We start from the raw sequence: 115,343 nt of genomic DNA on the forward strand, positions 1-115,343 counted from the left end.
CGGCGCTGCTCGGCGTCGCCGCCTCGCTCGGCCACAGAATAGCAATCGCCGAGGCCAATGCCGCCGGCGGCATCAACGGCCGCAAGATCAAATATGTGCTTGAAGATGACGGCTATGTCACCGCGCGCACCATCCAGGGCGTCAAGAAGGTGATCGACGTTGACAAGGTTTTTGCCATGCTCGGCATGTCAGGCTCGGGCCAGTCGATCGCTGTGATGCCGGTGCTGGAGAAAGCGGGAATTCCCACCGTGATCGACGTCGCACCGGTCAAGTTCCTCTGGGAGCCACCGCGCAACAACGTGTTCGTGATCGGGCAATCCTACGAGGAAGGCATCATCCATCTCGTCAACTATCTCGCGGACAGGAATCCCGGCAAGACATGGGGCCTGATCACCCAGGACGATGATTACGGCATCACTGTGCGCGATGGTTTTGACTCCGTGGTCAAGGCGAAGAAGCTGAAGGTCGTCTACAGCGGCAATTACAAGAAAGGCCAGCAGGATTTTTCGTCCGACATGCTGCAGCTCAAGGAATCAGGCGCCGAGGTGTTCCTGGCCGGCGGCATCATCGCCGAGAACATCGCGATGATGAAGGAGCTCGAGAAACTCGGCGTCAAGCCGGTGACCGGCATCTTCTGGCCCGGCCGCATCGAGCCGGTGCTGAAGCTGATGGGCCCAGCCGGCGACGGCATCTACGCGGTGGACTATGTCGAGCCGTTTGCGGGCGCAGCCGGCAAGGCGTTCCTCGAAAAGGCAAAGCCGCTGGTGTCGGAGGCCGAGTTCAAGCGCATCAACCGCTACACCATGAGCGGTTATGCCGCGGCAAAGGTTTTGATCGCGGCGATCGAGCGCTGCGGCAAACAACCGACCTGGGCCTGTACCATCTCCGAGCTGGAGAAGACCCAAAACGTAGAGACCGGCGTGATGGCGCCGATCAGCTTCGGCCCCGGCGTCCGTTTCTCGAACCAGAAGCTGCAGATCATGCAGGCCGATGCGGCCACACTCAGCTTCAAGCCGGTGGAGTGAGGCAGCGATGAAGGTCTTGATTGTCTATGCCCACCAGGAGGCGCAGTCCTTCAACACTGCACTTCTGGCGCGTTCGGTAGCGGAGCTGACCGCGCTAGGGCATACGGTCAGGGTCTCCGATCTCTACGCCATGCGCTTCAACCCGGTGGCGACCGGGGAGGATTTCGGCGAGCGGCGATTTCCCGACCGGCTGCAATACGACCGCGAGCAGAAGCACAACTTCCAGCACCGGTCGCTCAGCGACGACATCACCGCCGAGATCGAGAAGCTGATCTGGTGCGATCTCCTGATCCTGCAGTTTCCGCTGTGGTGGTTTTCGGTTCCCGCCATCATGAAGGGCTGGATCGACCGGGTATTCGTCAACGGCGCGGTCTACGGCGCCGGCCGCCGCTATGACACCGGCGGCCTCACCGGGCGCCGCGCCATGATGGTCACCTCGACCGCCGCATATCCCGGGATGTGCGCAACCGACGGACTGGTCGGGGCGCTCGATGTGATCCTGTGGCCGATCCAGAACGGTACGCTCGCCTATGCTGGCTGCAAGGTGCTGCCGCCCTTCGTGTCCTGGTCGGTGAATTTCGTCGACGAGGCGACGCGGCAAGGCTATCTCGACGATTACGCCGAGCGGCTACGGCGGATCGAGACCGCCAAGCCGCTGTTCTTTCATCCGCTCGAAGATTTTGGTCCGGACTGGCGCCTCAGGCCCGGCGTTGCGGCGCAGGCGGTCGGCCAAGGCCGGCCCGCCGGCTGAGCGCGCGGTCAGATCAAGCCGCGCAGCAAGGCAATCAAGCGGCCGCATTGCTCCTCGGTACCAACAGTAATCCGCAGGAAGTCCTCAATTCGCGGCTTCTTGAAATGCCGCACCAGCACGCCGCTCTCCCGAAGCCGGCCCGCAAGATGCGCGCCACTGTGGCTGCGATGGCGTGTGAAGACAAAATTCGCGGTGGATGGAAGCACCTCGAAGCCCAACTCAGCGAGGTCACGGATGAGCGATTCGCGGGTCGCAATGATGCGTTGGCGCGCTGCCGTAAACCATTCATCGTCCTTGATGGCGGCGACCGCACCGGCGATGGCAAGGCAACCAAGCGGATAGGAGTTGAAGCTGTCCTTCACCCGCTCCAGTGCCTCGATCAGGGGTCGTTGGCCGATCGCAAAGCCAACTCTTAAGCCGGCCAGGGCTCGCGACTTCGACAGCGTCTGGATGACCAGCAGATTGTCGTGGCGGGCAACCAGCGATACGGCGCTCTCGGCACCGAAATCGACATAGGCCTCGTCAATCACCACCAACTGGTCCGGATGTTCGGTCAGCAGCGTTTCGATCGCGTCGCGCGAAAGCGCGATCCCGGTCGGGGCATTCGGATTGGGCAGAATGATGGCACCGCATGGCCGCCGGTAGTCGGCGATCTGCACCCTCATCCCAGCGTCGAGGGGTACCTCCTCGTAGTTGACGCCATACAGGCCGCTATAGACCGGGTAGAAGCTGTAGGTGATGTCGGGGAACAGCAGCGGCGCATCATGCTTCAGGAGGGCCTGGAAGGTATGGGCCAGAACCTCATCCGAACCATTGCCGACGAACACCTCGTCGGGCGTGATATCGTAGCGGGCAGCAATCGCCTCGCGCAGAACGGTCGCATGCGGATCGGGATAGAGCCGCAGACGGTCTGTCGCGGCGGCGATCGCCGCCAGCACGCGCGGCGACGGGTCGTACGGATTCTCGTTGGTATTGAGCTTGACGATGCCATCCTGCTTCGGCTGCTCGCCGGGCACGTAGGGCGACAGATTGTGGACGACTGAACTCCAGAAGCGACTCATGATCCCCGATCCAACTGCTGATCTCGTCACAGTAGGATATGGCGGGCCTTGACGATAGTCCGCTTTCGGCCCGGTACATCACCCTTCACATCCGCTTCGCGACTTCCTCCAGCATCACCTCAGTGGCGCCGCCGCCGATGGTGAGCACGCGGGCGTCGCGCACCATGCGCTCGATCGGCGTGCCGCGCATGAAGCCGGAGCCGCCATGCAGCTGCAGGCAGCCATGCACGACCTCGTGCAGCACCTCCGGCGACAGCGCCTTCACCATCGACACTTCGCGCAGGCACTCCTGCCCGGCCTCGGCGAGCTCAGCGGCATGATAGGCGAGCTGCCGCGCCGCCGCCGCCTTCGCGGCGAGCTGGGCGAGCTTCAGCCGCACCGCCTGCTGGTTCCAGAGCGGACCGCCAAAAGCCTGCCGCGTCTTCACATAATTCGTGGTCAGCTCGATCGCCTTGGCGGACTCGCCGGCGCAGATTCCGCCAATGACGATGCGCTCGTTCTGGAAGGTCTCCATGATGCCATAGAAACCCTTGTTCTCCTCGCCGAGCAGGTTCTCGGCCGGCACGCGCACATCCTGGAAGGCGATCTCCGCAGTATCCGAACAGAGCCAGCCATGCTTGTCGAGCTTCGTCACCGAAATACCCGGCGTGTGGCGCTCGACGATGAACAGCGAGAGACCACGGCTGCCCTTGGCGTGCGGATCGGTGCGCGCGGCGACGATCAGGATGTCGCCATAGACGGCATTAGTGATGAACATCTTCGAGCCGTTGATCACCCAACTGTCGCCGTCACGCGTCGCGCGTGTCCTCAAGCCAGCAACATCCGAGCCCGCGTCCGGCTCAGTCACCGCGATCGAGCAGACGGTCTCGCCGCGAATGATCGCCGGCAAATATTTCTGCTTCTGCTCCGGCGTGCCGCGCAGCGTGATGTGCACAGCCGACATGTCGGTGTGCACAAGTATCGACGAGGTGAAGCCGCCGAAGCTCGAGCGCCCCAGCTCCTCGGCAAACACTATCGAAGCCAGCGGCCCCATGTCGGTGCCGCCATACTCGGCCGCGTGGCGCATACCGAGGAGGCCCAGCGCGCCCATGCGGCGAAAGATCTCGCGCGGGATCTTGCCGTCACGCTCCCACGCCTCGGCGTGCGGCACAACTTCCTTCTCGACGAAACGACGCACCTGCTCGCGCAGCATGCGCAGCTCCTCCGGGAGGTTGGGCTGCTCCGAGAAGTGGAAATCGGCCTCAGCAAGCTGGCGCGGATCCGGGGTCATGACGTTCATTGTGGCGCCTTCTCACGGCCGATGTGAAGATGGTTGCGCAGGAAATTCGCGAGGCCCGCGACGGCTTCTTGCGCCTGCGGAATCTCCGGAAACATCTGGAAGACGTGGATCATGCCGTCCCAGACCTGCAATTCGACGTCGGCGCCCGCGGCCTTCGCCCTCGCGGCCAACCCGGTGGCATCGTCGCGCACGGTTTCGCGGTCGCCCACTTGCACCAGCAGCGGCGGCAGGCCGGTGAGATCGGCGTAGAGCGGCGACGCCAGCGGATTACAGGGGTTGCCATCCTTGCCGAGATAATTCCTGGCGAGCGCCAGGATCATTGCGCGCTGGTGGATCGGATCGGCCTTGGCCCGGCTCTCGTAGCTCGCACCGGCAGCAGTGAGATCGGTCCAGGGCGACATCAGCGCGCCCGCCGCAGGCAACGGCTCCCCGCGGTCGCGCGCGGCCAACATCGCGCCGAGTACGAGATTACCGCCGGCGGAATCGCCCGCGAAGGCGATGCCGGAAGGCCGCAGACCCTGATCGCCCAGATAGCGATATGCGTTCAGCGCGTCATCCAGTGCTGCCGGGAAACGATGCTCCGGCGCCAGGCGGTAATTGATCGCCAGTACACGGCAACCGCTGGCTTCGGCAATCCGCGCGATCAGGTCGCGATGCGAGGCTACCGAGCCGATGCGAAAGCCGCCGCCGTGGAAATAGAGGATTGCCTTGTCGTGCGGCGCGTCTGCCGGCACGATCCATTCACCGTCGACGCCGCCGGCGGAAACATGCCGGCCCGACACCGGCACCGAACAGCCGGCAAAGGCCGCGTCCCAGTCGCTGCGCATCTGCGCGACTGACGTATCGCGGGTCCAGTTGCGATAGATCGCACGCAACCGCTCGATCGCACGATCGACCTCGCTATCGTTGGCCGCACCGTTCATCTCAGCCGCCGATCCCCATGCCGCCGGAGACGCCGAGCGTCTCGCCGGTGATGTAGGCGGCCTGGTCCGACGCCAGGAAGCGCGCCGCGGCTGCCACCTCCTCGGGCTCGCCGAGGCGGCCGAGCAACGTCGCATCCGTCATCGCCCGCAGGATCTTGTCGCCGCCTTTGGCCATCGCCTGCTCCAGCATCGGTGTCCGGATCGGCCCCGGCGCGATCGCGTTTGCGGTGATGCCGAAGCGCGCGTTCTCGCGCGCGATGCTCTTGGTGAAGGCAATCACGCCGCCCTTGGCCGCGGAATAGACCGAGCCGCCCTTGGAGCCGAGCCGTGCGGCCTCCGAGGTGATGTTGATGATGCGGCCGAAGCGCGCCGCCTGCATCGCCGGCAGCACGGCCTGGGTGCATGCGAGCACCGAGGTGAGATTGACCGCGAACAATCTGGCCCAGTCCTCCGCCGTGGTCTCGGTGAAGAAGGCGTGCTGGTCGATTCCAGCATTGTTGACGAGGATGTCGAACGGACCATCCTGCGCAATGACCGCCTGTACCGCTTTGACGTCGCTGACATCAAGTCCTGCGATGCCGGCGTTGATCTCCTGTGCGAGGTCCGAGGCTGCCGCAACGTCGAGATCGGCGATCACGACCTTGGCGCCCGCGCCAGCGAAACTTCGCGCGATCGCCGCGCCAATGCCCCGCGCACCGCCGGAGACGAAGGCACGGCGGCCATCGAGACGCCCGAATGGCAAGGCGCCGGCCATGCCTCAACGCCCCGTGAAGATCGGTTTGCGCCGCTCGATCACGGCGGCAAGGCCCTCGCGCGCGTCGGCCATGCCTGACAGTTCGGCCACCGTGCGCGCCTCCTCCGACAGGCATTGCTCGATGCTAGTGCCGGTGCCGGCCCAGACCAACCGCTTGGTCGCCGCCAGCGCCTTCGGCGCGCCGGCCGCGAGTTCACGCGCCAGCGCCAGCGAGGCGTCGGCAAGTTCGTGGTCGGGCACGACCTTGGTCACGATGCCCATCTGCAGCGCCTCGGCGGCGGGGATCACGGGATTGGTCAGCAGGATCGACATCGCGCGCCGCAGGCCGACTAGCCGTGACAGCGTAACGGAGACGCCGGCATCCGGTGCCATCGCGACCCGCGTCGCGCCGGCCAGAAACTTGGCCGACTCCGCCGCGATCACGATGTCGGAGGCGCAAACGAGACCGAAGCCACCACCGCCTGCAGCAAAGCCCTGCACTGAGGTAATCACGGGCGCTTCGAGCCGCAGCAGGCCAGTTACCGCGTTTTGCAAGTAAGCCGTCGCCTGGCGGATGTAATCCGGCAGCTTCTCGCCCTTGGACAGGAAGGCGCGCACATCGCCGCCGGCGCAGAAATTCGCACCCTCACCGCTCAGCAGCACTACGCGGAGGCCCGGATGGCCGTGGCAGACCATGATTGCGTCGCATAGCGCCCGGAGCAACTCGGCGCTCATGCCGTTGGCTGCATCGGGGCGGTTGAGCCGCAGTCGCGCGATGCCGTCGTCGATGTCGAGCAGAACGGGTCCCTTGTCGATCATAGCCGAGACCTTTCCTAAACCAGGAATGAGAGCGTGTAGATCGCCTTGTCGTTGTTGACGAGGACGACCTTCTTGGCAGCCATCCGCAATTCGCCGTCGACATGGCGCAGCCGGTATTCATTGCGCGCGGCCCACAGCGTGTCGTCGCGCAGGCTCGATTCGAAGATCAGGCTGTTGCTGGCGACCGCGATGTCGCCGTCATCAGGCTGCTGGTCCATCAATTCGATGTTGGAGATGAGCCGGCGCAAGTTGGACTGCGGCGTCTGGGTGAAATGCTTGCCGGTCATCAGCTGCCGGACCCGCAGCGTGATCCGCGAGCGGTTGTCGTAGATGATCGACATCTGCCGCTCCGGGTCGATGTCCGCGCCATTGGCCGGCACCCAGTAGACGCCGTCATCGGTCCAGAGCTTTTCCCAGGCTTCGTATTGATGCTCGTCCTGCAGCCGCGCCTCGCGATAGAGGAAGGCGGTCACGGCGCTCATCAGCGTGGCGCTGCTCTCGCGCGACAACATCAAGCCGGCTCCATCAGCTTGCGGTAATGGCTCCAGATGCCGCGCGACGGCACCTCATCGGTGACGTGGCCGACCGTGAAGCCGAGTTCGTCGCGGCGCTCGCGCTTCTCGCCGCGCCCGAGGAATATCCATTCGGGATTGCGCGCCAGAACGCCGCGGTGGCAGCGCTCGTACATTTCGGAATCATCCGCGAGCAGGAAGCCGGCCGGGCCGACCGAGCCCATGGTCTGCTGGCGCAGCCGCCGGTTCAGGTCCGGCGCGCCCTTGAACTGCAGCGCCGTGACATGCTGCACGCTGTCGTCGACGCCGAGCGGCTGGATCACGAACATCTGGATTTCGGCGATGAACAGGTTCGGGAAGATCATCACATGCGGCGTGCCGTCGATCATGATCTCGCGCGCCGCGGTGTCGCCATAAGCTGCTTTCATCCGCGCCGTATAATCCGGCAGCCGCTCCTCGCTGGTGCCGAACCAGCTCATCGGTGCGCCGCGCTTGCGGAACTCGGGGCGCAGGTCGATCTCGGTATGGCCATTGCCATAGTCGCGCGTCAGCGCGGTCGAGGCGCCGCCATAGAGCTTGCCGATCATGCTGTCGGCGACGCCGAAGATCGAGGTGTGCACGAAGGCCGGATGATAGCCGTCGCACTCGTTCTCCAGAATGAACTTCCAGTTGGCCTTGACGCGATGCTTGAGGAAGCCTGCGGTGACCTCGACCTCGCCTTCCGGCGAACTACGCACCAGACGGTCGATGGTCTCAGCGGCGCCGCCGAGATGCTGCTTCAGCGTCGGCCCGTCGGCGGCGAACGAGCCGAACACGAAGCCACGATAGGATTCGACGCGCGTCACCCGCCCGAGCGCGAGCTGGGATTTGTCCTGCCCCTCATAACCGTCAGGGAAGGCGTAGCCGACCAGGCGGCCGTCATTGGCAAAGGTCCAGGAGTGAAACGGACAGGTGAAGGAACGTGCATTGCCGCGCTCATAGGAGCAAACTTGGTTGCCGCGGTGCGAGCAGCGGTTAAGCAGCAGGTTCACCTTGCCCTGCTCATCGCGCGTCATGATGATGGATTGCGGGCCGATCGACTTGATGACGTAGTCGTTGACGTTAGGCACCTCGCTCTCGTGCCCGACATAGACCCAGGTCCGGTACCAGATGTTCTTGAGTTCCGCCTCGAAGATCGCGGAATCGGTGTAGAGCGAGCCGTGCACCCGGTCGGGTCGGATCAGGCGCTCCCACGGCGAGACGCCGGTCATCACGTTCATCGTTCCGTCTCCCTCGCTGGCCGCGTCCGTCGGCTTTCTTCGTGCTCTCTATAATAATCCGAACGACCGTTTAGTAAATAGCATGACCGAGCCGAATCGGCAAGCTTCTTTGCGGGCAAGCGCGCTTCAACCTCGCGCGGCGTCGCCGTCGCCGCCTGCGATCTGTTGCAGCATCGATTTCGGCGTTGTCGCGAGTTCGATCTTGAGCTGATCGCAGATCGCGCGCCGCAGCAAGCGCTCGATCTCGTTCGCCGCATCCGGATCGGCCGTACGCGCGCCCTCACCGCTCGCCCAGAGCAGAAGCTGTCCGAGCAGCCTGTCGCCGTCGTCGCGCAATGCCTCGATCTGCGCGGCCTCGGCGTTTTCGCGTGCGATGCGGGGCGTTGCGGGAATTGGCGGATGATCCATCCCGTTCGCCTGCTGCCTGACCGCAGCAAATGCGTCGTCCTGCAAGCGGACCTGATCCAGCAGTGGCCCCGGCTTCCAGTCCGCAGCGAGCTTCAGCCCGTTCAGCGCATAGATCGCGGAGAACACCTGACCGCGGACGAAATCGTCGCCGTTGTTCGGCACAATATGGGTCTGCAAGGCGTCGATGATGCCCTCGATCAACCGCTCGAAAGACGCGCTCATGCCGCAGCCTCCAGCGCCCGTTCGAAGGCCCTCACGATCGAAGGCATCTGGCTCGCCATCACGGCCATCCGCATGTCGTTGAAGCGATCGACCTCGAAGGCGCGCACGGCGCACATCTGGATCGCCGCGGCCTGATACAGCGCGTATGCTTCGTAGAATGCGAGGCTTTTGGCCGAGACCGGAATTCCAGAGGCGCGCTGATAGAGCTCGATCACCTCGGCGCGCTCGACCACGCCGTAGAGCTTTTTGCTCCTGGCGTTGAAGGTCGGCATCAGTGCCCAGGCCAGATCTTCATGGGGATCGCCAAGATGGGTCAGCTCCCAATCGAGGATGGCGACGATATTCTTGTCGTGCTCGATGAAGTTACCGATCCTGTAGTCGCCATGCACGATGGTCCGGCGCGGCGGCTGCGGGCAGTTCTCCTGCAACCATCGTCCGCCCCAGTCGAGTAGCGGATAGTAGCGCGCCGTCGGACGCGCCAGCGACGCACGCCAGGCTGCGATGGCGCTGACCTCGGCGCGCTCGCCTCCGCCCTGCAACGACGCCAGCGGCGTCGTGCGTGCGTCGATCCGGTGCAATTCACCCAGGATGTTCAGGAACTGCAGGGCGATGACGCGCCTATGGTCCTCGCCGAGTTGGCTCGCGGCCCAGGGCGCGGGAACGTCGCCCTCGACATGGACGCAGATGAAGAAGGGAAAGCCGATCTCGGCTCCGTCCTGCTCGAACGACACCAGTGCCGGAACCGGAACATTGCTGCCGGCCAGCGACTGCAACGCATGGACCTGGGGCAGCACCGAATAGGGCGCGAACAATCCGTTGGGCGGACCGACGCGCAGGATCAACTTGCGATCGGATCTATCCGCCGAGCGAGCGATGAAGCCATACGTGATCCAGGAGAAGCCGGATGACTTGCGGGAGAAGCTGATGATCTCGACCCCGCCTCCAGATGTCCGGGCGAGATAACGCGCGAGTGCGCCCCGCACCGCGTCATCATTGACGACGTCCGGGCGGCGAACAGGCGCCGGCACGGGACGCGGCAAACCGTCGGATCGTATGGCGGTGTCCTGCATCAGTTGACCGACCTCGTATAGCCACGCCATTTTTCATCGCGCAGCGCCGACTTCATGATCTTGCCGGACCCCGTCAGCGGCAGTGGCTCGCGACGGATATCCACGGAACGCGGGCACTTGTAGCCGGCGATCAGGCTGCGGCAATGTGCGATCACAAGTTCCGCATCGAGCGTGGCGCCATCCTTCGGCACGACGATCGCATGCACCGCCTCACCCCATTGCGGATCGGGGACCGCGATGACGGCGCATTCCCTGACATGCTCGTGCTGGAAGATAGCGTTCTCGACTTCGCCGGAATAGACATTCTCGCCGCCGGACACGATCATGTCCTTCAGGCGGTCGACGATGTAGACGAAGCCGTCCTCGTCCATCCAGGCGCCGTCCCCGGTATGAAGCCATCCGTTGCGCAGTACGCGCGCGGTCTCTTCGGGCTTGCGCCAATATCCCAGCATGACGCCGGCGCCGCGGATCGCGATCTCGCCGACCGATCCGCGCGGCACTTCCAAGCCGGCCGCGTCGACGATACGGATCTCGACGCCCGGCGCCGCGCGTCCCGCGGATTTCCGCTTTGCCGCCAGCGGCCCCTCCAGCGCGTGGTACTCCCAGGGCAGGATCGTTGCCAGCGCTGCGCTCTCGGTCATGCCGTAGCCCTGGTGAAAGCGCCAGCTCGGCAGCACGCGCATCAGCTTGACCAGCAGCGCGTCGGGCATCGGAGATGCGCCATATTCGCAATTCTTGACGCTGCTAAGATCATAAGTCCCGAACGACGGATGATTGAGCAGCATGTTGAGCATGGTCGGCACAAACAGGCAGTAATCCACTCTGTGCTCGGCGATCGCCTTCATCGCCAGCTCAGGATCGAATTTTGGAATCGTGATATGCGTGCCGCCGACCAGCGTCAGCGCAATCATCGGCGAGGTCCCGGCCAGATGGAACAACCCGGCCGAGTGCAGGTATCTTGTGTCCTCGCGGAACCGGAGCGCGTAGATCCAGACCAGCGATTCATAGATGATGTTGGCGTGTGACAGCATCACGCCCTTGGGAAAGCCCGTGGTCCCGCCGGTGTAGAAGATGCCGGCGAGATCGTTGTAGGCGCCTGAGGCATCCTCGATCGGCGCATGCGCCATGAGCTCATCATAGCGCTGCATGCCGTCAGGGACTTGCCCATCGTCCAGATAGACTATCGCGGTAAGGGATTTTGCGCTTCGGAGCGCGGTTGCGGCCTCGGCGAAGGTCTTGTCGACCAGCAGCAGCTTCGGCGTGGAGTCGTCGATCGCATAGGCGTTCTCCGCCACGGCCCAGCGGGTGTTGAGGGGCACGGCGACTGCGCCGGCCCAAGCGATGGCATAGAGCGCCTCGATATAGAGATCGCTGTTGTGCGCGAGAATGGCGACGCGATCGCCGGCCTCGATGCCGAGCCTGCGCAATCCCCCGGCCGCACAGGCAACGCGCCGGCCGATCTCCTTCCAGCTCCGCGACCTCCCCGCATGGATCGTGCCGGGCGCATCCTTGCGCAATTGCACCGCTGAAGTGAGAGCCTGCGTCAGCTTCATGTTTCCTCCTCAACCACATGCGGCAGCACACGCTTTGCGGATATTTCCGTCATGCCGTGGCCTCGCAGTCCTGTTTCGGAGAAATCAGTTGATAATCCGAACGGACGGTCTATTATTACACACCCGTCGTGAGGGGTAAAGCCTTTGAAGGCCCGCCGCCGGATCAACGAGCCTCGTAAAGAGGGCGCCATTTGGAGGGGACGATGCGAAAGCCAGTTTTCACGCTTGCGGTCTCGGCGCTCATGCTCGCCGGCGTCTTGGGAACGGCGAACGCCGAGAAGGCCTACGGTCCCGGCGTCAGCGACACCGAGATCACGCTCGGTGCCAATGCGCCCTACAGCGGCCCGGCGTCGATCTATGCGAGCTTCCCGAAGACCATGCTCGCCTATTTCGCGATGCTGAACGAGAAAGGCGGCATCAATGGCCGCCATATCAATTTGCTGACCCGCGATGACGCCTATAGCCCGCCCAAGACCGTCGAGGTGACACGGGCGTTGGTCGAGAACGACAAGGTGCTCGCGATCATGGCGCCGTTCGGCACGCCGACCAACGCCGCGATTCAGAAATATCTCAACAGCCAAGGCGTCCCGCAGCTTTTGGTGCAAAGCGGCGGCACGCGCTGGAACGATCCGAAGCAGTTCCCCTGGACGACGCCCTACTCGCCGACCTACGTCAACGAATCCAGGATCATCGCGCGCTACATCCTCAAGGAGAAGGCGGATGCCAAGATCGGCGTCCTGATGCAGGCTGACGACATCGGCAAGGATTTCTTGCTCGGCCTCAAGGAAGGGCTCGGCGCGAAAGCCGACATAATGATCGTCAAGGAGGCGATGTACCAGTCGACCGAGCCCACCATCGATTCGCAGATCGTGAATCTCAAGGCGTCCGGTGCCGATACCATCCTGATCGCCGCACAGAACAAGTTCGCGTCGATGGCGATCCGCAAGATCCATGAGCTCGGATGGCAGCCGCTGATCTTCCTCGGCTCGACCGCGAATTCGATCGGCGGCGTGCTGGTGCCGGCCGGGCTCGAGGCGTCTACCGGCATTCTGACCACCACATCCTACAAGACGCCCAACGACCCGACCTGGGCGAACGACAAGGGCATGACCGACTATCTCGCCTTTGCCGCGAAATATCTGCCAGGCATGGACCCCAACGACGTGATCGCGGTCACCGGCTACACCACCGCGCAGCTCGGCGCGATTATTCTTGAGCGTTGCCACGACAATCTCACGCGCGAGAACGTGCTGAAGCAGGCCACCAATTTGAGCGGCATCGCGCTGCCGATGCTGCTTCCGGGAATCACGATCCAGACCACGCCGCAGGACTATGCGGCGATCACCGAGCGCCGCTTCGCCCGCTTCGACGGCAAGACCTGGGTGCTGTTCGGCGACATCGTCGGTGCGGGGCCGGCAAAGGACTGACCGGCGCGACGCATCTGATGACCGGGACGGCTTGAACAAGGAACAAGAACAATGCTGACAGCCCAGGATGATCTGATCGGCCACCAGACGCCGGAAACCTTTGCCAAGGCAGGCGGCGGCGATATCAGGTTCACGGAGCGCTATTGGTACACCGCGCATCCGATCGACGGCACCGAACTTCTGATCGATATCGGGCTCGGCTATTACCCGAACCGCAATGTGATGGATGGATTTGCCGGCATCACCGTCGGCCGCCGCCAGCACAATTTCCGTGCCTCGCGGCGGCTCGGGACGAACCCGCTGGAGACATCGGTCGGCGGCCTCAGAATCGAGATCGTCGAGGGCATGAGCCTGCACCGGCTGTCACTCGCCGAAAACCCGTCAGGAATAAGCTTCTCGCTCGAATTCAAGGCGAGCTTTCCTGCGGCGCAGGAGAAGCAGAATTTTCGCGAGCGCAACGGCGTCGTCGAGGAGGATCTCGCCCGCGTCTCTCAGTTCGGCCGCTGGCGCGGATGGATTGTGGTCGACGGCCGACGCTATGATATCGAGCCCGAGCTGTGGTGGGGCCAACGCGACCGCTCCTGGGGGCTGCGCTCCGAGATGCGCACCGACGAAGCAAGGCCTCCGGTTGCGACCCACCGGAACTTCTTCTGGACCTGGTCGATGTTCCAGTTCGAACAATCCGCGCTGTCGGTCTTCATCAAGGAGCGGACGCCCGGCAAGCCGCACTATCTCTCTGGAACCGAATTTCGCCGCGAGGCCGACGGATCAGTGTCACATCGCGAGGTCACCTCGGTCGAGCACAGGATTGAATGGGCCGACGATCCGCTCGGCCAGACCATCGCGGCCGCCGATTTCACCTTCACCTTTGATCGCGGCGCTCCCCGCCACGTAAAGATGCAGGGATTGCCGATCCGGTTCTACCTCAAGGCGGGCATGTATGGCGGGCTGCAGGGCTGGACCCACGGCGACGACCGTGGCGAAAGCGATGCCGCGCACGACATCTGGAATCTCGACGATGCCGCAACGCGCGCCATCGCACGCACGCTGTCCGACCATGTCGTCCGGCTCGAAAGCGGCAACGAGACAGGCATTGGAATCAGCGAGTACGGCGTGGCGGCCGGCTATCCGCGGTATCCGGGCCCACAGAAATTCCCGGCAATGTGATCGGGATGGACGGGCAAGACCCTGGCAGCGCGGAGAGCGGCGGAACGGCGTGCGATCCGTGGGACGATGAGGATATCGCAGCGCTGGTCTCGCTCGAGCCGATCGCGCCGCTGCGCTATCGCAGCCGCTTCGGCGACGCCAATCTCAACGGGCGCTCCTATGGCGGCCAGATCCTCGGACAGGCGATGATGGCGGCGACGCTAAGCGCACCTGACGATCGCCCGGCCGCGATGCTGCAGCTCACGTTCCTGCGCGGCGCCGATCCCGACCGGCGCATCGCGTTCGACGCTAAAGTTCTTCAGGATGGCAAGCGGTTCTCCTCCCGCCAAGTCGTCGGCGCCCAGGATGGGCGCGCAGTTGTGAGCGCGCAGGCCACATTCTGCGCGCCGCAACCCGGTCCGCGTCACGCAGTGCGGTTCGCGCGGCTGGAGGAGCCCGAGAGCCTGCCCGAACTGAGCACGATACCGGATGCGCTGATGGCCCAATTGCGGCCGCTCGGTCCCTACTCCCGGCACATCAAACCATGCATGGATTTTCGTATCCCCGAGATCGAGCTCCAGCTTTCCGCCAAAACGGCGCAGCCGCGTCTGCGATTTTGGCTGCGAAGCAGGCAGAGGCTTGCCCCCGGCTCCCGCGCCCAGGCCGCGATGTTCGCCTATCTCTCGGATTGGTGGCTCAACTTCTCGAGCGTCGGCGGCCATCTGCGCGAATTGCAGTCGCGCGAACCGCTCTATCTGTCGAGCCTCAATCATTGCATCTGGTTTCACCGCGCATTTTCGCCTGACACCTGGATGCACATCGAAGCCGAAAGCCCCTGCGCCGACGGCGGCCGCGGCCTGTCGATCGCCCGCGTCCATGACCGTGACGGATCGATGCTTGCGACCTCGATCCAGGAAACCCTGATGGTTCATCCCGACGGCGATGCATAGAAAGCGCCGCGGCGTGACGCGTTGAGATTGAGACCACGCCCTGACCATTACCGGATTCCGGCTCGCGAACCGCCAGAAAGTTCCATCGTGTGTTGAATCCCGGCAACACCGTCCGACAAAATGCACGATCATGCCGATTGCGTCGTTTGGAATCACGACTGCGCCGCATCACGGTTCAACTCTGCGTGCGGGTGGTCGCAAACACAAGTATTGGGGAAAGTCTTCATGCAGCAGGAACCGTTGGGCGCGCGGAGCGCGGAGCCGTCTGGATTTATTTTCCATTTCCAGTTTGCCAGCAATGGCACGCGGCGCGCGTGCAGTCTGACCATCCAGGCGGACAGCGCCAATGAGGCGGCGACGATTTTTCGCGACAATTGGATGACGATCGAATCGATGGCCCGCGACGGCGTGAGCACGGGAACGATCAACTCGGCGACTGTCGTCCTGGCAGCCAATTGACGCCCACACCGATCGGTCGGACCGGCTCACACTGATCCGCGCGCAATCTGCGACCGTTTGACGCGCCGATGCAAGCGGCGCGCCGGTCGGGCGCTCTCCAGGCATGCAGCGTGCAGATGAACGCTCGCCAAGCAGCGCATGGCGCGCCACTGATTAGAAGGATTCAAATCGATCACTGCTTAGAGAGATTCAATTCCATTGCGGTTCTTTTCGTCACGCGCGGCTGCTAGAGGCGCGGTCGGAAATGAAATTCACTGACTGGAATTGAAAAGTGATTGTTGACGCTGATGGCCGGCTTGTCGGAGACCATCGAACGCCTACCGACATGGGTCGCACCCATCTGCTGATCGGCGCGGCCTTCCTGCTCACCGATCTCTCCTGTGCAGTGGTGCCCGCGAGCGCGCAATCGAGCGTCGCGCTGCCGCCCGTCACGGTGGAATCGCCGACGGAAAAGCGCCAGCCCGCGAATGCTGAGGCAAGACCGGCGCAACGGACACAGGCAGCCGCCGCTGCCCGCCAGCGCAACCGGAATGCCCAGCCGGCGCAACCGACACCATCGGAGCGCGCCGCCGCCGCTGCCGCGGTGCTGAACGAAGCCAAGCTGCATTATCGCGCGATGCCGAGTTCCACGACGCTGCGCAGCGGCGCCTCGCCGCTCGATACCGTGCAATCCGTCGCCGTCGTGCCCGAGCAGGTGCTGAAGGACCAGCTGCCGCGCAACCTCGACGACGCGCTGGCGAATGTCAGTGGCATCACCCAGGCCAACACGCTGGCCGGCACCCAGGACGCCGTCATGCGCCGCGGCTTCGGCGACAATCGCGACGGCTCGATCATGCGCAACGGCATGCCGCTGGTGCAGGGCCGCAGCCTCAATGCCGCGGTCGAGAGCGTCGAGGTTTTGAAAGGCCCGGCCTCGCTGCTTTACGGCATCATGGATCCCGGCGGCATCGTCAACACCATCAGCAAGCGCCCCGATCTCTATCAGCACGGCTCGGTCACCCTGCTCGGCTCGAGCTACGCCGGCCCCAAAAGCGGCGCCGACGGAACGATCGATATCACCGGCCCGATCGGCAAGGACGGCCTCGCCTATCGCTTCATCGGCTACGGCGTGAGCGAGGATTATTGGCGCAACTTCGGCCGGCACCGCGAGATGCTGGTCGCGCCGTCACTGGCCTGGTATGGCGAGAACACTACGATTCAGCTCAATTACGAGCATCGCGAGTTCATCACTCCGTTCGACCGCGGCACCGCGTTCGACCCTGTCACCAAGGCGCCGCTGGCGATCCCGGCGACGCGCCGGCTCGACGAGCCCTTCAACAACATGTGGGGCACCTCCGACCTGATGCAGGCCTCGGTCGAGCATCGCCTCAACGAGAGCTGGAAGCTGTTCGCCGCCTACAGCTACAACACCGAGACGTTCAGCGCCAACCAGCTCCGCATCACCGGCATCAACACCAAGACCGGCGTCGAGACACGTAGCGACGACGGCACGCAAGGCTCGCTGAGCAATTCGAGCTACGGCACGTCGTATGTGCAAGGCAATTTCTGGCTCGGCAACATGCGCAACGAGGTGCTGTTCGGCGGCGACGGCCAGTACCGCACGATCTACCGCGACAACCTGATCCGGCAGACGACCCCGAGCTTCAACTTCTACAATCCAGTCTACGGGCTGATCGGGCCCGGCACGACGGTATCAGCCGTCGACAGCGCCCAGACCGACAAACTCGGCCAGTGGTCGCTGTTCTTCCAGGACACGCTGCATCTCACCGAGCGCTTCGCGCTGGTCGGCGGCGTGCGCTACGCGGATTACGACCAGATCGCGGGTAAGGGGCGGCCGTTTATCACCAACACCAATCTGAGCGGTGACAAGGCCCTGCCGCTCGGCGGCGCCATTCTCAAGCTCAACGAGCAGGTGTCGCTGTATGCGAGCTTCACCCAATCGCTGAAGCCAACCTCGACCATCGCACCGCTCACCGGCGGCGTCGTGATCGGGTCCAACATCGCACCCGAAGAGGGCGTCCAGTGGGAGACCGGCGTCAAGTTCGACGTCAACAAGCGCCTGTCAGGTACGCTCGCTCTCTATGATATCGACAAGACAAACGTGCTGGTCTCGCAGCTCAACGCCGCGACGGGCATTGTCGAGTATCGCACGGCCGGCAAGGTCCGCTCGCGCGGCGTCGAGTTCGACGTCACCGGCAGGCTGACCGACAATTGGAGCATGATCGGCAGCTACGGCTACACCGATGCGCGCGTGACCGATGATCCGACGCTCGGCGGCAAGCAATTGCAGAATGTCGCCCTCAACACCGCCTCGCTCTATCTGGTCTACGATTTCGGCACCACCCTGCCCGGCCAGCTCCGCCTCGGCGGCGGCGCACGCTATGTCGGCGACCGGCCGGGCGACGCGAACAATACGTTCGTGCTGCCGTCCTATACGGTGGCGGACATCTTCGCGACCTACGAGACCAAGGTCGAGACGTTCCCGGTCATCTACCAGTTCAACGTCAAGAACCTGTTCGATAATGTCTATTATCCTTCAGCGGTCAGCAATCTGGCTGTTGCGATCGGCGACGCGCGGCGCTTCTCGCTGTCGGCGACGGTGAAATTCTAGCGATGCGCGCGCCGCGGACAGCGATTGCCCTGCTGGTCGCGTTGGCGTCCACCATCGTCGGCTGCACGGCGGTCCGTGCCGACGAGATCACCCTTTACGCGACCCGTGAAGCCAGCCTGCTCGAGCCGGTCATCGTGGCCTTCACGGAGACCAGCGGCATCAAGGTCAGGACCGTTTTCGTCGAGGACAGCCTGGTCAAGCGGCTGACCTCGGAAGGCGACGCGTCGCCCGCCGATGTCCTGCTGACCATCGGCCTCGACAAGACCACCCAGCTTTCGACACGCGGGCTGACGCAGGCGCTTGCATCGCCGCAACTCGATCAGGCGGTGCCTGCGAATTTGCGTGACGACGGTGCGCAATGGATCGCGCTTACCCTTCGTCCGCGCGTCGTGATGGCGCGCAAGGACAATCCGCTCGCCGCAATCGACTATGAGGATCTCGCGGATCCCAAATGGCGCGGCAGACTGTGCATGCGCCCGGCCCTGCACCAGAACAATGTCGCGCTGGTCGCTGCCTACCTCGTGCATCACGGCGCCGAGGCGACCGAGGCCTGGCTCAACGGCCTGAAGGCCAATCTCGCGCACAAACCCGATGGCAAGGACAATGACGTGATCCGCGAGATCGCGGCAGGCGCCTGCGAGATCGGTATCGGCAATACGGTCGCGCTGGCGCAGCTCCGTGACGGGCGCGAAGGCGGCGACTGGCGCAGTTGGGCGCAGACCGTGAAGGCGGTACCGACTGTGTTCAAGGGCGGCGGCAGTCACGTCAACCTGACCGGCGCGGCGATCGCAAGGCGTGCACCCCACCCGGCGGCCGCGCGAAAGTTCATCGAATTCCTCCTCACGCCGGCGGCGCAGACGATCTTTGCCGGTGCCGAGCTGGAATATCCGGTGCGCGCGGCGGCGGAGCGCCACCCGATCCTTGACGAGATCGGATCGTTCCCGCCCGACGCGCTGCCGATCGACGAGATCGCGATGAATCATAAGGCCGCGATCGCGCTGATCAAGAAGGTCGGCGTCGATGAGTGAAGCCTGGCGCGCAACCAAGGCCGTGCTGTTGCAGGTCCATTCCGTCGTCGGCCTCGCCCTGGCGCTGCTGTGGGCCGTGGTCGGGATCACCGGCGCGACGATGGCATTCGAGGACGAGATCGGAGCGAGCCTGAATGCCGGCATCATGCATGTCGACGCCAGCGCGACGCGGCGGCTGACGCCGGATGAACTGGTCGCGCGGGTGCAGGCAGCCGGCGACTTCGGCAAGGCGTCGGCCGTGACCATGGCAAGCGATCCATCGGCCGCAGTGCATATCCGGTTTGCCCGCACCGAAGGTGGCGCGCGACCGTCCTCGGTCTATGCCGACCCCTATAGTGCGCATGTGCTCGGCTCACCGCGCGGCGAGGACTTCTTCGCCACCGTCCGCAAGCTGCATCGCTGGCTGCTGCTGCCCGGCGACGGCAATGGCTACGGCCGCAAGATCACCGGCACCGCCGCGATCTGCCTGATCGTGATGCTGATCACGGGCCTCGTGCTGCGCTGGCCGCACCGGGCGCGCAGCGTGAAGATGTGGCTGAAGCCAAATCTGGGACTCCGCGGCCGCGGCCTGCACCGCTCGCTGCACGCCATCATCGGCACCTGGGTGCTGCCGATCTATCTGGTGATGACGCTCACCGGCCTGACCTATTCGTTCGAGTGGTACAAGGACGGCGCCAAATGGCTGCTCGCGCGCTCTGCGGCCACGGCCGCAGCGATGCAGCCGAAGCCGCCGCGCAGCGCGGCTGACGCCAAGACGGATGCGAAGGGCGACGTCAAGCCGCTCACCTTCGATCGCGTCTGGACTACGTTCCTGCAACAAGAGGGCAGCCGTTACAGAAGGGCCCTGCTGACGCTGCCGGCCGGCGCCGGCACCGCCGTGCGCGTCAGGTCGTGGGCACAAGATTCGTCACTGGACACCGTACGCGACGAGTTCCGCATCGATGCCGTCACCGGGCGGGTGATCTCCGCGGATCTCTACGCGGACAAGACCCTTGGCGAGCGCGTCCTCGCCAGCGTGCTCGACATTCACCGCGGCGCCATCCTCGGATGGCCGGGCAAGCTCGCCTTCATGCTGGCCGCGGCGCTGATGCCACTGTTCACGGTGACCGGCCTGCTGCTCTATTTGTCGCGCCGCCGGCACCGCCGTCTCGCGCATCCGCCCGTCGGGCGTCTGGTCCCGGGCGAGTGAGAAGGACGAGCGGGGCGTTTCGCGTTCCGCTCGCGGCGGCTGCGAAGAAACTCAGGGGCGCTGCGTGACAACACCGGTCGCGGTGGCAAAACCCTGCAGGGTTCTGATTCGCTTTTCGAGCCACCAGCCAAACTCGGGTGACCAGTCTTCGAAACGCTGGTTGACGCCGAGGTCGTGGGCCCAGTGCAGAGCGATGTTGGGATTGAACTGTGACTGGCGGCCGACCGCGATAAGATCGGCCTGCCCTTTCTGCAGGATGGCTTCGGCCTGCTCTGCCTCGAGAATGATGCCGACGGCCATGGTGGTGATATCAGCTTCCTTGCGAACCCGCTCCGCGAACGGGACCTGAAATCCAAGGCTGCGCGTCACCTGGGCTGCGGTCGCTGCACCCGCGATACCGCCCGATGAGCAGTCGATGACGTCGACGCCGCGCGCCTTCAGTTCGTGCGCAAAGGCGACCGTGTCGTCCATATTCCAGCCCTCCACGGTCCCGTCGACGGACGAGACGCGCACGAACAGCGGCATCGATGCGGGCATCTCGCGGCGCACCGCCTCGACAATCTCCAGCGGCAGGCACATGCGCCCGGCCCGGTCACCGCCGTACTCGTCATTGCGCGTGTTGGAAACCGGCGACAGAAACGACGCCAGCAGATAGCCATGCGCGGTGTGGATTTCGATGGTGTCGAACCCGGCATCAACGGCGTGTCTCGCGGCGGCCGCCCAGGTGCCGACCATCGCCTTGCATTCGGCCGTGGTCAGCTGCCGCGGCGTCAGCCAGCCGTCGGCGACCGGTTCGGCCGTCGGTCCGACCGGCTGCCAGATCTTCGCGCCGGCTTTCAGATTCTCCTCGGTCAGCGGCCCCATGCCCTGCATGGCAGTTTGCGACGAAGACTTGCGCCCGCCATGGGCAAGCTGAATGCCTATTGCGGTGCCCTGGCGCTTCATGAAGGCAATCAGCGGCTTGAAGCTTTCGGCTTGTGCATCGTTCCAGATGCCGAGGTCATTTTCGTTGATCAGCCCGATTTCCTCGACCGCCGTCGCCTCGACAAAGACCAGCCCGAAGCCGCCCAACGCGTAGCGGCCGAGATGAACGACGTGAAACGTGCCGCAGGTGTGTCCGGGGTCGCAGCGATAATGCACCATCGGCGGCACAACGAGGCGGTTCTTCAGCGAGAGCCCGCGAAGCGTGAGCGGCTGGAACAGCATCGGCCGCTCCATCGTCTCGCCCTTGGTGATTCCGTCGGTCATTCCAGCTTCTCCTTGCGTGCTACCCAGGCGCGATCGAGATTTGCGCCGCCAGCCGTCGATCACACCACCCACTCGGCCTTGATCGGAGCGCGACCGACGCGGCCGTTCGGGTCGGGCGTCTTCCAGGAGGACAATTCAACGAGACCAATCGGCGCCACGCGGTCGAGTTCAGCCCCCTCCACATCGCGCGCGATGATGACAAGGCCGGACGGCGCCCCATCGGTCTGAAGCGGACGCGGCGGCGAGAACGTCGTGCCGACGCACTCGATCAGCAGCGGCTGTCGGCTTTCCACCACCCGCACCAGTCCCTTGATCCGCAACAGGCGCTCGCCGAGCGCGCCGGCCAGATTGTCGAGCCAGGCCGCGAGATCGGGATAGGCGACCTCGCCGAGGGGCCTCGCAACACAGAGCGCAATACGCGGATGCACGTTTCCGGGAGCGCCGGCGATGTCGAAGCGCGGCGGCGCGGTCAACGGAGCAAATGCTGCTAGCACCGTGCTGGCGCGATCCGCTGAGGCAACGACCTCGGCGAGCGGATTGATGTCAGCGATAACAGATGGCGCGCCGGCCAGCGCCGCGGATGTAACAAGGTCGGCCTTGGTCGCGACAATGCGATGCGCGGCGGTCCATTGCGCCACCGCCTCCTCATAGGCCGCGACCTCGCCGCCGTGCTGGAGATCGAATGTGCCGATCACGGCCACCCGCATCCGGTGCTCGGCCAATGTCGCGAGCGTCCGCAGCACCGGCCCGGGCATCGAAAGTCCGCTGGTCTCCAGAATGATCCGGCGCAACGGGCCGGCCCCGGGCGGCCGCGGCGTCATGATCAGCCGGTCGATGGTGAAGGCGAGATCGCTGCCGATCTGGCAGCAGACGCAGCCATTTGACAGCATCGCGATCGGCAGATCGCTGCCGCTCTCGCGCAACACGACGCCGTCAAGCCCGATCTCTCCGACCTCGTTGACGATGACAGCCGTGTCAGTCGCCTCGGGACGCTGGAGGAAATCACGCAGCAGCGTGGTCTTTCCCGAGCCCAAAAATCCCGTCAGCACGAAGAAATCGAGCGGCTCGCTGTTCATTCGGCCGCAGCCCGCGCGGCGAACTTTTCCGGAACGTCGCTCTCCCAGCTTGCCTTCACGAGCTCCCGGACATCGGCGAGCAATTCCTCGGTATCGTAGATGATGCCGTCCTTGATGGTGTATTTCAGGGCGCGGTGCCATTCGACCGCGTTAGTCGCATCGTTGAACCGCATCGCGCCGGTGCCATAGAGCAGTTTGAAATCGGCGAGCGGATTGTAATCGTGCACCAGAAGGTCAGCGCGCATCCCCACATCGATGGTCCCGACCTCGTCCTGGATTCCACACAGCGCGGCACCTTGCGAGGTCGCGGCGCGGATCACCTCCAGCGGATGGAAGCCGGCCTCCTGCAACAGTTCGAGCTCGCGGACATAGCCGAAGCCGAAAATCTGGTAGATGAATCCGGAGTCGCTGCCGGTGCAAACGCGCCCTCCCCGGTTCTTGTATTCGTTGATGAACGCCATCCACAGCCGGTAGTTTTCCTTCCACTCGACCTCGTTCTGGGTTGACCAGCGATACCAATAGGAGCCGTGACCGCCGCGCTGCGGCGTGAAATAATCCCACATCGACTTCCAGGTGTAGTCCTTGTGCCAATAGGCCTGGCGCGCGCGCATCAGGTCGCGATTGGCGTCGTAGATCGTGAAGGTCGGAACAAAGGTGAAGCCGATCTCAAGGAATTTCTCCAGCGTCTCCTCCCATTTGCGCGAGCCGGGCTTGGCGGCCTGCCCGAACATTTGGCCCGAGACCGAGAAGCGGAAATATTCGTCGGTGTAGTTGTAATCGAGCGGGAAATTCTGGACGATCCGATCCTCGTACAGCGCTTCGGGCAGGCCGTAATAGTGCTCGGCGCTGGTCAGGCCCCAGCGCGCGGTGGTCAGTGCATTCATCCGCGTCACCGCCATCTGCGCGTGGTGGCAGCCGGAGCGCAGGCCGAGTTTCGCGCACTCGTCGAGTGCCGCTTCCATGATCGCAGGTGGCGCGCCGAAGAATTTGATGCCGTCGGCGCCGCGATCCCTAACCTTGCGCAGCCATTCCCGGCCCTGCTCCGGCGTGTAGATGGTCTTGATCATGTCGTTGACCGCCGGAAAATAGGCATAGGCGAGCAGCCGGGGTGCCGCGATGGTGTTGTCCGCCGATCGCTGTCGCTGGTCGATGACCCAGCCGAGGCCGTTCATCGAGCCCATTTCGCGCACGGTGGTGACGCCGTGGGCGAGCCAGAGCTTGTAGACGTAGTCGACCGGCGGCACCCAGCCATTCGCGGAATGATAGGCGACGCCGGCATGGGCGTGGCAATCGACGAAGCCCGGCGTCACCCATTTGCCGCGGCAGTCGATCTCGTGATCGGCGGGCTCGCCCGGACCGGCGCCATAGCCTGCGACCTTCTTCAGGCTGACGATGCGGCCATTCTCCACGATGATATCGACCGGGCCGAGCGGCGGCGCGCCCGTGCCGTCGATCACCGTGGCGCTGCGCAGCGCGAGCCGCTTGAACGGACCGATGCCGCGATCGCGCGACGTCGCCTTGGCGACGATCGGGACCTCGCCCTTGTTGCGGATGCGCGCGAGCTCATCGCCCGGCAGAACGTCGGTTTTCGCCTGGTCAGACATCGAGCGTTTCCTTCCCATACAGCGGGCCGCTTGAGCGTTCCGCGGTTATCTCACGCGATAGCGCCGCGCAAAGGCGATGCTGCCGACAATCGTAAAGCTCATGGTCAGCGCGAGCAGCATGAAGGCCAGCGCGGCGCCCATCGGCCAGTTGTTGCCCCGCACAAACTGGTCGAAGATCGCCGGCGCCATCATCTTGAAACGCGGCCCGCCGAGAAGCACCGCAGTTGCATAGGTGTTCATGCACAAAACGAAGACCAGGATCGACCCGGCCGCGACGCCGGGTGCCGACAGCGGCAGGATCACGCGCCAGAATGTCTGCAGGGCGGAGGCGCCGAGATTGGCGGCGGCATCTTCCAGGTCGCGGGGAATGCTCTCAATCACCGAGGCAATGGTCAGGATCATGTAGGGCAGCACCACCGCGATGATGCCGAACACCACCGCCTTCGGCGTATACATCAGTGTCAGCGGCTCGCTGATCACATGCACCTTGAGGAGAACAGCGTTGATCAGGCCGTCGCGCGTGAAGAGGGCCATCCAGCCGGCGGAGCGGACGACATTGCCGACCACGAGCGGAAACAGCGTCGCGATCACGACCAGGCTTTTCCAGCTGCTTTGGAGCCGCCCGACCCAGTAGGCCGCCGGAAAGGCAATGATGAGGGTCAACGCAGTGCAGAGCAGCGCCATGCCCAGCGTCGTCAGGATGACCTCCTGATAATAAGGATCCGCCGCTGCGCGTGCGTAATTCTCGAACGAGAACGCCTCGATCATCAACTGCGTCGGACTGAACCGATTGAGCGAGATCCGGAACATCAGGAGCATCGGCCCGATCAGGAGCCCAAGCACGAGCAGGCAGGCCGGCAGCACCAGCAACGCCATGCCCGATGGAGCCGATTTGACGTTTGCCCCCTTCGTGTCGCGATGCGTATCAGCGAACGTCAAATCCGAAGCTCCACAATCAGCCCTTGAACTGCTTGTTCCAGAAATCGAGCGTGCGCTGCGAGCGCTCGGATTGATATTTGTAATCGGGTTTCAGGAGCCTGGCGCGGTCGGCTTCGCTCAGGCTGACCTGCTTCGCAAGATCTTCCGGCAGCACGGCGTCCGACACCGTCGGCACATATCCCATCTTGTCGGCAAAGGCGATTTGAGCCTTGGCATCGAGCATCGCGTCGAGATAGGCGAAGCCGCCGTCCTTGTTGCGCGCATTGCGCGGCACGCTGGCTTCGAACACGATCGATGCCGCGCCCTCCTTCGGCACGACATGGGAGAGCGGAATGCCCGCCTTCTTCCACATGAAGCCGCGGGCAAGCCACATGGCCGTGAGCCAGACTTCCTCGGATTTCAGCCCGGCCGCGAGCGCCTCGTTGGACGGATAGATCTTTGCATCCAGCGAGCGCAGCTCCATCAGCTTTTGCTCCGCCGGGTCGAGATTGCTGACGCCACCGCCGTTCGCCAACGCCGCCGCGAGCGTGTTCCATGAATAAAGAATATCGGCAAGACCGACGCGGCCGCGCCATTTGGGATCCCAAAGGTCGGCCCAGGAGGTCGGTGGCGTCTTGACCTGGTTTTCGTTGTAGAGGATCACCAGCGCCGAGTAGATGTGCGGAATCGCAGTGTCGGTGCGAAGCTCGGGAAACACCTTGTCGAGCCGCGGGATTTTCGCAGCATCAACCGCCTCAAAGACATTGGTGGTCGCGACGACATAGTGGTCAGTGTCCGAGAGACAGGCCACGTCCATCGAGCCACGCCGGCTTTGCCGCTCCGCCAGCAGCTTGGTCTTGCGGGGATCGGCGTTGGCGACATCCTGCAGCACCTCGACACCCTTCGGTGCCAGCAGCGGCTTGTCGATGAGATCGCTGAGCAGTTGCCCGTAATCGCCGCCCCAGGTGCCGACCACGACCTGGCTCGATTCCGCGCGCGCGATCGGCACGCCCGGGACCAGCATGGTGGCAGCCCCGGCACCGGCGGACAACAAATGACGTCGCGATATCATGACCATCTCCCTCAAGATGTTTGCGGCACCAGCCGCGGAGCCTTGCGGTCCCACCGCAGCGAAACCTGATCTTGCGGCCTGACCGAAGCCAGCGGCTCGTCCGCGCCCGGGGTTTGCTGCACCACCACGAACACCTCGTCGCCGACACGCACATGGTATTCAGTCTGCGGCCCAAGATAGGTCACGGCCTGCAGCGGCCCGTGGAGATCGCCCTCGGCACCCGGGCGAATCGAAATCCGTTCCGGCCGCAACGCAAAGGCGTTCGCATTCTTGCTCTCGTTCGGCGCGATGTCGACGGTTAAAACGAGCCCGCCCGCAGTGCGAAATTGGATCTCATTCTCGCGCCGGCCCAGCAGGATGTTGCAGCGGCCGACGAAGTCAGCCACGAACGCATCCTGCGGCTCATCATAGAGCTCGCGTGGCGAGCCGACCTGCCGCACCCGGCCGCCCTCCATCACGACCAGACGATCGGCCATGGTCAGCGCCTCCTCGCGGTCATGCGTGACCAAGAGCGTGGTCAGGCCGAGCCGCTGCTGCAGCGCCCGGATCTCGATCCGGACCTCGGCGCGCAGCTTGGCGTCGAGGTTGGACAAGGGTTCATCGAGCAGAAAGAGCTTTGGATTGATCACCAGCGCACGGGCCAGCGCGACGCGCTGCTGCTGTCCGCCCGACAATTCGCGCGGCAGCCGACCTGCCAGATGCGACAGCCGCACCAGTTTCAGCGCCTCCTCGACCTTGGCCTGACGCTCGGCGCCACCAACACCGCGCATCTCCAGCCCGAAGCCGACATTCTGCGCTGCGGTCATGTGCGGAAACAGCGCATAGGACTGAAACACCATTCCCGTCGCGCGCTTGTGCGCGGGCAGATTGGTGACATCCTCGCTGTCGAACAGCACCCGCCCGCTGGTCGGGGGCAAAAATCCTGCGACCATACGCAGGGTCGTGGTCTTGCCACAGCCGGAGGGACCGAGCAGCGCGACCAGCTCGCCTTCCTGCACCGCGAGATTGAGGCCGTCGACGGCGAGAGACGCGCCGAAACGCTTGGTGAGATTGTCGATCGACAGGCTTGCCATCAGACGACCCGTGACAATTTGACGAAGCGATCGGTCACCACCATCAACACCCCGACGATCACGATCTGCACCGTTGCAACCGCGGCCAGCGTCGGATCGATCCGGAATTCAAGATAGTTGAGCATCGCGACCGGCAACGTGATCCGGCCGGGACCGACCAGCAGCAGCGACAGGTCGAGATTTTCAAAACTCTGGATGAAGGAGAACATCGCCGCCGCCACGATGCCGGGCCGCATCATCGGAAGCGTGATGCGACGAAACACCGTGAGGGGACCGGCGCCGAGATTGGCCGCCGCCTCCTCCGCCGCGCGGTCGAGGCCCTGCAGGCTCGCAACCACCAGCCGCACGGTCCAGGGAATCGTGAGCATCACATGGGCCGCGACCAGCCCTTCGGTCGTCGCCTTGATGTCGCGATCGAGGGCGTTTTCAGCGAGCACATAGAACATATAGAGCCCGGAGCCGGCGACGACCCCGGGCACGGCTAGCGGCGCCAGCAACAGCGCGCTGATCACCTGCTTGCCGGGAAACTCGCCGCGCACAATGGCGAGCGCGGCTGCGGTGCCGATCGGCACGCCGACGGCGGCCGCAAGCAGGGCGACCTGCAAGCTTGTGATCAGGCCGCGCAAAAATTCCGGCTTGTCCCAGGCATTGGCGTACCAGTGCCAGGTCAGCGCCGGCGGCGGAAAGCTGACGATCTCCTGGGAGAAGAAGCTGGTTGCGACGATCATCGAGACCGGCGCGAAGATGATGAGATAGGCGATCAGGACCAGAATCCGCATCAGGATGCGGCCGGACGACGGCCGCTCCATCCAATTGGCAAGCAGTGACGCCGGCATCCTTCGCGGGCTCATTCCTGGAGCGACAGATCTGGCGCCATCGTAGTCCGACAGCGCTCCGGTCGCCAAGCCCGCATTATGGACGAGACCTGCTTAGGATGCAGCCGCAGGCCTGGAGACGATCTTCCGTCTTCTGAACAGCACAAAGGCAATACCCAACAGCAGAACGACAGCCGCTGCAGCGATGCCCCCACGCGCCAGCATGAGCAACGGGGACGATGGCCCGCCGCTGCGCACTTCGGCGACTTGCTGCTCGGTGATGGCCGTGCCGCCGGCGCCATAATGCGTGAGGACGTAGTTGCCCAACGCCATGATCTCGCGGTCGTTGAGTGGATTGGCATCGGTCGGTTGACCACCGAAGCCAGGCATGAAGGCCTGTTTGCCCATGGTCACGCGATTGACGCCGTACAGGATGGCGGCAATCAGGTTGGTCGCGTTCTTTGCGCCGGTGGCCGAGTTGTGGAACAGGCTCGGATAATAGCCGTCCTTGCTGCCTTGCCCTTCGGCCGAATGGCAGGACACGCAATTGCCCGCAAATAGCAGGGCACCCGCGGGATCGGCGCCGTTGTCGGACTTGACGCCGTCGCGTCCGCGCAACGTGGCCAGTTCGGAGGACTGTCTTCCGGCCGTGAAGCGGGACGCTTCGTCACTAGGGTCGTGGATCGCCGGAACGCTCTTGATGTAAACCGCTGTTGCCTCGAGGTCGGACGCGGTGAGATGCTGGAAGCTGTGTTCGACGGCTTCGCCCATGCTTCCGGCAGCCTGCGCCATGCCGGACAGATGGCCGGTCCGCAGATAGGCGACGAGATCGTCCTTGGTCCAGCTGCCGATGCCGCTGGTCGGATCGGACGTGATGTTGGGTGCGTACCAGGGCCCGACCGAGGCGCCCGACAGCGCGCGGCTGGTCTGCTCCTGCATCAGAAAACCGCGCGGCGTGTGGCAGGTGCTGCAATGCGCCGCGCCCTGGACCAGATAAGCGCCCCTGTTCCATTCCGCCGATTGGTTAGGATCCGGCACGAAGGCCGCGCTGTTCAGGAACAGCAGGTTCCAGCCGATCATCGACAGCCGGATGTTCATCGGAAACGGCAGCTCGGTCTTCGGCGCGGAATGATCGACCGCCTTGACCGCCTGCGTGAAGTACACAAAGAGCGCATGCACGTCGTCTTCGGTGAATTTCGCATAGGACGTGTAGGGCATCGCGGGATAGAGGTTGGCCCCGTCCCGCCTGACGCCGCGGCGAAGCGCCCGCGAGAACTGTTCCTCCGTATAGCGTCCGACCCCGAACTCACCCGACGCCGTGATATTGGTCGAATAGATCGTGCCGAGCGGCGTGCTGATCGGCAACCCGCCGGCAAAGGGCTCGCGGCCCGGCGCGGTGTGGCAGGCCCCGCAGTCCGCGGCCGTGGCCAAATACGCGCCGCGGTCGATCACGGCCGCGGTGTCGGCCGCATGCGAGGTGTCGGCCGCCAGAAATCCGGCGAAGCCGATCAGCAGCGCACCAAGTCGATGACCAGAGCTACCCATGATCAGCCATGCTTGAGTTGAGCTGTGATCGCGTCGGCTGCCTTCAGCGCCAGCGCCGCCATCGTGAGCGTGCTGTTTGACGCGGTACCGCTTGGCATCGCCCCGCCGCCGGGCAGGAACAGATTTTGGTGATCATGCGCACGGCAGTCGGCATCGACCACCGCAGTCGCCGCTTCGCTCCCCATGATGCAGCCGCCCATGATGTGGTCGCTGTTGAGAAACTCGGGAGAGAGCTGGAAACTGGTGGCGCCGAGTTCGGATGCCAGCTGTTGCAGCCGCGGCACGGTGTATTCCTTGGCGCTTCGGCGCACATAGTCGCTGACGTCGTAATAGATATTCGGCTTGTTGATCCCGAGCCAATCCGTCTTGCTCGACAGCGTCAGGCGGTTGATCGGCAAGGGCAGCGGCTCGTGCTCGACGGTCAACCTTGCCGTACAGGCGGATAGCCGTCGAATTTCTGTATCCAGGGCCTTGCCCACCAGCCCCTTTTTCAGCGCAGCGGCGGAGCCGAGCGGGCTGCGGGCGAAGTTCTCCATGCGGAACATGGCTCCGGCGTATCGATTGCGGAATTCACCCTGCGTCGTGTTCAGAATGCTGCTGCTCTGGACCGGCCCGACGCCCGTCCACAGCGGCTCCGCGAGTTCGACTTCCGCAAACAGCTTCGGTTGATCCATCATGTTGCGGCCGACCTGATCGGAGCTGTTCGCGACCCCGTTGGAATTGCGATCGTCCTTGGACAGCAACAGCAGCTTCGGCGTCTCGATGCCATTGCAGGCGATCACGAAGAGTTTTGCCGTGACCCGGTGCGAAACCTTGTTCGGATCGAAATAGTGCACGGCTTCGACCGCATTCTTCTCGCCGGTCTCGACGCGATAGACCACCGCATTGGCGAGGATCTTGCCGCCCTTGGCCTCGATCTTCGGCAGCGCGGTCGCCGCGTCGTATTTGGCGGCGATCGGACAGACCGGAAAGCAATTGTTGTTGCCGCAACACGGCGGCCGCCCATGATAGGATACGCCGCTGTTGCGGGCCTGCGGCGCCGGCAGATTCATCATGCCGATCCTGGCAGCCGCCTCGGTCAGACGCGTTTCACCGGGACCGAACGGTATCGGTCCCATCGGATAGGGTTTTGAGCGCTCGGCATTCGGTGGCCATTGCAATGCAGGGTCGGACGGACCGCACACGCCGATCGCATATTCGGCAGCCGTATAGTACGGCTCGAGAACGTCGTGGCCGAATGGCCAGTCCCGGCCCACGCCATAGAGGCTCTTCAGGCGCATGTCTTCAGGCGTCAGGCGCCAGCAGATTCCGGCCCAGTGCCAGGTCGCGCCTCCGGCATAGCGGACATAGCCCTGCAGATAGGCGCGGGCATTCGGCCCTTCCAGTTGAAGGTACTGCTCGGACTCCTTGGCCACGCGCGTTTCCAGATGTGGTGCCCACGGCTTCGGCGGGTAAGGCGCGTCCCAATGAAACAGCCGCATGCTTGGCGGCAGGTTCCGGTAGTTCTCGACGATCCGCCAACGATCGACGCGCGGGCCGGCTTCGAGCATCAGCACCGACAGACCGGCATCCAGGGCGCGTTCCGCGACCAGGCAGCCGACCACCCCCGTCCCGACGATCACGACATCTGCGCTGGAGTCACTCGCCATCAGGGTCATGTCCTAGTTCTTGTCGCGCGCGGTCCATTCAGAACTCCGGCATGTCGCTCAGTGGCGGAGCATTGGACGACCACCCGTTCGGCCCCGAAATCGCATAGGACGGGATGGTCATGACGTCGCGCGTCGGCTGGTACATCAGCGCATATTCGAAGGCAAACACCTCGGCATCGGGCGCGTCGCTCACCACGCCCAGATACCAGGCAGAAATGATCGCGAGCGCGGTCTGCTTGAGCGGACCATCAGGCACGTCGGGGAAGAAGTCTTCGACGATCTTCGCGTTCTTTTGTTTGGCGATCGCGAGCAGCCCGGCCACATGATCCGACAGCGACGGATTTAGCTGGCTCATCGCACTGCCGATGCGTTTCCCGATCTCCGCGTTCAGGCGGTGGGGAATCAACAATGACGAAATGTCCTGAAATCGGGCTACCGATTCATCGGACCACGAGGCCGTGGCGGCAGCCGCCGGCAGGGTCCCGAAAGCGGCAAGCCCGCCGACGAAGAATGCGCCCGCCAAGACCTCCCGGCGGTCAAGGCTGAATGCGGTGGGACAATCGTCACGAACCTGGTCAGGCATCGTCCCACACCCCGCTGGTAACAGCTTCAGTTGGCGCGCGCTTGACGCCCTTGATCGTGTTCAGCCCGTCTGATCGGGCGAGAAACCACGGTCAAGCCAGCGAAGTGTTGCTCCGGCCGTGCAGGACGTCAAGCACGACGACGCTATTGGCCAAATCTTGGGCGCCAGCCTGTGCAAGCGGCAGCACAGTCATACAACTGACATTTGTATGATTTGTTTATCGGCCGGCCACGGCTGAAGAGAGGCGGCGCGCTAAAGGCTCGCCTGTTGCCTTGCTCCCGCAGGCCTCGTCGCCGCTGCGAGCGGTTGCCGGTCAAGGATGAAGTCGGCGCCCTTCTCCGCAATCATGATCGTCGGCGCGTTGGTATTGCCCGAGACCAATCGCGGCATGATCGACGCATCGATCACCCGCAGTCCCTCGACGCCGCGAACGCGGAGGCGCTCGTCGACGACGGCCAGCGGGTCCGAACCCATCTTGCAGGTGCCGACCGGGTGATAGATGGTTTCACAGGTCTGGCGAACATAGCTGTCAATGTCGGCGTCCGACTTGGCGCGTGAGCCCGGGGCATATTCGTCTCCGCGATAAGGATCAAAACCCTTCTGGGCGATGATCTCGCGGCCAATCCTGATGCCGTCGCGCATGTTGCGGACATCTTCTGGCGCCTCCAGATAGTTCGGGCGGATCGCGGGATGTTGCAGCGGATCGGTCGACTTGATCATGATGCTGCCGCGGCTCTCGGGGCGCGCGATGTTGAAATAGGCCATGAAGCCGTGCTCATTTTCGATCTTGCGGCCGTGATCGCTGTACATCAGCAGAACGAAGAAGAACTGAAGATCTGGCGCAACAAGATCGGGTTGCGATTTGAGGAACGCCATGGCCTCCAGGCCGTGCGACGTCGCAGGTCCCGTCCTGGTCAGCACATACTGGATGAAGGCCTTGGTGGCGCCCAGCGGCTTGGTGTGCTTGAGGAACGAGATCGGCTGGGTGCAGCGCTGCTTGACGCCGCAGGCGAGGTGATCCTGCAAATTCTGCCCGACGCCCTTGAGCTCGTGGGCGACCTTGATGCCGAGCGAACGCAGATGGTCTCCATCGCCGATTCCCGACAATTGCAGCAGTTGCGGCGAGTTGATCGCCCCGCCCGACAGGATCACCTCGCGTTCGGCTCTTACCGTGTGGACTTGACCGTTCTTGATGTACTCCACGCCGACGGCGCGCCCACCTTCCATCAGGATGCGTGAGGCAAGCGCCTTGGTGATCACCTTGAGATTGGGCCGGTTACGGACCGGATGCAGGTAGCAGCGCGCCGCGCTGGCACGCTGGTTGTCTGCGATCGTGCTGTCGACCGGGCCAAAACCTTCCAGCTCGGCGCCGTTGAAATCATCCGTCGCGCGATATCCGGCCTGCTTGCCGGCTTCGAACCAGGCCTTGGTCAACGGATGGGTGATCTCCGGCAGCCGGCTCGTCCGCAGCGGACCGTCGCCACCATGATAGTCGTCGGCCCCCGCCTCGCGCCCTTCCGACCGAATGAAGTATGGCAGGCAGTCGGCATAGGACCAGCCGCGATTGCCGAGCTGCGCCCACAGATCATAATCGGACGCATGGCCGCGGATGTAGACCATTCCGTTGATGGCGCTCGATCCTCCCAGCACCTTGCCGCGCGGCCAGAACAGGACCCGATTGTCCAGATGCGGCTGCGGCTCGGTGTGGTAATGCCAGTCAATACTTCCGGACTTCATCAGCGCGAGATATCCCGCCGGCATGTGGATGAATGGATTGCTGTCCTTGCCGCCGGCCTCAAGCAGAACGACCTCGTTCCCCGGCGACGCTGACAGACGGTTCGCCAACACGCATCCGGCCGAGCCAGCGCCGACAATGACGTAATCCACCATGTTCTCCCTCCGGCTTCTTATGTTTGGCGGCGACGCAGCGCGCGTTCGACGGGACAAAGTCCGACCGCCCGAACTAGGCCCGCAGCAGGGTCCGTGGCCTGGATTCGTCGGGACCGTTGATGACCTTGCCGGTCGCTGGCTCGAACAGCCTGATCTTGTCGAGCGCCGGCACCAGCCTGATCGGGTCGTCCGGCGACAGTTCGAGGCGGTCCTGCGTGATGGAGCAGACCTCCTGCCCACCGATATCGGCATAGATGTGAATCTCGGGACCCGTCGGCTCGACGACGGACACCTTGGCTGGGATACCCTCGCTGCCGGCGCCTGGCCGCAGATGCTCGGGCCGGATGCCATACTTCACGATCTGCCCGGCGGTCACCTTTGCATCCAATGGCAAGGGCAGCGTAACGCCGTTGGCGCGCACCACCGGGCGTCCCGCCTCCGCGCCGACCTCACCGGACAGGAAGTTCATCGAGGGTGACCCGATGAACTCGGCGACGAACAAGTTTGCCGGACGGTCGTAGATTTCGAGCGGCTTGCCGATCTGCTCGATATTGCCGTCGCGCAACACCACGATCGTGTCGGCCATCGTCATGGCTTCGATCTGGTCGTGGGTGACATAGATGATGGTCGTCGACAGCTTGTGATGCAGCTCCTTGATCTCGGTGCGCATCTGCACCCGCAGCTTGGCGTCGAGGTTCGACAATGGCTCGTCGAACAGGAACACGGAGGGATCGCGCACAATGGCGCGCCCCATCGCAACACGCTGGCGCTGGCCGCCCGACAATTGCCTGGGCTGGCGGTCGAGATAGGGCGTGAGGTTGAGGATCGAGGCAGCCCACTCTACCTTGCGCCTGATTTCATCCTTCGGCAGCTTCCTGAGCTGCATCGAGAACGCCATGTTGTCGAACACGCTCAAATGCGCATAGAGCGCGTAGTTCTGGAACACCATCGCGATGTTGCGATCCTTCGGATGCAGATCGTTGACCACGACGTTGCCGATGCTGATCTGGCCCGAGTTGATCGCTTCGAGGCCGGCGACCATCCGCAGCAATGTCGACTTGCCGCAGCCGGAGGGCCCCAGCAGCACGACGAACTCGCCGTTGGCGACGGAGAGATCGATGCCGTGCAGCACCTCGAGCCCGCCATAGGACTTGCGGATATTGCTGATGGTGACCGATGCCATGCCTAAAACCTTCCCGCTACGCGCTCGCCCTTGCCGACAATATTCGCTCTGCAATCTCGACGAAGCCCTCGCTGCCGCGCTTGCTGGCAACGAAGGCCGGAGTTGCAGACATCAAACCTTCGAAATCCCGTACGTTCGCGACGCCGCAAGCGTTGGGGAAGAACCCGAACATCGGCGCATCGTTCGGGCTGTCGCCGCAGAACACGATGCGGTCCCTCGCCTCGTCGAGATCGAGGCCCAGCCTCTCGCGCAAGAAAATCCTAGTCATGGCGAGCTTGTCGTAGCGGCCGAACCATCCGTTGACGTGGATGGAAGACACCTTGGCGATGCCGCCCGCGCTTTCAAACAAGCAGACGATCTTGTCGATGGCCGCGCGCGGCAGCGCCGGCACGTCCTCGCAGAAGTCGATCGCAAGGTCGGCCTCGCGGTAGAGCTGATCGGCCGAGATCGCAGCGCCCGGCACCTCGGACAAAATGCGCTCGCTGAGCGCCGTCAATCTGCTGCGGTTGACAGCGCGCTCGGCGTCCGTCGCAATGAACTTGCGGATCATCTTCCGGGCCACCGGGTCGTGCCGGAAATAGAACGCGCCGTTCTCGCCGATCACGCCGTCGACCGGCCAGAACCGCGCAATCATGTCGCACCAGCCCGCCGGCCGGCCGGTGACGGGAACAACCGCGAGACCCGCGCCGCGAAGCTTTTCCAGCGCGGCATAGGAGGCCGCGGGGAGCTGCCCGTCGGTGGTCAGCGTATCATCGATATCGGTCAGGACGCAGACGATGCGCCGCGCGGTCTCCGCGGGAAAACTTGCCATCGGCTTCATGACGGCGCGCCCTCGGCAAACGACGCAAGGCGCGCGTTCCAATCGATCAGCCTGGGCCAGAGGTCGGCGTGGATGGCACGCAGTTCGGCGTAGCGCGCGACGTTCTTGGGCTCGGGCTGAAACTGCTTCGCCGGCGGGTTCGTCATCGCCGCGGTGGCTTCCGCAATCGTGCCGTACCAGCCGACGCCCTTGGCCGCAGCGATTGCGGCGCCGAGCGACGATGCTTCCCGCGCTGTCGAGCGGAAAACCGGACGGCCTGACGTGTCGGCGAAGATCTGCAGCCAGAGGTCGCTGTCCGAACCGCCCCCGATCGCCGAGAACTGCCGGATCGCGGCGCCGGTCGCCGCCTCAATCCTCTCGCTCTGAGCGGCCACCTCCAGCGCTATGCCTTCCAGCAAGGCGCGATAGATCGCGCCGCGCCGGGTCGAGCCAGACAATCCGGCGATGACGCCGCGCGCATAGGGATCCCAGTAAGGTGTCATGCAGCCGAGCCAGTACGGCAGCACCACGACTCCACCCGCCCCGATCGGACAGGTCGCCGCTTCAGCCTCGAGCGCCTTGAACACGCTCCGTTGCGCCGTCGCATCGATCCCGAACATCTCGCGCGCCATCCAGTCGACCAGGAACGTTCCGGTGCGGATGACCTGCTCATAGATGTAGCCGTCGTCGCACACGGCCTTCTCGGTGCGGAAAGCGCGGTCATAGGCATAGTCGCGGCTGTAGCTGCCCGAGACCACCGCCGTTCCGAGATTGATGTAGGCGCTGCCAGGCGAGGTGACGCCGGCGCCGGTGCTGGCGCATTGGCCGTCGCCGCCGCCGGCAACGACCGGCGTCCCGGCCGACAGGCCGGTGAACGCAGCCGCCGCGTGCGTGACTTCACCCATCCGCGCGCCCGGCGGCAGCAGCGTCGGCAATTTTTCGATGGCGATGCCGGCCGCATCGAGGATCTCGGCCGACCAGACGTCGCGCGTCATGTCGAGCAGGCCGGTTGGATCGGCCGAGGCCGTCGACGTCCGCCATCGGCCGGTCAGGCAATGCGTCAGATAGCCGTGGACTTCGGCAAACCGCGCGGTCCGCGCAAAGATCTCCGGCTCCTGCTCCGCCATCCAGATCATGCGGTAGAGGCACGGCAGGACATCGAGCGGCTTGCCGGAAATGGCATGAACACGTTCGGCCCCGAACGACTTGCCGAAGCGCACCATTTGGGGCCGCGCCCGCTCGTCGAGCCAGGTCATGCCGGGCCGGATTGCGATCCCGTCCTCGGTAAATGCACTGAAGGTCTCGCGCTGATTGGAAATCGCGACCGCGGCGATCCGCTCCGAACCGACCTGGTTGGTGATGCCGCGCAGGGCGGCCGCCGTCGAATCCCACCACTCGTCCGGGTTCTGCTCGAAATACCCCGGCTGCGGATTGGCGAGGCCGATCGCCTTGCGTCCTTCGGCCACGGCGCGGCCGCTGCGGTCCCAGGCGATCGCCTTGGTCGCCGAGGTCGAACTGTCGATGCCGATCACCAGGTCTTTGGTCATGCCGTCCCATTTCAAAAGAAGCGAAGGCGACTCGCGCCGCCTTCGCGAACTCTTGCGACGCGAACCTTAAAGCAGGCCAGCGTCCTTCACCTTGGCGTCGATGTCCTTCGCCAGGGCGTCCATGCACTTCTTGGCGTCGCCGTCATAGGCCTGCCCCGTGAGCAGCTTGCCAAGTTCGGTGGGGATCTCGTTGGTCGACAGGCCCGCCCACAACTGCATGTGCGGCTCGGTCGCCATCGCATTGTCGATCGTCCACTTCACGGTTTCGAGATGCCGCGTGGTGCCCGCACCGACCTTGGCCTTGGCCTTGACGCGCGGATCGGCGAACGAGGAGTTGCGCATCGGCGCGAAACCGCCGAGCAGCGTGCAGCGTGTCATGATCTCCTTGCAGCAACCCCACTGCATGAAGATCCACGCGGCCTCCTTGTTCTTGGAGTATTTCGACAGCGAGATGCACGAACCGCCTTGATGGCCGAGATTCGGCTGCTCGTTGAAGCCGGCCTCCGAAGCCGGACGCAGTTTCTTGGCGGTCAGGGGCTTGGCGGGCTCCCACAGGCCCTTGACCTTGGAGTCGTCGGCGTCGAGGCCCGGGAAGAATTCATCCCAGCTCTGCGCCAGCGCGATCTGGCCGGAATGCATCATCTCGAACTGGCCGTCCCAGGTCGATGCCGTCGAATTCGGCGGCGAGACCTTCAACAGCTCCTGGTACCATTTCAGGCCGGCGACGCCTTGCTCATCATTGCCCGAGAATTTCTTGTTCTTGTTGAAGATCGAGCCACCGTGACCCCACACCGCCTGGCTCCAGTCGCATTCCAGCGAATAGTGCCCGGACTTGGCCTGCAGGCCGGTACCGAACACGCCGTTGCCCTTCTCGGCCTCGGTGATCTGCTTGGCTGCGGCGAGGAAGTCTTCGTAGGTGGTCGGCACCGCGATCTTGTGCTTCTCGAGGATGTCCTTGCGGTACATCATCGTGAAGATCGGGATGTCAAACGGAATGCCCATCCACTGTCCCTCGACCTGGGCGACATTCTTGACCAGCGGCTTGGAGAAATCATCCCAATCGAAATCGGGCATCGCCAGTTCCGGCTTGTCCTTGTAGTAGGCCACCGGATCGATGCAATCGGGCTGGAACATCGATATCCAGGATTGATCGAGATAATAGAGGTCGTAGGAGCCGAGCTGGCCCTGCACGTCCTGCGTCGCCTTGGCGAGCACCTGTTCCAGCGGCACGATCTCAACCTCGACCTCGATGCCGGTCGGATCGGTAAACTCCTTCTTGATCTGGTTGAGGATCACCGACGGCGGCGTCGATTCGGTCGAGTAACGGATCTTGGCGCCCTTGAACTTGCTGCCGACGTCCTTCAGCCATTTGGCCTGGTTGTCCGGCAGGCCGTCGGCATAGGCCTCGGTGCCGAGCATGTTGCCAGTGCGCAAGCCCCGCGGATTGCCGAGCATGCCGGCGCCGAAGGCCGAGAAGCCGACGCCCGCCAATCCCATCCGACGCAGGAATTCGCGTTTGGAAATCTGCTTGTTCGTATACGCGTTCGCGCTATCGACGATGAATGTCTGCTGGTCGAATTTCTTGAAGCTCATAGATACTCCTCCCAACGTTTTTGTTGACGTTCTAGTCTCGTTACGTGCGCCTACTCCTTGAGAGATCCGAGGGTTAGGCCACGGACAAGCTGCTTTTGGACGAGCAAGATGAAGATGAAGCTCGGGATCACGGCGGTGGTGCCGAGAGCCGCGATGAAGCCCCATTCCGAGCCCGTCGAGGTGACGAAGGTCGTGATCTTGACCGGCAGAGTTCGGATCGAATTGGTCAGGAACAACGACAGCAGGAATTCGGTCCACGAGAAGATGAAGCAAAGCACCGCCGTGGCCGCGACGCCGCCCTTCACCATCGGCAGCACGACGCGCCGGAAGATCTGCAATCGTGTGGCGCCATCGATCATGGCGGCCTCGTCGACGTCGGCGGGAACGTCATCGTAGAACGATTTCATCAGCAGCACGGCGATCGGCAGGTTGATCAGAGTATCCACGATGACCAGGCCGAGCCTGGTGTCGAGCAGCGACATGTAGTGGAACATGAAGACGACAGGCACGATGATAGCGATCGGCGGCATGAAGCGCTGCGACAGGATCCAGTTCAGATAGGCCTGCCGCCCGAAGAAGCGCATCCGCGACAGCGCGTAGGCCGCCATCACCGCGAGCAGCACCGTCAGCGCGGTCGAGCCCACGGCCACGATCAGCGAATCGATGATGGTCTGTCGGCTGTCATAGGAACTGGCGCCGCCGATCCCGAATGTGTTGCCGGACTCGATCGCAAGCTCCGCCCGCGACTTGCCGAGCATCGTGACGGCATAGTTCACCAGGGTCGGCTTGAAATCGAACCAGACGATGCCGTCCTTGTCGAAGATCGCCGACGTCGGCTTGAACGATGTCAGCGCCCACCAGAACAGCGGGAACATGAACAGGCCGACCACGAGCACGGCGGCCACATCACGCAATCGCTTCTGCCAAAACGTTTCCTGCATCAGAACCGCACCTTGAACAGCTTGATGAAGATGCTCGAGGTAACGATCACCAGGAGCAGCGTGAACAGCGAAATCGTCGAGGCATAAGGGAAGTCGGCATTCTTGAAATAGATGGTGCCGGCATAGGAGGTCAGCGTCTCGGTCGCGGTACCCGGCCCGCTGTCCGTCATCACCTTGACGTAGTCGTAGATCCGGAACAGGTCGACGCCGCGGATCAGAACGGCGAGCGCAATGATCTTGGAGAGCATCGGTAATGTCAGGCGGAAGAAAGCCTGGCTCGCCGTCGCACCGTCGATCGCGGCAGCTTCGAACGGCTCCTTCGGCAACGCGCGCAGGCCAGCGAGCATGATCAGCACCATGAATGGCGTCCACTGCCAGATATCGGCGAGCAAGACGCCGGCCAGCGCGGTGCTCCCGGAGGCGAGAATCGGATGTTGCGCCGGCCACAGCCCGAGCGACACCAGGCCGGTGCTCAACACGCCGAACGATCCGTCCAGCATCAAGAGGAACATCATGCCGGTGACGGCGGGCGGCACCACCAGCGGCAGCGTCATCAGCGCACGCAGCAGTCCGTAGCCCTTGCGATCGCTGTCGAGCAGCAGCGCGATCGCAAGCCCGAGGCAGAGTTCGATCGCGAGGGCAGAGATCGTGTACAGATAGGTGTGGCCGATCGCACCCCACACGCGCTCATCGGCAAATAGCTTCCCCCAATTCCAGGTCGGGTTGAAGACGTTCAGGCGGGTGATCGGGTTGCGCTTGAAGAACGAGAGCCACAACGCATACAGCAGCGGATAGACGCCGAACGCCAGGATCAGCGCGGTAATCGGCGCCAGCCACGGGAACGGGTGTTCCGAGGTCAGAAATCGCGGCCAGACGCGGCGGCGCGGCGTGCCTGATACCGGCACGTCGACAACCAGACTTTGCCCAGCCACACTTTGCGCACCCAAACCTGGCGCATGGTGCGAAACCATTGACGTTTCCTCGCGCATTCGCTTTTTCTCGGCGCCGGACTCTTTGGCCCGGTTCGCAGTGTTGTTTCAGGGCCGGCGTGATACTCCGGTTTGGGCAGACCGGGCCGCACGCGGCACCAGCGCCTTCGCCGTCGCCACGTCCGTCACCAGTATCGTTGCGTAGCTGTTGTTGAGCGCGGCATAGATCGCGTCGATCTTGTCGCTGCCGCCGCCAATACAAATGCGTTCCGGCACCTTGGCGATCTCGTCGAGCGTCAGCCCGATCATCTGGTTGTCGAGCGCGCCCAGGATCGGCTTGCCGTCGCGGTCGATGAAACGTCCGCTCACCACGCCGACCGCGCCGCGCGCGAGATATGGCCCGATGTTCTCGGCCGACATGTAGCCGCTGCGCATCGCGGTGCCGGCGTCGTCAACGCTGCCGACGCCGAACAGCACCTTGTTGCTCCTGTGGATGATCTTGAAGGTCTCGACCAGCGCCGGCTCCTGCATGAACAGGCGCTTGATCTGGGCGGTCGAGACGATGCCGGGGGCGTGCAAATTGACGCAGCGCGCGCCAAGCCGGTTGGCGATATTCGAGGTGCACAGTTCCGGCGAGAATTCCGTCGTTCCGATCGAACAGCCGGTAATCTGCGCAACCGTCACGCCCGGCAGCTTCATCTCGGGCAACGCCGCCGACAGCGCCTGCACCGTGCGGCCCCAGGACACCCCGAGCACATCGTCGGGCTGCAGCCGCTCGATCAACAGCCGCGCGCTGGCCCGGCCGATCCGTTCGTGGACCGGCAGCCGGCCACCATCGTCGGGCACGACGAGACAATTGGTGAGCCCGTAAGCGTCGGCCACTTCGCGCGCAAGACCGATGGTCTGCAGGTGCCGTGAGGAGACCGCGATGGTGACGATGTTGCGGTCGCGGGCCTCCTGCAGGAAGTTCACCACCGAGGCGCGCGAGACGCCGAGCTGATCGGCGACCTCCTCCTGCGTCATGCCTTCTTCGTAATAGAGCCACGCCGCCCATACGACAGGATCACTGTCGAACTCTGCCGGAATCGACAGCGCGCGGCGCTTGATCCGCGGCGGTGTCACGTTGCGTTGCAGCGTCTTGGTCATCGGCAATCCGGCCTAGCGTCAGCGTTCACAAAATGCACACTGAGTTGACAATTGTCAATTGGCTCGCTTAATTGCCACTCCGATTTGTCAAATGTCACGACCAGGGCCGCGCCGACGCAAACGCGGCGCGGGATTTTGCAGATGTCGAAGCAGAACTGGACCGCGCTGATCGACGATATGGTGGCTGGTCGCTGGACCAACCCCCTGACCGGCGCCCAGGTCAAGGTGCCCTACGATTCCATCGTGATCGAGGACAGCCTCGAGGGACGCGAGGCCGCGCTGGTTGCGTCCTTGAAACTCGGGCATCGCCTTGCACTCGTCGCCGACCAGGCGACCTATGAAGCGATGGGTGCGCGCGTCGCGAAAGCGCTACGCGAACTCGGCTCTGTCGAAACCATCGTGCTCGATCGTCCTCATGCCGATATGGCCGAAGTTCGCAGCCTGACCGAGCGGCTGCGCGGATTCGATTCCGTCGTCGCCGTCGGCTCCGGCACCGTCAACGACCTCTGCAAATACGTCACCGGTCTCGACGGCCGGCGCTACTGCGTCTTCGCAACCGCGGCCTCGATGAACGGATACACGTCTTCAACCGCCTCGCTCACGCTCGACAGCGGGCTGAAGGTCTCGCTGCCCTCGCACACGCCGGCCGGCTTCTTTGTCGACCTCAAAGTGTCCGCCGCCGCGCCGCCCTATCTCGCCGCCTCCGGCTACGCCGACTGCCTCGCCCGCTCGGTCGCGCAGACCGACTGGTGGATGTCGCACCGGCTGTTGGGGACGGCCTATTTCCAGGAACCCTACACGATCCAGGCTGCCGACGAGATCGAGCTCAACAAGCGGGCCGGCAATCTGCCCAAGGGCGACATCGAGGCGATGGGGTATCTCTATCGCGTACTGACATTGTGCGGGCTCGGCATTTCCTTCACCGGAATCTCGCACCATGGCTCGATGGGCGAGCACCAGATCTCCCATTACATCGATTGCTTTGCGGGAGCGCGGCATCCGGGCAGCCTGCACGGCCAGCAGGTCGGCATCGCCTCGCTGAGCATGGCGCGGCTGCAGCAGCGCATGCTCGCTAGCGACCGGCCGCTGTCCGTTCACGCCACACCCATCGACGCGGCCAGCATGAAGCGCCGCTTCGGCGAAGAGGTCGCATTGCAGTGTCTGGCCGAGCTGAAACAGAAGGCTTTCGACGACGATGGCGCCATCGCGTTCAACCGCAAGCTCGCGGACACCTGGCCGGAGCTTCGGCGTGAGCTGGCGGCTTTCACGATTCCGGTCGATGAGATGAAGCGGCTACTGTCGGCTGCGGGCGGCGCGACGACGGCCGCCGAACTCGGCGTACCTGTCGATCTTTATCGCGAGGCGATCATTCATTGCCGCGAAATGCGCAACCGCTTTTCATTCCTCGACATTGCCGCAGATGCCGGAACGCTGGAGGCGTTTGCACAAAACGAACTTTGAAGGCGAACTCTGATGGGAGGGCTGTGACATGACCGCAAAGCCGCTTGTCGCCGTGACGGGTGCGAGTTCCGGCATCGGAGAGGCGACAGCGCGCGCCTTTTCCGCGGCAGGCCATCCCGTGCTGCTGATGGCCCGCCGGATTGATCGGCTCGAGGCGATGCGGCTGCCCAATTCGATCTGCCGCCAGGTCGACGTGCGCGATCGCGCCGTGCTGACCGCGGCGGTGCGGGAGGCCGAATCAAAATTCGGCCCGGTCGACATGATGTTCGCCAATGCCGGCGTCGCCAGGCTCGGCGACATTGGCAAGCAGGACCCGGCCGACTGGGACGAGATGATCGCCATCAACGTCAATGGCGTCATGAACAGCGTCCACGCCGTGATGTCCGGCATGATGGCGCGTCGCCACGGCACGCTGGTCATGATGAGCTCGATCGCGGGGCGCAAGGTCTATCCCGATCACACCGTCTATTGCGGCACCAAATACTTTGTCCACGGCGTCTCCGACAGCCTCCGCGAATATCTGTCCGAATACGACGTCCGCGTCATCGTCATTTCGCCAGGGATCATCGAGACCGAGGTGCTCGATGGCGTGAAGGATCCGGTGACGCTCGCCAATTACAAGGCGAACAAGGCGGTGATCGGCGGCGGCATCGGCGCCGATCACGTCGCCGACCTGATCCTCGACGCCTACAACCTTCCGCAAAACGCGCTGGTGCAGGAAATCTGCATCACGCCCACCCGACAGAAATATTGAGCGCCGTCCGCGCCGATCTCAAGGAGCCGATCATGACCGATACCGAACTTCAGCTGCGCGAGGCGATCATCGCGAAGTGCCGCTGGATGAACGCCACAGGGCTGAACCAGGGCACGTCCGGAAACATCTCGGCGCGTCATGGCAACACCATGCTGATTTCGCCGTCGGCGACGCCCTACGACGCGCTCACGCCCGAGATGATCGCCGCAATGCCGATCGAGGGCGGAGACTACGGATCATGGAAGGGCCCGCTCAAGCCCTCCACCGAGTGGCGCTTTCATCTCGACATCATGAAGGCGCGCCCCGATGTCGGCGGCATCGTCCATACCCACTCGACCTATTCCACCGTGCTGGCGATCGCGCGCAAGGAAATTCCGGCGTGCCATTACATGATGGCGGCCTTCGGCGGCATGAGCGTCCGTGTCGCCGGCTATGCCAGGTTCGGCACCAAAGAGCTGTCCGAGCATGCGCTTCAAGCACTCGAGGGCCGGACCGCCTGCCTGCTTGCCAATCACGGAATGATCGCCACCGGGGCATCGCTCGACAAGGCGATGTGGCTCGCAGTCGAACTCGAGACGATTGCCCGGCAGTACTATCTCTCGCTCGCGATCGGTGGACCGGTGCTGCTGAACGAGGCCGAGATCAGCGAGACCGCCGCCGCGTTCGGCAGCTACGGCGTGCAGGATCCGCCGGTCAGGGAAACAGCAACGACATAGCACTCAAGAGGAAACGATGACGCCATGAAACGCATCGCCGGATTGCGCGAGATCGCCGATCAGTTTGATCTCTTCCTGATTGATCAATACGGCGTGCTGCATGATGGCATCACGCCCTGTCCGGGCACGATCGACGGATTGGCCAGGATTGCGGCATGCGGGCGAAAGATCATCGTCCTGACGAATTCCGGAAAGGACGCCGCGGCAAACCTGGCTCGGCTGCGCAAGCTCGGCTTTGCCACCTCGCATCTGGATGCCGTCGTCAGTTCCGGCGATGTGGCCTTGCAATGCGTCAAGAACGGCATATTGGGGCCGCCGTTCACGACAGGCGCGAGAGCCTGCGTGATCGGCCGCCGCGACGATAGCTACGCCTTCTCGTCGGATGATTTCGAACTGGTCGACCGGCCGCAGGACGCCGACTTCCTGGTGTTTGCCGGATCGGATGCGCCCCGGACATCGCTGCAAGCCTACCACCGCGACCTCGCAAGCTCGGCGAAAGCAGGTGTTCCCGCAATCTGCATCAACCCTGACATCACGATGATCCGCGACGGCGAGCTTGTGCCGGCGCCCGGTGCCATCGCACGGCTTTACGAGGATCTCGGCGGCGCGGTGGAATATGTCGGCAAACCTCGCCTGCTGATCTTCGCGCAAGCGGTCACGACCGCTGCGTTGGGGCCTGACGCGCGCGCCCTCATGATCGGTGACAGCCCGGAGCATGATGTTGCCGGCGCCAGGCCGATAGGCTCAACGCTTCTGGTGCGAACCGGTATTCATCGTCACCTGCCCGAGCCGCAATTGCTGCAATTGTGCGAGAGCTACGGCGGCGTCCCGGATTTCCTGACGCCGGCCTTTGGATGGTGAGATCGGCTGGCGGCGTTCGGCCTTACAGGCTGCGGCGGATTTCGCGCACGCCGCGGCCGAGCTTCCGGCGCAGCAGCACCCGCAGCGTCACACCTTCGGCATAGCCGACTTCGGCGGCGATCTGGTCGACGCTGGCCTGGCTGGTCTCGAGCAGGTGCACGGCGCGCTCGATCCGCAGATCCTGGAAGTAGTCGAGCGGCGATTTACCGAGCACGCTCTGCATCCGCCGCGCCAGCGTGCGCTTGCTGGTGGCGAGCTCCGCTGCAGCCTGATCGAGCGAGAAGCCCTCTGCCAGGCGTTGCCGCGCCCAGCGCTCGAACTTGTGCACCAGCGGATCGGTGTGGACCAACTGGCCTGGGATCGTATACGCCGCCTGCGAGCTGCGCACGTCGGCCACCAGATACTTTGCCGTGACGCTCGCCAGTTCGGGGCTGGCGCGTCGGATCAAGGTCAGGGCGAGGTCGAGATGGCCGAGCGCGGCGCCGGCGGTGACCATCGCGTTGGATTGCACGATCAGCCGCGTCTCGAGCAGCCGCACCCGTGGATAGCGCTGCCGGAACAGCGGCGCCAGCCACCAGGTCGTGGTGGCCTCTTCGCCGTCGAGCAGGGCCGCGTCCGCCAGCACGAAAGTGCCAACGCAGGCGGCCGCGGTCAGCGCGCCGCGCCCCGACCATTTGCGCAGCACCGCGCCGGCTTCGCGCACTTCGCCGCTGGCCAATGCCTGCAACAGCGGCTCCGGCATGATCTTGTTGATGGCAGGCATCACCACCGCATCCGGCGTCTGCGCGCGCACGGCGGATGTCACCGGCACGCTCAGGCCCTGCGCGGTTGTGACGGTATCGCGCAGACCCACCACCTTGGTCTTGAACCGCAGCGAGGACACGCCGGTCATGTCCGCCAGCGCGTTGGCGAAGGCAAAGGCGTCGAGCACCGCGGCCAGGCCGGTGTCGAGAACGCCGTTGAGGGCTAGGACATGGATCCGCATGGCAACGACGATATCAAAGTCGACAATTTTGCCAAGGCGGCAATCACCGCTTCGGCGCCCCTTCGCGCATCCCGATTGCCAGGCTCGAGACCGGCCGCGCGCAAGTGGTCGCATGGCCGGATCGGTATCAAAGTTGGCAATCCCGCCACTACGTCAGGAACGACTCCGCTCGTAAGGTCCCGCCCGCTTTGGAGCACTTAGCAACGATCGGAGTGGAGACAAAATGACGATCAAGTGTGGATTGTTCGTCCGGCTGGAAGCCAAGCCGGGCAAGGAGCAGGCGGTGGCGGACTTCCTTGCCGCCGGTCTTGACCTGACAAACCGCGAGGCGGGCACGCCGATCTGGTTTGCCCTGAAGCTCTCGCCGACGACGTTCGGCGTGTTCGACGCCTTTGCCAGCGAAGAGGATCGCCAGGCGCATCTCGCCGGCAACATGGCCAAGGCGCTGATGTCGCGGGTCGACGAAATGCTGGCAAAGCCGCCGTCAGTCGAGCCTGTCGACATCCTGGCCATGAAGAACCAGCCGGCTTGACGTCTTCGCGCCCGGCAAGCCGAGCGCGAACTCCATCTGCATCAACCCATCACCGGTCATCGCCCAGCGCCGGGATGGTCACGCCAAACGACGGGCAATCGAAAGACCCTGGAGATTCACATGTCCATACTGCGAACGACGTCCGCGATTGCCGTCATGATAGCCATGATTGGCACGGCGGCCCACGCCCAGACCAAGCCGGCGGCGAAAGACGTTGTCATCGTCCATGGCGCACTGGCGGATGGCTCAGGCTGGCGCGCCGTCTACGACATCCTGACCAAGGACGGCTTCCATGTGACGATCGTGCAGGAGCCACTCACCGGCCTCGCCGAAGACGTCGATGCCACCAAGCGCGTCATCGATCAGCAGACCGGACCCGTCGTGCTGGTCGGTCACAGCTATGGCGGCTCGGTGATCACGGAAGCCGGTGCCGACCCCAAGGTCAGCGCCCTCGTCTATGTGGCCGCCCTGCAGCCCGACAAGGGAGAGGCCAGCGGCCAGCTGATGTCGAAGTTCGCCGCGCCGAACGATGCCATGCGGGTATCCGTCAACAAGGCCACGCCGGACAACAAATATTTCTTCATTCCGGCGGCGAAGTTTCGGGAGACCTATGCCCAGGACGTCCCGGCGGAGCAAGCTCAGTTCATGGCCGACTCGGAGCAGCAGCTTGCCCAGAAGGCCATGGGCGCACCCCTCTCGGTGGCGGCCTGGCACGACAAGCCCAGCTACGCCATCCTGACCACCGAGGATCACGTGATCAGCCCTGAGCTTCAGCGCTGGATGTACAAGCGTTCGGGCGCCAAGATCACCGAAGTGCCTGCAAGCCACGCTGTTTTCGTTTCGCAGCCGGCCGCGATCGCCCGCGTGATCGAGGATGCCGCAAAGTAGATGGTGAACCGGCGATCACGCCGCTGATCGTCTCATTCCGCTCCGGGCGCACATGCTTTGCTGAACACGCAATGTGTGTGCCTGGCGGGCGGTGCGCCTCAGCCCCCGGAGCATGGTATGGCCGTCGCTTCCATCCCCGATTCGCCTGTCGCCGAGCGCTGGTACCGCCGCCATGCCGCGCTGGTGCGCGTCACGCACTGGATCAATGCCGTCTGCTTCACCCTCCTCCTGATGAGCGGACTGCAGATCTTCGACGCTCATCCGGCGCTCTATGTCGGCGAGCGTTCCGATTTCGACCATCCAGCCATGTCGATCCGGGCGCACCTGTCGGAGAACGGCCTCGTTGGAGAAACAATGATCGCCGGCCATTCCGTCGACACGACGGGCGTGCTCGGCGTCTCGAACGAGGATGGGCAGATCGCGCAGCGCGCCTTCCCGAGCTGGATCACGATCCCGAGCAACCAGGATCTCGCGACCGGGCGGCGCTGGCATTTCTTTTTCGCCTGGTTGTTGGTGCTGAATGGCCTCGCCTATCTCGCCTGGGGCTGCGCCAGCCGGCATTTCGGCAGGGACCTTCTCCCGAGCCGCGTGGCGTTCAGCCATCTCGGGCGAGAGGTCCTCGAACATCTACGCCTTCGCTTCCCGCGCGGTGCGGCGGCGAGGCGGTACAATGTGCTGCAGCAGCTCAGCTATCTCCTGGTCGTCTTCGTGCTGTTCCCGCTGATGATCCTCACCGGCCTCACGATGTCGCCCGGTATCGACAGCGCCGTGCCGCAGCTGCTCACGCTGTTCGGCGGGCGCCAGACGGCGCGGCTGCTCCACTTCGTCGCCGCATCGAGCCTCCTGCTCTTCGTCATCGTGCATCTCGTGATGGTGCTGGTCTCGGGTGTCCTGAACAATCTGCGCGCGATGATCACCGGCTGGTACGACCTCGGCAAGCCGAGGACACCCGATGTCACGTGATCATCCGCGCCGTCGCGATTTCTTGCAGGCACTTGCCGCAATCGGCGGCCTCGCGCTATCGGGCTGTGACCGCGTCGCGAGCGCACCGCGCTTCCGTTCGGTCCTCGATGCCGCAAATAGCCTCACCTACAGGATGCAGCGTCTTCTCGTTGGCGCTCATCGGCTCGCGCCGGAATATGGTGAGGCCGATATCTCGCCGGCGTTTCGCCCCAACGGATCAACCGATCCGCAGGACGTGGACTACCTCAAGCTCGTCGGCAATCATTTCGCCGATTGGCACCTGAAGGTTCACGGCCTCGTCGAGCATGAATTGTCGCTGTCGCTCGAGGAGCTGCGCGCCCTGCCCACGCGAACCCAGATTACCCGGCATGATTGCGTCGAGGGCTGGAGCTGCATCGGCAAATGGACCGGCGTGCCGCTCGCGGAGATCCTGTCGCGCGCCGGCGTCCGGCCAGAGGCCCGCTTCGTCGTAGTCCATTGCGCTGACACCCTGGATGATGGCGGGGAGTCCGGCGCTGATCCCGAGAGCATCCGCTATTATGAGAGCATCGACCTGATCGATGCTGCGCATCCGCAGACGATCCTCGCCTATGACATGAACGGCACCCCGCTGACCGTTCGCCACGGCGCACCGCTGCGGCTGCGCGTCGAGCGGCAGCTCGGCTACAAGATGGCGAAATACATCATGCGCATCGAGCTGGTGCAGAGCCTCACCGATCTGCATGGCGGCCGCGGCGGCTATTGGGAAGATCGCGGCTATGAATGGTACGCGGGGATCTGAATCACTCCCTTCAGTCGTGAAACGCGAACAGCTCGATCGGGTCGTTGAAGCCACGCACCGGATGTTCGCCGACGTGCTCGAGCTCGAACTCGCTTTCGACGAGGTCGGCGAACGCGCGCGACAGCAACACCTGCTTCCCCAGCTGCTTGGTGAGAGTCTCCAGGCGCGAAGCCATGTTGACCGCAGGACCGATCACCGTGAAGTCGAGCCTGGAGCGCGAGCCGATATTGCCGTACATGACGTCTCCGACGTGGACGCCGATGCCGTAGTGCAATGGCGCACCTCCGGTCTCGCGATTCTTCTCGTTCAGGGCGGTCATGGCCTGGCGCGCCTCGGTCACGGCATGCAGCAGGTTGGCGCAGGCCGATGGCTGGCTGAGCGGAAAAATCGCGAGCAGGCCGTCGCCCATGAATTTCAGGATCTCGCCGCCATGTCGCACGATCGGCTCCGACATCGCATCGAAATAGTCGTTCAGGATGTCAATGACGTCATCGCGCGGCCAGTTATCGGAGATTTTCGTGAATTCGCGCAGATCGCAGATCATGATGGCAGCGCGCACCGTGGTCCCGCTGCCGCGCCTGGTGGCGCCGGCCAGGATCATTTCGCCGGCATGCGTACCGACGTAGGTTTCGAGCAGCGTTCGCGCCAGCCGATTCTTCATGCGGATTTCACTGACCAGCGCCAGGATTGGCAATAGGTTTGACAGAACAGCGATATGCGCATCTTCGAAACCGCCGGGCCGGTCGGTTGAAAACGCCACGACATGCCGCTTTCCGAGCGTATGGTACATCGGCCATGCCACGTAGTCGGTCAGGCCGTTCGACCGCAACTCGTCAAAGACACCATGCGTGCGCCCCTGCGAAGCATCGCGCTCGAGGTTCTCGCGTATCTCGGCGACGCCGCCCTGGATTTCCTCCACGGGACTGCCGATAAACTCGGGTCGCTCCCTGACATCGTAGTCGACCCGCGTAATCGTGGCCTCCTGCATGCCGTCAACCCACAGCACCCGGGCGCCGAGCCATTGCGGGTGCTGGATCATGAGATGCAGCGACGCCCGCTTGATAGGGATTCCCGCGCGCTGGAGTCGGAGACACAGCTCGGCGAAAATATTGTCGATAAAGCGCTGGTCGCGCGTCTCGTTGGTCAGCCAGTGGATGACGTTGCTGTCCGCGGCGGCGGGATCGATATTTGGCGGCGCGTTCATATCCTGCTCCTGGGCCGTGACCTGGATCGACGGTACCGGATATGTCGTATCTCCGTGCGACGGCGTCAATGGTATCAGCCGCATCAGAATGCTAATGGGCCGATTTCGCACCGGTGCTCCGATTGACCGTGCGCAACGTCAGGGCCAGCGGCACCATCACCACGGCGATCAGGCCCAGCGCAACAAACACGTCGATATAGGCAAGCAGCGTAGCTTGGCTTTGCACCATCTGATTGACGATCGCCATGCTGGTCCCGGATGAGCTGCCGGTGGCCGCGCGCCCATTCAAATATCCCTGGATGCGGCTCAACGTATCATTATAGAACGGATTCCAGGAGCCGATATGTTCGACCAGACGGCTCTGATGAAACTGCTCGCGCCGCGCCAGCACGGTCTGGCTCAGTGCCACGCCCATCGATCCGCCGAAATTTCGCGCAAGATTGATCAGCGCGGAAGCCTGATCGGTTTTGTCTGGCGGAATGCCGTCGTAAGATGCGGTCGTGATCGGAATGAAGATCAGCGGCAAGCCGATTCCGAGATAGATGCGTGACCAGGCGAAGTACCAGTAATCTGCATCAGGGGTGATGCGAAGCAGGTCAACCATCGCGTAACAGGCCATCGCCGCGCCTGCGGCGATCAGATATCGCGGCTGAACGAATCCAAGGCGGCCGACCACCACCATCATCACCATCGTCACCGCGCCGCCCGGCGAGATCGCAAGACCAGCCAGCGTGGCGGTGTAGCCGAATTCCTCCTGCAACAGTTGCGGCAAAATCTGCGTCGTCGCGATCAGGAGCGCGCCGGTCACCAGCATGATGAGAAAGCAGGTGCCGAACTGGCGTCCGGTCAGCATCTTGATGTCGATGAGAGGCTGCGGTCGATTGAGCTCCCACGGGATGAACAGCAGCAGCGCGGTGGCGGATATCGCCGCAAACGCCACGATGAAGCTCGAGTCGAACCAGTCGTCGATCTGGCCGCGGTCAAGAACCACCTCCAGGCCACCGAGGAAAGTTGCGATCAGCAGAAAGCCCACCACGTCAAAGTTGAGGCCCTTGGCCCAGAGCCGCTCCCGCTCCTTTTTCTTCTCCGGCGAACTGGGAATAATCATATAGATCAGCACGAGCGAGATCAGTCCGACCGGCACGTTGATGAGAAAGCACCAGTGCCAGGACAGATTGTCGCTCAACCAGCCGCCGAGGGTCGGCCCGACTGCCGGCGCGACGACGACGGCGATGCCGTAGAGCGCAAACCCCTGGCTGCGCTTCGCGGGTGGGAACGCCGCGGCCAGAATCGATTGCGCCACCGGCGTCATGCCGCCGCCCGCCAACCCCTGGATCAGGCGGAACACCAGCAAGGCCTGCAGATTCCACGCGAAGCCGCACAGCAGAGAGCTCGCCGTGAACAGTGCAATGCAGACCAGGAAGAAGTTCTTGCGGCCGAACATCTCGGCAATCCAGCCGCTGGCGCACAGGACGATGGAGTTGGCCACCAAATAGGTGGTGATGACCCAGGAAGCTTCGTCGCTGCTGACGGCAAGGCCGCCCGATATGTAACGCAGGGCGACGTTGGCGATGGTGGTGTCGAGGACTTCCATGAAGGTTGCGATCGCAACCAGGACGGCAATGATCCAGGGGTTCGCGTTGCCGTATTCGCCCTTGTCTGCTGCGTCAGGCATTTGCCACGATCCGTTCAGGGACGGACGGTGACGGTGGGAACGACCGACATGCCCGGTCCCAATTCGACGTCAGGACGCTGGTTGAAGGTAATCTTCACCGGCACGCGCTGCACGACTTTCACATAGTTGCCCGTGGCGTTTTCGGCCGGCAACAGACTGAACGCGGTTCCGCTGCCCGCTTGAACGCTGTTGACCTGGCCGGGGAAATTGCGGCCACCGAAGGCGTCGATTCTGATATCGACGGGCTGCCCGACGCGCATGTCGGCCAGTTGCGATTCCTTGAAATTGGCCGTCACCCAGATCTCGAGCGGCACCATGATCATGATCGCTTGCCCGGGGGCCGCCAGTGCGCCGACGGCCCCCGTCAGTTTCGTCACGCGACCGTCGACGGTTGCGCGCAGCTCGGTTCGCTGCAGATCGGCGTCAGCGCGATCCTTCTGTGCCCTGGACTGATCGAGTTGCGCCGCTGCGCCGACCTTTTGCGCATTCAGGACATCGATCTGCCTTTCGGCCGACACCTTGGCCGCGGTCGCGGCGTCAAGGGCCGCTTGCTTGCCGTTGAAGTCGGATGAAGCCTGTTGCGCGCGTTGAACCGTCCCGGCGCCCTTCTGCACCAGATCCTGGTAGCGGGTGTTTTCGTCGGTCGCGAATTTGAGCGCCGACGCCGCCTCCGTCACCTGCTGGGTGGCCTGATCGACCTGGGCTTTCTGGCCTGCGATCTGGGCTTCGAAGTTTCTTTCCGTCGCTTCGTTTTGACGGATTTGCGCGTCGGCCTGATCGACCGCGGCTTTATAGTTTCTTGCGTCGATGGTCGCGAGCAGATCGCCTTTTTTCACGACCTGGTTATCGGTGACATCAACGCTGATAATGCTGCCGGTGACTTGCGGACTGACCAGCACCGGCCGGCCATCGATAAAGGCATCGTCCGTACTCTCGTAGTGACGGGCGTGGAGATACCATGCGATGCCTGCAATGACGCCGACGACGATCAATCCAAGGCAGACAACCATCGCGATGGGATGATTTCGGAATGCGCCCTTGATGCCCTTCGGGGCCTGTTCCTGGCTTTGGTCGGTCGCTGGCGGCTCGCGGTCGGCTTTTCGACTTTCAGGCTTTGCCTCTGGATTTGCTTGAGGCTTCTCGGACGTGACGCCATGGTCATCTGCCGAGACAGGATCGGACGTACTTGTAGGCCTTTTCTCGAATGAGCGGTCCCTGCGCAAGGCATCCTCTGACGCCGGGGTGGGCGAACCTACATCTGTCGAATCAACAGAACTCATGCCGCCTCGCCCTATTCCTGTGATTGCGATTGCCGGCTTTTGTGCATTGCCGAAGCGGGAAAAACAGACCAGCGCACAACTTGTTCCCGCCGGGTGTCGTTGTTTTTCGGAAAGGATGTTTGCCCCATGGCACTTGGCCGACCGATTTGGCTTCAGGCGGAAAGTCTCGAACCTGCCCCGTCCGCTGCAACTCCTAAGCGCCAAATTTGAAACACACCTGTTCATGCGCCGTTGGCAGATGCGCGTCTGGACAAAATTGCTCACTCTTCGAGACCACCGCGATCAGGTCGTTCGCAACAAAACTGACTGACCCTGGAGGCTTCACTCTCGGTTGGAGTTTGCGGTGACGAGGGAAAACACCTGATCGACCTGCTGTCGGAAGACCGCAGCGAAGCCAATAATCGGGGTAAACACCTTGATGCGGGCCACTGGATAGCGTTGGCGCCGCGTTGGCGGGCTTGACTATCTGCTGAAGCGAACCGCCATCGACGGTGAGAACACCGGTCGTCCTCGCGCCTGAAACTGCATCACAAGGTTCATGCATTTTTCCCGGAACGATACCGAGCAACGAGCCTTACCCATTGCCTTACCTATTCAGAGGCGCGAACCATCTTGAGGCAATCCAATGAACACTCTACCCGTCGATCGGGCGCTGCGCATATACGGCACCCTGGCAGACCGTCCCGAGACAAAAGGCGCCCGAGAGCGGCTTTCCAGGCATCTGATGAAAATATACATCGAGGGCGAAAGCGACGAACACCGATTGACGGTGCACGGGCTGTCATACCTTCGCAAGCTCGATCAGGAACTCGACTCCAGGAGCTAGGCGCTTCAACTATCGAAGGGTGTGCGGTACTCAGCCCTTCAGGGCTTCGCGCTGCTTTTGCAAGGAACTCCGTCGCGTTATTCTTGCCTTCGCGGAGCGGATTGCCTCCATCCTGCTCGGCTCCTTTTTCGGTTGCGGCGTCTTCCTTTGCTCTCCGACCGTCGGCATCATGGGCAGTGTCGGCATGATCGAGCCGTTTTCGACGGGTTGCGTCTTCATTGGACCGGTGCCGGCCGTTGGTTTTCTTTTGGGCATCCAAAACACCGAGAGTAGATCGGTCACGATTGTGAAACCAACAACCTGCGAGAAGAGACGTTCCGCTATTAGGCGGCAATGGCTTCACCAGACGTCGAAGGCCACGCAGCCGCGGTCTAGGGGTGAGCAAAATTGCTCACTCCTACGCTACGTTGGGTTTGCAAGCCTGTCTGGAACAATACTTTGAAGGCGCCGTTGAATATTCGGTGCGCGGCAAACAAGCCGATCGCCATCAACGGAGAATTCCGATGGAAATGATCCTGATTATCGTTGTGCTAGTCCTCCTGTTCGGTGGCGGCGGATACTGGGGTCGCAGTCGCGGTCATTGGTGACGAACCGACCGTGTGCCGGCGCGACGACATCAGCAGCAAAGCCGCTGATTTTCTCCGTCGCTTCCCTCGCACGAACGATCGGGATACGTCAGGTGCGACAAAACAACCCGACAGGCAACTCACCTAAAACCTGTCATGCCCTCGCGCGAAAAATATTCTGATTTTCAGAATGTAAACTCAGTGATATAGATATGCCCGTCCCACCCGATTGAGGGGCGAGCGCACGTCACGAACGCGCGGTGGGATGCGGTGGACGCGGATTGCGCAACAGACGAGTGCGCATGAGGCGGACGGCGAAGTCGTGTGGTCCTGACGCTGCAGGCGGAAAGTTTTTGAGAAGCTGACGCTTCCCAGAGACAACGGTGGCAACAAAGCGCTCGCCGGGGAGAGCACGAAGGAAACCGTAAAACCATCGCGCAGGGAAAGCCGGAGTTCCCGGTTACACCTGTGGTCCTACCCAGGTGCTTTTTGTTGCACCGGGCCCATGGGTGCGATCGGCACCCGGCTTTCCCTGCGCCCTCTACCAAGTGAGAGGGCAAACGAAATGCAAAGCTCGGACAAATGATATCGCGGGAATGTGGACTCACGTCCGCTCCGTCATCATGCTCCGCGTATGCGGCACAACGGATTGCTTCGCTTGCGCTCGCAATGACCGCGGAGAGGACCTTGGATACGACCTGGGTCTCACGCGACGAGGAACCCGCGCCGCGATTCCCGCACGACCGCCTCCGTGGAAGCTGGTATGACGATGAAGCGGGCAATGCCGGTTGACTCGGGAACCGGCAACACTCAGAAAACGCCTGAGAAATGAATGGTCGGAGTGGCAGGATTCGAACCTGCGACCCCTGCGTCCCGAACGCAGTGAATATCTTCTAAGTTATTGATTTTTCTTGCCATGGCAGGTGCTTCCGTCACGTTTTGTTCACGGTCGTTTCACCCAATTCGTTGCGATTTCGTTGCGGCGTTCTAAAGAAGAACGGTAGCAGTCGCCCTGGTCCATTGGGTGATGTTCCAACGGACCTCGTATGCATCGCTCGCCCGCTGTGCGCCACAGGCTCAAATCCAGACTCGCAAGCACCGATACCGACATTCACTGATGGTAGCCATTTGAGATAACGGCCGGTTCAATTGATGGAGCCGCGTCTATCTCGACAACGCTCATATACTGCAGCCTCAAAACGCGAGATTGGTAATTTGATCGTTCCTGAGCGAACGAGTATGCCGCGCAGGGTCTATGATGACGTGGCGCGGCGCTGGAGCGACGTGCCCGTCCTGGCTCGTCTACCCTCGCCGTTCCCAGCGACGGCGTCGTCGTTCGAGACGCCGCGGACAATATCATTATCACCCTGTCGGCCAATCCGGCCGCCGAAGATCGCGCTGCCGATTCTACAACGGAAGAGCGCGAAAGCGGCGTTAATGTCTGAGCCTGTCGGACATCGCGGCACGACATTCAAGGACGTTCAGATGCGCGATCCGCTGACGCCATCGCGTTGCGCCAGCCCCCGGGTTACCTCGCGAAGCGCATTGACAAATCGCTCGTGCAGTCGCGTCGGCTTCCAATTGCGCCGGGTTATCAGCCATATCGGGTGCCCGGCGTTCGGCACGGGCTTGTTCAGAATGGCGAGGCCATGCAGCAGGTGATCGTCGTCGAAATCGCTGCGCACGACAAGTGCCAAGAACTCGCCGCTCAGCACCAGGCTATGCGTGAGCTCGAACAATTCGCTTTCTGCCGTCTCCACCGGCGGTGCGACCCCCTCCTGTTCGAACATGGCGCGGAGACGGATGGCGATGCCAGTGCGCGGCGGACTGCCGATCCAGCGGTAACCGGCGAGGTCGCGCGCGCTGATCTCGCGACGTCCGGCCAAGGGATGGTCTTGGCGGCAGATGATCCGCACCTCGCTTTGGCAGAGCTCCTCGGTGACGAAGTCGGCGGGCACGTTCGGTCGGGCGGTGCTGACCATGCAGTCGAGCCGCCCGGAGCGCAGCTCCAGCAGCATTTGCTCGTATTGGTCATGCGTGATGATGAAACGCGCCGCTGGAAGCTGGGTGGACAGGCGTCGGATCGCTGCCGGCAAAACGCCCGCGGCGGCGGCGCGCACGGTGCCTACTGTAACATTACCTTCCAAAAGGCCGTCGGATTCCTTGATCTCGGCGGCGGCCGAGCGCAGCTCTTCGAGCCCGAGATTGAACAGCAGGGCGATCTCGTGGCCGAGCTTGTTCAGCCGCGCGGCGCGCTTCTCACGATATACCAGATCCACACCCAACGCGCCCTCGAGCTCGCCGATCGCGCGGTGTAGCGATGGAACACGCACCCCGAGGCTCTCCGCCGCGCCGCCGAACCCCTCGTACTCACCCATCGCGACGAGGGCGCGCAACTGGCTGATGGTGAGCGTGCGCAGCAGCTTCTCGATCCGGAGTGAGCTCGCATCGGCTTCGCCCGGTACCTTGCGGACTGCGCCAGCGAGGAACGTGAGGCAGCGCGCGACGCGTTCGCTGAGCACCGTGCCGTATTTCGTGGCGACGAGGCCGGTCCGCCGGCGCTCGAACAGCGCGACGTTGTAGAACTGTTCGAGCGCGGCTAGGCCAAGTGTCACGGCAGGCTGCGTCAGGCCTGCGCGATGCGCGGTCGCATGCACGCTCGTGCCCTCCGCGACCATGAGGAATAAACGTGCATGCCAGAGGTTCGGGAAGCCTGCCATCCGTGCAATCGTTCCGTCATCGTTAGCTAAATCTTATCATAAGCATACATGCGAGTGTTCGAGCACCAGCTGCGCGAGAACACAATTTTATACTGTTGCGTTCATTTGTATGCAATATTACCGACGTCGCCTGCAAAAAACGAACTTTCGGTCAACCAGGCTCCGGGCCAAGGAAAGAGGAAGTGAACGATGCTGAGAACCGCGCTTCTGATAGTATCGATCGCAGCCGCGGCGATCAGCGGCAACGCCGCCGCTCAGCAGGATGGCATTAAACGCACGCCTCTACAGAAGATCGAATTTCCAGACGGCTACAGCACCGTCATGGGCATTGTGGAGGTTCAACCTGGCGGCTCATCAGGACGGCACACGCATCCCGGCATCGAGACCGGTTACATTCTTGAGGGTGAGCTCGACCTGATAATTGAAGGCATGCCAGACCAGCACTTGAAACCCGGCGATTCCTACTCGATCCGGGCCGGCCTAGTCCACGACGCCAGGGTCCGCGGTGATAAACCGCTCAAGGCAATAGGCGTCTATGTCGTCGATAAGGCCAAACCATTGGCGTCGCCGGCCCCTTGAGCATAAGATTTCCGGCGGCCGGCTAGATCGACTGCACTCGGCGATTTTTTCGCCACGAATCTGTTATTTTATGTCCTCAAGCTGGACCACGGGATCAAAGATTGGAAGCATATGTCCACTATCGAGCGCGCTACGGTGGCAAGGTTCGATATAAAAGCGATCGCCGACGCCTTTCCGGAAACAGCCTCAACGTTACTCGTCGACGAGTACCTGACCAATCGGGAGCAGGCCAGCGCGAGGGTGTTTCGGGTGTATCGACCGACGCCACCACATTATCACGCGACCTGCGACGAGTTCCTCTATGTCTTTTCCGGCAGAGGTACGTTCTGGGCAAAAGATGCCTCTACCGAAGCTGAGTTCAAACCCGGTCAGCTCCTGTTCTTCGAACGCGGTACCGTCCACGCTATACCGGAACTCTTCGAGCATCCGGTCGTATTCCTATCCGTGGACACACCGAGGCGCGAACCGACCGACATCATCTTCGTTGATCCCAGCGACGGTACGCCAGCAACGTTCATGGCCCGCAACGCGGCAGACTCAAAGGAGTAGGCTACCAAGGCCCTGTTCGAATAACCCTGTCCGGTCCCGTTCAGGCGCTCGCGTCAATGAACTGGACTCAGTCTGGGTCTCGGTCGGATGCGTCTCACTTCTTTGCGGAATCCTCCGGTAAGCTATGCAGTTCGACTCGTCTGACTTCATCGGCGATCCGGCTCTGATTCAACCGCTTCTCGGTTTTGCGCTTCACCTTTGCTTGCGCGGCCGCGTCGTTATCCGTATCGGGGAAGAAAAAAGCTCCGCCGACGTCCGCGAAAATTCCGAAGGTATTCTTCTTCATCCTATTAACGATGCCCCAGTGGCAGATCGGATAGTCTCGACGATCCAGTAGCTCCTCGGGACGCTAATTCATCATTTCCGTTATCTTCTCGATGACGGCGCCGTATTGGCGGACGATTTCGGCGTGACCAGGATTCCAGGGCTTCACGTCGGACAATTTTGGATTTCCTGGTGCGGGAGCAACATCGTCCCTCACCGAATATGCACCTCTAACGCGGACGAGATTGCTTTGTCCTTGTTTCGACAGGTACCAGTTGGCCATCAGTTCGCCCGCATTCGGATGGGGACCATCTTTCAGGAGCAGCATAGGATAGTTCGCTAATGGAGTACCTTCCTCGGCATACACCGCATTGATTGGTGCGTGTTGGGCCGTACGAAGAGGATATTCATTCAGCGCCGATGTCACCCCCACGAAGGTCTCACCGCGCGCCACGCTTAGCGCGACGGTGTTGTACGAGGTGAAGAGACGCGGCTGCTGTTCGGCAAACTTACGGATGAAATCATCGCCGAACTTGTCGATCAAGAACGCGAATTGCATCCAGGCGGTCCCGCCGATTGAAATCGGCGATGCGGACAGTTTACCCTTGAATTCGGGTCGAAGCAGGTCTTTCCAGCTCTTCGGAGCCCCGTCCGGCTTTACGAAGTCGGTGTTGTAGACGGGCAGGATCAAAGAACCGGATGCCGCGTACCATTCACCCTCGACTTTGGCGTTTGCGGGATACAAAGAGGCCGATGGTGGCGTCCAAGTCCGGACATGGCCCGCCTCGACCAGTTTCTGAGCCAATGCCTCGTCCGTCCCCAGCATGACGTCGGCCTGCGGGTGGCCGGATTCGGTTTCCGTTTTGATCCTCTCAAACAAACGCCCCGTGACGGCGCTTATGACCGAGACATGGACGCATGGAAACTGCTTTTCGAATGCTTTGAGTATTTCCCGCTCATCTGTATCCGCTTGAGCGGTGTAGTAGACGACTTCACCCTCCGCGCACGCGGCCTTCACGAGCGGCGGCGATGCTATCGCTTCTCCCTCGACGATGCCCGAGGGATCCTCCGCAAAGGCGGACGCCTGAAGCAACAGGAACAGGCCAAACGCGAAAATCAAAGGCGAGCGCAACAACTTTTTCATAAGCACCCAAACCCCATCCACCGACGTGTCACATATCGGAGTTCCCTTCCGCGGGCGGACACCACAGATTCGCTGTCGGCCCCCCGTCTTTTGCGGCGTCCGTCCTCCCATAGTATGGATATATATACGTTTGTCGACCTTTGTATGCATTCTGCGGCGATTTACCCGAATTTATCGATTATCCTCTATCAAAGCGCCAAGCAGCGGATTTCGACCGCAGCGGATGGTAAGCAACGTGGGATAGTCACTATGGGCTGGATCAATGCGGGCGATCGGACCGATTCCAGGGCGATCGGCATCCTTTCGAACCTGGGATTTCGTGCCAAAATCATGCTGGGATTTTTGGCCGTGCTCGGGATAACCGCGCTCAGCATGTCCGTCGCCTACCTTGGATTCGAACGTGTTTCCGACGAAATGCGGTCATATCGCGATATCGTTTCCGAAACCGACGTCGCGCGAGATATCGACCGTGAGTTGACCGCCTACCAGGCACGCGTACGCAACTTCGCGCTGAGCGGGCTGACCGCCGACGAAACTGCGGCCAAGGCCGCCGAGATCGACCTGGGAAATGCGATCCGGCGCGGGGTTGGCCTTTCCGTCGACGAAGACCGACTGCGTATCTCACCCCTCTCTGGGAAGTTTGAGGCATTCGCCGCTCAGTTCGCGGAAATGAGGACTTTGAAGAGCGAGAATGCAATTATCGCATCGGATAAATTGCTGCGTCTTGGGAAGCTTTTGGGCTACCGGCTCGACGACCTTGCGGACACGGCCGGTGCCGACTCCCGTGCGAAGGCGAAAGAGATGGCCATGCAGGCGTCGGCGATCACCGCCAACGTCAGCAATTTCATCGTGCGTCCCGACCAAGGCGTCGCCAAGAGCTCGAGCGCGCGCATTCAGTTGCTGAGAAACACCTTGAATGCGCTGTCGCCGAGCGACGACAGGGTCGACGCGAAGATCAAGGAAGTCGGCGATCAATTGGCAAAATATCAGGCAGCTTTCCTGGAGTTCGTCGAAAATTCGGGCAAGATTGATGCGCTTGGCTCCAGAATGGCCGAGGCTGCCGCGGCGATCACGGATGATGCTAAGACACTGAAGCAGGAGCTGCAGGATCGCCAAAAAGAAAGCGCAGAGCGGTCGAACACCGTCGTTCGCGAGACTCAAAAATACATGACCGCGCTCGGCTTCGGCGGCATCCTCCTCGGAGCGCTCCTTGCGTGGGTCATGGGGAGCGGCATATCCCGACCGATGGTCCGAATGTGCGTCGCCATGCACGAACTCGCCGCCGGTAATTTCGAAGTAGTGCTTCCCGGGCTTGGCCGCAAAGACGAACTCGGTCAGATGAGCGAAGCGGTGGAGAAATTTAAGTTAGCTGCGGCGGCGCAGGCCCGGCTCGAAGCCGGAGAACGGGAGGCACAAAGCCGGGAAGCCAGCGAAACCAGGCGTGCCGAACTATACCGCTTCGCGGACGATTTCGAAAAGACCGTAGGCGGTATCGTCTCGCACGTTTCCTCGGCAGCAGGCCAGCTCGAAAGCGCTGCCGGCGTCCTCACGCGGACGGCGGCCGAGACCCAGGGTCTCTCCGGCCGGGTGGCGGGGGCATCCGAGGAGGCATCGTCGAACGTACAATCGGTAGCATCGGCGACGGAGCAGCTTTCCGCTTCTGTCAACGAGATCCGACTTCACGTCCAGGAATCGAACCGAATGGCGACGGCCGCAGTGTCGCAAGCCGAACTCACGGACGAGCGGATCACGAAGCTTGCTGTTGCTGCTGAACGCATCGGCGATGTAGTCAAGCTGATCAATGCGATCGCAGAGCAAACGAATCTTCTGGCCTTGAACGCGACCATCGAGGCAGCGCGGGCGGGCGAAGCCGGCCGAGGTTTCTCGGTAGTGGCCGCGGAGGTCAAGTCGTTGGCAAACCAAACGGCCAAGGCTACCGGAGAAATATCTTCGTACATAGCCGGCATGCAGTCCGCGACCCAGGAGTCCGTCGCGGCTATCAAGGAGATCGGTCATACGATCGGCCAAATCTCGCAGATTGCCGGAGTCGTCGCCGACGCGGTCGATCAGCAGAGCTCGGCCACCCAGGAAATTGCGTCCAGCGTCCAAAGCGTTACCCGCGGCACTCAGGAGGTGGCCAATAGCATCGTCGAAGTCGATCGCGGAGCCAACCGAACGGGCGTCGCCTCGAGCGAAGTGCTGCATTCCGCCCAGGCGCTCGCGGTCGAAAGCGACCGGCTGCGTGGCGAACTGGACCGTTTCATGGCGACCATCCGTGCCGCCTGAGCAGCGCCCCAATGGGCGGGGTCGACGAAGGGTACCCCGCCAGCCGCTTGGACTGGTCGGCCCGTGACATGGCTCCCAGGACCGGGTACGAATCGCGTCGGTGGTCCGGCTATGGTGTGTCGGCACAGCTGTCACGATCCTTTCCCCCGGGTCTGGACGAGTGCCGGTCGTGACTGCCGCAAAAGATCGATCTGAAGCGGGAAGCGCTTCGACAGACGCTTTACCCGTCCCGCGCCTCCGACCCGCAAAACAGGCAATGAAAATCTGATTTAGGGGCCTTTCGAGACTGAGGGCCTGACACCGGTCTGCCGGCCGGCAAGAGGCAGGGTCAGCTTAGAAACCGGCAATTGGATACCGGCGTGCGTGTATCCATGTTCCGGCCCCGGTTAATGTGATCGTCGATTTCGGCGGCGCAGCCTGCCATGCGCGCGAACAGGAAGAGATGGAAAGCAGCCGCTTCCAGATCTTCGGTCCTGGCCTTTCCGCTTTTCAATGCCGGCCAGAGTAGCTTGAGCAGCCACGCCGCGATCACGCCGTCGACGTTGACGCAGAAAGTCTCCCGAGTAATGCCAGACTCGAAGAGCGTACGGACCAGCACGCAATAGAATTCATGAAAGACGTTTCGGTGCCCCCGCCTTTCGAAGGTCTCCCTCAGGTACACTTCCCTGGGGTCGACGTTGACGGCCGCGCCGCGGAAAACCGGATGATTCACTCCTGGAATGGCGCGCGCGCTGCCGCCGCCTTCGCGACGGTTGATCTTCTCTGCACCGTAAACGGAAGCAAATCGACGGGCCATCGCGACGAGATCGAGTCCGTGCTCCGCCCCCGGATCCTCAAGTGGAACGCCTTCGAACAGTTCGAGCAGGAAACCTATACCTTCGTAACCGTTGCCGCCGTGAGAAAACCCGGTATGCGTGAGGAAACCGGCGAAGGCCTTGTTGATCTGAACCCTCTCGGGGGTTTCGGGGCCATCGGCCGAGACGGCACCCTTCGCGCCCTGTGCTGATATCGTTCCGGGACCGTTGGTCAGCAGCAGACCGAACAGGACGCGGATGACTTCGATATCCTCCTCGTTCGGTCGTCTCCCCAAAAGCGTAAGCGCGGCCAGATCGGTCGCGGACCAGGAGGAGAGCAGCTCCGCATTGGGAATGCCGCAAAAGCTGTCCTTGCCGTGATCAGCCGTATTTGCGGAAGCTCCGATCAACACTCCATAGAGCGCTAGATACCACGGGAAATTCGCGGCGGTAACGCGACTGATCCGCCTTCGGCGCAACGGTCCCCAGATCACCGTGGCGGCGATGGCGGCCATTACCGCGTCCACCGAGACAGGATGTTCGAGGGACTTCAGGTATCGAATGAAAGCCGATTGCGCGCCTCTTGCATCGAGAGCACGCAGAAGTCCTTCGGTTGCCGGCTCGACCGCCGTGTCTCTGAACAACTCGTCCACTCTGACGGAAGTAAAATCGAAATCGGCCTCGGCAGCGTCAAGAATCGTTATGCCGAAAAGGTCGATGAAGTGGTCCACGCCTTTGCGGATGCGGTCGATCCTTCCTCGTCCGAGCAGCAGGGCTGCGGTGGAAAGGACCGTGTTAGGGCTATTACCCGCGCTCCGGGCCGTATCGACCGCGGTCAGGATCGGATCGTGGTGCAGGTTGGCATAATACGCCAGTGCGGTATTCACTAGCTTGCCGGCGTTCGTATCGATCGTCTCCCGCAGCACTGCCAGACAGAGATTCGCCTCGAAAGGCGCTGCGGCGGCATCAAACACCCCTACCCCGTGCAGCCTTCCGGTTTGGGTCCGCGCCTCCAGAAGCGACGCCCCCGAACAATCCTTCATGTTTTGCCTCGCGAACGTCGCTCCGAGTTGTCTTTCGACCTGCGCGATCTGTTGATCGTAGGGGGCGTCCGGACGCACGAGAGGCAGATCGAGCGACGCCGGGAGCGGCAGCCCCCTCGAGTTTCCGAACCAAGGCTTTAGCGAAAGGTTCCCTCGCGGGGAAAAATCAGGTCGGATGCCTTGCAACGACATCACGCTTGACAGCGCGGCCGGCAGGTCCGCGATATCGACCACGATCGCGCCGCGTTCGGAAAAACAAGGATCATGCGGCGTGAACAGACGCTCCACGCCGAGCATCATCTTGAACCACTCCTCCTTGGATTCCGCGCCGTCGCCGAGGCCGGCGATCGCTCCTGCATGGCCCACGGCGCGCGTAATCTTGCTCTTCCATCGGCCTCCGATGCAGACTACCAACGGCTTCCCGAATCCCAGATCTTGCTCGTAGTAGCCGCCCGGCTCGATGTACATGACGGCGGCTTTGGTCCGATCGTCTCTGTCGGCCGCATAGACGAACTCCGCAGCCGCGAAATGGATGTAGACGTCCTTTCCGCTTGAGATCAGCGTAGTCGTTCCCCAGCCTGCGGTGGCCAGATAGTTCGCGATCGTGGACGTGAAGCTGCCCGAATTCGAATAGATCGCGATCGATCCCTTCAGCAGGGTATCGTCGGGGCTATCGCCGCCCAACGCGCCGCCAATTCGAACCCTATTCCAGGAATCGGCAATGCCCAGGCAGTTGGCGCCGAAGACGTCGATTCCGTTCGCCTGCGCGATAGCCCTTATCTCCCTTGCATCATGCAACGAAACCTTCTCGGTGATGATGACGACCTTCCGCAGTTGCGGGTTCACCCTGACGAGTTCGGCGACGCCGTCCCGTACGCCCGCCGGGGGCAGATAGACGACTCCAGTATTGAAGGCGTAGCCTGCGTCCAGTCCTTCCCTGACGTTGTTGAAGACCGGTATGGGGCCGGCGCTCGTCTCCAGCGTCTGACCGCCTCGGCCAAGCGAGGTCCCGAACATCACGTTGCCGCCCGAAAACGAGTGGCTTAGAGGCGTCACTCCACGGGACTCGGCGCCGAGAATATTCAGGACGCATATAGTGTCATTGCGAGTCGCTACTCTGCCGAGATCATCGATCCCCACGAAGTACTTGAAGGCTGCGAGCCCTTTGGCGATCATGCATCTATCCCTACTGGTTCTACACCCAAGCTCCGTGCGACCAATTCACGTCCGCCATTCTTCATCCATTGATCGGCTTCTCTCGCATAGTTGACTACCTCGCCGATCGCGGAATCTGGACCGAAGAAACGGTAGGGAAGCCTCAATTCATCGACGGTGTCACGAAGTGCCGCCATTCCCTGAACCAAATTGGGGCCTCCCCGTCCGACCACGACATACAGCGGCGTCGGGCCACATTCACCGAAATGCGCGCGGAGTGCGTCTGCCATCGCCTTGAACGTCGTGAAAATGTCGGTATTGTTCGATTTTCCTCCGATGATCAGAAGCACGTTCGCTCCCATCAACCAATGTGAAAAACAGCTCCGCGCCACATCGCGCATCTTCGTGTAGGGCGGATTCCCACCGAAGTCAGACGATATGATCGCATCGTCTCCCAATATTTCGGACACCAGCGAATTCGCTCCTCCGCCGAAAGTCGGCGCCAACACGGTACCCCCGGGATTAACAACGTACACGTCGCTTTGCCCCTGGTGGGTCCGAAGCTTGTTGATCTCGGCTTCGAATTCGGAGAGATCGTATGAGAGAAGGTCGGCAGGCAGGTCGAGGCGCCCCGTTCGTGTGTCGTCGCGATCGAACGCGCATTTGAAGTCGCAAGCCATTGGCAGCAGCCGGCCCGCCGATTCCTCTCCCAGACGGATGGGATTGATCTCTAACGAGGAGATTCCGAAGCCATGCACCAGGTCCCATAGCCTCGGCAGATACTGCGCGAGCGGGGAAACGATCTGCCTGGGTGCCTTGAGATCCGATAAGGCGTTCGAGATGACGAATGCCTTCAATCCGGTCAGCGGATCGAAAGGAACTTGAGCGACTCGATCCGCGTCAACGTCCTCGACATCGACACCGCCGTGATGGGTGATGGTCAGCGTCGGCGCACGAAAGCGGGTCGAATCCGAAATCGACACGTAAACTTCATGTTCCGAGGGGACGAAAGCCTCGTAGGTCACGCCGCTCGCCTTGACCTTGCGTTCGTCCGACCCATGTTCGGCGAAAAACAATCGCTCCTTCTCGCGCAACGCCTGCGCGAGATGATCCGCGCTGGCGACGAGACCCGCCTTCCCCTTCTTTCCGAGCGCTCCGTAGAAGACCGGCTTGATGACGATCTTCCGGTGCCGGTCGATGAGATCCTTGATCTCGGCGTTCGTCGCCTCCGGACCCAAGACCTCAGGATGCGGGAAATCGATCATCTTCAGAAGCTTCGAGCCGTAAAGCATCCCTCCGAGCTGCATATCGTCCTACCGTCTTAGTCGAGAAGGGGTCCAGTATATCAATGAATACATTTGCATACAATACTTATCGCTGATGAGAAATATGGAGCGAGCGATCCGCGGCGCCGCGCGCAAATCACCAGACCGGAATCCGGCAGATCGCTTGTGCTGAGGGTTAAAGGAAGACTATCCCGGCGGAAGCGCAGAAGCGCCTCGATCACGACGCAAGCGCTGGCCGATCACGACGATCGCCAGAAGTACGATTGTCTGGACGATCGCCATCACGGCAACCGTGCTGGTGGAACTGCGTTGCCAGAAATCGAACATGGTGAGCGAAAAGACTTGGGTTCCGGATGTGTAGAGGAACAGCGCCGTCGCCAACTCTCTAAAGGAAAGAACGAGCAGCAACGTCATAGACGCGAGAATGCCCGGCCACGCCAGCGGGGCGACCACGCGACGAAGCGTATAGACGAACCCAGCGCCGCACATGCGGGAACTCTCTTCGAGTTCCGGATGTATCTGCATCAAAGAGCTGGCGATGGCCCGCACACCTTGGGGCGCGAATTGCGAAACGTAAGCGAATATGATTATCCAAAGGGTGCCGTAGAGGCCTATCGGGAGGCTGATCCATGACCAAAGATAGCCGAGACCGATGATGATTCCCGGTATCGCGATTGGTAGGACCGTGATCACGTCCAGAATCTTTCTGCCGGGGATTCGGGTTCGGTGCACAGTGTAGGCGATGGCGAAATAGAGTACGCTTCCGATGACGACGGTCGCTCCGGATACGAGCAGTGAATTGACGAAGGATGCCTTGATTACGGAGTTTTCGGAAGCAGCGACGAACTGTTCGACCGAGAATTGCCGGGGATCGAACATCGCGGAGACGGTGGAATAGAAGAGACTTTTACGCAGTGCGATGAAGAGCAGAGCGGCGTAAGGAAGAACGACTGCCGCAAACAGATACGAGAAGCCGACCACGGCGAGTGGCCATCGGGCGCCGCCCAGCCCGACGGGCTTCGGTCTGAGCCCTTTTCCGGCCACGGTCACGAAACTTCGTTGGGCGAGGACGCGGCTCTGGATCAAGACCAGCGTGACGGTTACCACGAGAAGAAGAGCTCCCAATGCCGAAGCCTGATTGACCCTTGGAGGAGCGAAGCCGATGAGCTCCCAGATCTTCACGGCGACGAAATGGACGCCTCCAGGCTCTCCGAGAACGGCCGGGATCGAGAACAGCTCGATGAGCAGCACGAACACAAGGAGCCCGGACGAAAGCAGAGCGGGCAAAATCAGCGGAATCGTGACGCCGAATATGGTGCGCAGCCTGCCGGCACCACTCATCGCCGATGCCTCCTCGAGCGAGGCGTCCATGTTGCGCAGCGCCGATGCCACGAACAGGAAAACGTATGGCGCGTAGTAAATCGAGAAGACAAAGGCTACGCCTGTGAACGAGTAGATATTGACGACCCCTGGTAACCCCGCTGAACGGAGAAGGATGTTAAAGATGCCGCTTTGCGGGGAGCCGAGTATGTCCCAAGCGAACGCTCCTACGAGGGGGGGCACGAACATCGGCATCACAGCGACAGCCTCGATCATGCGCCGTCCGGGCACGTCCGTGCGGACAGCGAGCCATGCCAGACCTATTCCGATGATCATCGCTCCGCCGGTGCCGCTAAATGCCGCGCCGACGGTCGTAGCCAGGAGCGAGGAAAAGCCCGGCTCCATGAGGACGTTCGTATAGTTCCGCAGCGTCAAACCGGACCAGTCGAAGTGAAGCGCTCTGGGGGGTTCGGAGAGGAAAGAACCTATCAGCAGCACGCCGACCGGAAGCACGATCAGAACGATCAGAAGAACTGACAGCAAGGCGACGAAGAGCGGGCCGCCGAACCGTCCATAAGAGGCCCCTCTTCCAGCGATGAATGCCGGAATCAAGGCCGTCGGCCTTCTTGTGGAATCACGCGAGCGCTGCCTGGACGAACCCGCAGGCGCTTTTCAGCACCTTCCGTCAGCTCTGACGTAGTTCCCTGCACGATGACGTCGAACGGCGCATTACCCCACCGTACGGTGTAGCGCGTCGAGGTTCCTTGGTAACGAGTTTGCAGTAGCTCGACATGAAGCCAATCGCGGGAGCCGTCCGATTCATCGAGTATACAATCCTCGGGATGGATCATGACCTCGACCCTGTCCCCTTCGTGCAGGATTTCGTCCGAGTGTGCGGAGAAGGCTCGGCCACCCTCGGTCTTAAGTTCGGTGTCTCCTTGAGGCATCTGCTGGGAAACTACGATTGCTTCGAAAATATTCGCCGACGATATGAATTCGGCCACAAACTTGGCATTGGGCCGCGCATACAGTTCGGCCGGCCTGCCGACCTGCACGACGCGTCCCGCATCCATGACCACGATCCGGTCGGCGAGCTCGACGGCCTCGGCTTGATCGTGGGTGACGTAGATGCTGGTCAATCCCGTGCGTCGCTGAAGTTCCTTGAGTTCAATCCTGAGGTGCTCGCGCAGCTTTAGATCGAGATTCGATAGAGGCTCGTCGAACAACAGAAGCGTGGGGTTCGCCACCAACGCCCTGGCCAGCGCCACTCGTTGCATCTGACCTCCCGAAAGGGCGGTTGCGGATCTCTTCAGCTCCTTCTCGAGGCCCACGACCTCCAGCGCCTGCTGCACCCGCCGCGACAGGTCAGCCCCACGCACGCGTCGAACGCGCAAGGGATACGCAACATTCTCAAAGACAGTCATATGCGGCCAGATCGCATATGACTGAAAGACCATCCCAATGTCGCGGCGCTCGGGGCGTACGAATACGCCTCTGCCGGGATCCGAAACGATGCGATTGTCGATTGCGATGGAGCCGTCGGTCGGATTTTCGAGACCGGCGATCAAACGCATCGTGGTCGTCTTGCCGCAACCGCTCGGTCCCAAGATGACGACGAATTCACCGTCCTCTATTCGGAGCGAAACGTCGTCGACGGCAACGAACGCGCCGAAAGCCTTGCGAACGGATTTAAGCTCGCACTTTAAGGACATCGGCGGAACTCCGGATCGATGCTGCCCGACCCGCAGGCGATATCGGAATCCGCCCGAGGGCCGTTTGTCTCAAGGATTGAGTGTGACAAGTCGCTCCTCGGTCAGCTCCCGTATTGCGTAGCGCGGGCCTTCATGACCGAAACCGCTGTCCTTTACTCCGCCGAACGGCATCGCGTCGGCACGCGCGCTCGACGTTTCGTTAATGTGCACAGAACCGAACCGCAGCTTCTTCGCCGCTGACACAGCTCTGGAGACGTCGCCAGCGAAGATGCCCGCCGACAGGCCATACGGCGTGGAGTTGGCCTCGGATACCGCTTTGCCGAGATCGGTAAACGGCAGAATCGAGACGACGGGAGCGAATATCTCCTGATCGAGGATCTTCATGCCCGGAAGCGCGCCGGTTATGACCGTCGGCTTCATCACCGCATACGATCGCGTGCCGCCGGCGACGATGCGCGCCTGGGCGAGCCGAGCCTCGTTGACCCAACTCTCTGCCCTCTCGGCCGAAGATTCGGAGATCATGGGGCCGACCACGGTCGTAGGATCTTGTGGGTTGCCCGCCTTCATGGCGTTCGCTGCGGAGCCAAGGCGCTCTGTGACCTCGTCCAGAACCGTCGATTCCACGTAAAGCCGCTGGATCGACGTGCAGACTTGGCCGGCCTTGCGGAATGCCGCATTGGCAATCTTAGGAAGCGCCCTGTCGAGGTCGGCATCCGCGCACACAATCGTGCTGGCTATGGAGCCGAGTTCCAGTTGGGTGCGACGCAGTCCGGCTGCGGCCTGGATCGCGCGACCAACGCGGGTGCTTCCGGTGAAAGTGTAGAAGCCGATGGCCTGCTCCTCGAGTAACCACGCCCCTGGCCCGTTTCCCTCTCCTTGAATCAGAGAAAGGAAACTCGGAGGCATCCCGGCTTCAAGGAGGATTTCGCAAAGAAGCGCCGCCGTCAGGGGTGTAAGAGCCGAGGGCTTGAGGATCACCGCGTTGCCCGCGGCGAAGGCAGGTCCGAGCTTGTGCAGCACTGTGTTGAGCGGAGAATTAAACGGAGTGATCGCGCAGACAACGCCGATAGGGACGCGGACCGTAAAACCCAGACGCTCATGCTGACCGGGAGACGAGGCGAAGGAAACCGCCTCACCGACGATGCGAGTGGCCTCCTCCGCACAGAGGTTGAGGGTCACCTGGGCACGATCGACCTCCCCGCGGGCATCGACGGTCGTAAAACCGGCCTCCCTGATCATGAGCTCTACAAAGCGCTCCTTCGCAAGGCGCACCTGTTCGGCAGCCCGGCGCAACACAACGGCGCGCTCGACGGGCGGCAACGGTCCCTTCTCTGCCGCCTCGGTTGCGACCTCGACGGCTGCGGCAACCTGTTGACGCGAGGCTTGCTGCACCTCGGCGAATGCTTCGCCGGTGTACTTGTCCATTACCGGAAAGACCCGTTCGCCGTCATGCCAACGGCCTCCGATCAGGATTTTCCCGCTCGGCAACTGGCACGCTTGCCCGTCAGTAACCATGATGCACACCCTACGACCGCATAAAGCACATTGTATATCTTAGTATACAATACTATTCAATCGCTGAACGCCACGCTTGCTCGACGACAAATGACGAGATTTTCAGTTGTCCGGGAGCTATGGGTATCGTTCCGATGAACCCATCATTGGCTCGACGAGAATTGGACGCCGGTGCCAGGCGCCGTAGCGGTGGGGGAGCGAGAAGCTGTGCCGGAAGCGGAACGTCTCCGTCCCAGGAGCTTTCTGACCGCCCCTGCGATGCCCTCTCGGAAAACCAGCACGCACACGATGAAGATCACCCCCTGCACCACCCCGACCCAGGCGCCGAATGGCGCAAGATAATATTCCATACTCGTAATCACCGTCGCACCGATTGCCGGGCCAAATATCGTTCCGATGCCGCCGACGAGAGTCATGACCACCACGTCCGCGGAGGTACCCGATGACACGTCGGTGAGAGTCGCCAATTGGACCGCGAGCGCTTTGAGGGAACCGGCGAGCCCGGCGAGGCCGGCGGAGAGAGTGAACACGATTATCTTGTAATGGTCGACGTGATAGCCCAGAGATGTCGCCCGGGCTTCATTGTCGCGTATCGCCTTCAAGACGTGACCGAACGGCGATCGGACCACCCGGCGCACAAACCAGATGCTCGCGACGAAGACGGCGAGCACGAAGAAATAGAGGGTGCGATCGTCGTCGAGGGATAGGAGGCCGAACAACTTGCCCCTTGGAATTCCCTGAAGGCCGTCTTCGCCGCCCAACAATTTCGTCTGGACGCAGAGGAAGAAGACCATTTGAGCCAAGGCGAGCGTTATCATCGCGAAGTAGATTCCCTGCCGACGCGTGGCGAGAGCGCCGAATAGGAAGCCGAGCATAGACGAACACGCCACCCCGAACAGAATGGCGACTTCTGGAGTGACGCCCCAGTATTTGGCAGCGTAGCCGCACATGTAGGCGGCGACACCGAAATAGGCCGCGTGACCAAAGGAGAGGAGCCCTCCGAAGCCGAACAGCAGGTTGAAGGCCGATGCGAAGATGGCGAAACACATGACTTTCATGACGAAAGTCGGATAGATGAAGAATGGCAGAGCGACGGCTGCCGCAACCATGATTGCCGCGATAGCGAGGATCGACGCCGGTGAAAGGAGATCTGTCACCTCGCCGGAGTCCTCGCTATGCAATAGCCCCTGCCCTCTCGACGCTCCGACCCTGCCGAACAGCCCTTCGGGACGCGAAATGAGCACGAGGACCATTACGACGAAGATCACGCTGGTCGACGCGGGCGGATATAAATACTTGGTGAGACCTTCGATGACGCCGAGGGCGAGGCCCGTCACGACGGCGCCTCCGATCGAACCCATCCCGCCGATGACCACCACCGCGAACACTATGTTGATGATGTCCACGCCCATGTTGGGATTGACGGAGAAGATCGGCGCAGCGAGCGTGCCGGCGAGAGCCGCCAATCCTACTCCAGCGCCGTAAGTCAGGGTAATCAGCCTCGGCACGTTGACGCCGAACGCACCGACCAGCACCGGATTTTCCGTCGCGGCCCTCAAATACGATCCGAGTTTAGTCTTCTCGATGATTACCCATGAGAGGAGACACACGACCAAAGACACGCCGATCACCCATGCGCGATAAATCGGCAGATACATAAATCCGAGATTCCACCCACCACGCAGCTCGTCCGGGATGGAATAGGGAAGCCCGGCGCTACCGTATCTAATTCGGAACAGACCTTGGATGATGAGAGCGAGTCCGAAGGTTAGCAGCAGCCCGTAGAGATGATCTATTCGGTAGACTCTGGAGATGAGCGAGCGTTCGAGAATGATACCCACCATCGCGGCGAAGAGCGGAGCGATCAGCAAGGACCACCAGAAGCCTATGCCGAGATAGTTCAGCAACATCCACGACACGAAAGCCCCTAGCATATACTGAGCGCCATGGGCGAAGTTTACGATGTTGAGCATGCCGAAAATGATGGCGAGCCCCATGCTGAGCAGCGCATAGAACGACCCGTTGATCAAACCGACGAGAAGTTGTCCATATAGAGCGTTCATGAATTTCTCTAACCGAATACATAAGCCTTCGTATGTATACGATTGCGTACAATTGGCAACTTAAGGACTGTTTACATTGTCGGCGCGCCTGCTTGAAAACCGGGCAAATATGTTCCATTTTGCTTTGCGGGACGACTCGGCTGCCCGCCGTGCACCGCAAAACGGCGGAAATCCACCCCGAAGGGATATTGCGGACGTGCTCAAATCATCAGCAAAGCGAAATTCAACACGGAAGGTTGCTCCGGAACTGGTGGACGACCAAAACCTTTCGCGGGCCGACTACGTCTACAAGTGGCTTCGACTTTCGATTCGATCCGGAAAATTCAAGTTGGGCGACCGGCTCCGGGAGGTCGATCTCGCCGAACAGCTGAACGTCAGTAGGACCCCCATCCGAGAAGCCATCCGACGTTTGATCTCGGACGGTCTTGTCGAGGGCGCACTTTCGCGGGGCGTCATGCTCATCGAGCTCGACAAGCAGCAGGTCCGGGAAATGTACGCTCTCCGAGCATCGCTCGAGGGGACGGCGGCTCGTCTGGCGGCGCAACATGCCTCTCCTGGGGAAATTGCGGTGATGCGGGAGCTTTTGGATAAGCAGAGTAAGGCCCTGGGCAAGGCTGAGGATCTCTCGCGACTGGACCGACATTTCCACCAAACCATCCATGAGGCTGCTCACAATCGCTATCTTGCCCAGGCCCTCCTCCCGCTAATGGACTCGCTGGCCCTTTTGCCGGGAACTGTGTTTCAATTGTCCGAACGTGGTCCGCTCGCTATCAAAGAACATACGGCCATCGTACGCGCCATCGAGGCCCGCGATGCGGACGCGGCGGAAAAAGCCGGCCGGCGCCATTTCCAGAGCGTTCTGGATATGAGGCTCATGATGATGATGGAAGCCGAAGAGAGGGCCGCGGCCGGTCATCGATAGCTTTCCAGGATCGCGTCGGAGATCTTTTCCGCGGCCATGATTGTCGGGATATTCGTGTTCGCGCACGGCACGACGGGAAAGATGGACGCGTCGACCACCCGAAGGCCTACCACTCCTCTCACCACGCCGCTTGGGTCCGTGACCGCCATCGGATCTTCCGGTGCGCCCATGCGACAAGAACACGAAGCGTGCCAGACCCCCACTGCCGCTTTGCGGATGAAGGCCTCCAAAATTTCATCGTCTGCCATGGCGTCCTCGAACGTGGGACCATCGACGACGAACCTATCGAGTAGATAACGGCGCAAGCGCTCGGGTCCGTCGAGCAACCCGCTCGCCACCGCCGTGACCATCGCGTTCTTCCAGCTCATCTTCGCGATCTGCCTTACTTTTTCCCCGTAACTGGCCGGAAAGGGGTCGCTCGTCGCCGACCTCATCGCGGTGTGGAATTGCAATCGACCCAGACGGCGGAAGCCCCGCATCATTCGATCGAGATCCCGGTAATCCGAAAGGAGATTGAAGTCGACGACCGGCTCGTCGCGGGGATTCTTCGAGGCCAACTTGACGGTGCCCGTTTCCGAGTAGGTCTTGTTCACCCAGAAGTTTGTCGTCGCAATCTGTTTGCCGACCGCGTGCCACGCCGTGCGCGAGACGAAGATCGCCATCATGTCGTTGAAAGGCGCATCCGGCAGACCGGACGAAAACCTGAGTCCGAGAAGTATTTGCCGGCGTGTCCTGTCGTTGATGCGCGCGTGCGGTTTGATGAAGGAGCCGATCGCCATCGACGGGTGGTCCATTAGACGACGCCCCACTCCCGGGACGGCGGCAACGACGTCGATACCCAGTTCCTTCAGATCCCCGCCCGGGCCGATTCCTGCCCGAAGAAGATGTGCGGGGCTATGGATGGCGCCGCAGCTTAGAATCACTTCGTTCGCGGCGAATTCGACGAGACGGCCGGCGGTCCTTGCCTTGATCCCCTTGCACCTTACCCCGTCGAAAATGATCTCTTCGACCGTCGTATCGGTGGATATGACCAGATTTTCACGCAGACGGGTAGCCGGATCGAGGTATCCGACGGCCGTGGAAACCCTCTGCTCGTATGCATTGGAGATGGCTAGCGGAAAGCAGCCCTCCGCGAATTCACCGTTCTGGTCTTCGAGAAATTCGAAGCCGTCGTGTCTGACCGCCTCCAGCGCCGCGCGGGAATAGCCGTTCCAATCGTCGACGGACACCCTTCGGATCGGAATAGGTCCGGTCTTTCCGTGTAGCGGACCCGAAAAGTCCATGTCGCGCTCGAGCTTCCTGAAGTACGGCAGCACCGATTCCCATCGCCAACCTTTGGCGCCGCGTTCTTCCCATTCGTCGTAGTCCGCCGGCGCGCCTCGGTTCGCCAGTTGACCGTTGATCGACGATCCTCCGCCGAGTACTCGCGCCTGTTCATATTTCTTGAGGGGTCCTCGCGCGGTCCCGGGCTCGTTGTGAGGAACGGCGCCCGTCGTTACGCGTAGATCGGACCAAAGGAACCGCGGGTCCAGGTATCCGCGCCCCGTATAGCTGTCGGCGATCGGAGCGGGCACCCCTCCGTGCGGAGTATCCATTCCAGCTTCGCACAACAGAACGCTGTGCCTGCCGTTTGCAGATAACCGATTGGCGAGAACCGCGCCCGCCGATCCACCGCCCACTATTATGAAATCGAATGAAGCCACGATGTCTCCAGCAAACGCCGCTCGGTACCATCTAGGATGCGACGGATCGCCACCCGGTCTGCAATCACGACGATCTCAAAGAACCGCAGAACCGCTGAATCCGCTCGCACGCGCTCCTCAGATCGGAAAGACTCGCAGCGTACGAAATGCGGAAATTCGGGCTGAGCCCGAACGCCGCGCCGTGTACAACCGCGACCCCTTCCGCGTTAAGTAGTTCGGTCACGAAATCCTTGTCCGACTGGATCACGCGCCCGGATGGCGTTCTCGTGCCGATCGCACCCCGGCAGGATGGAAACACGTAGAAAGCGCCCTCCGGTTTGGGACAATTGATGAACTTGGCCTGGTTCAACATGGAGACCACGAGATCCCGCCTTTCTTGGAAGGCGACCCTGCTCCTTTTGATGTAGTCCTGAGGACCGTTCAAGGCTTCGACGGCAGCCCATTGGGCGATCGAACATGGGCCTGAAGTCAACTGACTTTGGACCTTTTCCATCGCCTTTATGAGTTGACTCGGCCCAGCGGCATAACCGATCCGCCAACCGGTCATGGCATACGCCTTCGATACGCCGTTCATCGTCAACGTCCTATCCGCCAGCCGTGGTTCGACCTGGGCTATCGTCTTGAACTTGAAATCGTCGTAGACGAGGTGCTCGTAGATGTCGTCCACGAGTACCCAGACGTGCGGATACCGCAACAGGACAGCGGTCAGGGACTTGAGCTCGTTCTCCGTGTAGGCAACGCCGCTGGGATTCGAGGGCGAGTTGAAGATGAACCACTTGGTCTTCGACGTGATCGCCCTCTCCAGATCTTCCGGCCTGATCTTGAAGTTGGCTTCGAGGCTCGTCGACAGAATGACCGGCGTACCCCCGCATAGGCAAACGAGTTCGGGATAGGAAACCCAGTGCGGCGCCGGGATGATGACCTCGTCGCCCTCGTCTACCGTCGCCAGCATCGCGTTCGAGATAATTTGCTTGCCTCCGCTCGAAACGATCGTGTCGGCGGGATCGTAGCAAAGTCCGTTCTCGCGCTTGAACTTGTCGGCAACGGCGCGCCTCAGCTCGGGTATGCCAGCGACCGGCGTGTATTTCGTCTCGCCCCGCGCTAGGGCGTCCCTAGCTGCATCCTTGATGTTGTCGGGCGTGTCGAAGTCGGGTTGGCCGGAGCCGAGCGAAATCACGTCGCGGCCCTGCGCCGCCAGTTCTCTCGCTCTCTGCGTAACCGCAATCGTCGCGGACGGGTTGATTCGGGTAACAGCGGCGGAAAGGAAGGCCATAATTAGATTTCACCAAGATTGACGTCGTGCGTCGCCTTACTTACACTATTGCATACATTCGTGTACAGAAGCATTTTGACGGACGTAGCGTGCGGTTTACGTTCAGGAAGCCCGAGCTCCGCGCGGTGGAGGGAGATAACCCCGCGCGTCGGAAGTTGCCACTTGTATACCATAGTGGACAATAGTTGATGATAGGAGATGTGATGTCAGAGATCCGAAATGCAATCGATCTGACGCGGCGGAATATCGATACGGAGACAAGGCTGCGCCTGCCGACCCTGAACCCCATCATCGGCGGCAAGGCGGTCGATTGTGCCGAACGCTTCTCCGTCCTTGACAAATACACGCAGAGGACGATCGCTGAAGTCGGCGAGACATCGGAGATGCATGTCGAAGACGCCGTCGCGGCGGCGCTGACGGCCCTCCGCCGCGGCGCGCCACCTCCCTACGACATGGCGCGAATTCTCGAGCGTACGGCAGCGATATTGCTGCGGGAACGGTCGCGGATTATCGACGTGATGATCTCGGAGACGGGCTTCACGGAGGCCGACGCGGAAACCGAGATAGATCGTGCGGCGATCGTCCTTAAGCTTTGTGCAGAAGAGGCTACGAGAATCGTTGGTGATACCGTGTCGTTCGCGGCAACTCCTGGACAGCATCGAAGGCTGGGATTCACGCTTCGGTTTCCCGTCGGCGTCGTTTGCGCGATTACGCCCTTCAATTCGCCCCTGTACACGGTTTCGCACAAGGTGGCGCCGGCTCTTGCGGCGGGCAATCCCGTGATTCTGAAGCCGTCGGAGCTCACCCCGTTGACCGCCGCTTTCCTCTGCGAAGCCCTTCTGGAGGCAGGATTGCCCGATGATTTCATCGCTCTGCTTCAAGGATCCGGCGATCGGGTCGGCCGCTTCCTCGTCGCCAACAATGACATCGCGTTCTATAGCTTCACCGGCAGCACCAGGGTCGGCCGCCTTATCCAGCAAGGCGCGGGACTACGGCGGACCCAGATGGAGCTTGGCAGCATCGCAAGCACTATCGTCTGCGCCGACGCGGACCTTTCTGTTGCGATTCCCAAAATAGCCAGCGCTGGCTTCCGGAAAGCCGGTCAGGTCTGCGTGTCGGTGCAACGGCTATACGTGGAACAGCCGATATTCGACGACTTCATGGATATGTTTACCGAGGCTGCCCTGAAAATGCCCTTGGGCAACCCTCGCCTTCCAGAGACCCGGGTCGGCCCGATGATCACCTTGGCCGCGGCTGAGCGCGCGGCGGAGTGGATCGAGGAGGCGAGGCTTGGACAGGCCTTGATCAAGACCGGGGGAGGCCGGAGCGGCGCAATGTTCGAACCCACGATCGTGACAGGCGTGCGTCCCGGAATGCGGGTCGTCGACAGCGAGATATTCGCTCCGTGCGTGGTTGTCATGCCGTTCACCAGTTTCGACGACATGATTCTGGATGCGAATAACACGCCTTTCGGCCTTTCCGCCGGCATATTTACGAACGACCTGTCCAGGACGTTAGAGGCCGGACAAAAGCTGAGGTTCGGCGCAATCCACGTAAACGAGACGTCGAGCGCGCGCGCCGATGCCATGCCTTTCGGAGGGGTAAAGGACTCCGGTTTCGGCCACGAGGGACCAAAGTACGCCATCAGGGAGCTGACCGAGGAGCGATTGATCACCTTCAACAACTAAGCATGGCCGTTTCGTGGACAAAACCGGCGACGGAGGGTAGACAACCCTATCCGCCGGGTGCCCAGTCATGTCAGCCAAGTCGAAGCCTCAGACGTCCCGGGCCGCTAGAAGGCCCAAATCCGACAACGGCAACCGTTCGCGTGCCGATTTCGTCTATCAGCACCTGCGCGAAAGCGTTAGGTCGGGAAGGTACAGCCCCGGGGACAGACTGCGCGAGGCCGATCTGGCCGAACAGTTGGATGTGAGCCGAACACCGATACGGGAAGCCTTGCGGCGTCTGGTATCGGATGGGCTAGTCGAAGTGGCCTCCTCCCGAGGCGTGATGTTCGTCGAACTTAACAAGCAGCAGGTGCGCGAGCTGTACATCCTGCGCGAGTCCCTGGAGGGAACGGCGGCAGGACTTGCCGCCATGCACGCCTCGGAGGCCGAGATCGAACTGATGCATGAGCTACTGAAGGAATCCGGCGCGATAAAAGGGAATCCGACTAAGATGGCCCAAACAAACCGGAGTTTCCACCGGGCCATACACGATGCCGCTCACAACCGGTACGTTACGCAGGCGATCAACCAGCTCTACGACTCCATGGCCTTGCTGCCGGGCACGACCTTCGAATTTCCTGGACGATCGGTGACAGCGCATAAGGAGCATCTCGCGATACTCAAGGCGATAAAGGCCCGGGATTCCGAGGGCGCAGAGCATCATGCGCGCCTGCACATTCAGGCAGCGGCGCAGATCCGCATGAAGATGATGTTCGCGGTCGACTAGGCGGGTACGAAACCCGCCCGTCTTCGACGACCGGCCGCGATCACTTCCCGTCCGGCGGATTGTCTCCCAGAAGCGCGCGACGGAAGATGAGTTTGCGGTCTACTGCATCCCAGCTCCGAGGATGCCTGCGTGATGGTCCGCCATCGACCTTGACCAGCACGAACACCGGCCCGACACCGCGGAGAGCCCTTGCCGCCTCGCCGAACTGGGACGCATGCCTTATTTCCATCGCGCATTTGATGCCGCTGCCCTCGGCGATCGCGCGCAGGTCCACGCCCATTCCGGTATGCGTCCGCTGATTGCCCGTCTCGCCGTAAAGCTCGTTGTCGACGCATAGGATCGCCAGATTCTTCGGAGCGTGGGCGCCGATCGTCGCGAGCGAACCGAGACTCATCAGCACGTCGCCGTCGCCGGCGGCGACCAGGACCTGACGGTTCGGTTGCGCGAGAGCGAGCCCGAAACCGGTCATCAGGGCGCCGCCCATGGCGCCTCCGAAGATGAAGGAGTTCGCCGATTCCTTGGTCAGGTCCGCGATGTCCTGCGCTGTACCGGCCAGGCCGCATACAATGAGGAAGTCCTTGTGGTCGCCGACTATGTGCGGAATCGCTTCGCGACGATCGAGAACTGCTTCCGGCTTGATTTGCTTGTTCATCTTTCGACTCCGCTCAAAACGCCTTCGCACCGAGCAAGCGCTGCGAAAGCAATAGCGCGATTGCCATGCGCGACTGAAAGGCCATCGTCAGCGCAGCTGACGCGCACGGAACGACGTCGTTGGGTCCGTCGGCTCTCAAACATTTCACGCCCATGGCCTCCAGCGTCGCCGGAGCGCCCTGCCCCATGGGTACCTGCCATGCATTGCCTTCGCCAAACTCGCCACGCATGGTCACGATGGTCAGGAACGGGAATTGCCCGTTGGATATGAGCGAGAGCATGTTCATACAGTTGCCGACTCCGCTGCTCTGCATCAAGAGGACCGATTTTACGCCGCCCAAATGGGCGCCCGCCGCGAGCGCGACGCCTTCCTGTTCCGTTGTCAGAGTGATCGCCTCGACCGCGGGATCGGCCAGCGAGCGATTGATGAGGGTCTTGTGACCTCCGTCGGGCACGTAGCTGAATATCTTTACGTTTGACTTCCGCAGCACTTCGTAAAGGTCGTCCTGCCATGCGGTCTGTACGCTCACCTTCGAACTCCGATTGTTATCGCGCAGAGGGGACGTCGGAGGCGACCTGGATAGGATGGCCTCCGACATGACCCATTACGACAATTGTATACATTTGGATGCAATATTCAAGTATGGTGCTAAAGTTTCCGGATTGCTGTGGCTCAGAACTGCGCAAGATACTGCGCGGGATCGATTTTAGCGCCGATCACGAGCGGCACGTCGTCGGTCGGACTGCGCAGTGCGAGCATCTTTTCGAGTTCCCATTGGGACGAGACGTTCACACCCCGACAACCCATGCTCCCGGCGAGAGACGCGACGTCCGTCGACTCGATCAGTGTACCGAAACTGGGGTATTGCTTTGCCATCTGCTTGAGTTCGATCCGGTTCAGGCTGTTGTCGCAGAATACGATGACGGTAATCCCCAGCTTCAAGGTGGCGGCAAGCCTCAGCTCGCCCTGGACCATCGCCAAGCCGCCGTCGCCCGTGAAGCACACGACTTCGCGATCGCGGTGCACCAGTTTCGCCGTGATCGCGGCCGGCAAGGAGTAACCCATGGAGGAAAGCCCGTTCGTCATCAGCACGCTGCGCGGATGGCGCGCGACCCATCCTTGACCGACCAGTAGCTTGTGCGAACCGACATCGCTGGTCGCTATGGCATTATCGCTGCTCGCAGCCATGACGGACTCGACGACATCCGTGGGATTGAGCTTGCCGGCTACGCGCCCTTCAAGATAGCGGTCGCGAAGATGTTTCCGATGTTCGGATATTTCCGACGTGCGCCATATTGATTCGGATTCGGCGATTTGCTCGACGATAGCTTGAACGGACTGCCGCACCGGGCCGACGATTTCTATCGGAGAGAAGTAGATCTGATCCGTATTCGGCGTGCTATCGATATGTATGACGGGCGCGGGAACGTTCCAGGGCTTTATGAGCTCGACCGGATCGAAACCTATCGAAAGGATAAGGTCCGCCTTCCTTAGGAACTCCCAAACGACTTCGTTGCAGGCCATGTCGAGAACGCCGGCAAAACTCTCTGCCGTTTCCGTGACCACCCCCTTCGCCATGGGAGATACGATGATGGGGCACCGCAGCTTTTCGGAAAGGCTCGCTATCGCCTTGCCCGCATCGGCGCGTTGAGCGGAGATGCCGGTCACGATGACAGGACGCTTCGCGGACGCTATTTTCTTGAATGGGTCCGTTCGCCCGATCTGCGTGATGACGCTGATCGCTGCCGCGTGCTCGTCGAGAGGCGGAATGAGTATTTCCGAGTCCGTCGCTTGGGCCCCCACCACGTCCGCCGGCGTCGAGATATGTACGGGGCCCGGGCGTTCGGATACGGCGATTCGCAACGCTCGCCGCATGATGCCACCGACGGTGTGCGGGGCGATCGACGCCGTCCACTTGGATATCGGGCTGAAGAGGAGATTGTGATCGAGAACTTGGTGGGTGAATAGTTTTTCGCGCTTTGTCTCGATCTGACCGGAGAGCGCTATCATCGGCACGCGGTCAAGAAATGCATTGGCGACAGCGTTGACGAGGTTCGAGGATCCGGGTCCGAGAGTGGAAAGGCACACTCCGGGGCGGCCCGTCAACTGTCCGTATGCCTCGGCCATGAGACCTGCCGTTCCCTCGCGCGTAGCGAGCACGAACTTCATCTGCTCTTTTCGTGCGGCCTCCAGAAACTCGACGCTCGGATCACCCGGATAGCCGAAGATATGGTCTATGCCCGCGCCCTTCAGGTAGGAGACGATGACTTCTGAGCAATTCATACAAGGAAACTCCGGCATCGGCACGATTTCGTCCCACAGGGATTCCGATCTGGTTCCCCCGGGTATCTAGGCGGCAGCGGGCCGCCCATCACTCCACGTAACCCAACTCGCGATCGATCTCGTTTTGAGCCTTCGTTCGCGTCGCGGATGAATTGTAGCCGCCGCCCCCTGGCGTTCTCATCAGGATTCGGTCACCAGTCTTGAGGATGTGCTGGACGCGGTTGTTTACGAGTTTGTCGTTGATCCAGACCTCTCCGAGCCCGCCCGGATTTCCGCCACCTAAGCCGGGTGCGGGGATGCGGGTTCGTTCGGTCATGAAGACGGCCTGAATATCTGTCGCTGACGTGCTTTCGAGCAGAATGTCCTGACCGAGACCTCCACGGAACTCGCCGGCTCCTCCGGAGTTCGCGCGAAGACGCTTGTAGTGGATGAACAATGGATCGTTGTGTTCGGACACCTCTACCGGCGTCGACGAGATGTTGCTCGGCCACGAAAGACAACTCACACCGTCCCCACTCGCACGGCCGCCGGTACCCCCGTTGAAGAAAAGCACGTTCGCGTATGGCTTTCCGTCAGTCCTGACGCCGGAAAGCGTAAGGATCCAAAGCGGAGAACCGGGTGCGGCCATCACTCTGTCCGGGATGATCTGGTGCAGTGCGCCGAATACCAGCACGGGCACGTAGTGTCCGGTGGCAGCCCTCGCTCCCACCGCAACCGGGAAGACCGGGTTCAGGACCGATCCTTCAGGCGCCCTCACCTTGACGGCGCGTAGGATACCTTCATTGTTCGGCAGATTGGGCAGTAGCGAGCATTTCAGCGCATAGATGCTCATGGCGAACGTGTACGCATAGACGCAATTGATCGCCCGCGGCTGTTGCGGCGAAGTCCCTGCATAGTCGAGTTCGAGTTCGCCTCCTTCGATCGTCAGCGCAAGCTTAAAGGAAAGCGGACTCTCGACACCATCCGTCGTGATTTCGTACCGGTAGATCCCGTCGGGAAGTGCTTCGATCGCCTCACGCATCGCCCGCTCGGATCGACTGAACAGTTCGGCGGCCAGGCCCCGCAGGTCCGTTAGATCGTGTTCGCGCATCATGCCGAGGATGCGCTTTTCGATCAGATCGATGGCTCCGACCTGAGCCCAGACGTCGCCGGTTGTCTGATCTGGCGTGCGGACGTTCTCCCGGAGCAGTTCGATCAGAGTGTCGTCTGGTTTTCCCGCGCTGATGAACCGCATGAGAGGGATGTGGAAACCTTCTTCGAACACTTCGCGCGGCTCGATCGATCGAATACGGCCGCCGATGTCGGGAACGTGCGACGTCGTAGCGGCGAACGCAACGAGCACTCCGTTGCGAAAGATCGGCTTCACGAGGGAGATATCGTTGAGGTGGCCCGTTCCCTTCCAGGGATCGTTGGTCACGAAGACATCGCCTGGCTGCATTTTTTCGGCGCCGAACTTGGCGAGAAAGTGCTTCACCGTAGCCGGTAACGTGCCGATGAAAGACGGAATGCTTCCGGTGTTTTGCGCAAGGGAATTGCCACACTCGTCCGTAAGCACGCACGCGAAGTCGTTGGCTTCGTTGGACAGCGTGGAAAACGACGTTCGGACGATGACCTTCGCGGCTTCGTCGACTGCGGAGATGATGCGAGTCCAGAGGACTTCTATGGCGACGGCGTTCAGTTCCTTGGTACCCATGGCGCGCCTCAGAAAATCGTGACTACGATGTTGTTGCTCGGAACGACCTTGAACGAGGCTTCCGGTCCTACCACGAGCGTCGAGCCGTCCTCCTCCACCAACGCCGGTCCGTCGTAGGAGGTCCCCATCTTCAATTCGTCACGCCGGAATACCCTGGCGTCCAGGTACTTTCCGGCGTCGGGAAAAAAGACCGGCCGCGATGCGCCACGATTCTTCGTGGCCTTGCCGCCCGAAACCGGCGTGACCGTGTTTCCGCTCACGGATGCCCGGACGGATACGCGGACGTTGATAAATTCGATGGCTATGTCGGGCGGGGTCCGCGAGAACTTCTCCCTGTACGATTGCTCGAAGGCGCTCTTCAACTCTGCGCGAACGTCGCCGTCGGATTGGTCATACGGACCCGGAGGAAGCGGTACGACGAGATCGAAGCCCTGCCCCACAAATCGACCGTCGGCAAATCGGTGGATAGAGACCTCCGACTTGATCCCTGCGTCGCGAATCATCTGCGTCGCTTTCTCCTGCAGATCCACCAACGCCCGCTCGAGCAGAGCGAGATCGTGGTCGCGGAGCCGGAAACCGATCGTGGCCGCCCTGTCCGCACGGATCGGCGCGATGATAAGCCCCAAGGCGGACGCTACGCCGGCGTCCGGCGGACATATCAAGCGCTTGATACCCAGCTTCCGGGCCACCTGATATCCGTGAACCGGGCCACCTCCACCGGTGCAGAGAAGGGAGTAGCTGGCAGGATCCCTTCCCCTTTCGGCAATATGCACGCGGGCTGCCGCAGCCATGTTTTCGTTGACGATATCGTAGATTCCGCTTGCTGCCTTGGCATCATCTAGACCGAGGCTGTTGCCCAATTCGGCCAAGGCGGCCTTGGCAGCGCCCACATCGATGGGAACGGTACCTCCGGCGAAGGTGGCCGGATTGAGAGCGCCCAGGTCGAAATTGGCATCCGTGACCGTCGGAGCGACGCCGCCGCGGCCGTAGCAGACCGGCCCCGGCTCGGAACCTGCGCTTTCAGGACCAACCTTCAGGAGACCTATCTCGTCTTTTCTCGCGATCGATCCGCCACCCGCGCCGATTTCGATCAATTCGACGGTGGAGATCCGTATCGGAAGCCCACTGCCTTCTATGAAGCGTCGCTGGCGCGCCGCCTCGAACGTGTACGCAATTAATGGCTCTCCGTTCTCGACGACGCTCAGCTTCGCAGTGGTCCCCCCCATGTCGAAGGCGAGAAGCATGTTTTCCCCGTCGGCGAGACCGAAATGCCCCGCGGCGAGCGCGCCCGCTGCAGGCCCCGATTCGAGCATCTGCACTGGGACGCGTTTCGCTTCCTCGGCGTGCGTCAATCCTCCGTTCGAGAGCATGAGCAACAGCGGCGTTGTGATACCGAGATCCACGAGCTTATGTGAAATCTCGTCAATATATTTTCCGGCGAGCGGCTTGACGTATGCGTTTGCTACCGCCGTTGACATCCGGTCGTATTCCCGGATCTCGCAAGCGACCTCGTGGGACCGGGTCACATACATACCGGGTGCCCGTTTGAGAATGACTTCTGCCGCCTGATCCTCATGCCTTGGGTTCGCGTACGAATGCAGGAAGGCTACGGCGACGGACCGCACGTCCGCGCCGGCGAGAAAATCTATCTCGCGTTCGAGAGCCGCGATGTCCAACTGCGTCATTATGCTGCCATCGGACCGGGTCCTCTCCGGCACCTCGCGCCGCAGGTTACGGGGAACGAGCGGCGTCGGATTCATTATGCCGATGTCGTAGAGGTCGTACTTCCTTTCTCGCCCTATCTCGAGCACGTCGCGGAAGCCTTCCGTCGTTATCATTCCTGTAGTCGCGCCCTTCCTCTCGATGAGCGCATTCGTGAAAAGCGTAGTCGCGTGCACTACCCGGCGCACGTCTCGTGCGGAAAGCGAGTTTCTACGGAGGAGGTCACCCGCGCCCTCGATGACCGCCTCGGCCGGATTCTGGTGCGTTGTGAGAATCTTCCGGCTGTATTGGCGTCCACTCTCGTGGTCGAAGATCACGATGTCCGTGAAGGTACCGCCAATATCGATTCCAAGCGAATAATCGGGCATCTAGCAGCTCGCGAATGGCGTTATTGAAGTTGACTGGGCGGACCAGCATATCGAACGTCCGCCATATGTATACAACAGAATACAAACGGACATTCAAGTCCCGAGGACGCGTTTCGTTGCAAGTAATACAGCCCTTTGCCGCAGACCCGTCATGCAGGTAAAAGTGGCTCGGCGTGATGACACGCCGAGCCAAGTGAAGTGGGCCGGGAGAGACCGCCCACGGTGGTCCAGCCATCAGGCCGGAAGGGAGCAGACGTCCGACCAGCGGCCGACTGCTGACTCTAGGTTCTTCATATTCTTCCGCTCACAAGGCGAGCAATCCGCGGATGGAATCCATGTTCTCTAAAAGCCCTTTGTTGTCGACAGATCTCGCGATCTGGCCGTGCTCGACCAAGTAGTGACGATCCGCGATCGAGCGCACGAAATGCAGCCCCTGCTCGACCAGGATGATGGTGAACCCCCGTTCCTTGAGTCGTCTGATCGTCGCACCGATCTGTTGGACGATCACGGGCGCCAATCCTTCGGTCGGCTCGTCGAGCAGGAGCAGCCGCGACCCTGAGCGCAGTATTCTGGCTATGGCGAGCATCTGTTGCTCGCCGCCGGACAGCTTGGTGCCAGGACTAGCAAGACGCTCCTTTAGATTGGGAAACATCTCGAATATCTCGTCGAGATGCACCGCGTGCTTGCCTACTACGGGCGGAAGCATGAGGTTTTCCTTGACGGTGAGGCTGGCGAATATCCCTCTCTCCTCGGGACAGTATCCGACGCCCAAGCGAGCTACAGAGCGCGGAGCCATCTTGATCGTCTCTTGGTCGAAGACAGACACGCTGCCGCTTCGCTTCGGAAGGATGCCCATGATCGCGCGCAACGTCGTGGTCTTGCCGACGCCGTTCCGGCCGAGGATGCTGACGACTTCACCGGCCATCACGTCGAAATCCATTCCCTGCAGAACGTGCGAATCCCCGTACCAGGCGTTGAGACCCCTGACGCTCAGCACAGGCTCCGCGAGCGACGACTTAGCGAGCGCGGCATCAGTCATCCGTGGTTCCGATGTAGGCTTGGATTACGTCGCGGTTCTTGGAGACCGTTCCGTAGTCTCCCTCGGCGATAACCTTGCCACGAGCGAGGACCGTGATTGTGTCCGAGAGGCTGGCGACGACCGAAAGATTGTGCTCGACCATGAGAATAGTCCTATCGACCGAGATCTTCCTGATCAGATCCGCGATCCGGTCGACGTCCTCGTTGGACATCCCTGCCATCGGCTCGTCGAGCAGGAGGAAGCTGGGTTTCAAGGCAAGCGTGGTGGCGAACTCCAGCGCCCTCTTTCGGCCGTAGGAAAGCCTGCTGGCGAGATCGTCTCGGAATTCCATCAATCCGACGGAATCGACCAGTTCGTCCACCTCGTCGTCGAACTGGCAAAGGGTGGCACCCGACCGCCAGAATCCGTAGGAACGGTCGCGCCTCCGCTGGGCGGCGACGCGCACGTTTTCGGCCACGGTCAGCGACGGGAATACGGAAGAGATCTGGAACGAGCGCACCATCCCGAGCCGCGCCACGCTGGCCGGCTTGGCCTTCGTGATATCCACGCCGTCGAAGCGGATCGAACCGGAATCCGGCTGCAGGAACTTGGTCAGAAGATTGAAGCAGGTAGTCTTGCCGGCTCCGTTCGGCCCGATCAAGGCATGTATGGACCCTTTCCGGACGTTCAACGAAACACCATCGACCGCCAAGAATCCGAAGAAACGTTTGGACAGCCCGGTCGCAAGCAGGATGTGATCGCTAGACATCTCTATCTCCCCGGTCGTGCCAAGCGACCTTCCGCAACGGCGCCTAAACCGGCCGGCACGAACGGAACGGACATCCGATTTCCGGTCGCACGGGCGTCCGGAACGAATGGGCGAGCGCTGGCTATCCCTGGCTTTACTACCTGAGCGGACACGGCGTCTCATCTGCGGGCTGGAAGGCCTTGGCGGCCGGGACGCGGGAGAGGATTTTCAGGTAGTCCCACGGGTACTTCGAATCCTGCGGAGCCTTCGCTTGGACGAGAAAGCGGTCGTATGCGGCCCGCCCGTTCGCCTGGACATTGCCGTTCTGCGTGAACGCGTCGTCAGATATCGGCATTTCATGCATCTTCTTCAGCACGGCCGTCGTCTCCGTAGTGCCGGCGGCGGCGACCGCCTTGAGATAGTGAGTTACGGCCGAATAGAGCGCGGCGTGATTGGCGTTCGGCATCTTGTTCATGCGCGCGAAGTACTTCTTGGCCCACGCACGGGTCTTGTCGTCGGCGTCCCAGTACCAGGACTGCATGAACTGGATGTTCTGCATGTTTTTCAACCCGATCGCGTTAACGTCCGACAGATACATGATCGGCGTCGCGAGGCTCTGCTTCGGCGTGATGCCGAATTCCATCGCCTGCTTGGTCGCCGTGATCACGTCTCCGCCCGCGATCGCCAGGACCACGACGTCGGCGCCGGATGATTGCGCGGACAGCAGGTAGGACGACATGTCGGGGCTGTTGAGAGGCACCTTAACGCTCCCGACCACCTTGCCTCCTGCCTTTTCGATCGCCAGACGCGACACATCCTCGAGCTGGGCGCCGAACGTGTAGTCGGCCGTGACGAAAAAGAATGTGGCACCCGATTTCTTGGCCAACTCGGTCATGAGCGGCGATGTGTTCGACCAATTTTCGTCGCCCCATTGCTGGCCGTTGGAAGAGCAGCTCTTGCCAACCAGGTCGTCGGAAGTCGCTGTCGTGTAGATCGCGATCTTGTTGTCCTTCTTTGCGACGTCTTGCACGGCGAGCGCGATGGAGGAGATCGCGAAGTCGACGATGACGTCGACGCCCTTCGACTCGTACCATTCGCGTGCTATTCCCACGCCGATGTCCGTCTTGTTCTGGTGATCCGCGGTGAGCACCTCGATCGGCCGCCCCACGACCTTGCCTCCGAAATCTTCAACCGCCATCTTGGTGGCCGCCACCGATCCCGGCCCGCCGTTGTCCGAGTAAAGGCCGGATTGATCACCGAGAACGCCTATGCGCACCGGCTCCTCAGCCCACGCACATCCGAGCCAACCAAGCGACACGAGTAGAGCTCCCACGCCGCAAACCGATCTAAGAGTTGATCCCATCGTCTATTCTCCCTATGGATAAAGGCCTCTTTGCTGGCGCGCTTGCAACACACGTCTACAACCGAGGATGTACGCGGCGCCTCTTAGCGACGTGCCTACCGCGACGTGGGTGTCCCAGACCTCATTGAACGCCTCGATCAATATCTGCTCGAGACGCGAGGCTACCTCCGGCTCTCGCCAGAAGAGCGAATTGAACCCTTGAACCCATTCGAAATACGAAACTATAACGCCGCCAGCGTTCGCAAGGACATCGGGCACGACCGTGATGCCTCGCTCCGCCAGAACGCGATCCGCTTCCGGCGTCGTCGGCCCGTTCGCTCCTTCCACAACGATGCGCGTGCGAATCCGCGCCGCGACAGAGGCCGTGATCTGGCTCTCGATGGCCGCGGGGATTAGGATATCCGCATCTACATCCCAGAGATCCTTGCGGTCAGCGTCGTCACCCAACCGCGAATCACGGATCCCCCGAGTGACGTCCTTGTGCGCCAATAGTTTCGGAACATCGATCCCAGCGGGATTCACGACACAGCCGTCAACGTCCTGTACGGCGACGATCTTAGCACCTGCCGCTTGAAGAAATTGAGCCGCGATGCCGCCGACATTTCCGAAACCCTGAACGGCGATACGTTTTCCCTCGAGCGAGTCTCCGAGCGCCCTCAATACGGCACATGTCGTTAGGAACACACCTTTTCCGGTCGCCTCGATGCGGCCGATCGAACCACCGAGCGCGATGGGCTTGCCGGTTACCACGCTGTTGACGGTGTGGCCATTTGAGGACGCGTACGTGTCCATCATCCATGCCATCGTCTGCGCGTTCGTGTTGACGTCAGGCGCCGGTATATCCTTGTCCGGCCCGATCATCGAGGATATTTCCGAGGTATATCGTCGGGTCAGACGCTCCAGTTCCTCTTGAGAGAGCAAACGCGGATCGACCCGGACAGCCCCTTTGCCGCCGCCGAACGGGAGATTGACGACGGCGTTCTTGATCGTCATCCAACCCGCGAGCGCCATGACTTCGTTGAGCGTCGAGTCCTGATGGAACCTGACGCCTCCCTTCGCAGGCCCGCGGCTAATGTTGTGATGGACGCGAAATCCCTCGAAGTGAGCGACGCTGCCGTCGTCCAGAATTATCGGCACGTCGACGACGAGCGCCCGCTTCGGGCGCTTCAGCGTTTCCGACCATCGAGACAGCTCGCCGAGATGCGGAATCACGGCATCGATCTGGGCCAGGAAATTTTCCCAAGGAGATCCGGACTCGGTCTCTAAAAACGAAAGCTGCCCCTTTCGGCGGGCGGAGGCGCTGGTACGGTTCATGGAAATTGCCTGCATACCTTTGGATCGGACAACCGTCCGTAGACCATGTAGTTCTCATTGTATATCTTCGTATACATTAAAATGCAACGACGTGGACCATGACGGAATGCCTCGTATTGAGGCTGCGGTTGCATCTTTCGAAGGCGGCTCGCCCTTCGGACCCTTCACTTTCGTCGCAGATCGCGCATTCGCGAATTTCAGGAGCCGAGCGTGGCCGCCGCGCTCGGCGGATCATCTACCGCCGAGAATGCGCCGTTCGCGACGACGATCCGTTCTCGCTCGTAACGAGCAAGAGCGAGGTAGCGGAACAGACCATGTATGAACTTTCCGTACGGCATCGTGATCATGAGGCCGAACACGACGCCGAGATGCAGCGCGAGAAGCGCTCCCATGGCGGCCGTGTCGCGAGCGGCCAATAGAATCATGCCGGTCGCTCCGGTCAGCAACAGCATGACGATAAACGCAACGTCCATTCCATAGGAAGCTTTCGAGACAACAGCAGGATCGCGGAGCCTCTTGGCAACCAAAAGGCCTATCGGACCGACAATCAATCCGATGCCTCCGAGCGTTCCGAGCAACACGGGCAGATCGTCCACCGCGTACGGCGCTTCGCGCCCGAATGCATAGTGGTAAACCGTGGCTACCGCCGTCGCAAGAAAGCACAGGGCGAAGCCGTAGAAAGTCATGTGGTGGAAGACTTTGCGCAAGTTGACGCGGTGGGCACCGTCGTCCGCGCAGCCGCCTCCTCCGCCGTCCAGATATCGTAGTGAGCCAGAAGCGAGTGTTGCGCGAGCGTGCGCGACCGGGTCGGTCATGTCCCGCCTTAGAGCTCCAAAGGAGGCGACAAACCTCTTCGCGCTCAGAGCGCACGCGACAGCGGCATAGAGAAACGCCGCGCAGAAGATGGCGGCCATGGCGTCGTGCGGTAACAGCTCGTAGAACGCACCGGGCCCCGAATGCTTGGCGAACAGTGCATGACGATCGGTCAGGCCCACGAATCCCGCTACGAAGACCGTCACGCTGAGCGCCGCTGCGATCGAGATCGCGAGCCCGTTGCGATGGAACATGCCGGACAATGCGGATGGCCAAGCCGCAGCCGCGTAAGATTCGACTCGTACTGCGGCGAGAGCCGCAGGCACGTTGACGTCGAACTCGTGCGGAGGCGAATATTGACAGTCGTCGTAACAGGCGCCGCAGTTGTGGCACAAGTTGGCCAAGTAGTTCAGGTCGCCATCAGTGAATGACTTGCGCAGCTCCATTGCGGGAAATACCGCGCACACGCCCTCGCAATATCTGCAGGAATTGCAAACCGTCATCAGACGGCCCGCTTCCTCCAAGACCTTAGTTGCATGCATTTTTTGCAGCCTCTCGTCCGGCGATACGTCCAAACACGCTTCCTATCGTCATGCCGATACCTGCCGCATAGCCGCGGCCGAGAACGTTGCCAGCCATGATTTCGCCGGCCGCGAACATGTTCTTCGAAGGTCGACCATCCCGCATGACCATGCGGGCATTCCTGTCGACCTTCGTGCCCAGGTAGGTGAACGTGATGCCCGGCCGCACAGGATACGCGTAGAACGGCGCACGCTCGATTCGCCGGGCCCAATGAGTCTTGGGAGGGTCCAATCCCTCCGTCCGACAGTCATCCAGCTTGGTATGGTCGAAGCTTCCCGGCCTGACGGCGGCGTTGAACTCCGCCAAGGTCTTCGACAGTTGCGTCGGGTCGAGTTCAAGCTTGCCCGCCAATTCCGCGATCGTCTGCGCTTCGATCGCCGGATAGAGCGAAGGCATGAACAGATCGATCGACGATGCGTCGAAGATAATGTAGGCGATCTGATCGGGTTGGCCCGCGACGAGCCTACCCCAAATCGCGTACCGCTTCGGCCAAATGTCTTCCCCTTCGTCGTAGAATCGCCGCGCCTCCTTGTTGACGACGATACCGAACACGACGCAATCGAGTCGCGTGATAATGCCTCCATCGAATTTCGGTGCGCGCGCATCGATAGCGACCGCGTGGCACTGCGTCGGATCTCCGACTTCGGCCACACCGACGTCCAAGAGCATCCGCAAGACCGAACCACGATTATAGGGCGTCCCGCGCACAAGAAACTTCCTGGCTCTTGGCCCCCAATATTCTTCCATCCACTCTAGATTGGCCTCAAACCCGCCGGACGCGGCGACGAGGTTCCGGGCGCCGACGCGCTTTGTCTTTCCGGCGTACAGGATCGTTGCCGATCGAAAACCACCGTCTTCGATATCGAGATCAATCGCTTCCGCGTCGTAGGCGATTGTCACACCTAGACGCTCGGCGGTTCGATAGAGCGAGTTCAGCATCGCACGGCCGCCGCCCAGAAAGAAGGAATTCGTCCGACCTAGGCTGAGCGTACCACCGAGTGAAGGTTGGAACCGGACGCCTTGCTCCGATATCCAGGTCAACATTTTCTTGGATTCGCTGATCATGTATCTCGCAAGCTGCTCGTCAGTTTGGCCGCCGGTCACTTTCAGCAGATCTTCCCAGAATTCTTCCTCGCCATAGGGTCCGGTCAGCGTCTCCGTAGCCGTATCGTGGGCGCAACGCATATTCCTAGTGTGTCGAGTGTTTCCGCCGCGATAGAACTTCGGCGACGCTTCAAGCACTGCGACCGCGGCCCCTTGCCGCGCGGCCGATATGGCTGCACAGAGCGCGGCATTGCCGCCGCCTAAAACAACGACATCAAACTGCTTCGAATCTATCACGTGGCTTCCGGTCGGATTAAAATGAGCTTCGGTTTGAATCGTCTAGCCCATTTGTATTCCTTTGTATACATCTACGTCGGAAGCGAGACGACAGTTGGACAAAGTGCGACCATACGTATCTCCACGAAGTGGATTGCGATACGAGGGTTGAGGCCTACCTTCGATATCTCGCGGACCTGTCCGTTGAGCCCGTTGGCGCGTCGCCGCGCGAGAGCATCGAAGTCACGACCTTCACATTCTTCTGACGGGCTTTCTTTAGGACTTTTCGGTCGATAACAATTGCCGTCAGACGCGCGCCTCTTCAGGCGCGGGGCAGCTCGGTGCCCCTCAAAGCCGCCGAAACGACCGAAACCTGAGTTGCCTTCAAGGTTATTGGCCGTGCCGTTAGGAAGAGCGAAGAGATGGCGCCAACGGCCATGAGTCCTGTCGCGATCATGAAGACCGCCGTAAAGCTTCCCGTCATTTGAAGAGCGAAGCCTGCGATGATTGGCGCAGTAAGCCCGAAGCCGTTGCTGAATGCGAACATGATTCCGATGAGCGTAGCCATCGCCTTGCCGTCCACCAGAAGATCACTGGCGAGAGCCTGATTGTAGGAGCCGGAGACGCCGATACAGATCAGCGTCGCGGTCAGAAGCGTCATCAAGGCAACCTCAGACTGAACGTAAGGCGCGAAAATCATCACGCCACCGAGCAGGAAAAACAAGGTTACGACATATCTTCGCGCACCACTTTTTGCGCGGATCCGGATGAGAAACCAATCCGCAAAGGCGCCGATCGCTATCGCAGCGACGCAGGCGATCGCATAGCAAAGCGCCGTGTACAGGCCGGAATGCAATACGGTTAAGTTGTGTGATTTGTTCAGATAGACCGGAAGCCACGTGAGGAAGAAGAAGTTTGCGAAGTTGTTGCAGATCTGAGTGATGATCAGCCCCCAGGTCGATACCTGCGACAGGAGGGCGATGAGCGTACCCGACGTCGCCTTGGTGTCGCTTTCCATGTTGCGCTGGGACACGATGAAGTCGCGTTCCTCCGGCTGGAGCCATCCTGCCTGCGTGGGATCGCGATAGAACAGCAACCAAACCGCTACCCAGACGAAGCCGGCGGCGCCGAGGATGGCGAATGTTCCACGCCAACCTATTCCTGCGACGAGCAACGAGGTCACCGCGGCGCCCATCGCGATTCCGGCGGATATTCCGCTACAAAAGACTATCGACGCGAAGCCCCTTTCGGGTCCCGGAGCCCATTCTCTAATCGCTCGATTGGCCATTGGAAACGACGGCGCTTCCCCGATGCCCAGCAGCAATCTCATGACAAACAACGAGACGAAGCTCCAGGCTGCACCCGTTAGTACCATCGCGGAAGACCACGTGGCGACAGCGATGGCGGCGACCCGCCGCGTGCCCCACTTGTCGACAAGCATCGCGGTAGGAAGGTTGAGGGGAAAATAGGCCCACATGAACGCCGAGAACAGCCACCCCATCTCCACCGGGGTGAGATGGAATTCGGACATGATGTCCGAGCCGGCGACCGACAGAGCTGCCCGATCACCGTAGTTCACACAGCTCAATGTGAAAAGAAGGCAATATATGAGGTAACGACGCCGCGGAATTCTCGTTCGAACCGAGCTCATCTTGAATTCCTCCGAACGTAAAGACTCCGCCTGGCAGAGAGCTTCGACCGGTACTCGCGGCGTCACCCGTTTGTCATGAACGATTGTTGTCGATGAAGAAATCCCAGTCAATGTTAAAGTATGCAACTGTATGCAATGCTCTGCGAAAAGACTAGGCCACGCCTAACGAACTTCCTTGGGTGTCGGCTTGGCCGCCAAGTTCGTGACAACCGCGCGGCTAGGCGGCCGTGTATCCGCCGTCGACCGGGATCACTGGTCCCGTCACATATTGCGAAAGAGACGATGCGAGAAACAAGACCGCCCCGACAACGTCGTCCGGTTTGCCGGTTCGCTTCAGGAAGTTCCTAGCGTTCGTTCGATCCAGCCGATTTGGGTCCTGCAATATGTCACGCGTCATGTCGGTTTCAGTCAGTCCCGGCGCGCCGCGCTCCCGGCAATCATGGCGGCGATCGAGGTTATGTTCACTATCGATCCCTTGGTGGACTTCATCTGATTGCCAAAGGCGCCGCAGAGATGAAGGGTTCCGCGGAAGTTGACGTCGAAGGCCTTGTCGAATTTCGCGTCGAACTCGGGATCGGAACGCTTTCCGGGACCTGCGATGCCCGCGGCGTTCACCAATATCAACGCATCGTTTCGCAATGCTTCGCGCATCGATGCACCCGCAACGCGCCAGGCCTGCAGCGACCGCGCAACCTATTCCCGCCGCGCCGCCGCTGACTATGGCAACGCGGCCCGTGAGAAATGCTCCAGCAGACCGTTCACGAGTGCCTACGACCTAAGAGGCCTGGCTTTTGTTCATTCTCGGTCGCGGACCTTGCGAGCTCGGCTTCGTGCTTCTCGAACACCTGCCGCTGGGCGTTCTTCGATCGCTCGCCGAACGAGCGCGCGTTTTCGCGCACCCATTCCAGCGATGCCACGCGATTGCGGTTTGTCCCAGAAAAATGCGGCCGCACGAAACGCGCATACAGCTCGTACGATTTCTTCGAGTTTTCCCAGTTCGCCCAGTCATTGGCCGAGATGAGCAGCGCGCCGAATTGACCTTGCTTGCCGTACAGCCCTTCGATCTTGGCGATCGCGTCGTCGGGAGTTCCGATGACCGCCCCTTGATCCTGGATGACGTTATCTATCATCTCGTCGATTGTGCTGCCCTTCCGGAGAGGAACGGTGGGGTTTATGCTGATGCGATAGTCGAGCCATTTCTCGATGCCGTGCATGACGTTTTTGCGCGCCTGATCGCGCGTCTCCGCGATGTGCATCGGGGCGACCAGACGCAGCCCGCCCGGATCCATGGAGTTACCCTGCCCCTCCGCCAAATCGCAGGCGATCTTCCAATTCGTTCCCAGCGCATCGAAACCGTTCGGATTGGTCGCGGCCATACAGATGAGGCCAAGACCATACTTGCCGGCGACGCGGCCGCCGGACGGCGTCACCGCGCTCGCCACGCACACCTCGGGATACGGATAGGTATAGGGCATCAAATGAAGGCGCGCGTTCCACAGATTGTACCAATCGGTTTTTTCCGTAACGGTTTCACCCGCGAACAATCTGAGAATCACGTCCAGACCCTGGACCAGTCGATCTCGAAGGACCTCCGGCGTGAGTCCGATCATCAGAGCGTCCGACGTCAACAGGCCAGGTCCGGCGCCGAAAATCACCCGACCCCGCGTCATGTGGTCGAGCTGAATGATGCGTTGGGCGACCATGAAGGGATTGTGATACGGCAAGGAAACCACACCCGTGCCGAGATAGATCCGCCTGGTGCGCTCGGCGGCAGCGGCGATAAACAGTTCCGGACTGGCAATCATCTCGAAGCCGGCGGAGTGGTGCTCCCCGACCCACGCTTCTTCGTATCCGAGCCTTTCGACCAATTCCACCAATTCGAGATCGCGTTGAAGGCAAGTGCTGGGATCTTCCTCAACGTCATGGAAGGGAGCCAAGAATATGCCGTGACGCAAAGGTATCTTCTTCATGATCGTGCGTGCCTTGATATTCTCGTTGAGATTTGGTTTTGTCGTGGACGCCTCCAAGCGGACATGCGCATCGCGCATCGCGTTGGACGGATCGACCCTAGCCGTTCGTCGGCGTCGCCCTGCACTTTTCTGTCCGCAGCTGTCGAAGACATATCGCGTGTCCGCATCTTGCCCCCCAGACTGGGTTAGGGGCGACGTTTGCTCTCTATATTGTCCACAATTGTATGCAATAAGATGCAATCCGGCAAGAACGATCTGCATTGCCGGGCGCCTGGGCTTTCATAAGCCAAGATCGTCGGTATCGCGCACGACCTCGTCGCCCGGTTCGATGATGCAGATGGGAGACTTCGAATACCGTAAGAGCGACTAGGCAGAAGGTGATTGCCGGACTGAGCGGTACTGACGGGCAGATCCTCGGCAATCGTCGGGAGTACGGCCGCCACCGCGAAGCCGTCCAGCGTCCGCCGCGCGGCCGCCACAAGGCTCGCCGTCATCTTTGGGTTTTTCGATGCGTTTCATCCATCTTTAGACGGCTGACATTGCACAAAAGTTAGCGATCTATCGAATATGCAGTTGTACTCATTTGTATACGACTAGACGCCGGGCGACGACCTGCTATGCTTTCGAGAAGGTTCTGCGCTATCGGGGAAACGAATGACGAAAGGCAACGATTCTCTCGCGAACGGGCGCGAACACGCCGGAGACCAATCGACGCTCGACGACCGCGAGTTCCGTCGCTGTCTGGGGCAGTTTGCTACAGGCGTTACCATAATTACGGCGAGCCACGAAGGTATCGATGTTGGCGTGACGGCGAATTCATTCAGCGCGCTGTCGCTCGAGCCGCCTCTGGTGCTTTGGTCGCTCAAACGGAGTTCGAGGAGCTTCGAAATCTTCCGGAGATCGTCGCATTTTGCGGTCCACGTACTCTCGGTGGACCAGATTGCGCTCTCACAGCGTTTCGCGAGTTCGGAGGCCGACAAGTTCCGCGGCCTGTCGCGCGGCATCGGTGTTAGCGGATCTCCTATAATAAACGGCGTTTCGGCAACCATCGAATGCACCGTCGAATCGAGGGTTGACGGCGGTGACCACGAACTGTTGATCGGTCGCGTCCGCAAATTCTGCCGCTACGAAAGGGAACCCCTCGTTTTCGTCCAAGGCCGATATGCCGTCGCCGCCGATCATCCGATGCTTGGTGAGACTGAACAGTGGGCGGCCAACTCGCCGGACGCATGCCTCGACGAACTCGCGCCGCTGTTCAAGCTGATCTTCCGCAGCCATTATCTTATAGCGAACGGATTCGAGGAGCAACGCCGCGCCGAGGGGCTGAACATCTCCCAGAACTACGTCCTGTTTGGCCTCGCCGACAATCCCCGCATTACTTCCGAGGAACTGACAGCCCGAGTCTTTCTTCCGAGGACGGTGGCCGATGACGCCGTTGCGGATCTCGTAGCGGGCGGAGACGCTCTACGAGACGAGATCGGAAGGCTGGTCTTGACGACAAAAGGCCTGACGCGACGCGAAGTCATCCGCGATCGGTGGAAGGGCTACGAACGCAACTATCTGGCGGAATTTTCACAATCACGAGTCGACGAGGTGCGCCGCTTTCTGGTCGAACTGATCTCACGTTTCGGGAGGCCGAAGCAGCCTTCGTAAATTCGGCTGGCGGACGGGAGAGTGCTCCGTCGGTGTTTCCTTGTTTCATTTGTCCGGCTTACGCTCGATCCGCGCCCTGTTGTCGCCTCTTCGGGGAAATCCGGTGGTTTCGAAGCATACCCGGGCCAGTTCGCGCATCCCCTCCTCGATCTCCGCCTCGGTCGTGAGCGCGAAGCAAAGTCGCAACATGTTGTCCGCCGACCCTGCGGCACAGGCCCATTCGGGACCGGGGTTGAAGGCAATTCCGGACTCCGCTGATGGCGCCGTCAGACTGCTCACTTTGACGCCCTCCGGAAACTTGAGCCAGGCGAAGATACCTCCCTTAGGTACGGTGAGCTCCGCGTCGGTACCGAACTCGCGGTCGACTGCTTTGACAAGCGTTTCCAGCTTCCGCAAGAGACCACTTTTGAGCTTGCGAATGTGCGTGTCGAAGTGTGTCGAGAAGTATTCTGCGGCGACCATCTGGTCGATGGCGCCGGTGCCGCCGTCGGTCTTCAGGGCGATGATTTGGCTCAGCACCTCCCAGCCAGCTACCAGGTAACCGAGTCGGAGGGCGGGAGCGAGCGATTTAGACAACGATCCGATATGTATCACTTGCGTCGGGTCGATGGCATACAACGCCGGCGGCGCATCGTCGGCCCAGACGATATCGGCATAGCACTCATCCTCGAAAATCGGGACTTCGTGCGTCTTCGCCAGTTGGATCAAACTGAGTCGCCGTTCAAGGGGTAGAATGCTGCCCGTCGGGTTCTGGATCGTCGGTATGGTATAGAGGTATTTAGGCTTTACGCCCTTCGCCTTGAGATCGGACAGGATGGCTTCGAGTTGGTCGATGCGCAGACCGTCTCCATCGACCGGAACGGGTACGACGGAGATTCCGCGTTTCTTGGCCCGCGTGAGGACGGACGAATAGGTGAATTCCTCAGCCAGGATTGTGTCGCCGGGTTCGAGCAGGATTTCATTCACGAAATCGATGCCCTGAAGCGATCCGGAGGTGATGAGGATGTCGTCGGCAGTGACGCTCATCCCGCGCGTACCCGTCAACTTCGAAGCGAGGAACTCGCGCAGGCCCAGATAGCCAAGCGGTCCTTGTCCAAGATTGTATATCGCGAGCAAGGAACCGTGCCTCTTGATCACCGACGAGGCGGCCGCGGCCAGCGCGTCGACCGGGATCATGTGCGGGTCGTTGTGGCCGCCGGTGAAATTAAACTTCGGCATTCCTCCGAATCGGGCCGCGCCGGGCGGCAACCCTCCACGGAAGCGGGAAACGTAACGGAACTTCACGGAAGCCATGATCCTACCTCTGTTTTTCGCTCGTCGCTCGTCTCGTCACGCCCTGGTTGGGATCGCGATAAGCGACTGCATCTTGGGGGCGTGGTGGTTCGAAAACAGGTATCACCGCGTTGGCAGCGAATTCTCCCCGGTTTCCATCGGCAGATTCGCATCCGGCGCCCATTCCGTCAGCGACGCATCGTAAAGACTCACGTCCGGATGCCCGAGCATCACAAGAACGAACGCGAGCAGACTTGCTGAGATACCGCTACCGCAATAGGCGATCACGCGGCCATCGAACGCGCCGGTCGTCTCGATCATTTTTCGGAGCTGCTCCGCCGACCGAAGAGTGTTCGTTGCGGAATCGACGAGGCTCGCCGCAGACACGTTCAGGCTTCCCTTGATGTGACCGGGTCGCCCATAAACGAAGCCGGGTGCCCCTTCCTTTCCCGCGTGATGCGGCGGAGCGAGCGCGTTCAGCGTGCAGACTTCCTTATCGCCGATCGCGGCCAGCACATCGTTCTTGTCGACCATCAATGCACGCAAATCGAGCGGCGAGACTGCGCGCGGAGTAACGGATCGCGCGCCGCCTGTTTCGATCGGGTGGTTCTCCGCGCGCCACTTCGACAATCCACCGTCGAGAACCGCCGCGTTGTTGAAGCCGAGCGTCCGAAGTACCCACCAAACGCGTGTGGCCCACCACATCATGCTCGTGCTGTACAGAACGACTTGCGTGGAGTGGTCGATGCCGAGCCGCGCCACAGCCTCAGCGATCCGGTTCGGTTTACCCATCATGAAGGAGATCTTTTGCTCGTTGTCCGAAAGATCCGCTTGCACGTCGACGAATTGAGCGCCCGGGATATGCCCCTTCTCGAAATCTTCGAGTCCGCTGACCTTACGGTACACCGTTATCGGGTCGGCGATGAGATGCGTGGTGCAATCCAGTATGCGCAGGTTCTTGTCATCGAGACGATCGGCGAGCCATTTGGCTTCAATCAGGAATTGCTCCATCATGTCGTCTCCTGTTGGTTCATGTTCGGGGCTGGTTTGGAATTACGTGGGTCGTCGCGACCTTCCACGTCGCGACCGCGCGGGACCCCGGCAGGCCGGAGGCGACGGCTCCTTCGGAGTTCTGCGCGAAGACGATCAGCTTTTGTCCGTCGTCCGTCGCGAGATGATAGTGCGTCTGCACACCGCGATAAATGATCTGCTCTATGACGACCGGAATGGCGTTCGTGTCCGATCCGCCACCCGTCCCGAGAGGCTTCAAGGTGATATTCTCTGGCCGCACCACCACGGTGGTGCTCTGAGCAGTTTCGACCGACGGCGGCAGCATGATCGAGAGACCGGATTCGGTGCGCAGTCGCGCGAGACCGTCTTCGCGATCGACCTCTCCCCTGAAGCAATTCGAAACCCCGACGAAGCCGGCGACGAATTCATTCTCGGGGCGAAGGTAGACATCTTCCGAACGTCCGTATTGCTGAAATTTTCCATCCTTCAGGACAAGCACGCGATCCGACAGGGTCAATGCCTCTTCCTGATCGTGAGTGACGATCACCGTTGTGATCCCGAGACGTCGCTGCAACTGCAACAGCTCAACCTGCATCTCGTCCCGCAGGTTCTTGTCCAACGCTCCCAGCGGCTCATCCAGCAGAAGTAACGAAGGTTCGATGGCGAGGGCGCGGGCCAGCGCGACCCGCTGCTGTTGACCGCCCGATAGCCGGGCCGGAAGGCGGTCGGCGAATTGCGGCAATTGCACGAGTTGGAGGGCGGTCTTGACTCGCTCGCTCACCTCGGCCCGAGAGACTTTTCGCATCTTGAGCCCGAACGCGACGTTCTCAGCCACGGTCAAGTGCGGAAACAAAGCGTAGTTCTGGAACAACATCCCGATATTTCTGCGGTGGACGGAAACGGCGGTGATATCCCGGTTCCCAAGAAGGATCGTTCCGCTAGTCGGAGCGACCAGCCCGGCGATCATCCTGAGGCAGGTCGTCTTTCCGCATCCGCTCGGACCCAGAAACGCGACGATCTCGCCAGCCTTGATCTCGAACGAGAGATCGGAGACAGCGGCGAAGCCATCGTAGATCTTGTTGAGGCGTTCGACCTGTAGGCCGACTGAAGACAATGACATCGGCTACGACTCAACCCTTGAAGACGCCATTCAGCTTTTCGATGATCTCGGCCCGCTTGCCGTTGAGGAAGGTCCAGTCGGGAACGAAGAGGTTCATCGCCTCCATCTTGGTTTCGGGATAGGGTAGCCTTTTCGCGACGCCTTCCGCGAATTCCAGGCCAGATACGGTGGGCCCGCTCCATTCCTTCTCCCCCAAGGTGCGCTGCACATCCCTCTCGAGGGTCCAATCGATAAAGGCCGCCGACAGTTCGGGCTGCGGACCGTTCTTCACCATGATCATGCAATTGACGAGACCGAACGCCCCTTCCTTGGGGTAGCAGAGATCCATCGAAGCTCCTCGCCTCATCAGAGGGTAGACGGTCTTTGAGGTTTCCACTCCCCCGTAGCTGGCCTGCCCCTGCACGACGAGCATTGCCTGGGTCGATTCCGTGAAAACGGTCAGAAGGTTCGGCTTGAGTTCGGCGAGTTTCGGCCAAGCCTTATCCAATTCATATTGGGCAACTGAGAACGGTTTTCCCAGCGCCACGCTGGCCGCCATGATCGACGTGAAGACGCTCATCGTGTTGGCTGGATCGCGCGTGATGATCTGCTTCCGCCAACGCGGAAGCCAGAGCTCCTCGTAACTTTGCAACGGCTCGTTCATTGATGGATTGAAAAACAGACCGCATGCGGAAGCGGCGTAAGCCAAACCATGGGACAAGCGAAATCGGGCGAAGACGTTCTTTGCGTTAGGAATCATCTCGTCGGTCAATTCGACGATCAGGTCTTCGGCTTTGGCGACGGGAACAGCGGAGTCGTCGATGCACATGACGCTGTATTGCGGATTGTCATGCTGGACGCGCATCGTATTGATCTGCGTTAGCGTCAGACCGCTAGTCGTATTCACTTTGCAGCGGTATTTCGCCTCGAAGCCCGGAACGACGTACTTCTTGATGATCTCGCCGGAATTGCCGACATAGACCCCGACGTTGATGCTCTTGCCCTCCGCCCAAGCGTCGCGGCGGAGGACAAACGGGGACGCGAGGGCGAGACCAACTGCGCCGAGCACCTCGCGGCGGCTTACCTCTCCCGTACGGGTTGTTTTTTCTGTCCACATGCATCGCTCCACGAGGTTCAGTGAGCCGCTGTTCGACGAAGGCCGACGCTCCACTCCAGCAAAACGACCGCCAAAGCTCCGATCGCGACCATCACGGACGCTTCGGCCGCCACCGATGGATCGAAGGCCGTCGCAAGATGCTGGAACACCAATATCGGCAGCGGGACCGTACCCGCCCCCGAAAGCCATAGCGACACGACGAAATTGTCGAATGAGGTGATAAAGGCGAAGATCACGCCCGCGAAGATGCCCGGCATGATTTGTGGCAGCGTCACGTGCCGAAATACGCCGAATTGGCTTGCGCCCAGTGTCCTGGCGGCCTCCTCGAGCGAGGTGTCGACGAGTACGAGGCTGGCGGTCACCGTCCGCAGGACGTATGGAAAGGTGACGAGCACGTGTGCCAACAGAAGATTCAAGAAGGCATCGTAGGATCCCGCGAGTGCAAAGAGCTTCAGCAGAGCCAGACCTGTTATGAGGCCAGGGAACACCAATGGAAGCAACAGCACGTTCTGAACGACTCGGCTGCCTGGGAATGGGTATCGGACCAATCCGATCGATGCCGGTATTCCGAGCACCAGCGATGCAGATGTCGCCAGGGCAGCAATGCTGGCGCTCAAACCGAGAGCTTTAATGAAATCCGGTTCGCTGAGGACGGCATCGTACCAGCGGAGGGAGAAGCCGCTCGGCGGAAAAATCGCAAGCTCCGAATCCGAAACAGACATGGCAAGGACGATCACGATTGGAGCAAGCACAAAGACAACCACGCAAGCAGTGAACGCAGTCACGAACCACCCGGTATCGCTCGAAACGGCCTTCATGTGCTCAGCCCGCCTTGTCATGGGGTTTGGCTGTGACGTAGCGCTGACCGATCGAGTTCAGGATCATCACGGTTGAAACCAGTACGACGGCGATGGCCGAAGCGAACGGCCAGTCGTAGGCGGATGAGACCTGCTGTTCTATTAGAGTACCCAGCATCTGTCCGTCCGTGCCTCCGAGAATCCGTGGGCCGACGAAAGAACTGGCGGTGAGCGAGAAAACGAGGCTCAGTCCCGCGGCCAGGCCCGGAAAGCTGAGCGGAAACGTTACACGCCAGAAGACGGCCCAGGCAGACGCTCCGAGGGTTGCGGCTGCTTCCGCGAACGAAGGCGGTATCCGCCCCAGCGAACCAGCCAGAGGCAGAATCATGAGGGGCAGGAACACGTGCACGGAGCCGACCACGACAGCGGTCTCGGTGTACATAATGCGCAAGGGCGAAGAGATGACGCCCGCATGCAGCAGCAGCCAGTTAAGCACGCCGGTCGGCGAGTTAGCGAGTATTATCTGCCACCCGTACGTCCGAACCACCACGCTGACGAGAAGTGGCGCGATTATCGCGATTGTGATCGTGCGTGACGCGATCACGCCGCCGCGCACGACGGCGATCGCGACCGGATAAGCGATGACGGCTGACGCAATCGCCGTCCACGCGCTTACCCGAAGTGTCGTCATGAGCACGCTCGAATAGAGCGGGGTTTCGAAGAATTTGCTGTAGTTCGCCAACGTCGCCGGCAATCCGGCACCGCCGCGACCGTCCTGCGTGGCAAAGCTGTACGCGACTAGCCCGAGAACCGGCAGGAAGAATAGACCGCCGATCAAGATCATCGCCGGCGCCACGAAAACGTAGCCGAGACGTTCGACGGATCGGCGGCTCGAAATTGTTCGACCGACAGCGTTGTCCGCGGTCGTCTCCATCGCGTCGTCCTGGGTTTATCTCATTGTATGCATTGGTATGCTATGGTGCATGATTTTGCATGTCAATCGAGTAACTGGGCAGCGCGAGGCACTGCGGCTTATTTGGGCAGATGGTGATGGCAACGAGGCTCCGCTGTTCGATCTAGACAGGAGAAGTTAGAGACATCTTGATAATGTCAGACGCCTTTTCTCCGATCATGATGGCCGCGGCGTTGGTGTTACCGGACACGATGCTGGGCATGATCGAACAGTCCGCTACCCGCAAGCCCCGAACGCCACGCACCTTCAGCTCTCCGTCCACGACCGAGGCTGGATCGATCCCCATGCGGCAGGTGCCGACTGGGTGGTAGATCGAGGTTCCTGTGGAACGGATGTACTCCAATATCTGCTCATCGGTCTGCAACTCGGCACCAGGTGCCCATTCCGCGGAAATATGGCGGCTTAGTCGAGGTGATTCTGCAATTTGTCGAGCGAGGCGCACCGCATGGACCATAGTCGTCTGGTCAAGCCAAGAAGCGAGATAGTTGCCCTCAATGTCCGGGCGACTTCTAGGATCGGGCGACGTCACGTGGATCCTTCCTCGACTTGAAGGACGCAACTGGCAAACGGAAAGGGTCACGCCGGAAAACGGGTGCAATCCAGAATCGTAGCTGTCGAGGCTGAGCGGCTGAAAATGTATTTGAACATCGGGTGTCGCAAGATCGCGCAGTGTCTTCGCGAACACTCCAGCCGGACTGACGCCGGATGCGAGTACCCCTGTTCGAAACAACGCGAATTCCATCCCTATCCCGAGTTTTCTCAGCGTGCCCCTTGTCCTGTCGTTCAGCGTAATGGGATCTTTCGTCCGGAAGACCAACCTGGCCTGAAAGTGATCCTGAAGATTCTCGCCGACTTCCGGTGAGTGTACGATCGACTTGATGCCCATACCTTCCAGTCGGACTCGATCTCCGACACCGGAACGTTGAAGGATTTCAGGCGAACCAACCACGCCGGCACAGAGAATGATTTCGCGCCGGCACCGAGCCGTCCTAGCGAGCGTTCCGTGAAGATATCGAACCGCCGCGGCCTTACCGTCCACCATGACGACGCGATCGATGAGAGCTTTGGTGCGAACCACGAGATTCTTGCGATGACGCACCGGCCTCAGGAAAGCGGCCGAGGAACTTGCTCGTAATCCGTTGCGTATCGTGGATTGGAAGTATCCCGCCCCCTCCTGGGCTTCGCCGTTGAAATCGTCGTTTTTTGGCAGACCTGCCTCAACCGCGGCAGCGACGAAATCATCGACTATGGGAAGTGAATAGGCCGCCCTCGAAATGCAGAGAGGGCCGCCGCGTCCATGATAGGCATCGTGGTGATCGCGATTGTCTTCACTGCGGCAGAAATACGGAAGGACGTTCTCGTACGACCAACCCGCAAGCCCCTTTTGGCGCCAATCGTCGAAATCCTCCCGCTGTCCCCGAACATATACCATCCCGTTGATGGAGCTCGATCCGCCCAAAGTTTTTCCGCGGGGAAAGCGCAGCCGTCGTCCGTTCAACTGCCCCTCTACTCCGGTCTCGAAATTCCAATTCAGATCGGGGTTGTGCATGACCTTGAAGATGCCACCCGGCATCCCTATCCATGGACTGGAGTCGCCGATCCCTGCCTCAAGGAGAAGAACGCTGATCGAGGGAGAGGCCGAAAGGCGGTTGGCCACCACACATCCGGAGGACCCGGCTCCAATTACCACATAGTCGAACGCCTCCTGGGGCTCTTCCACGATGCGATGTTTATCCATCGACGCTGATCCGGGATCCAAGCTCAGCGAAGGGCTGCGCGGTCACCACTGAAGGCGGCCGACATGATCATCGTCAACGACCGCACGTCGAGCAGGCGCGGGTTGTTGTCAATGAGCCGCGTAAACGTGATCGCCTGTTCGGCGCCCCATTGCAGCTTATCTTCGGGATATCCCATTTCCCTAATCGTCTTAGGAATTCCTATCCGGGCGAAAAGATCCGCGATCTTGGCCGCCACGGCGGGCGACCTATGGGGCGAAGTGGGCAGTCCGAGGATTTCTCCGATCTCGTCGAACTCCTCGACGCAGCGCGGCTGATTGTACTCCATGACGTAGGGCATTACCGCCGCAACGCCCTCTCCGTGTGGCGTATGCGTCAAGTCTCCGATCGGATATTGGAGAGCGTGAGCGGCTGCCGTACCCGCCGAGGCCAGGGCATGTCCGGCGTACAGCGCTCCCAACATCACGTCGGCTCGGGCCTCGGTGTCCGCTCCGTTCTTCACCGCCCTTTCTAGGCCTCCGAGCAGAAGTACTATCGCCGAACGCGCGAAGTGATCGCTGAACATGTTCTTGCCCAAAAACACATGGGTCGCCGACAGGTCTGCCGTAGCAGTCCGCCGCGCAGCAGTGAAGCATTCGATTGCATGCGTCAGAGCATCGGCACCTGCGATGGCCGTGAGGCCAGGCGGGCAGGAATAAGTCAGTTCGGGATCGCATATCGCGGTATGCGGTATCACATGAGGCGTTATGATGCCGGCCTTCGATTTGCGCTTCGTGTCGGTGAGAACGGCCGCGGGGGTGACCTCAGATCCGGTCCCCGCCGTGGTCGGAATAGCCACGACGGGCGCGGTCGGTCCTGGAACGCGAAGTGCTCCGTAGTAGTCGGACAGCGTTCCGCCATGGGCCAGCAGAAGTGCGGTCGCCTTGGTCACGTCGAGGCAACTTCCTCCGCCAATACCGACGAACAGAGACGGTTTGAAGCCGTTAGCCAGCTCGAGACAGGCCTCCACGCAGTCGGTCGGAGCTTCCGGAAGGACGCCATCGTAGACGGCGACATCGCTCCCTTCCTTCTTCATTTCCTTGAGGATTTCGTCGAATTGCGGATCGGAGGCGAATCGTTTGTCCGTACAGACCAGCGCGCGCCCGCCCAACTGTTTGGCGGTCGTGGCCACGAGAAATCTCTGCCCGACTCCGAAGACGACGTTTCGCGGCGAACGGAAAACTCCCAGAGACATCGATCTACTCCGACGGGTCGTGGAGATAAGGGCCGGATCCGACGCCCGCCTCGAATCCGATTTTTATTGTATACCAACGTATTCAGTGGTCGGCAAATCGGAACGAATGGGCCGCAGGGAGCCGGAGGCCGATCGAGCTCCCCGCGGAAGCGTAGACCGCGCCCCCCTCGCACGGCCTACGCTATCACTGTTTGGCCACGTAGTCGCAGCCGCCTTCGGACAGAGGCCGGAAGGCTTTCTCGCCCGGAATCGTCTCGAGGAGCTTGTAGTAGTCCCAAGGCTGCTTGGACTCCTCGGGAGTCTTCACCTGGAAGAGATACATGTCCCTGACGACGCGCCCGTCGGCGCGCACCACTCCGTTTTTGGTCATGAAGTCGCTGACCGGCAACTCGCGCATTTTCGCCGTGAGCTTTTCGGCGCGGTCGGTCTTCGCTGCCTTCACGGACTTCAGATAATGGGCGACCGCGGAGTATACGCCCGCCTGATACATGGACGGCATCGCCTTCCGCTTCTCGAAGAAGCGCTTCGCGAACACCCGCGTCTCGTCGTTCATGTCCCAGTAGAACGCGCTGGTCAGAAGCATTCCTTGAGCCGTCTTCGTGCCCAAAGCGTGGACTTCGTTGATCGCGATCAGCAGCGACATCAGCTTCTGCTTGGACTGACCGACGCCGAACTCGCCCGCCTGCTTTATGGCGTTCGTGGTGTCGTCGCCGGAGGTCGCCAACACGATCACGTCCGCCTTCGAGGATTGGGCCTGCAGGATGAACGAAGCGAAATCGGGATTGTTGAGGGGCGACTTGACGCCGCCGACGACTTTCGCGCCTTTGGCCGTCACGACATTGGTCATATCGCGTTCGAGGGCATGTCCGAAAGCGAAGTCGGACGTGATGAAGAAGAAGCTCTTGGCGCCCGAGCTGACGGCGGCTTCCCCTCCGACGTGGGCGAGCGAATAGGTGTCGTAGGTCCAGTGGAACCCGTTGGGAGAGCAAGCCTTCCCCGTAAGGTCCGATATGGCGGGGCCCGAAAAGATCACGACGCGGTTCTTCTCGCGTGTGATGCCTTGCACCGCAAGAGCGACCGCTGAGTTCGGGACGTCGACGATCAGGTCAACGCCTTCGCTTTCGTACCACTTGCGCGCTATCGCTGCCCCGATATCCGCCTTGTTCTGGTGGTCGGCCGAGATCAGCGTGATCGGGACGCCGTCGATGCTGCCGCCGGCGTCGTCGATCGCCATCTGCGCGGCGGTCACTCCGCCCTGACCGGTATTGTCCGCCAGCGGTCCGGAAAGATCCGAAAGCACCCCTATCTTGATCGCGTTGTCGGAATACTGAGCGGCCGCCGGCGGGATGATCGCCGCCGCCAGAAGCGCTGCCAATAGCAATCTCTTCTTCATCACCTTGCCGGTTCTCCCTAGTTTCGCCGGCGGTCTGTAAAGTCCGTCCGCCGTTCCTGTATGGTGAACAATGCATGCGGTTGTATGCAAGTTCGGGCGCCAGAGTACTTGGCTCGATACGATGAGTACAATTGAAGATTTCGACGCTATTAATTACTTTTGGTAAAGACTGCAGCACCAAAAGCAATTGGACGCGTGAGGTCGTTGGGAGATAAATCGCCGCGCGCAACAGCGGGCATTCCAATGACGTACACGATCGCAGTCACGGCACCGACGCTTTCCGAATCCGGAGTGGCGGTGCTGAAGGGCGCCGGAGCCCGCGTACTCATGATTCCTCCGGGGGGTGCCGCGGCGGACGTGGAACGCCTGCTTTCTTCCGAACCGGTCGACGCGGTGATTTCGCGAACCGTGATGTTGTCGGGAAAGGCCATAGAATCCTGCCCCACACTTAAGGTTATATGCAAGCATGGCGTCGGTACGGACAACATCGACGTCGCGACGGCGACCAGGCGCAACATTCCGGTTCTGATTACAGCGGCGGGAAATTCCCAGGCGGTCGCCGAGCTGGCGATCGGACTTCTTCTCGCGGTGGCCAGGCGTATCCCGCTGCAGGACGGGTCCATCAGATGCAAGGATTGGGACCGGACCAAGAGCGGCCTAGAGCTTTCGGGACGCGTACTGGGGCTTGTCGGCGTCGGAGAGATCGGCCGCCGCGTTGCCGCCGCCGCGCGAGGACTGGGCATGAGGGTGGTCGGCTTTGATACGGCACCAGTCGGCGCGAGCCAGGACGTGGAACGGATGGAAGACCTGAACGACCTGCTGGACGTTGCGAACGTCCTGAGCCTGCATTGCCCGCTGAACGAAGCGACGCGCGGGTTGATTTCGGATCGCGAGCTCGCACGGCTTCCTCAGGACGCCATCGTGATAAACACTGCGCGCGGCGGGATACTCGACGAGGCCGCGCTCGCCCGGGCTATCGCATCCGGCAACGTCTTCGGAGCCGGCATCGACTGTTTTCAAAGAGAACCTATTCCGGCCGATTCGCCGCTGTTGTCACTGAGCGAGGTGGTCATGACGGCGCACATGGGTGGATCCACCAAGGAGGCGCTCGCTCACGTCGCGAGGACGGCGGCGCAACAGGTGATCGATGCCCTGAATGCCCGGCCGATCGATCCTGCAATCTGCGTAAATCCGCAAACACTCGCCAATCGAACAGCATAGGAGTTCTTCATGATGTCGGCGGCGGACAAGCCTGCGTTCCCTCCGGGATTTTCGATCCAGCCTAGAATCGATGCCATACCGCAGTCGACGGTGGATTCATTCAGATCGGTTCCAACAGCCCATGCGAGCGATTGCATGGGACGATCCCTCGGAGCACGGGGGCTTAGGGCTTATCACGGCGACGCAGCCATGTGCGGCCGCGCCATCACCGTCCGCACGCGGCCTGGCGACAACCTCATGATCCACAAGGCGATGGAAATCGCCGAAGAGGGCGATATCATCGTCGTCGACGGGGCGGGCGATCTTTCCCAGGCCCTGGTGGGAGGCCTGATGCGCACGACCGCAATTAAGCGCAAACTAGGAGGGTTCGTCATCGACGGCGCCGTTCGCGACATTGCCGAATTTGCCGAGGGAGGCTTTGCCTGCTTCGCTCTCGGGCACGTGCATCGCGGACCAAGCAAGGAAGGCCCTGGCGAAATCAACGTGCCCATCGCTTGCGCCGGCTTGGAGGTCGCACCGGGCGACCTGGTGCTGGGCGATCTCGACGGCGTGATCGCGATCAAGCCTTCCGATCTGCCAGGGCTTTTGGACCGTGTACGTGCACATGCGGCAAGGGAAGATAAGCAGAGAGCGGCCATTCTTGCCGGCACCACGGATCCCGACCGATTCGACGCCATTCTCCGTCAGAAAGGCGTGACCGCGGGCCATCGACCTAAGCCATGATCCGAAAGAGGGACTCTTTCGCGGCCAGAAGGGAGCTTCCGGGTCATCGATCGACCTGGTTCATGAGCCTGCCGGCCGCGGAGGCAAACGGAGCGGGGGCGCTTTCGCGGCTCCCCTACTCGCTCCGAGTCCTTGCGGAAAACCTTCTGCGTGGGGAGGATGGAATATCCGTCGATGCTGCCCAAATAGCGTCGCTCGGCTCGTGGCCGGAACGGGGTCGTTCCGAGGCCATCGTTTCCTTCCTGCCTGGCCGGATCCTGATGCAGGACTCGGCCGGCCTTCCGGTCCTCGCCGATCTCGCCGCCCTTTCCGAGGCGGCCGCTGAGTTGAACGCTAATGCGGACAGCGTCGCTCCGAGACTGCCAATCGACCTGATCGTCGATCATGCCGTCGAAGCCGACGTATGGGGGCATCCGGACGCCGACCTTTCCAATCGAAGGATCGAGATCGAAAGGCATGCAGCGCGCTTTCGCTTCATAAAGTGGTCCCAGCAAAGGTTTCCCCAAATGCGCGTCGCTCCGCCGGGAGCCGGGATCTGCCATCAATTGAACCTTGAAGTGATCGCCGACCTCGTGCGCTGCGCCGATCTCGACGAAGGACGGATGGCTGGCTTCGACACGGTCATCGGAACCGACAGTCACACCACCATGATCAACGCACTCGGTGTGCTCGGATGGGGGGTCGGAGGGATCGAAGCTACTGCCGCTCTGCTGGGCGAGCCTATGTCGATGAAAATACCCGAGGTCTACGGCGTGAGGTTGTCGGGCCGAATACAGGACGGCGTCCTTGCGACGGACGTCGCGCTGTCCCTGACGGCCATGCTGCGGAAGCACGATCTTGTGCAGCGTTTCGTCGAATTCTACGGCCCCGGCACCGCGTCGTTGAAGGTGCCAGATCGGGCAACGATTGCCAACATGGCTCCCGAATACGGCGCGACGATGGGATATTTCGCTCCGGATGCGCTCACTCTCGATTACCTCGCGCGAACGGGCAGGCCCGAGGACGAACGGAGAAGGACTGAGGCATTCCTTCGTGCCCAGAACATGCTCCGCGGCGACTCCGACCCCGAACCTGTCTACACCAAGGTCATCGATTTCGATCTTTCGACCGTAGAGAGGACGGTAGCCGGTCCGAGCCTCCCTTCTTCGAAACTCGGCCTCGCCGACGTGAGCCGCACCCTGCCTCCGACGAACGGATCGTCGGCGCTCGACCACGGGGCCGTGGTCATCGCCTCGATCACGTCGTGCACCAACACGTCCAATCCCAGGGCACTGGTGGCCGCAGGGCTGCTTGCGAAGAAAGCTTGTGAGAAAGGCCTCGCGACGGCCTCATGGACGAAAACGACGTTCTCTCCAGGTTCGAGAGTCGCCTCCGAAATGCTCGTCGACCTGGGCCTCCAGATCTACCTCGACAAACTCGGCTTCAACGTTGTCGGGCACGGCTGCATGACATGCATGGGAAATTCCGGACCTCTCGATGAAGCGGTCGAGCGCGAGATTCGCGACAAGGACGTTGCCGCAGCTGCAGTGCTATCGGGAAACCGAAATTTCGAAGGGCGTATCCATCCGCTCTGTCGTCTCGCCTACCTGGCGTCGCCTCCTCTGGTGGTCGCCTACGCGCTCGCAGGCACGACGAGGATCGAGCTCGACTCGGAACCGATCGGACAAGATCCTGAAGGATCGCCGGTATTCGTCGCGGACTTGCTGCCGCCGGACGACGAAATAGATTCGACCCTCGCTGCATTCGACATCCGCCACGCGAGCGGAGTCAATCGATCGGGATGGCTCAAGGGAGATTCGGCCTGGGAAGCATTGGCGGCGCCCGAGCAGGATAAATTTCCCTGGGAGGGCTCGTCAGGAATGATCCGCCGACCTCCCTTCCTCTCGGTTGAAGCTACTCGCCCGCTGTTCGAAGCCGATCTCGCGGGCATCCGCGCACTCGCCGTTCTGGGTGACAACGTAACGACGGACCACATCTCTCCCGTATCGAGAATTCTGCCGGAAAGCGAAGCCGGCATGTGGTTGAAGGCTCAGGACGTCCGGGACGAAGATCTGGGCAGCTTCAGTTCGCGCAGATTGAACCACGACGTCATGATCCGGGGCGGTTTCGCAAACCCCAAGATCAGGAACAGGATCGTCGTCGGGACGGAAGGCGGCTTGACAAAGGTATGGCCCGAGGGACGCACGCTCCCGATTCACGAAGCGGCTCGCATCTACCGGGAGCGGGACGTTCCGTTGATCGTCGTCGCGGGCAGGAATTATGGTGCCGGCTCCGCGCGTGACTGGGCGGCCAAGGTGACCCGGTTGCTCGGCGTTCGGGCCATCGTGGCAAGAAGCTTCGAACGCATACACAGAACCAATCTAGTCGCATTCGGCATATTGCCTCTCGAACTACCGGCGGAATTCGATTGCGATATCGACGGATCGGAGACCTTTGCGCTGACAGATATCGCTCAGGGTATCCGGCCCGACGGATGGATGCAGCTCGTCGTCACGAAGAGCGACGGTACGGTGACAAGGGCGACCGTTCGCGCACGCATTGACACGTCAAGCGAAGCTAGTTGGATCGCTTGCGGCGGTCTGTTTTCGAAGGTCCTTTCCGAGATCTCGTCTTGACCGCAGAAGCGCCCGCTCCGACCATCTCCTTCAAAGTCTTCATGATTTCGAGCACTTGATGGGTGGCAGGCGAAAGATAGCGCCCTTTCTGATGAACAACGCCTATCCTACGCCTCATCTTCAACTCGTCGACCTTCAGATCCCTGAGAAACTCGGCGTTCGTGCCCTCCTCGAGATTTCTGCTGGAAATGAAGCTGAGGAAGTTCGTGGTCGCGATCAGGCGAGGCATCAGCGAAATGTTGTTGGTCTCGATCTGCACCTGCGGCGGATGCAGGCCCGCCGCCGCGAAACGCTGATCGAGCCACTGCCTCGTGGCGACGGAGGGCGCCGGCAGGACCCATCCAAATCCCACCATGTCCACGACCTTCGGTCGCGTCCTCCTGACCACAAGAGGATGCTCCCTGCTTGCTGCGACCACCACTTCGTCTCTGCCAAGGTCGTGGCAGGTGAACTCCAGTTCGTCGACCTCGGTTATTGGGCCGACGACCAGGTCTATGCGGTTGGCGCGGAGTGCGGTCCTGAGCACGTCGTTCATGCCTATCGAAAGCTCAACTTTCACCCCGGGCGACTTCGACAATAGGGTCCTACATACCTCGGGCAGGAAGTATTCGGCTGTCGTTGCGCCGGTGCCGATCCGCACGTGCCCGGCCAACCCCCTCGATACGTCGTGAATTTCGCGCAGCGTGTCGGCG

General features: G+C 61.5%; 96 protein-coding genes and 1 pseudogene (2 of these 97 cut by a window edge). 28 read left to right on the forward strand and 69 right to left on the reverse strand.

The window, feature by feature from the left end; genetic code table 11:
- Together UP09_RS05035 and UP09_RS05040 are read left to right on the forward strand one after the other, a co-directional pair.
- Positions 1-1,025, forward strand: the 3' portion of a protein-coding gene (locus UP09_RS05035) for an ABC transporter substrate-binding protein (protein WP_044536958.1). It extends 136 nt beyond the left edge of the window; 1,025 of the gene's 1,161 nt are visible here — the last part of the coding sequence; its start codon lies off the left edge, out of view; it ends in the stop codon at positions 1,023-1,025.
- Between the two features lie 7 nt (positions 1,026-1,032).
- Entirely contained in the window at positions 1,033-1,776 is a 744-nt protein-coding gene (locus UP09_RS05040; RefSeq protein ID WP_044536959.1) for an NAD(P)H-dependent oxidoreductase, read from the forward strand.
- Positions 1,777-1,784: 8 nt separating this feature from the next.
- Here UP09_RS05040 and hisC read toward each other — a convergent pair whose 3' ends face one another.
- The 10 genes from hisC to UP09_RS05090 form a co-directional block, all read right to left on the reverse strand.
- A complete protein-coding gene (hisC, locus tag UP09_RS05045; protein ID WP_044536960.1) occupies positions 1,785-2,837 on the reverse strand; it encodes a histidinol-phosphate transaminase in 1,053 nt (350 codons plus the stop codon).
- Between the two features lie 85 nt (positions 2,838-2,922).
- Complete coding sequence (locus UP09_RS05050; RefSeq protein ID WP_082069973.1) at positions 2,923-4,116, reverse strand: acyl-CoA dehydrogenase family protein; 1,194 nt, start codon at positions 4,114-4,116, stop codon at positions 2,923-2,925.
- Positions 4,113-5,039: an alpha/beta hydrolase gene (locus UP09_RS05055; RefSeq protein ID WP_044536961.1), complete on the reverse strand. Its 927-nt coding sequence runs from the start codon at positions 5,037-5,039 to the stop codon at positions 4,113-4,115. Before UP09_RS05055 ends, UP09_RS05050 begins: the two co-directional genes overlap by 4 nt.
- 1 nt (position 5,040) lies before the next feature.
- Positions 5,041-5,793: an SDR family NAD(P)-dependent oxidoreductase gene (locus UP09_RS05060; RefSeq protein ID WP_044536962.1), complete on the reverse strand. Its 753-nt coding sequence runs from the start codon at positions 5,791-5,793 to the stop codon at positions 5,041-5,043.
- 3 nt (positions 5,794-5,796) lie between these two features.
- Entirely contained in the window at positions 5,797-6,591 is a 795-nt protein-coding gene (locus tag UP09_RS05065) for an enoyl-CoA hydratase/isomerase family protein (RefSeq protein WP_044536963.1), read from the reverse strand.
- Between the two features lie 14 nt (positions 6,592-6,605).
- The gene (locus UP09_RS05070) at positions 6,606-7,103 is read right to left on the reverse strand and encodes an aromatic-ring-hydroxylating dioxygenase subunit beta (RefSeq protein ID WP_044536964.1); all 498 of its coding nucleotides are present in this window, start codon (positions 7,101-7,103) and stop codon (positions 6,606-6,608) included.
- Positions 7,103-8,362 (reverse strand): aromatic ring-hydroxylating oxygenase subunit alpha, encoded by a 1,260-nt coding sequence (locus UP09_RS05075; RefSeq protein ID WP_044536965.1) that lies wholly within the window; start codon positions 8,360-8,362, stop codon positions 7,103-7,105. Before UP09_RS05075 ends, UP09_RS05070 begins: the two co-directional genes overlap by 1 nt.
- Positions 8,363-8,488: 126 nt before the next feature.
- Entirely contained in the window at positions 8,489-8,992 is a 504-nt protein-coding gene (locus UP09_RS05080) for a hypothetical protein (protein WP_044536966.1), read from the reverse strand.
- The gene (locus UP09_RS05085; RefSeq protein WP_082069974.1) at positions 8,989-10,092 is read right to left on the reverse strand and encodes a phosphotransferase family protein; all 1,104 of its coding nucleotides are present in this window, start codon (positions 10,090-10,092) and stop codon (positions 8,989-8,991) included. The genes UP09_RS05080 and UP09_RS05085 overlap by 4 nt, the downstream gene beginning before the upstream one ends.
- Positions 10,062-11,615: an acyl-CoA synthetase gene (locus tag UP09_RS05090; protein WP_044536968.1), complete on the reverse strand. Its 1,554-nt coding sequence runs from the start codon at positions 11,613-11,615 to the stop codon at positions 10,062-10,064. The genes UP09_RS05085 and UP09_RS05090 overlap by 31 nt, the downstream gene beginning before the upstream one ends.
- A gap of 203 nt (positions 11,616-11,818) precedes the next feature.
- Here UP09_RS05090 and UP09_RS05095 point away from each other — a divergent pair, with 203 nt between their 5' ends.
- The 7 genes from UP09_RS05095 (at position 11,819) to UP09_RS05125 (ending at position 20,425) form a co-directional block, all read left to right on the forward strand.
- Positions 11,819-13,042 (forward strand): ABC transporter substrate-binding protein, encoded by a 1,224-nt coding sequence (locus tag UP09_RS05095; RefSeq protein WP_044536969.1) that lies wholly within the window; start codon positions 11,819-11,821, stop codon positions 13,040-13,042.
- Positions 13,043-13,093: 51 nt separating this feature from the next.
- Positions 13,094-14,209, forward strand: a complete 1,116-nt coding sequence (locus tag UP09_RS36240; protein ID WP_052832961.1) for an Rv3169 family protein — start codon at positions 13,094-13,096, stop codon at positions 14,207-14,209.
- Positions 14,210-14,214: 5 nt separating this feature from the next.
- Positions 14,215-15,138, forward strand: coding sequence for an acyl-CoA thioesterase (locus UP09_RS05105; protein ID WP_052832962.1), 924 nt, complete (start codon positions 14,215-14,217; stop codon positions 15,136-15,138).
- A 225-nt stretch (positions 15,139-15,363) separates the two neighbouring features.
- Positions 15,364-15,597: a hypothetical protein gene (locus UP09_RS37425; RefSeq protein ID WP_044536970.1), complete on the forward strand. Its 234-nt coding sequence runs from the start codon at positions 15,364-15,366 to the stop codon at positions 15,595-15,597.
- A gap of 325 nt (positions 15,598-15,922) precedes the next feature.
- On the forward strand, positions 15,923-18,208 hold the full coding sequence (locus tag UP09_RS05115; RefSeq protein WP_044536971.1) for a TonB-dependent siderophore receptor: 2,286 nt from the start codon (positions 15,923-15,925) through the stop codon (positions 18,206-18,208).
- A 2-nt stretch (positions 18,209-18,210) separates the two neighbouring features.
- Positions 18,211-19,236: an extracellular solute-binding protein gene (locus UP09_RS05120; RefSeq protein WP_044536972.1), complete on the forward strand. Its 1,026-nt coding sequence runs from the start codon at positions 18,211-18,213 to the stop codon at positions 19,234-19,236.
- On the forward strand, positions 19,229-20,425 hold the full coding sequence (locus UP09_RS05125) for a PepSY-associated TM helix domain-containing protein (protein ID WP_044536973.1): 1,197 nt from the start codon (positions 19,229-19,231) through the stop codon (positions 20,423-20,425). Before UP09_RS05120 ends, UP09_RS05125 begins: the two co-directional genes overlap by 8 nt.
- A 51-nt stretch (positions 20,426-20,476) precedes the next feature.
- On the opposite strand, the gene UP09_RS05130 is transcribed toward UP09_RS05125, so the two are convergent.
- From UP09_RS05130 to UP09_RS05215, 18 genes are all read right to left on the reverse strand, one after another.
- Positions 20,477-21,673 (reverse strand): NADH:flavin oxidoreductase/NADH oxidase, encoded by a 1,197-nt coding sequence (locus tag UP09_RS05130; protein WP_245301754.1) that lies wholly within the window; start codon positions 21,671-21,673, stop codon positions 20,477-20,479.
- A gap of 59 nt (positions 21,674-21,732) precedes the next feature.
- Complete coding sequence (locus UP09_RS05135; RefSeq protein ID WP_044536974.1) at positions 21,733-22,749, reverse strand: CobW family GTP-binding protein; 1,017 nt, start codon at positions 22,747-22,749, stop codon at positions 21,733-21,735.
- On the reverse strand, positions 22,746-24,353 hold the full coding sequence (locus UP09_RS05140) for an amidohydrolase family protein (RefSeq protein ID WP_044536975.1): 1,608 nt from the start codon (positions 24,351-24,353) through the stop codon (positions 22,746-22,748). The genes UP09_RS05135 and UP09_RS05140 overlap by 4 nt, the downstream gene beginning before the upstream one ends.
- A gap of 45 nt (positions 24,354-24,398) precedes the next feature.
- Positions 24,399-25,229 (reverse strand): ABC transporter permease, encoded by an 831-nt coding sequence (locus UP09_RS05145; RefSeq protein ID WP_044536976.1) that lies wholly within the window; start codon positions 25,227-25,229, stop codon positions 24,399-24,401.
- A gap of 79 nt (positions 25,230-25,308) precedes the next feature.
- Positions 25,309-26,343: an extracellular solute-binding protein gene (locus UP09_RS05150; RefSeq protein ID WP_044537103.1), complete on the reverse strand. Its 1,035-nt coding sequence runs from the start codon at positions 26,341-26,343 to the stop codon at positions 25,309-25,311.
- 11 nt (positions 26,344-26,354) lie between these two features.
- Complete coding sequence (locus UP09_RS05155; RefSeq protein ID WP_044536977.1) at positions 26,355-27,416, reverse strand: ABC transporter ATP-binding protein; 1,062 nt, start codon at positions 27,414-27,416, stop codon at positions 26,355-26,357.
- Positions 27,416-28,225: an ABC transporter permease subunit gene (locus UP09_RS05160; RefSeq protein WP_044537104.1), complete on the reverse strand. Its 810-nt coding sequence runs from the start codon at positions 28,223-28,225 to the stop codon at positions 27,416-27,418. Before UP09_RS05160 ends, UP09_RS05155 begins: the two co-directional genes overlap by 1 nt.
- Positions 28,226-28,345: 120 nt before the next feature.
- Complete coding sequence (locus tag UP09_RS05165) at positions 28,346-29,776, reverse strand: c-type cytochrome (protein ID WP_044536978.1); 1,431 nt, start codon at positions 29,774-29,776, stop codon at positions 28,346-28,348.
- A 2-nt stretch (positions 29,777-29,778) separates the two neighbouring features.
- Positions 29,779-31,434, reverse strand: coding sequence for a GMC family oxidoreductase (locus UP09_RS05170; protein WP_245301755.1), 1,656 nt, complete (start codon positions 31,432-31,434; stop codon positions 29,779-29,781).
- Between the two features lie 28 nt (positions 31,435-31,462).
- Positions 31,463-32,008 (reverse strand): sorbitol dehydrogenase family protein, encoded by a 546-nt coding sequence (locus UP09_RS05175; protein ID WP_044536979.1) that lies wholly within the window; start codon positions 32,006-32,008, stop codon positions 31,463-31,465.
- A gap of 252 nt (positions 32,009-32,260) precedes the next feature.
- Entirely contained in the window at positions 32,261-33,898 is a 1,638-nt protein-coding gene (locus UP09_RS05180; RefSeq protein ID WP_044536980.1) for a choline dehydrogenase, read from the reverse strand.
- 73 nt (positions 33,899-33,971) lie between these two features.
- Positions 33,972-35,081, reverse strand: a complete 1,110-nt coding sequence (locus tag UP09_RS05185) for an ABC transporter ATP-binding protein (protein ID WP_044536981.1) — start codon at positions 35,079-35,081, stop codon at positions 33,972-33,974.
- A gap of 16 nt (positions 35,082-35,097) precedes the next feature.
- Positions 35,098-35,901 carry an HAD-IIB family hydrolase gene (locus tag UP09_RS05190; protein WP_044536982.1) on the reverse strand — a complete coding sequence of 268 codons (804 nt, stop codon included), beginning with the start codon at positions 35,899-35,901 and terminating at the stop codon, positions 35,098-35,100.
- Positions 35,898-37,427, reverse strand: coding sequence for an FGGY-family carbohydrate kinase (locus UP09_RS05195; protein ID WP_044536983.1), 1,530 nt, complete (start codon positions 37,425-37,427; stop codon positions 35,898-35,900). Before UP09_RS05195 ends, UP09_RS05190 begins: the two co-directional genes overlap by 4 nt.
- Positions 37,428-37,493: 66 nt before the next feature.
- Complete coding sequence (locus tag UP09_RS05200; RefSeq protein WP_044536984.1) at positions 37,494-39,020, reverse strand: ABC transporter substrate-binding protein; 1,527 nt, start codon at positions 39,018-39,020, stop codon at positions 37,494-37,496.
- A 50-nt stretch (positions 39,021-39,070) separates the two neighbouring features.
- The gene (locus UP09_RS05205; protein WP_044536985.1) at positions 39,071-39,961 is read right to left on the reverse strand and encodes a carbohydrate ABC transporter permease; all 891 of its coding nucleotides are present in this window, start codon (positions 39,959-39,961) and stop codon (positions 39,071-39,073) included.
- Positions 39,961-40,893, reverse strand: a complete 933-nt coding sequence (locus tag UP09_RS05210) for a carbohydrate ABC transporter permease (protein ID WP_245301756.1) — start codon at positions 40,891-40,893, stop codon at positions 39,961-39,963. Before UP09_RS05210 ends, UP09_RS05205 begins: the two co-directional genes overlap by 1 nt.
- Before the next feature lie 105 nt (positions 40,894-40,998).
- Complete coding sequence (locus UP09_RS05215; protein ID WP_052832963.1) at positions 40,999-42,036, reverse strand: sugar-binding transcriptional regulator; 1,038 nt, start codon at positions 42,034-42,036, stop codon at positions 40,999-41,001.
- A 141-nt stretch (positions 42,037-42,177) separates the two neighbouring features.
- On the opposite strand from UP09_RS05215, the gene UP09_RS05220 reads away from it, so the two are divergent.
- From UP09_RS05220 to UP09_RS05235, 4 genes are read left to right on the forward strand one after another with little or no spacing between them, the layout of a single operon-like run.
- On the forward strand, positions 42,178-43,497 hold the full coding sequence (locus UP09_RS05220) for an iron-containing alcohol dehydrogenase (protein ID WP_044536987.1): 1,320 nt from the start codon (positions 42,178-42,180) through the stop codon (positions 43,495-43,497).
- Between the two features lie 28 nt (positions 43,498-43,525).
- Positions 43,526-44,251, forward strand: a complete 726-nt coding sequence (locus tag UP09_RS05225; protein ID WP_044536988.1) for an SDR family oxidoreductase — start codon at positions 43,526-43,528, stop codon at positions 44,249-44,251.
- Positions 44,252-44,283: 32 nt separating this feature from the next.
- Positions 44,284-44,967 carry a class II aldolase/adducin family protein gene (locus UP09_RS05230; protein WP_044537107.1) on the forward strand — a complete coding sequence of 228 codons (684 nt, stop codon included), beginning with the start codon at positions 44,284-44,286 and terminating at the stop codon, positions 44,965-44,967.
- 24 nt (positions 44,968-44,991) lie between these two features.
- On the forward strand, positions 44,992-45,828 hold the full coding sequence (locus UP09_RS05235; RefSeq protein ID WP_044536989.1) for a TIGR01459 family HAD-type hydrolase: 837 nt from the start codon (positions 44,992-44,994) through the stop codon (positions 45,826-45,828).
- Positions 45,829-45,850: 22 nt separating this feature from the next.
- On the opposite strand, the gene UP09_RS05240 is transcribed toward UP09_RS05235, so the two are convergent.
- On the reverse strand, positions 45,851-46,813 hold the full coding sequence (locus UP09_RS05240) for a GlxA family transcriptional regulator (protein WP_044536990.1): 963 nt from the start codon (positions 46,811-46,813) through the stop codon (positions 45,851-45,853).
- Positions 46,814-47,036: 223 nt separating this feature from the next.
- Here UP09_RS05240 and UP09_RS05245 point away from each other — a divergent pair, with 223 nt between their 5' ends.
- The 4 genes from UP09_RS05245 to UP09_RS05260 all read left to right on the forward strand — a co-directional run bounded on the left by UP09_RS05245 (position 47,037) and on the right by UP09_RS05260 (position 49,977).
- The gene (locus tag UP09_RS05245; RefSeq protein ID WP_044536991.1) at positions 47,037-47,345 is read left to right on the forward strand and encodes a putative quinol monooxygenase; all 309 of its coding nucleotides are present in this window, start codon (positions 47,037-47,039) and stop codon (positions 47,343-47,345) included.
- A 120-nt stretch (positions 47,346-47,465) separates the two neighbouring features.
- Positions 47,466-48,233, forward strand: coding sequence for an alpha/beta fold hydrolase (locus tag UP09_RS05250; protein ID WP_044536992.1), 768 nt, complete (start codon positions 47,466-47,468; stop codon positions 48,231-48,233).
- 117 nt (positions 48,234-48,350) lie between these two features.
- Positions 48,351-49,196, forward strand: coding sequence for a cytochrome b/b6 domain-containing protein (locus UP09_RS05255; protein WP_044536993.1), 846 nt, complete (start codon positions 48,351-48,353; stop codon positions 49,194-49,196).
- Complete coding sequence (locus UP09_RS05260) at positions 49,186-49,977, forward strand: molybdopterin-binding protein (RefSeq protein WP_044536994.1); 792 nt, start codon at positions 49,186-49,188, stop codon at positions 49,975-49,977. Before UP09_RS05255 ends, UP09_RS05260 begins: the two co-directional genes overlap by 11 nt.
- 10 nt (positions 49,978-49,987) lie before the next feature.
- Here the strand turns inward: UP09_RS05260 and UP09_RS05265 are convergent, their stop codons facing one another.
- The 3 genes from UP09_RS05265 to UP09_RS05275 all read right to left on the reverse strand — a co-directional run bounded on the left by UP09_RS05265 (position 49,988) and on the right by UP09_RS05275 (position 54,136).
- A complete protein-coding gene (locus UP09_RS05265) occupies positions 49,988-51,181 on the reverse strand; it encodes an adenylate/guanylate cyclase domain-containing protein (protein ID WP_044537108.1) in 1,194 nt (397 codons plus the stop codon).
- Positions 51,182-51,272: 91 nt separating this feature from the next.
- Entirely contained in the window at positions 51,273-52,856 is a 1,584-nt protein-coding gene (locus UP09_RS05270) for a DHA2 family efflux MFS transporter permease subunit (RefSeq protein ID WP_044536995.1), read from the reverse strand.
- A gap of 14 nt (positions 52,857-52,870) precedes the next feature.
- A complete protein-coding gene (locus tag UP09_RS05275) occupies positions 52,871-54,136 on the reverse strand; it encodes an HlyD family secretion protein (RefSeq protein WP_082069977.1) in 1,266 nt (421 codons plus the stop codon).
- A 1,335-nt stretch (positions 54,137-55,471) separates the two neighbouring features.
- Here UP09_RS05275 and UP09_RS38935 point away from each other — a divergent pair.
- Entirely contained in the window at positions 55,472-55,549 is a 78-nt protein-coding gene (locus UP09_RS38935) for a DUF3309 family protein (RefSeq protein WP_502689031.1), read from the forward strand.
- A 1,460-nt stretch (positions 55,550-57,009) separates the two neighbouring features.
- Here UP09_RS38935 and UP09_RS05290 read toward each other — a convergent pair.
- Positions 57,010-58,248, reverse strand: coding sequence for a LysR substrate-binding domain-containing protein (locus UP09_RS05290; RefSeq protein ID WP_044536999.1), 1,239 nt, complete (start codon positions 58,246-58,248; stop codon positions 57,010-57,012).
- A 189-nt stretch (positions 58,249-58,437) separates the two neighbouring features.
- Between UP09_RS05290 and UP09_RS05295 the strand changes: the two genes are divergently transcribed.
- On the forward strand, positions 58,438-58,827 hold the full coding sequence (locus tag UP09_RS05295) for a cupin domain-containing protein (RefSeq protein ID WP_044537000.1): 390 nt from the start codon (positions 58,438-58,440) through the stop codon (positions 58,825-58,827).
- Positions 58,828-58,938: 111 nt separating this feature from the next.
- Positions 58,939-59,376: a cupin domain-containing protein gene (locus tag UP09_RS05300; RefSeq protein WP_044537001.1), complete on the forward strand. Its 438-nt coding sequence runs from the start codon at positions 58,939-58,941 to the stop codon at positions 59,374-59,376.
- Positions 59,377-59,470: 94 nt separating this feature from the next.
- Here UP09_RS05300 and UP09_RS05305 read toward each other — a convergent pair whose 3' ends face one another.
- Both UP09_RS05305 and UP09_RS05310 read right to left on the reverse strand, forming a co-directional pair.
- A complete protein-coding gene (locus UP09_RS05305) occupies positions 59,471-59,662 on the reverse strand; it encodes a hypothetical protein (protein WP_044537002.1) in 192 nt (63 codons plus the stop codon).
- Positions 59,663-59,725: 63 nt separating this feature from the next.
- Positions 59,726-60,784: an ABC transporter substrate-binding protein gene (locus tag UP09_RS05310; RefSeq protein ID WP_197082607.1), complete on the reverse strand. Its 1,059-nt coding sequence runs from the start codon at positions 60,782-60,784 to the stop codon at positions 59,726-59,728.
- 249 nt (positions 60,785-61,033) lie between these two features.
- Here UP09_RS05310 and UP09_RS05315 point away from each other — a divergent pair, with 249 nt between their 5' ends.
- Positions 61,034-63,070: a methyl-accepting chemotaxis protein gene (locus UP09_RS05315; protein ID WP_044537109.1), complete on the forward strand. Its 2,037-nt coding sequence runs from the start codon at positions 61,034-61,036 to the stop codon at positions 63,068-63,070.
- A gap of 328 nt (positions 63,071-63,398) precedes the next feature.
- Here the strand turns inward: UP09_RS05315 and UP09_RS05320 are convergent, their stop codons facing one another.
- The 7 genes and pseudogenes from UP09_RS05320 to UP09_RS38815 form a co-directional block, all read right to left on the reverse strand.
- Complete coding sequence (locus UP09_RS05320) at positions 63,399-66,083, reverse strand: CoA-binding protein (protein ID WP_044537004.1); 2,685 nt, start codon at positions 66,081-66,083, stop codon at positions 63,399-63,401.
- Positions 66,080-67,354, reverse strand: a complete 1,275-nt coding sequence (locus tag UP09_RS05325; protein ID WP_245301757.1) for an ATP citrate lyase citrate-binding domain-containing protein — start codon at positions 67,352-67,354, stop codon at positions 66,080-66,082. The genes UP09_RS05320 and UP09_RS05325 overlap by 4 nt, the downstream gene beginning before the upstream one ends.
- A 180-nt stretch (positions 67,355-67,534) precedes the next feature.
- Positions 67,535-69,280 carry an ABC transporter permease gene (locus tag UP09_RS05330; protein ID WP_052832964.1) on the reverse strand — a complete coding sequence of 582 codons (1,746 nt, stop codon included), beginning with the start codon at positions 69,278-69,280 and terminating at the stop codon, positions 67,535-67,537.
- Positions 69,277-70,380, reverse strand: coding sequence for an ABC transporter ATP-binding protein (locus tag UP09_RS05335; RefSeq protein ID WP_044537006.1), 1,104 nt, complete (start codon positions 70,378-70,380; stop codon positions 69,277-69,279). The genes UP09_RS05330 and UP09_RS05335 overlap by 4 nt, the downstream gene beginning before the upstream one ends.
- 69 nt (positions 70,381-70,449) lie before the next feature.
- Positions 70,450-71,895: an aldehyde dehydrogenase family protein gene (locus tag UP09_RS05340; RefSeq protein WP_044537007.1), complete on the reverse strand. Its 1,446-nt coding sequence runs from the start codon at positions 71,893-71,895 to the stop codon at positions 70,450-70,452.
- A gap of 143 nt (positions 71,896-72,038) precedes the next feature.
- Positions 72,039-73,004 (reverse strand): branched-chain amino acid ABC transporter permease, encoded by a 966-nt coding sequence (locus tag UP09_RS38810; RefSeq protein ID WP_197082617.1) that lies wholly within the window; start codon positions 73,002-73,004, stop codon positions 72,039-72,041.
- Positions 73,005-73,103: 99 nt separating this feature from the next.
- Positions 73,104-73,958: pseudogene (locus tag UP09_RS38815) on the reverse strand (branched-chain amino acid ABC transporter permease); the annotation flags it as partial.
- 76 nt (positions 73,959-74,034) lie between these two features.
- Between UP09_RS38815 and UP09_RS05350 the strand changes: the two are divergent.
- Positions 74,035-74,880, forward strand: a complete 846-nt coding sequence (locus tag UP09_RS05350; RefSeq protein ID WP_156164463.1) for a GntR family transcriptional regulator — start codon at positions 74,035-74,037, stop codon at positions 74,878-74,880.
- Here UP09_RS05350 and UP09_RS05355 read toward each other — a convergent pair.
- Both UP09_RS05355 and UP09_RS05360 read right to left on the reverse strand, forming a co-directional pair.
- On the reverse strand, positions 74,871-76,583 hold the full coding sequence (locus UP09_RS05355; protein WP_044537009.1) for a GMC family oxidoreductase: 1,713 nt from the start codon (positions 76,581-76,583) through the stop codon (positions 74,871-74,873). The genes UP09_RS05350 and UP09_RS05355 overlap by 10 nt on opposite strands.
- Positions 76,584-76,647: 64 nt before the next feature.
- Complete coding sequence (locus tag UP09_RS05360) at positions 76,648-77,856, reverse strand: pyridoxal phosphate-dependent aminotransferase (RefSeq protein ID WP_044537010.1); 1,209 nt, start codon at positions 77,854-77,856, stop codon at positions 76,648-76,650.
- 203 nt (positions 77,857-78,059) lie between these two features.
- On the opposite strand from UP09_RS05360, the gene UP09_RS05365 reads away from it, so the two are divergent.
- A complete protein-coding gene (locus UP09_RS05365; RefSeq protein ID WP_082069999.1) occupies positions 78,060-79,544 on the forward strand; it encodes an aldehyde dehydrogenase family protein in 1,485 nt (494 codons plus the stop codon).
- Between the two features lie 67 nt (positions 79,545-79,611).
- Positions 79,612-80,310: a GntR family transcriptional regulator gene (locus UP09_RS05370; protein WP_044537011.1), complete on the forward strand. Its 699-nt coding sequence runs from the start codon at positions 79,612-79,614 to the stop codon at positions 80,308-80,310.
- 40 nt (positions 80,311-80,350) lie between these two features.
- Here the strand turns inward: UP09_RS05370 and UP09_RS05375 are convergent, their stop codons facing one another.
- From UP09_RS05375 to UP09_RS05440, 15 genes are all read right to left on the reverse strand, one after another.
- On the reverse strand, positions 80,351-80,962 hold the full coding sequence (locus tag UP09_RS05375; protein WP_044537012.1) for a thiamine pyrophosphate-dependent enzyme: 612 nt from the start codon (positions 80,960-80,962) through the stop codon (positions 80,351-80,353).
- A 13-nt stretch (positions 80,963-80,975) separates the two neighbouring features.
- Entirely contained in the window at positions 80,976-81,491 is a 516-nt protein-coding gene (locus UP09_RS05380) for a phosphonopyruvate decarboxylase (protein ID WP_044537113.1), read from the reverse strand.
- Positions 81,492-81,634: 143 nt separating this feature from the next.
- Positions 81,635-83,263: a thiamine pyrophosphate-binding protein gene (locus tag UP09_RS05385; protein ID WP_082069980.1), complete on the reverse strand. Its 1,629-nt coding sequence runs from the start codon at positions 83,261-83,263 to the stop codon at positions 81,635-81,637.
- Between the two features lie 70 nt (positions 83,264-83,333).
- A complete protein-coding gene (locus tag UP09_RS05390; RefSeq protein ID WP_044537014.1) occupies positions 83,334-84,938 on the reverse strand; it encodes a hydantoinase B/oxoprolinase family protein in 1,605 nt (534 codons plus the stop codon).
- Positions 84,939-84,946: 8 nt separating this feature from the next.
- The gene (locus UP09_RS05395; RefSeq protein WP_044537015.1) at positions 84,947-87,028 is read right to left on the reverse strand and encodes a hydantoinase/oxoprolinase family protein; all 2,082 of its coding nucleotides are present in this window, start codon (positions 87,026-87,028) and stop codon (positions 84,947-84,949) included.
- Between the two features lie 304 nt (positions 87,029-87,332).
- The gene (locus UP09_RS05400) at positions 87,333-88,067 is read right to left on the reverse strand and encodes an ABC transporter ATP-binding protein (protein ID WP_044537016.1); all 735 of its coding nucleotides are present in this window, start codon (positions 88,065-88,067) and stop codon (positions 87,333-87,335) included.
- Positions 88,060-88,815 carry an ABC transporter ATP-binding protein gene (locus UP09_RS05405; protein ID WP_044537017.1) on the reverse strand — a complete coding sequence of 252 codons (756 nt, stop codon included), beginning with the start codon at positions 88,813-88,815 and terminating at the stop codon, positions 88,060-88,062. Before UP09_RS05405 ends, UP09_RS05400 begins: the two co-directional genes overlap by 8 nt.
- A 136-nt stretch (positions 88,816-88,951) precedes the next feature.
- Positions 88,952-90,070, reverse strand: a complete 1,119-nt coding sequence (locus tag UP09_RS05410; RefSeq protein ID WP_197082608.1) for an ABC transporter substrate-binding protein — start codon at positions 90,068-90,070, stop codon at positions 88,952-88,954.
- A 99-nt stretch (positions 90,071-90,169) separates the two neighbouring features.
- Entirely contained in the window at positions 90,170-91,471 is a 1,302-nt protein-coding gene (locus tag UP09_RS05415) for a Glu/Leu/Phe/Val family dehydrogenase (RefSeq protein WP_044537019.1), read from the reverse strand.
- 197 nt (positions 91,472-91,668) lie between these two features.
- Positions 91,669-92,826 (reverse strand): tricarballylate utilization 4Fe-4S protein TcuB, encoded by a 1,158-nt coding sequence (gene tcuB, locus UP09_RS05420; protein ID WP_044537020.1) that lies wholly within the window; start codon positions 92,824-92,826, stop codon positions 91,669-91,671.
- On the reverse strand, positions 92,813-94,207 hold the full coding sequence (tcuA, locus tag UP09_RS05425; RefSeq protein ID WP_044537021.1) for an FAD-dependent tricarballylate dehydrogenase TcuA: 1,395 nt from the start codon (positions 94,205-94,207) through the stop codon (positions 92,813-92,815). Before tcuA ends, tcuB begins: the two co-directional genes overlap by 14 nt.
- Positions 94,208-94,508: 301 nt before the next feature.
- Positions 94,509-95,837 (reverse strand): MFS transporter, encoded by a 1,329-nt coding sequence (locus UP09_RS05430; protein ID WP_082069981.1) that lies wholly within the window; start codon positions 95,835-95,837, stop codon positions 94,509-94,511.
- A gap of 217 nt (positions 95,838-96,054) precedes the next feature.
- Positions 96,055-96,234 carry an SDR family oxidoreductase gene (locus UP09_RS38940; protein WP_082069982.1) on the reverse strand — a complete coding sequence of 60 codons (180 nt, stop codon included), beginning with the start codon at positions 96,232-96,234 and terminating at the stop codon, positions 96,055-96,057.
- A gap of 11 nt (positions 96,235-96,245) precedes the next feature.
- Positions 96,246-96,488 carry an SDR family oxidoreductase gene (locus UP09_RS05435; RefSeq protein WP_044537022.1) on the reverse strand — a complete coding sequence of 81 codons (243 nt, stop codon included), beginning with the start codon at positions 96,486-96,488 and terminating at the stop codon, positions 96,246-96,248.
- 107 nt (positions 96,489-96,595) lie between these two features.
- Positions 96,596-98,068 (reverse strand): LLM class flavin-dependent oxidoreductase, encoded by a 1,473-nt coding sequence (locus UP09_RS05440; protein WP_197082609.1) that lies wholly within the window; start codon positions 98,066-98,068, stop codon positions 96,596-96,598.
- Positions 98,069-98,461: 393 nt separating this feature from the next.
- Between UP09_RS05440 and UP09_RS05445 the strand changes: the two genes are divergently transcribed.
- Entirely contained in the window at positions 98,462-99,460 is a 999-nt protein-coding gene (locus tag UP09_RS05445) for a flavin reductase (protein ID WP_052832968.1), read from the forward strand.
- A 45-nt stretch (positions 99,461-99,505) separates the two neighbouring features.
- Here the strand turns inward: UP09_RS05445 and UP09_RS05450 are convergent, their stop codons facing one another.
- The 9 genes from UP09_RS05450 to UP09_RS05490 all read right to left on the reverse strand — a co-directional run bounded on the left by UP09_RS05450 (position 99,506) and on the right by UP09_RS05490 (position 110,092).
- Positions 99,506-100,753 (reverse strand): aminotransferase-like domain-containing protein, encoded by a 1,248-nt coding sequence (locus UP09_RS05450; protein ID WP_044537023.1) that lies wholly within the window; start codon positions 100,751-100,753, stop codon positions 99,506-99,508.
- A gap of 102 nt (positions 100,754-100,855) precedes the next feature.
- Complete coding sequence (locus UP09_RS05455) at positions 100,856-101,746, reverse strand: sulfurtransferase (protein WP_044537024.1); 891 nt, start codon at positions 101,744-101,746, stop codon at positions 100,856-100,858.
- Between the two features lie 16 nt (positions 101,747-101,762).
- Positions 101,763-102,863: an ABC transporter ATP-binding protein gene (locus UP09_RS05460; RefSeq protein ID WP_052832970.1), complete on the reverse strand. Its 1,101-nt coding sequence runs from the start codon at positions 102,861-102,863 to the stop codon at positions 101,763-101,765.
- A gap of 10 nt (positions 102,864-102,873) precedes the next feature.
- Complete coding sequence (locus tag UP09_RS05465; protein WP_082069983.1) at positions 102,874-103,959, reverse strand: ABC transporter substrate-binding protein; 1,086 nt, start codon at positions 103,957-103,959, stop codon at positions 102,874-102,876.
- A 17-nt stretch (positions 103,960-103,976) separates the two neighbouring features.
- Entirely contained in the window at positions 103,977-104,777 is an 801-nt protein-coding gene (locus tag UP09_RS05470; protein ID WP_044537118.1) for an ABC transporter permease, read from the reverse strand.
- A gap of 4 nt (positions 104,778-104,781) precedes the next feature.
- A complete protein-coding gene (locus tag UP09_RS05475; RefSeq protein WP_044537026.1) occupies positions 104,782-105,690 on the reverse strand; it encodes an ABC transporter permease in 909 nt (302 codons plus the stop codon).
- 142 nt (positions 105,691-105,832) lie between these two features.
- Positions 105,833-107,467 carry a GMC family oxidoreductase gene (locus tag UP09_RS05480; RefSeq protein ID WP_044537027.1) on the reverse strand — a complete coding sequence of 545 codons (1,635 nt, stop codon included), beginning with the start codon at positions 107,465-107,467 and terminating at the stop codon, positions 105,833-105,835.
- Between the two features lie 23 nt (positions 107,468-107,490).
- The gene (locus tag UP09_RS05485; protein ID WP_044537028.1) at positions 107,491-108,699 is read right to left on the reverse strand and encodes an iron-containing alcohol dehydrogenase; all 1,209 of its coding nucleotides are present in this window, start codon (positions 108,697-108,699) and stop codon (positions 107,491-107,493) included.
- A 184-nt stretch (positions 108,700-108,883) separates the two neighbouring features.
- The gene (locus UP09_RS05490) at positions 108,884-110,092 is read right to left on the reverse strand and encodes an ABC transporter substrate-binding protein (RefSeq protein ID WP_044537029.1); all 1,209 of its coding nucleotides are present in this window, start codon (positions 110,090-110,092) and stop codon (positions 108,884-108,886) included.
- Between the two features lie 243 nt (positions 110,093-110,335).
- Here UP09_RS05490 and UP09_RS05495 point away from each other — a divergent pair, with 243 nt between their 5' ends.
- The 3 genes from UP09_RS05495 (at position 110,336) to acnA (ending at position 114,651) form a co-directional block, all read left to right on the forward strand.
- Complete coding sequence (locus UP09_RS05495; protein WP_044537030.1) at positions 110,336-111,313, forward strand: hydroxyacid dehydrogenase; 978 nt, start codon at positions 110,336-110,338, stop codon at positions 111,311-111,313.
- Positions 111,314-111,322: 9 nt separating this feature from the next.
- Positions 111,323-112,036: an RraA family protein gene (locus UP09_RS05500; RefSeq protein ID WP_245301758.1), complete on the forward strand. Its 714-nt coding sequence runs from the start codon at positions 111,323-111,325 to the stop codon at positions 112,034-112,036.
- 62 nt (positions 112,037-112,098) lie between these two features.
- The gene (gene acnA / locus UP09_RS05505) at positions 112,099-114,651 is read left to right on the forward strand and encodes an aconitate hydratase AcnA (RefSeq protein ID WP_245301759.1); all 2,553 of its coding nucleotides are present in this window, start codon (positions 112,099-112,101) and stop codon (positions 114,649-114,651) included.
- Here the strand turns inward: acnA and UP09_RS05510 are convergent.
- Positions 114,593-115,343, reverse strand: the 3' portion of a protein-coding gene (locus UP09_RS05510) for a LysR family transcriptional regulator (RefSeq protein ID WP_063840129.1). It continues 224 nt past the right edge of the window; 751 of the gene's 975 nt are visible here — the last part of the coding sequence; its start codon lies off the right edge, out of view — the gene reads right to left on this strand; its stop codon occupies positions 114,593-114,595. The genes acnA and UP09_RS05510 overlap by 59 nt on opposite strands.

The organism is Bradyrhizobium sp. LTSP885, from assembly GCF_000938305.1.
Lineage (GTDB): Bacteria > Pseudomonadota > Alphaproteobacteria > Rhizobiales > Xanthobacteraceae > Bradyrhizobium.

Bases quoted from the DNA above. Each gene is read 5' to 3' on its own strand.
- UP09_RS05300 (WP_044537001.1), top strand. From the start codon at position 58,939: ATGTCCACTATCGAGCGCGCTACGGTGGCAAGGTTCGATATAAAAGCG.
- UP09_RS38810 (WP_197082617.1), bottom strand. From the start codon at position 73,004: ATGGTTGCGGCAGCCGTCGCTCTGCCATTCTTCATCTATCCGACTTTC.
- UP09_RS05090 (WP_044536968.1), bottom strand. From the start codon at position 11,615: ATGAAGCTGACGCAGGCTCTCACTTCAGCGGTGCAATTGCGCAAGGAT.
- UP09_RS05395 (WP_044537015.1), bottom strand. From the start codon at position 87,028: ATGCCCGATTATTCGCTTGGAATCGATATTGGCGGTACCTTCACGGAC.
- UP09_RS05065 (WP_044536963.1), bottom strand. From the start codon at position 6,591: ATGATCGACAAGGGACCCGTTCTGCTCGACATCGACGACGGCATCGCG.
- UP09_RS05290 (WP_044536999.1), bottom strand. From the start codon at position 58,248: ATGGCAGGCTTCCCGAACCTCTGGCATGCACGTTTATTCCTCATGGTC.
- UP09_RS05205 (WP_044536985.1), bottom strand. From the start codon at position 39,961: ATGCAGGAAACGTTTTGGCAGAAGCGATTGCGTGATGTGGCCGCCGTG.
- UP09_RS05185 (WP_044536981.1), bottom strand. From the start codon at position 35,081: ATGGCATCGGTCACCATCAGCAATATCCGCAAGTCCTATGGCGGGCTC.
- UP09_RS05080 (WP_044536966.1), bottom strand. From the start codon at position 8,992: ATGAGCGCGTCTTTCGAGCGGTTGATCGAGGGCATCATCGACGCCTTG.
- UP09_RS05310 (WP_197082607.1), bottom strand. From the start codon at position 60,784: ATGAAAAAGTTGTTGCGCTCGCCTTTGATTTTCGCGTTTGGCCTGTTC.
- UP09_RS05430 (WP_082069981.1), bottom strand. From the start codon at position 95,837: ATGAGCTCGGTTCGAACGAGAATTCCGCGGCGTCGTTACCTCATATAT.
- tcuB (WP_044537020.1), bottom strand. From the start codon at position 92,826: ATGCATGCAACTAAGGTCTTGGAGGAAGCGGGCCGTCTGATGACGGTT.
- UP09_RS05255 (WP_044536993.1), top strand. From the start codon at position 48,351: ATGGCCGTCGCTTCCATCCCCGATTCGCCTGTCGCCGAGCGCTGGTAC.
- UP09_RS05055 (WP_044536961.1), bottom strand. From the start codon at position 5,039: ATGAACGGTGCGGCCAACGATAGCGAGGTCGATCGTGCGATCGAGCGG.
- UP09_RS05455 (WP_044537024.1), bottom strand. From the start codon at position 101,746: ATGATGGAGCAATTCCTGATTGAAGCCAAATGGCTCGCCGATCGTCTC.
- UP09_RS05475 (WP_044537026.1), bottom strand. From the start codon at position 105,690: ATGGAGACGACCGCGGACAACGCTGTCGGTCGAACAATTTCGAGCCGC.
- UP09_RS05400 (WP_044537016.1), bottom strand. From the start codon at position 88,067: ATGACTGATGCCGCGCTCGCTAAGTCGTCGCTCGCGGAGCCTGTGCTG.
- UP09_RS05305 (WP_044537002.1), bottom strand. From the start codon at position 59,662: ATGAAGAAGAATACCTTCGGAATTTTCGCGGACGTCGGCGGAGCTTTT.
- UP09_RS05165 (WP_044536978.1), bottom strand. From the start codon at position 29,776: ATGGGTAGCTCTGGTCATCGACTTGGTGCGCTGCTGATCGGCTTCGCC.
- UP09_RS05265 (WP_044537108.1), bottom strand. From the start codon at position 51,181: ATGAACGCGCCGCCAAATATCGATCCCGCCGCCGCGGACAGCAACGTC.
- UP09_RS38935 (WP_502689031.1), top strand. From the start codon at position 55,472: ATGATCCTGATTATCGTTGTGCTAGTCCTCCTGTTCGGTGGCGGCGGA.
- UP09_RS05215 (WP_052832963.1), bottom strand. From the start codon at position 42,036: ATGACCAAGACGCTGCAACGCAACGTGACACCGCCGCGGATCAAGCGC.
- UP09_RS05130 (WP_245301754.1), bottom strand. From the start codon at position 21,673: ATGACCGACGGAATCACCAAGGGCGAGACGATGGAGCGGCCGATGCTG.
- UP09_RS38940 (WP_082069982.1), bottom strand. From the start codon at position 96,234: ATGACGCGTGACATATTGCAGGACCCAAATCGGCTGGATCGAACGAAC.
- UP09_RS05075 (WP_044536965.1), bottom strand. From the start codon at position 8,362: ATGAACGTGATGACCGGCGTCTCGCCGTGGGAGCGCCTGATCCGACCC.
- UP09_RS36240 (WP_052832961.1), top strand. From the start codon at position 13,094: ATGCTGACAGCCCAGGATGATCTGATCGGCCACCAGACGCCGGAAACC.
- UP09_RS05180 (WP_044536980.1), bottom strand. From the start codon at position 33,898: ATGGTGGATTACGTCATTGTCGGCGCTGGCTCGGCCGGATGCGTGTTG.
- UP09_RS05490 (WP_044537029.1), bottom strand. From the start codon at position 110,092: ATGAAGAAGAGATTGCTATTGGCAGCGCTTCTGGCGGCGGCGATCATC.
- UP09_RS05235 (WP_044536989.1), top strand. From the start codon at position 44,992: ATGAAACGCATCGCCGGATTGCGCGAGATCGCCGATCAGTTTGATCTC.
- UP09_RS05470 (WP_044537118.1), bottom strand. From the start codon at position 104,777: ATGAAGGCCGTTTCGAGCGATACCGGGTGGTTCGTGACTGCGTTCACT.
- UP09_RS05220 (WP_044536987.1), top strand. From the start codon at position 42,178: ATGTCGAAGCAGAACTGGACCGCGCTGATCGACGATATGGTGGCTGGT.
- UP09_RS05200 (WP_044536984.1), bottom strand. From the start codon at position 39,020: ATGAGCTTCAAGAAATTCGACCAGCAGACATTCATCGTCGATAGCGCG.
- UP09_RS05435 (WP_044537022.1), bottom strand. From the start codon at position 96,488: ATGCGCGAAGCATTGCGAAACGATGCGTTGATATTGGTGAACGCCGCG.
- UP09_RS05340 (WP_044537007.1), bottom strand. From the start codon at position 71,895: ATGGTTACTGACGGGCAAGCGTGCCAGTTGCCGAGCGGGAAAATCCTG.
- UP09_RS05485 (WP_044537028.1), bottom strand. From the start codon at position 108,699: ATGTCTCTGGGAGTTTTCCGTTCGCCGCGAAACGTCGTCTTCGGAGTC.
- acnA (WP_245301759.1), top strand. From the start codon at position 112,099: ATGAGCCTGCCGGCCGCGGAGGCAAACGGAGCGGGGGCGCTTTCGCGG.
- UP09_RS05190 (WP_044536982.1), bottom strand. From the start codon at position 35,901: ATGAAGCCGATGGCAAGTTTTCCCGCGGAGACCGCGCGGCGCATCGTC.
- UP09_RS05500 (WP_245301758.1), top strand. From the start codon at position 111,323: ATGATGTCGGCGGCGGACAAGCCTGCGTTCCCTCCGGGATTTTCGATC.
- UP09_RS05070 (WP_044536964.1), bottom strand. From the start codon at position 7,103: ATGTTGTCGCGCGAGAGCAGCGCCACGCTGATGAGCGCCGTGACCGCC.
- UP09_RS05440 (WP_197082609.1), bottom strand. From the start codon at position 98,068: ATGCAGATCGTTCTTGCCGGATTGCATCTTATTGCATACAATTGTGGA.
- UP09_RS05325 (WP_245301757.1), bottom strand. From the start codon at position 67,354: ATGCTTTACGGCTCGAAGCTTCTGAAGATGATCGATTTCCCGCATCCT.
- UP09_RS05085 (WP_082069974.1), bottom strand. From the start codon at position 10,092: ATGGCGTGGCTATACGAGGTCGGTCAACTGATGCAGGACACCGCCATA.
- UP09_RS05120 (WP_044536972.1), top strand. From the start codon at position 18,211: ATGCGCGCGCCGCGGACAGCGATTGCCCTGCTGGTCGCGTTGGCGTCC.
- UP09_RS05125 (WP_044536973.1), top strand. From the start codon at position 19,229: ATGAGTGAAGCCTGGCGCGCAACCAAGGCCGTGCTGTTGCAGGTCCAT.
- UP09_RS05105 (WP_052832962.1), top strand. From the start codon at position 14,215: ATGGACGGGCAAGACCCTGGCAGCGCGGAGAGCGGCGGAACGGCGTGC.
- UP09_RS05315 (WP_044537109.1), top strand. From the start codon at position 61,034: ATGGGCTGGATCAATGCGGGCGATCGGACCGATTCCAGGGCGATCGGC.
- UP09_RS05445 (WP_052832968.1), top strand. From the start codon at position 98,462: ATGACGAAAGGCAACGATTCTCTCGCGAACGGGCGCGAACACGCCGGA.
- UP09_RS05225 (WP_044536988.1), top strand. From the start codon at position 43,526: ATGACCGCAAAGCCGCTTGTCGCCGTGACGGGTGCGAGTTCCGGCATC.
- UP09_RS05480 (WP_044537027.1), bottom strand. From the start codon at position 107,467: ATGGATAAACATCGCATCGTGGAAGAGCCCCAGGAGGCGTTCGACTAT.
- UP09_RS05320 (WP_044537004.1), bottom strand. From the start codon at position 66,083: ATGATCGCCAAAGGGCTCGCAGCCTTCAAGTACTTCGTGGGGATCGAT.
- UP09_RS05160 (WP_044537104.1), bottom strand. From the start codon at position 28,225: ATGGAGCGGCCGTCGTCCGGCCGCATCCTGATGCGGATTCTGGTCCTG.
- UP09_RS05140 (WP_044536975.1), bottom strand. From the start codon at position 24,353: ATGTCTGACCAGGCGAAAACCGACGTTCTGCCGGGCGATGAGCTCGCG.
- UP09_RS05240 (WP_044536990.1), bottom strand. From the start codon at position 46,813: ATGCGGATCCATGTCCTAGCCCTCAACGGCGTTCTCGACACCGGCCTG.
- UP09_RS05175 (WP_044536979.1), bottom strand. From the start codon at position 32,008: ATGCCTGACCAGGTTCGTGACGATTGTCCCACCGCATTCAGCCTTGAC.
- UP09_RS05150 (WP_044537103.1), bottom strand. From the start codon at position 26,343: ATGATATCGCGACGTCATTTGTTGTCCGCCGGTGCCGGGGCTGCCACC.
- UP09_RS05155 (WP_044536977.1), bottom strand. From the start codon at position 27,416: ATGGCAAGCCTGTCGATCGACAATCTCACCAAGCGTTTCGGCGCGTCT.
- UP09_RS05360 (WP_044537010.1), bottom strand. From the start codon at position 77,856: ATGGCCTTCCTTTCCGCCGCTGTTACCCGAATCAACCCGTCCGCGACG.
- UP09_RS05275 (WP_082069977.1), bottom strand. From the start codon at position 54,136: ATGAGTTCTGTTGATTCGACAGATGTAGGTTCGCCCACCCCGGCGTCA.
- UP09_RS05390 (WP_044537014.1), bottom strand. From the start codon at position 84,938: ATGGGTACCAAGGAACTGAACGCCGTCGCCATAGAAGTCCTCTGGACT.
- UP09_RS05115 (WP_044536971.1), top strand. From the start codon at position 15,923: ATGGGTCGCACCCATCTGCTGATCGGCGCGGCCTTCCTGCTCACCGAT.
- UP09_RS05195 (WP_044536983.1), bottom strand. From the start codon at position 37,427: ATGACCAAAGACCTGGTGATCGGCATCGACAGTTCGACCTCGGCGACC.
- UP09_RS05465 (WP_082069983.1), bottom strand. From the start codon at position 103,959: ATGTGGACAGAAAAAACAACCCGTACGGGAGAGGTAAGCCGCCGCGAG.
- UP09_RS05365 (WP_082069999.1), top strand. From the start codon at position 78,060: ATGTCAGAGATCCGAAATGCAATCGATCTGACGCGGCGGAATATCGAT.
- UP09_RS05250 (WP_044536992.1), top strand. From the start codon at position 47,466: ATGTCCATACTGCGAACGACGTCCGCGATTGCCGTCATGATAGCCATG.
- UP09_RS05385 (WP_082069980.1), bottom strand. From the start codon at position 83,263: ATGCCGGAGTTTCCTTGTATGAATTGCTCAGAAGTCATCGTCTCCTAC.
- UP09_RS05295 (WP_044537000.1), top strand. From the start codon at position 58,438: ATGCTGAGAACCGCGCTTCTGATAGTATCGATCGCAGCCGCGGCGATC.
- UP09_RS05230 (WP_044537107.1), top strand. From the start codon at position 44,284: ATGACCGATACCGAACTTCAGCTGCGCGAGGCGATCATCGCGAAGTGC.
- UP09_RS05245 (WP_044536991.1), top strand. From the start codon at position 47,037: ATGACGATCAAGTGTGGATTGTTCGTCCGGCTGGAAGCCAAGCCGGGC.
- UP09_RS05040 (WP_044536959.1), top strand. From the start codon at position 1,033: ATGAAGGTCTTGATTGTCTATGCCCACCAGGAGGCGCAGTCCTTCAAC.
- UP09_RS05375 (WP_044537012.1), bottom strand. From the start codon at position 80,962: ATGAACAAGCAAATCAAGCCGGAAGCAGTTCTCGATCGTCGCGAAGCG.
- UP09_RS05260 (WP_044536994.1), top strand. From the start codon at position 49,186: ATGTCACGTGATCATCCGCGCCGTCGCGATTTCTTGCAGGCACTTGCC.
- UP09_RS05145 (WP_044536976.1), bottom strand. From the start codon at position 25,229: ATGGCGTTGCTGGTGCTGCCGGCCTGCCTGCTCGTGCTTGGGCTCCTG.
- UP09_RS05415 (WP_044537019.1), bottom strand. From the start codon at position 91,471: ATGAACCGTACCAGCGCCTCCGCCCGCCGAAAGGGGCAGCTTTCGTTT.
- UP09_RS05050 (WP_082069973.1), bottom strand. From the start codon at position 4,116: ATGAACGTCATGACCCCGGATCCGCGCCAGCTTGCTGAGGCCGATTTC.
- UP09_RS05335 (WP_044537006.1), bottom strand. From the start codon at position 70,380: ATGTCCTTAAAGTGCGAGCTTAAATCCGTTCGCAAGGCTTTCGGCGCG.
- UP09_RS05060 (WP_044536962.1), bottom strand. From the start codon at position 5,793: ATGGCCGGCGCCTTGCCATTCGGGCGTCTCGATGGCCGCCGTGCCTTC.
- UP09_RS05495 (WP_044537030.1), top strand. From the start codon at position 110,336: ATGACGTACACGATCGCAGTCACGGCACCGACGCTTTCCGAATCCGGA.
- UP09_RS05405 (WP_044537017.1), bottom strand. From the start codon at position 88,815: ATGTCTAGCGATCACATCCTGCTTGCGACCGGGCTGTCCAAACGTTTC.
- UP09_RS05460 (WP_052832970.1), bottom strand. From the start codon at position 102,863: ATGTCATTGTCTTCAGTCGGCCTACAGGTCGAACGCCTCAACAAGATC.
- UP09_RS05270 (WP_044536995.1), bottom strand. From the start codon at position 52,856: ATGCCTGACGCAGCAGACAAGGGCGAATACGGCAACGCGAACCCCTGG.
- UP09_RS05170 (WP_245301755.1), bottom strand. From the start codon at position 31,434: ATGACCCTGATGGCGAGTGACTCCAGCGCAGATGTCGTGATCGTCGGG.
- hisC (WP_044536960.1), bottom strand. From the start codon at position 2,837: ATGAGTCGCTTCTGGAGTTCAGTCGTCCACAATCTGTCGCCCTACGTG.
- UP09_RS05450 (WP_044537023.1), bottom strand. From the start codon at position 100,753: ATGGCTTCCGTGAAGTTCCGTTACGTTTCCCGCTTCCGTGGAGGGTTG.
- UP09_RS37425 (WP_044536970.1), top strand. From the start codon at position 15,364: ATGCAGCAGGAACCGTTGGGCGCGCGGAGCGCGGAGCCGTCTGGATTT.
- UP09_RS05135 (WP_044536974.1), bottom strand. From the start codon at position 22,749: ATGAACAGCGAGCCGCTCGATTTCTTCGTGCTGACGGGATTTTTGGGC.
- UP09_RS05095 (WP_044536969.1), top strand. From the start codon at position 11,819: ATGCGAAAGCCAGTTTTCACGCTTGCGGTCTCGGCGCTCATGCTCGCC.
- UP09_RS05370 (WP_044537011.1), top strand. From the start codon at position 79,612: ATGTCAGCCAAGTCGAAGCCTCAGACGTCCCGGGCCGCTAGAAGGCCC.